At 69.7% G+C, this 113,623-nt stretch carries 100 protein-coding genes and 1 other RNA gene (2 of these 101 cut by a window edge); 61 read left to right on the top strand and 40 right to left on the bottom strand.

Annotation, left to right across the window (positions count from 1 at the left end; all coding sequences use genetic code 11):
* Window positions 1–414 carry the 3' portion of a glutamate racemase gene (gene murI / locus HUA78_RS04530; RefSeq protein ID WP_174453039.1) on the top strand. It extends 402 nt beyond the left edge of the window, so only the last 414 of its 816 coding nucleotides appear in the window; the start codon falls outside the window, past its left edge; it ends in the stop codon at window positions 412–414.
* A gap of 117 nt (window positions 415–531) precedes the next feature.
* On the opposite strand, the gene carF is transcribed toward murI, so the two are convergent.
* Window positions 532–1,398 (bottom strand): plasmanylethanolamine desaturase, encoded by an 867-nt coding sequence (carF, locus tag HUA78_RS04525; protein WP_141642863.1) that lies wholly within the window; start codon window positions 1,396–1,398, stop codon window positions 532–534.
* Between the two features lie 245 nt (window positions 1,399–1,643).
* Between carF and HUA78_RS04520 the strand changes: the two genes are divergently transcribed.
* Window positions 1,644–2,204 carry a nickel-dependent hydrogenase large subunit gene (locus tag HUA78_RS04520; protein WP_141642862.1) on the top strand — a complete coding sequence of 187 codons (561 nt, stop codon included), beginning with the start codon at window positions 1,644–1,646 and terminating at the stop codon, window positions 2,202–2,204.
* A gap of 63 nt (window positions 2,205–2,267) precedes the next feature.
* On the opposite strand, the gene HUA78_RS04515 is transcribed toward HUA78_RS04520, so the two are convergent.
* Entirely contained in the window at window positions 2,268–3,725 is a 1,458-nt protein-coding gene (locus HUA78_RS04515) for a DASS family sodium-coupled anion symporter (protein ID WP_371745493.1), read from the bottom strand.
* A 137-nt stretch (window positions 3,726–3,862) separates the two neighbouring features.
* Between HUA78_RS04515 and ftsE the strand changes: the two genes are divergently transcribed.
* The 9 genes from ftsE (at window position 3,863) to HUA78_RS04470 (ending at window position 14,302) form a co-directional block, all read left to right on the top strand.
* Window positions 3,863–4,555, top strand: a complete 693-nt coding sequence (gene ftsE / locus HUA78_RS04510; protein WP_174461555.1) for a cell division ATP-binding protein FtsE — start codon at window positions 3,863–3,865, stop codon at window positions 4,553–4,555.
* Window positions 4,552–5,454, top strand: coding sequence for an ABC transporter permease (locus tag HUA78_RS04505; RefSeq protein ID WP_141642859.1), 903 nt, complete (start codon window positions 4,552–4,554; stop codon window positions 5,452–5,454). The genes ftsE and HUA78_RS04505 overlap by 4 nt, the downstream gene beginning before the upstream one ends.
* A complete protein-coding gene (locus HUA78_RS04500) occupies window positions 5,451–6,575 on the top strand; it encodes a murein hydrolase activator EnvC (protein ID WP_174475724.1) in 1,125 nt (374 codons plus the stop codon). The genes HUA78_RS04505 and HUA78_RS04500 overlap by 4 nt, the downstream gene beginning before the upstream one ends.
* Window positions 6,576–6,651: 76 nt before the next feature.
* Window positions 6,652–7,512 (top strand): alpha/beta fold hydrolase, encoded by an 861-nt coding sequence (locus HUA78_RS04495; RefSeq protein WP_141642857.1) that lies wholly within the window; start codon window positions 6,652–6,654, stop codon window positions 7,510–7,512.
* Window positions 7,513–7,568: 56 nt separating this feature from the next.
* On the top strand, window positions 7,569–8,945 hold the full coding sequence (locus tag HUA78_RS04490; protein ID WP_174475723.1) for a S41 family peptidase: 1,377 nt from the start codon (window positions 7,569–7,571) through the stop codon (window positions 8,943–8,945).
* A gap of 68 nt (window positions 8,946–9,013) precedes the next feature.
* Window positions 9,014–10,960 carry a PEGA domain-containing protein gene (locus HUA78_RS04485; RefSeq protein WP_174475722.1) on the top strand — a complete coding sequence of 649 codons (1,947 nt, stop codon included), beginning with the start codon at window positions 9,014–9,016 and terminating at the stop codon, window positions 10,958–10,960.
* Window positions 10,961–10,962: 2 nt separating this feature from the next.
* A complete protein-coding gene (locus HUA78_RS04480; RefSeq protein ID WP_174468950.1) occupies window positions 10,963–11,256 on the top strand; it encodes a hypothetical protein in 294 nt (97 codons plus the stop codon).
* 215 nt (window positions 11,257–11,471) lie between these two features.
* Window positions 11,472–12,452 (top strand): D-alanine--D-alanine ligase, encoded by a 981-nt coding sequence (locus tag HUA78_RS04475; protein ID WP_174475721.1) that lies wholly within the window; start codon window positions 11,472–11,474, stop codon window positions 12,450–12,452.
* A gap of 326 nt (window positions 12,453–12,778) precedes the next feature.
* A complete protein-coding gene (locus tag HUA78_RS04470) occupies window positions 12,779–14,302 on the top strand; it encodes a cellulose synthase family protein (RefSeq protein ID WP_141649246.1) in 1,524 nt (507 codons plus the stop codon).
* A gap of 50 nt (window positions 14,303–14,352) precedes the next feature.
* Here the strand turns inward: HUA78_RS04470 and HUA78_RS04465 are convergent, their stop codons facing one another.
* Window positions 14,353–14,883, bottom strand: a complete 531-nt coding sequence (locus HUA78_RS04465) for a hypothetical protein (RefSeq protein WP_174461551.1) — start codon at window positions 14,881–14,883, stop codon at window positions 14,353–14,355.
* Window positions 14,884–14,966: 83 nt separating this feature from the next.
* Between HUA78_RS04465 and HUA78_RS04460 the strand changes: the two genes are divergently transcribed.
* Window positions 14,967–16,049, top strand: a complete 1,083-nt coding sequence (locus HUA78_RS04460; RefSeq protein ID WP_174475720.1) for a PEGA domain-containing protein — start codon at window positions 14,967–14,969, stop codon at window positions 16,047–16,049.
* 58 nt (window positions 16,050–16,107) lie between these two features.
* Here the strand turns inward: HUA78_RS04460 and HUA78_RS04455 are convergent, their stop codons facing one another.
* Window positions 16,108–16,710, bottom strand: a complete 603-nt coding sequence (locus tag HUA78_RS04455) for a hypothetical protein (protein WP_174453047.1) — start codon at window positions 16,708–16,710, stop codon at window positions 16,108–16,110.
* Between the two features lie 52 nt (window positions 16,711–16,762).
* Here HUA78_RS04455 and HUA78_RS04450 point away from each other — a divergent pair, with 52 nt between their 5' ends.
* Window positions 16,763–18,538, top strand: a complete 1,776-nt coding sequence (locus HUA78_RS04450) for a M1 family aminopeptidase (RefSeq protein ID WP_174475719.1) — start codon at window positions 16,763–16,765, stop codon at window positions 18,536–18,538.
* A 10-nt stretch (window positions 18,539–18,548) separates the two neighbouring features.
* Here HUA78_RS04450 and ftsY read toward each other — a convergent pair whose 3' ends face one another.
* A complete protein-coding gene (ftsY, locus tag HUA78_RS04445; protein WP_174461549.1) occupies window positions 18,549–20,117 on the bottom strand; it encodes a signal recognition particle-docking protein FtsY in 1,569 nt (522 codons plus the stop codon).
* 69 nt (window positions 20,118–20,186) lie between these two features.
* Between ftsY and HUA78_RS04440 the strand changes: the two genes are divergently transcribed.
* Complete coding sequence (locus tag HUA78_RS04440; RefSeq protein ID WP_141649162.1) at window positions 20,187–20,744, top strand: hypothetical protein; 558 nt, start codon at window positions 20,187–20,189, stop codon at window positions 20,742–20,744.
* Window positions 20,745–20,764: 20 nt separating this feature from the next.
* Here HUA78_RS04440 and glsA read toward each other — a convergent pair whose 3' ends face one another.
* The 7 genes from glsA to HUA78_RS04405 all read right to left on the bottom strand — a co-directional run bounded on the left by glsA (window position 20,765) and on the right by HUA78_RS04405 (window position 28,215).
* Window positions 20,765–21,733, bottom strand: coding sequence for a glutaminase A (gene glsA, locus HUA78_RS04435; protein WP_174475718.1), 969 nt, complete (start codon window positions 21,731–21,733; stop codon window positions 20,765–20,767).
* Window positions 21,687–23,300, bottom strand: a complete 1,614-nt coding sequence (gene gadC, locus HUA78_RS04430; RefSeq protein ID WP_174453051.1) for a putative glutamine/gamma-aminobutyrate antiporter GadC — start codon at window positions 23,298–23,300, stop codon at window positions 21,687–21,689. The genes glsA and gadC overlap by 47 nt, the downstream gene beginning before the upstream one ends.
* A 34-nt stretch (window positions 23,301–23,334) precedes the next feature.
* Window positions 23,335–24,696 carry a DcaP family trimeric outer membrane transporter gene (locus tag HUA78_RS04425; protein ID WP_174468208.1) on the bottom strand — a complete coding sequence of 454 codons (1,362 nt, stop codon included), beginning with the start codon at window positions 24,694–24,696 and terminating at the stop codon, window positions 23,335–23,337.
* Window positions 24,697–24,834: 138 nt separating this feature from the next.
* Window positions 24,835–26,163 carry an APC family permease gene (locus tag HUA78_RS04420; protein WP_174461545.1) on the bottom strand — a complete coding sequence of 443 codons (1,329 nt, stop codon included), beginning with the start codon at window positions 26,161–26,163 and terminating at the stop codon, window positions 24,835–24,837.
* Between the two features lie 222 nt (window positions 26,164–26,385).
* Window positions 26,386–26,783: RNase P RNA component class A (gene rnpB / locus HUA78_RS04415), an RNA gene on the bottom strand.
* A 67-nt stretch (window positions 26,784–26,850) separates the two neighbouring features.
* Window positions 26,851–27,477, bottom strand: coding sequence for a ribonuclease HI family protein (locus HUA78_RS04410; RefSeq protein ID WP_174461544.1), 627 nt, complete (start codon window positions 27,475–27,477; stop codon window positions 26,851–26,853).
* Between the two features lie 6 nt (window positions 27,478–27,483).
* Window positions 27,484–28,215, bottom strand: coding sequence for a zinc ribbon domain-containing protein (locus tag HUA78_RS04405; RefSeq protein ID WP_141649159.1), 732 nt, complete (start codon window positions 28,213–28,215; stop codon window positions 27,484–27,486).
* Between the two features lie 162 nt (window positions 28,216–28,377).
* On the opposite strand from HUA78_RS04405, the gene HUA78_RS04400 reads away from it, so the two are divergent.
* Both HUA78_RS04400 and HUA78_RS04395 read left to right on the top strand, forming a co-directional pair.
* Entirely contained in the window at window positions 28,378–29,157 is a 780-nt protein-coding gene (locus tag HUA78_RS04400) for a hypothetical protein (protein ID WP_174453056.1), read from the top strand.
* Window positions 29,158–29,311: 154 nt separating this feature from the next.
* A complete protein-coding gene (locus HUA78_RS04395; RefSeq protein WP_174453057.1) occupies window positions 29,312–29,476 on the top strand; it encodes a hypothetical protein in 165 nt (54 codons plus the stop codon).
* Between the two features lie 136 nt (window positions 29,477–29,612).
* On the opposite strand, the gene HUA78_RS04390 is transcribed toward HUA78_RS04395, so the two are convergent.
* A complete protein-coding gene (locus tag HUA78_RS04390) occupies window positions 29,613–29,906 on the bottom strand; it encodes an FYDLN acid domain-containing protein (RefSeq protein ID WP_141649469.1) in 294 nt (97 codons plus the stop codon).
* 128 nt (window positions 29,907–30,034) lie between these two features.
* Here HUA78_RS04390 and HUA78_RS04385 point away from each other — a divergent pair, with 128 nt between their 5' ends.
* Window positions 30,035–31,726, top strand: a complete 1,692-nt coding sequence (locus HUA78_RS04385) for an AgmX/PglI C-terminal domain-containing protein (RefSeq protein ID WP_371745492.1) — start codon at window positions 30,035–30,037, stop codon at window positions 31,724–31,726.
* A gap of 78 nt (window positions 31,727–31,804) precedes the next feature.
* On the opposite strand, the gene HUA78_RS04380 is transcribed toward HUA78_RS04385, so the two are convergent.
* Genes HUA78_RS04380 through HUA78_RS04370 form a run of 3 tightly spaced genes read right to left on the bottom strand, consistent with a single transcriptional unit; the run spans window position 31,805 to window position 34,583 of the window.
* Entirely contained in the window at window positions 31,805–32,059 is a 255-nt protein-coding gene (locus HUA78_RS04380; RefSeq protein ID WP_174453059.1) for a DUF3006 domain-containing protein, read from the bottom strand.
* Window positions 32,056–33,351, bottom strand: a complete 1,296-nt coding sequence (locus HUA78_RS04375; protein ID WP_174453060.1) for a ComEC/Rec2 family competence protein — start codon at window positions 33,349–33,351, stop codon at window positions 32,056–32,058. The genes HUA78_RS04380 and HUA78_RS04375 overlap by 4 nt, the downstream gene beginning before the upstream one ends.
* Window positions 33,348–34,583 carry a ComEC/Rec2 family competence protein gene (locus HUA78_RS04370; protein ID WP_174461637.1) on the bottom strand — a complete coding sequence of 412 codons (1,236 nt, stop codon included), beginning with the start codon at window positions 34,581–34,583 and terminating at the stop codon, window positions 33,348–33,350. The genes HUA78_RS04375 and HUA78_RS04370 overlap by 4 nt, the downstream gene beginning before the upstream one ends.
* Window positions 34,584–34,697: 114 nt before the next feature.
* Between HUA78_RS04370 and deoC the strand changes: the two genes are divergently transcribed.
* From deoC to HUA78_RS04350, 4 genes are all read left to right on the top strand, one after another.
* Window positions 34,698–35,531, top strand: coding sequence for a deoxyribose-phosphate aldolase (gene deoC / locus HUA78_RS04365; protein WP_174461540.1), 834 nt, complete (start codon window positions 34,698–34,700; stop codon window positions 35,529–35,531).
* Between the two features lie 15 nt (window positions 35,532–35,546).
* The gene (locus tag HUA78_RS04360; protein WP_141647633.1) at window positions 35,547–35,939 is read left to right on the top strand and encodes a TraR/DksA C4-type zinc finger protein; all 393 of its coding nucleotides are present in this window, start codon (window positions 35,547–35,549) and stop codon (window positions 35,937–35,939) included.
* Between the two features lie 68 nt (window positions 35,940–36,007).
* A complete protein-coding gene (locus tag HUA78_RS04355) occupies window positions 36,008–37,735 on the top strand; it encodes a phospho-sugar mutase (RefSeq protein ID WP_141647632.1) in 1,728 nt (575 codons plus the stop codon).
* A 77-nt stretch (window positions 37,736–37,812) separates the two neighbouring features.
* Window positions 37,813–38,454 carry a hypothetical protein gene (locus HUA78_RS04350; RefSeq protein WP_174453063.1) on the top strand — a complete coding sequence of 214 codons (642 nt, stop codon included), beginning with the start codon at window positions 37,813–37,815 and terminating at the stop codon, window positions 38,452–38,454.
* Window positions 38,455–38,473: 19 nt separating this feature from the next.
* On the opposite strand, the gene HUA78_RS04345 is transcribed toward HUA78_RS04350, so the two are convergent.
* The 5 genes from HUA78_RS04345 to HUA78_RS04325 all read right to left on the bottom strand — a co-directional run bounded on the left by HUA78_RS04345 (window position 38,474) and on the right by HUA78_RS04325 (window position 44,829).
* On the bottom strand, window positions 38,474–39,556 hold the full coding sequence (locus HUA78_RS04345; RefSeq protein WP_254623541.1) for a sensor histidine kinase: 1,083 nt from the start codon (window positions 39,554–39,556) through the stop codon (window positions 38,474–38,476).
* 421 nt (window positions 39,557–39,977) lie between these two features.
* On the bottom strand, window positions 39,978–40,907 hold the full coding sequence (locus tag HUA78_RS04340; protein WP_174453065.1) for an ABC transporter permease: 930 nt from the start codon (window positions 40,905–40,907) through the stop codon (window positions 39,978–39,980).
* On the bottom strand, window positions 40,900–42,045 hold the full coding sequence (locus tag HUA78_RS04335; protein ID WP_174475716.1) for an ABC transporter permease: 1,146 nt from the start codon (window positions 42,043–42,045) through the stop codon (window positions 40,900–40,902). The genes HUA78_RS04340 and HUA78_RS04335 overlap by 8 nt, the downstream gene beginning before the upstream one ends.
* Window positions 42,038–43,582, bottom strand: a complete 1,545-nt coding sequence (locus HUA78_RS04330; RefSeq protein WP_371745491.1) for an ABC transporter ATP-binding protein — start codon at window positions 43,580–43,582, stop codon at window positions 42,038–42,040. Before HUA78_RS04330 ends, HUA78_RS04335 begins: the two co-directional genes overlap by 8 nt.
* 53 nt (window positions 43,583–43,635) lie before the next feature.
* Window positions 43,636–44,829: a BMP family protein gene (locus tag HUA78_RS04325; RefSeq protein WP_141647626.1), complete on the bottom strand. Its 1,194-nt coding sequence runs from the start codon at window positions 44,827–44,829 to the stop codon at window positions 43,636–43,638.
* 78 nt (window positions 44,830–44,907) lie between these two features.
* On the opposite strand from HUA78_RS04325, the gene HUA78_RS04320 reads away from it, so the two are divergent.
* Window positions 44,908–46,212, top strand: coding sequence for a thymidine phosphorylase (locus HUA78_RS04320; protein ID WP_174475715.1), 1,305 nt, complete (start codon window positions 44,908–44,910; stop codon window positions 46,210–46,212).
* A 74-nt stretch (window positions 46,213–46,286) separates the two neighbouring features.
* On the opposite strand, the gene HUA78_RS04315 is transcribed toward HUA78_RS04320, so the two are convergent.
* Window positions 46,287–47,036 carry an SDR family NAD(P)-dependent oxidoreductase gene (locus HUA78_RS04315; protein WP_174475714.1) on the bottom strand — a complete coding sequence of 250 codons (750 nt, stop codon included), beginning with the start codon at window positions 47,034–47,036 and terminating at the stop codon, window positions 46,287–46,289.
* A gap of 161 nt (window positions 47,037–47,197) precedes the next feature.
* On the opposite strand from HUA78_RS04315, the gene HUA78_RS04310 reads away from it, so the two are divergent.
* From HUA78_RS04310 to HUA78_RS04290, 5 genes are all read left to right on the top strand, one after another.
* Window positions 47,198–47,809, top strand: a complete 612-nt coding sequence (locus HUA78_RS04310; protein ID WP_174453070.1) for a TetR/AcrR family transcriptional regulator — start codon at window positions 47,198–47,200, stop codon at window positions 47,807–47,809.
* Window positions 47,810–47,911: 102 nt separating this feature from the next.
* Entirely contained in the window at window positions 47,912–48,322 is a 411-nt protein-coding gene (locus tag HUA78_RS04305; RefSeq protein ID WP_141647622.1) for an SET domain-containing protein-lysine N-methyltransferase, read from the top strand.
* A 373-nt stretch (window positions 48,323–48,695) separates the two neighbouring features.
* Entirely contained in the window at window positions 48,696–49,061 is a 366-nt protein-coding gene (locus HUA78_RS04300) for a PilZ domain-containing protein (protein WP_141648176.1), read from the top strand.
* 31 nt (window positions 49,062–49,092) lie between these two features.
* Window positions 49,093–49,497, top strand: a complete 405-nt coding sequence (locus HUA78_RS04295) for a cytidine deaminase (protein WP_174453072.1) — start codon at window positions 49,093–49,095, stop codon at window positions 49,495–49,497.
* A gap of 16 nt (window positions 49,498–49,513) precedes the next feature.
* Entirely contained in the window at window positions 49,514–50,866 is a 1,353-nt protein-coding gene (locus HUA78_RS04290; RefSeq protein WP_141648173.1) for a 5'-deoxyadenosine deaminase, read from the top strand.
* Here HUA78_RS04290 and HUA78_RS04285 read toward each other — a convergent pair.
* The gene (locus tag HUA78_RS04285; RefSeq protein ID WP_254623540.1) at window positions 50,852–52,210 is read right to left on the bottom strand and encodes a sensor histidine kinase KdpD; all 1,359 of its coding nucleotides are present in this window, start codon (window positions 52,208–52,210) and stop codon (window positions 50,852–50,854) included. The two genes, HUA78_RS04290 and HUA78_RS04285, sit on opposite strands and share 15 nt — an antisense overlap.
* Window positions 52,211–52,473: 263 nt before the next feature.
* Here HUA78_RS04285 and HUA78_RS04280 point away from each other — a divergent pair, with 263 nt between their 5' ends.
* The 3 genes from HUA78_RS04280 (at window position 52,474) to HUA78_RS04270 (ending at window position 55,293) form a co-directional block, all read left to right on the top strand.
* A complete protein-coding gene (locus tag HUA78_RS04280) occupies window positions 52,474–53,211 on the top strand; it encodes a PspA/IM30 family protein (protein WP_141648171.1) in 738 nt (245 codons plus the stop codon).
* A 50-nt stretch (window positions 53,212–53,261) separates the two neighbouring features.
* Complete coding sequence (locus tag HUA78_RS04275; protein ID WP_141648170.1) at window positions 53,262–54,449, top strand: ABC transporter substrate-binding protein; 1,188 nt, start codon at window positions 53,262–53,264, stop codon at window positions 54,447–54,449.
* Between the two features lie 76 nt (window positions 54,450–54,525).
* Window positions 54,526–55,293 (top strand): hypothetical protein, encoded by a 768-nt coding sequence (locus HUA78_RS04270; RefSeq protein ID WP_141648175.1) that lies wholly within the window; start codon window positions 54,526–54,528, stop codon window positions 55,291–55,293.
* Between the two features lie 33 nt (window positions 55,294–55,326).
* Here the strand turns inward: HUA78_RS04270 and HUA78_RS04265 are convergent, their stop codons facing one another.
* Window positions 55,327–55,590: a hypothetical protein gene (locus HUA78_RS04265; protein WP_174475712.1), complete on the bottom strand. Its 264-nt coding sequence runs from the start codon at window positions 55,588–55,590 to the stop codon at window positions 55,327–55,329.
* A 298-nt stretch (window positions 55,591–55,888) separates the two neighbouring features.
* Here HUA78_RS04265 and HUA78_RS04260 point away from each other — a divergent pair, with 298 nt between their 5' ends.
* The 6 genes from HUA78_RS04260 (at window position 55,889) to HUA78_RS04235 (ending at window position 64,892) form a co-directional block, all read left to right on the top strand.
* On the top strand, window positions 55,889–57,547 hold the full coding sequence (locus HUA78_RS04260; protein ID WP_174475711.1) for a hypothetical protein: 1,659 nt from the start codon (window positions 55,889–55,891) through the stop codon (window positions 57,545–57,547).
* The gene (locus HUA78_RS04255) at window positions 57,544–58,245 is read left to right on the top strand and encodes an ABC transporter ATP-binding protein (RefSeq protein ID WP_174453077.1); all 702 of its coding nucleotides are present in this window, start codon (window positions 57,544–57,546) and stop codon (window positions 58,243–58,245) included. The genes HUA78_RS04260 and HUA78_RS04255 overlap by 4 nt, the downstream gene beginning before the upstream one ends.
* Entirely contained in the window at window positions 58,242–59,525 is a 1,284-nt protein-coding gene (locus HUA78_RS04250; protein WP_141648166.1) for an ABC transporter permease, read from the top strand. Before HUA78_RS04255 ends, HUA78_RS04250 begins: the two co-directional genes overlap by 4 nt.
* Window positions 59,522–60,304, top strand: a complete 783-nt coding sequence (locus HUA78_RS04245) for a hypothetical protein (RefSeq protein WP_174465952.1) — start codon at window positions 59,522–59,524, stop codon at window positions 60,302–60,304. Before HUA78_RS04250 ends, HUA78_RS04245 begins: the two co-directional genes overlap by 4 nt.
* 120 nt (window positions 60,305–60,424) lie before the next feature.
* A complete protein-coding gene (locus tag HUA78_RS04240) occupies window positions 60,425–63,049 on the top strand; it encodes a serine/threonine-protein kinase (protein WP_174475710.1) in 2,625 nt (874 codons plus the stop codon).
* An 85-nt stretch (window positions 63,050–63,134) separates the two neighbouring features.
* Entirely contained in the window at window positions 63,135–64,892 is a 1,758-nt protein-coding gene (locus HUA78_RS04235; protein ID WP_174453079.1) for an AAA family ATPase, read from the top strand.
* Between the two features lie 4 nt (window positions 64,893–64,896).
* Here HUA78_RS04235 and HUA78_RS04230 read toward each other — a convergent pair whose 3' ends face one another.
* The 4 genes from HUA78_RS04230 to HUA78_RS04215 all read right to left on the bottom strand — a co-directional run bounded on the left by HUA78_RS04230 (window position 64,897) and on the right by HUA78_RS04215 (window position 71,074).
* Window positions 64,897–65,727 (bottom strand): L,D-transpeptidase family protein, encoded by an 831-nt coding sequence (locus tag HUA78_RS04230; protein ID WP_174475851.1) that lies wholly within the window; start codon window positions 65,725–65,727, stop codon window positions 64,897–64,899.
* 716 nt (window positions 65,728–66,443) lie between these two features.
* Complete coding sequence (locus tag HUA78_RS04225; protein WP_254623539.1) at window positions 66,444–68,882, bottom strand: LysM peptidoglycan-binding domain-containing protein; 2,439 nt, start codon at window positions 68,880–68,882, stop codon at window positions 66,444–66,446.
* 210 nt (window positions 68,883–69,092) lie between these two features.
* A complete protein-coding gene (locus tag HUA78_RS04220) occupies window positions 69,093–70,685 on the bottom strand; it encodes a multiheme c-type cytochrome (protein ID WP_174475709.1) in 1,593 nt (530 codons plus the stop codon).
* Window positions 70,686–70,690: 5 nt separating this feature from the next.
* Window positions 70,691–71,074 carry a PleD family two-component system response regulator gene (locus HUA78_RS04215; protein ID WP_015351808.1) on the bottom strand — a complete coding sequence of 128 codons (384 nt, stop codon included), beginning with the start codon at window positions 71,072–71,074 and terminating at the stop codon, window positions 70,691–70,693.
* Window positions 71,075–71,245: 171 nt separating this feature from the next.
* Between HUA78_RS04215 and HUA78_RS04210 the strand changes: the two genes are divergently transcribed.
* From HUA78_RS04210 to HUA78_RS04180, 7 genes are all read left to right on the top strand, one after another.
* Window positions 71,246–72,907 (top strand): mechanosensitive ion channel family protein, encoded by a 1,662-nt coding sequence (locus HUA78_RS04210; RefSeq protein ID WP_174453082.1) that lies wholly within the window; start codon window positions 71,246–71,248, stop codon window positions 72,905–72,907.
* Window positions 72,908–73,024: 117 nt separating this feature from the next.
* A complete protein-coding gene (locus HUA78_RS04205) occupies window positions 73,025–73,591 on the top strand; it encodes a hypothetical protein (RefSeq protein ID WP_141647881.1) in 567 nt (188 codons plus the stop codon).
* 15 nt (window positions 73,592–73,606) lie between these two features.
* Entirely contained in the window at window positions 73,607–74,437 is an 831-nt protein-coding gene (locus tag HUA78_RS04200; RefSeq protein ID WP_174461530.1) for a hypothetical protein, read from the top strand.
* A gap of 14 nt (window positions 74,438–74,451) precedes the next feature.
* Complete coding sequence (gene lpoB, locus HUA78_RS04195; RefSeq protein ID WP_174461529.1) at window positions 74,452–75,060, top strand: penicillin-binding protein activator LpoB; 609 nt, start codon at window positions 74,452–74,454, stop codon at window positions 75,058–75,060.
* Between the two features lie 45 nt (window positions 75,061–75,105).
* On the top strand, window positions 75,106–76,359 hold the full coding sequence (locus tag HUA78_RS04190) for a COG3014 family protein (RefSeq protein ID WP_174461528.1): 1,254 nt from the start codon (window positions 75,106–75,108) through the stop codon (window positions 76,357–76,359).
* Window positions 76,360–76,404: 45 nt separating this feature from the next.
* Complete coding sequence (locus HUA78_RS04185) at window positions 76,405–77,181, top strand: ZIP family metal transporter (protein WP_141647885.1); 777 nt, start codon at window positions 76,405–76,407, stop codon at window positions 77,179–77,181.
* Window positions 77,182–77,322: 141 nt separating this feature from the next.
* Window positions 77,323–81,489 (top strand): protein kinase, encoded by a 4,167-nt coding sequence (locus HUA78_RS04180; RefSeq protein WP_174475708.1) that lies wholly within the window; start codon window positions 77,323–77,325, stop codon window positions 81,487–81,489.
* Between the two features lie 4 nt (window positions 81,490–81,493).
* Here HUA78_RS04180 and HUA78_RS04175 read toward each other — a convergent pair whose 3' ends face one another.
* The gene (locus tag HUA78_RS04175; RefSeq protein ID WP_174461526.1) at window positions 81,494–81,877 is read right to left on the bottom strand and encodes a PleD family two-component system response regulator; all 384 of its coding nucleotides are present in this window, start codon (window positions 81,875–81,877) and stop codon (window positions 81,494–81,496) included.
* 138 nt (window positions 81,878–82,015) lie between these two features.
* Between HUA78_RS04175 and HUA78_RS04170 the strand changes: the two genes are divergently transcribed.
* The 4 genes from HUA78_RS04170 to HUA78_RS04155 all read left to right on the top strand — a co-directional run bounded on the left by HUA78_RS04170 (window position 82,016) and on the right by HUA78_RS04155 (window position 85,549).
* Window positions 82,016–82,621, top strand: a complete 606-nt coding sequence (locus HUA78_RS04170) for an RNA polymerase sigma factor (RefSeq protein WP_174466353.1) — start codon at window positions 82,016–82,018, stop codon at window positions 82,619–82,621.
* A gap of 150 nt (window positions 82,622–82,771) precedes the next feature.
* Window positions 82,772–83,209, top strand: coding sequence for a CBS domain-containing protein (locus tag HUA78_RS04165; protein WP_174475707.1), 438 nt, complete (start codon window positions 82,772–82,774; stop codon window positions 83,207–83,209).
* A 16-nt stretch (window positions 83,210–83,225) separates the two neighbouring features.
* A complete protein-coding gene (locus HUA78_RS04160) occupies window positions 83,226–84,317 on the top strand; it encodes a lysylphosphatidylglycerol synthase transmembrane domain-containing protein (RefSeq protein ID WP_254623538.1) in 1,092 nt (363 codons plus the stop codon).
* 74 nt (window positions 84,318–84,391) lie between these two features.
* A complete protein-coding gene (locus HUA78_RS04155; protein ID WP_371745490.1) occupies window positions 84,392–85,549 on the top strand; it encodes a methyltransferase domain-containing protein in 1,158 nt (385 codons plus the stop codon).
* Between the two features lie 95 nt (window positions 85,550–85,644).
* On the opposite strand, the gene HUA78_RS04150 is transcribed toward HUA78_RS04155, so the two are convergent.
* The 4 genes from HUA78_RS04150 to HUA78_RS04135 all read right to left on the bottom strand — a co-directional run bounded on the left by HUA78_RS04150 (window position 85,645) and on the right by HUA78_RS04135 (window position 92,434).
* Window positions 85,645–86,997: a TfuA-like protein gene (locus HUA78_RS04150; RefSeq protein WP_174466352.1), complete on the bottom strand. Its 1,353-nt coding sequence runs from the start codon at window positions 86,995–86,997 to the stop codon at window positions 85,645–85,647.
* Complete coding sequence (locus tag HUA78_RS04145) at window positions 86,994–88,259, bottom strand: YcaO-like family protein (RefSeq protein ID WP_174475705.1); 1,266 nt, start codon at window positions 88,257–88,259, stop codon at window positions 86,994–86,996. Before HUA78_RS04145 ends, HUA78_RS04150 begins: the two co-directional genes overlap by 4 nt.
* Window positions 88,259–88,909, bottom strand: a complete 651-nt coding sequence (locus HUA78_RS04140; RefSeq protein WP_174453092.1) for a hypothetical protein — start codon at window positions 88,907–88,909, stop codon at window positions 88,259–88,261. Before HUA78_RS04140 ends, HUA78_RS04145 begins: the two co-directional genes overlap by 1 nt.
* Before the next feature lie 66 nt (window positions 88,910–88,975).
* Window positions 88,976–92,434 (bottom strand): serine/threonine-protein kinase PknK, encoded by a 3,459-nt coding sequence (locus HUA78_RS04135; protein ID WP_254623537.1) that lies wholly within the window; start codon window positions 92,432–92,434, stop codon window positions 88,976–88,978.
* A 328-nt stretch (window positions 92,435–92,762) separates the two neighbouring features.
* On the opposite strand from HUA78_RS04135, the gene HUA78_RS04130 reads away from it, so the two are divergent.
* Complete coding sequence (locus tag HUA78_RS04130) at window positions 92,763–94,487, top strand: sigma-54 dependent transcriptional regulator (protein WP_174453647.1); 1,725 nt, start codon at window positions 92,763–92,765, stop codon at window positions 94,485–94,487.
* An 82-nt stretch (window positions 94,488–94,569) separates the two neighbouring features.
* Window positions 94,570–95,373, top strand: coding sequence for an SDR family NAD(P)-dependent oxidoreductase (locus HUA78_RS04125; protein ID WP_141647960.1), 804 nt, complete (start codon window positions 94,570–94,572; stop codon window positions 95,371–95,373).
* Here the strand turns inward: HUA78_RS04125 and HUA78_RS04120 are convergent.
* From HUA78_RS04120 to HUA78_RS04100, 5 genes are all read right to left on the bottom strand, one after another.
* Window positions 95,343–96,167 carry a biliverdin-producing heme oxygenase gene (locus HUA78_RS04120; RefSeq protein WP_174461636.1) on the bottom strand — a complete coding sequence of 275 codons (825 nt, stop codon included), beginning with the start codon at window positions 96,165–96,167 and terminating at the stop codon, window positions 95,343–95,345. The genes HUA78_RS04125 and HUA78_RS04120 overlap by 31 nt on opposite strands.
* Window positions 96,164–96,412, bottom strand: a complete 249-nt coding sequence (locus HUA78_RS04115; RefSeq protein ID WP_174461519.1) for a hypothetical protein — start codon at window positions 96,410–96,412, stop codon at window positions 96,164–96,166. The genes HUA78_RS04120 and HUA78_RS04115 overlap by 4 nt, the downstream gene beginning before the upstream one ends.
* A gap of 94 nt (window positions 96,413–96,506) precedes the next feature.
* Entirely contained in the window at window positions 96,507–97,121 is a 615-nt protein-coding gene (locus tag HUA78_RS04110) for a GDYXXLXY domain-containing protein (RefSeq protein ID WP_141647963.1), read from the bottom strand.
* Window positions 97,121–98,224, bottom strand: coding sequence for a DUF4401 domain-containing protein (locus HUA78_RS04105; protein WP_174475703.1), 1,104 nt, complete (start codon window positions 98,222–98,224; stop codon window positions 97,121–97,123). The genes HUA78_RS04110 and HUA78_RS04105 overlap by 1 nt, the downstream gene beginning before the upstream one ends.
* 1 nt (window position 98,225) lies before the next feature.
* A complete protein-coding gene (locus tag HUA78_RS04100) occupies window positions 98,226–99,236 on the bottom strand; it encodes a DUF2157 domain-containing protein (RefSeq protein ID WP_174475702.1) in 1,011 nt (336 codons plus the stop codon).
* Between the two features lie 148 nt (window positions 99,237–99,384).
* Between HUA78_RS04100 and HUA78_RS04095 the strand changes: the two genes are divergently transcribed.
* Genes HUA78_RS04095 through HUA78_RS04085 form a run of 3 tightly spaced genes read left to right on the top strand, consistent with a single transcriptional unit; the run spans window position 99,385 to window position 102,571 of the window.
* A complete protein-coding gene (locus HUA78_RS04095) occupies window positions 99,385–100,218 on the top strand; it encodes a hypothetical protein (RefSeq protein WP_174475701.1) in 834 nt (277 codons plus the stop codon).
* Window positions 100,215–101,132 (top strand): type VI immunity family protein, encoded by a 918-nt coding sequence (locus HUA78_RS04090; RefSeq protein ID WP_174475700.1) that lies wholly within the window; start codon window positions 100,215–100,217, stop codon window positions 101,130–101,132. Before HUA78_RS04095 ends, HUA78_RS04090 begins: the two co-directional genes overlap by 4 nt.
* A 23-nt stretch (window positions 101,133–101,155) precedes the next feature.
* Window positions 101,156–102,571, top strand: a complete 1,416-nt coding sequence (locus HUA78_RS04085) for a M14 metallopeptidase family protein (RefSeq protein WP_174475699.1) — start codon at window positions 101,156–101,158, stop codon at window positions 102,569–102,571.
* A 9-nt stretch (window positions 102,572–102,580) separates the two neighbouring features.
* On the opposite strand, the gene HUA78_RS04080 is transcribed toward HUA78_RS04085, so the two are convergent.
* Window positions 102,581–103,486 carry an alpha/beta fold hydrolase gene (locus HUA78_RS04080; RefSeq protein WP_174475698.1) on the bottom strand — a complete coding sequence of 302 codons (906 nt, stop codon included), beginning with the start codon at window positions 103,484–103,486 and terminating at the stop codon, window positions 102,581–102,583.
* Between the two features lie 184 nt (window positions 103,487–103,670).
* On the opposite strand from HUA78_RS04080, the gene HUA78_RS04075 reads away from it, so the two are divergent.
* The 9 genes from HUA78_RS04075 to HUA78_RS04035 all read left to right on the top strand — a co-directional run bounded on the left by HUA78_RS04075 (window position 103,671) and on the right by HUA78_RS04035 (window position 112,622).
* On the top strand, window positions 103,671–104,660 hold the full coding sequence (locus HUA78_RS04075) for a MoxR family ATPase (RefSeq protein WP_174461512.1): 990 nt from the start codon (window positions 103,671–103,673) through the stop codon (window positions 104,658–104,660).
* 18 nt (window positions 104,661–104,678) lie between these two features.
* On the top strand, window positions 104,679–105,560 hold the full coding sequence (locus tag HUA78_RS04070) for a DUF58 domain-containing protein (RefSeq protein WP_141648835.1): 882 nt from the start codon (window positions 104,679–104,681) through the stop codon (window positions 105,558–105,560).
* Window positions 105,557–106,555: a BatD family protein gene (locus HUA78_RS04065; protein ID WP_174475697.1), complete on the top strand. Its 999-nt coding sequence runs from the start codon at window positions 105,557–105,559 to the stop codon at window positions 106,553–106,555. The genes HUA78_RS04070 and HUA78_RS04065 overlap by 4 nt, the downstream gene beginning before the upstream one ends.
* The gene (locus HUA78_RS04060; RefSeq protein ID WP_141648833.1) at window positions 106,530–107,540 is read left to right on the top strand and encodes a VWA domain-containing protein; all 1,011 of its coding nucleotides are present in this window, start codon (window positions 106,530–106,532) and stop codon (window positions 107,538–107,540) included. Before HUA78_RS04065 ends, HUA78_RS04060 begins: the two co-directional genes overlap by 26 nt.
* Entirely contained in the window at window positions 107,537–108,598 is a 1,062-nt protein-coding gene (locus HUA78_RS04055) for a VWA domain-containing protein (protein ID WP_141648832.1), read from the top strand. Before HUA78_RS04060 ends, HUA78_RS04055 begins: the two co-directional genes overlap by 4 nt.
* On the top strand, window positions 108,595–109,602 hold the full coding sequence (locus tag HUA78_RS04050) for a tetratricopeptide repeat protein (protein ID WP_174475696.1): 1,008 nt from the start codon (window positions 108,595–108,597) through the stop codon (window positions 109,600–109,602). Before HUA78_RS04055 ends, HUA78_RS04050 begins: the two co-directional genes overlap by 4 nt.
* Window positions 109,586–111,448: a BatD family protein gene (locus HUA78_RS04045; RefSeq protein WP_174461509.1), complete on the top strand. Its 1,863-nt coding sequence runs from the start codon at window positions 109,586–109,588 to the stop codon at window positions 111,446–111,448. The genes HUA78_RS04050 and HUA78_RS04045 overlap by 17 nt, the downstream gene beginning before the upstream one ends.
* On the top strand, window positions 111,445–112,155 hold the full coding sequence (locus tag HUA78_RS04040) for an SH3 domain-containing protein (protein WP_141648830.1): 711 nt from the start codon (window positions 111,445–111,447) through the stop codon (window positions 112,153–112,155). The genes HUA78_RS04045 and HUA78_RS04040 overlap by 4 nt, the downstream gene beginning before the upstream one ends.
* 98 nt (window positions 112,156–112,253) lie before the next feature.
* Window positions 112,254–112,622, top strand: coding sequence for a hypothetical protein (locus HUA78_RS04035; protein ID WP_141648829.1), 369 nt, complete (start codon window positions 112,254–112,256; stop codon window positions 112,620–112,622).
* A gap of 12 nt (window positions 112,623–112,634) precedes the next feature.
* Here the strand turns inward: HUA78_RS04035 and HUA78_RS46175 are convergent, their stop codons facing one another.
* Window positions 112,635–113,623, bottom strand: partial view of a hypothetical protein gene (locus HUA78_RS46175; protein ID WP_254623536.1) — the 3' portion only. The gene runs 502 nt beyond the window's last position; only the last 989 of its 1,491 coding nucleotides appear in the window; the start codon falls outside the window, past its right edge — the gene reads right to left on this strand; its stop codon occupies window positions 112,635–112,637.

Raw genomic sequence — 113,623 nt, 5'->3', positions numbered from 1 at the left:
ACGGCGAACCCCGGGGTGCGGGTGAAGGCCCGCGCCTGTCCGCTCTTCGTGCCGCTGGCGGAGGAGGGATGGACCACGGGCGACGTGCCCCTGCTGACGGCGCGTGAGTATCTGGGCGAGTTCGCCCGGGAAGGCGTGGACACGCTCGTCCTCGGCTGCACGCACTATCCGCTGCTCAAGGGCGTCATCGCGGAGGTGGTGGGGCCCCAGGTCGCGCTGGTGGACTCGGCGGAGGCCACCGCGCTGGCGGTGGCGGCGCTGCTGGCTCGCAAGGAGCTGCTGGCGCCGGCGACGACGCGTGCCCCGTCTCACGCGTACTACGTGACTGACGTTCCCGAGCGCTTCATGGAAGTGGGGGCGAGGTTCCTCGGCAGGCCCATCGATGCCGCCGAGCAGGTCGACCTGAAGTTCTGAGTCCCTGGCGTCGGGGGAGGCGCTCCGCGCGGCACGCGGGCCTCACCCCTCGGCGGTCCATCGCGTGGACCTCGCTCGAGTCATCGGAACACGGGCGTCTTCCGCCCGTGGGCCGGCTCAGGCGGACGGGCGGGTGGTGGCCGTGGCGGGCGGGGCTTCTTCCGGCGTGGTGGCCTTGGTGAGCAGCTCCTTGGCGGCCTGGACGACGGGAGCCTCGGCGGCGACCTGGGCCTCCACGAGCGCGCGGGCGGCCTCGTCACCGATGTCGTCCTCGCGCGGCACCAGGCCGGTGACACGCGTCACGAGGCGCTCCGCCAGGGGGAAGAAGTGCACCAGGTTGAGCGGCCAGTTCAGCCAGCCCACGGTAATGCAGTAGTACTTGTTGAAGGGCGCGGTGTGGTGGATGCGGTGGTGCGCCGGCGGCAGGATGAGGTGCACGCGCTGCAGGAAGCCGATGATGGCCGGCGGCGAGTCCATGTGCGACCACTTGTGGAACTGGTTGGTCGCCATCACCCAGAAGATCATCGCGCCCAGGAAGCTGGCGCAGAACACCCAGCCGGAGCTGCTCAGCGGCATGGACACCGCGGCCACGGCCACGGGCAGGGAGATGAGGCAGTTGTTGCCGTTGGTCTCCACGAAGTCGTGGCGGGTGATGGCCTTCTCGTCGACGTGGTGCTCGCGGAACGGGCGAATGAGGGCCTTGCCCAGAATCGGCATCTCCGTGGAGCCCCACGTGTCGCCCATCCAGTGGACGAAGCCGGAGACGAAGTCCGCGGCGAGGTAGCCCAACAGCACCGCGCCCAGGAGCAGCCACGGGCCGCCATGCGGGTTGTTGTAGAGCCGGTACACCAGGAACAGCTCCAGCGCGATGAAGCTGACGATGGCGCCAATCTCCATGGCGCGGATGGCGGGTGAGTAGCCTCCGGCCAGGACCTGGGCGTCCTGGAGGCGAACCTTGTTCTTGATCTCGTTCGTCTTCTTCATCCGTGGAGTCCTGGACGTTGGCGCCGCTGACCACCGCACCGCATGTTCTGTACGTACCCCAGCCGCTTTCGGCTTTTCAACGGACCGGGGTCGCGTTCTCACATGAAGGGTGGGCTGCATGGCAGGCGGGCGTCGTCCGCAAGAAATGCGCGGGGTCAGCGGCCAGGCTCCCCTGGCGCGACATGCGGGGTTGACGCTTACCTTGTGTCGTGGGGAAGCGGCTGGTACGGTCCGCCCACTCGGCAATGACGAAAACCTTCGAGAAGGCCGTCACCGGCTTCAACCACAACATCAAGCACAAGGGGAAGGTTTACCACGTCCAGACCGAGGACTCGGGCGTCAACAATCCCCACATCATCACCCACCTGTTCGTGGGCGGTAACATCCTCGCGTCCAAGAAGACGTCCTACTCGGACATCCTCAACGCGGAGAATCTGGCGGAGGTCGTCCGTGAGTTGATGGAGGAGCAGCACAAGGAGATGCTGCGCAACCTCATCAACAACGTGTACGACAACTTCGAGTCCACGGTCCGGCACTATCAGCCCGGTCAGCTGGCCTCGGAGGCTGAACAGGCCCACGCGAAGCTGCAGCCCGGCCAGCCGATGGCGCCCAAGCCGGTCGTCGTCGCTCCCGTCGCGCCCCTGCCTCCCGCGCTTCCCCCCGAGGTCGCCGCTGCTCGCGCCTTGAAGGAGAAGCCGAAGATCAACGAGGTTGGCGTCGAGACGCTGTTCGGAGAGGACCTCATCTCCGAGAAGAGCCTCGACGAGGTCATCCTCAGCTACCTCGCCGGAGAAGGCGACCAGTAGCCCGCGACTCCCTGGTGGCGTCTCGCCCCGGGAGCGCGGTGTCGGCCAGTCGACAGTTCCAGACTAGGGCAGCACCCACTGCACCCACGTGGCTCCGTACACCGTGAGCACCGCGGCGGCGAGCAGGTCCAGCAGCACTCCCACGCGCATCATCACCGGCAGGCGCACCACGCCGCTGCCGAAGACGATGGCGTTGGGCGGCGTGCCCGCGGGCAGGGCGAAGTCGCACGAGGCCGCGAAGGTGCTCACCGCCAGCAGGGGCCGCGAGGCGGGCAGCACGTTGAGCATGACGTTCGTCGTGGCCGTGTTGGAGGCGATGGCCGACAGCAGGATGGTGGCGCTGGCGACCACGCCGTGCTGCACCAGGACTGGCAGCGACTCCAGGCCGGACAGCCGCGAGGTCATCCACGAGGCCAGGCCACTGGCCTCGATGCCCGCCGCCAGCGCGAAGCCGCCGCCCAGCAGGAGCAGCGTGTCCCAGGGCACGCGCCGCAGGGCCGCCACGGACAGACGCCCCAGCACGAGCAGCGTCAGCGCGCCGACCATCGCCACCATGGCCTCGTAGTGCTTGCCCCCCAGCTTGAAGCCGTTGAAGGCGTGGGCCACGGGGCCGGCGAGCACCTGGCGCAGCGGGTCGCCGAAAATCCACAACAGCGCCGCCACGAAGAAGACGAGGCCCACCGTGCGCTCTCCCCGTGAGAGGGGGCCCAACTGGGCCAGCTCGCGGTCGATGACGTCCCCGCCCTGGCCGGGTCCCATCTTGTCGCGACGGGCCCACCTCCACAGCACCGCCCACGTCAGCGGCAGGAAGATGAGGACGAAGGGGAGGGCCGCGACCATGTACTCGACGAAGCCCACGTCGGTGCCCAGCCGGCGCGACACCACGCCCGCGAAGACGGAGTTGGTGGGGCTGCCAATCTTGGTGCCGATTCCGCCGATGTTGGAGCCGTACGCGACGGCCAGCATGAGCGCCGCGCCGAAGTGCTCCAGGGGGCGTCCTTCCGCGGCGCGGAGCTGGGAGAGCAGCGCCATGCCGATGGGCACCATCATCACCGCCGTGGCGGTGTTGGAAATCCAGAGCGACACGGCGGCGGTGGCCGCGAGCATGCCGAACAGCAGCCGCTCCGGCCCGGTGCCGACGGCGCGCATGATGAGCAGGGCGATTCTCCGGTGCAGGCCCCACTGCTCCATGCCCGCGCCCAGGGCCATGCCGCCCATGAAGAGGAAGATGTAGGGGTCCAGGAAGGGCAGGGTGGCGCGTCCCACCGCGACGGCGACGTTGTCCGTGTCGAAGACGCCCAGCAGTGGAAAGAGCGCCACGGGGAGCACCGCGGTCCACGCCATGGGGACGGCCTCGGTGAACCACCAGAGGGCCATCCACGCGGCGACGGCGGCCGCGGCGGCGGGGCGGTGGTCCAGGCCCGGCAGGGTGTGGAGACCGGAGGGAATCCCGTAGATGAGGGCGGCGGCCACGGGCCCGGCGATGCGTCCCACCCACTGTCCCGTTGTCGCACGCCGCACGGCCTGCTCGCTCATAAGGCGTGGCACCGTCGCACAGGTGGCGCCGGGGGTGGGAGGGGAAAGCCCCGGCTGCGGCCCGGCGTGCGTGGGGCGCTCCCGCCCGGCCGTGGTAGGTTGGCGCTCTCCCGCGCCGCGCCATGATTCAATTCTTCCACGTCTACAAGGCGTATCCCGGTGATCCGCCGGTGCTCTCGGACATCAACCTCAGTGTGGAGAAGGGCGAGTTCGTGTTCCTCACGGGCCCTTCCGGCGCGGGGAAGACGACGCTGCTCAAGCTCATCTTCTGCGCGGAGAAAGCCACCAAGGGGCAGATTCTGGTGGGGGGCCGCAACATCGCCCGCATCCGTGAGTCCGCCGTGCCGTACCTGCGCCGCAACATCGGCGTCGTGTTCCAGGACTTCAAGCTGCTGCCGCACCGGACGGTGGAGGACAACGTGTCCTTCACGCTGGACGTGCTGGGCGTGCCGCGCACGGAAGCGCGCGACAAGGTGCGGCGGATGCTGAAGCTGGTGGGTCTGGAGCACAAGGCGGACTCGTTCCCCCTGCGCCTCTCCGGTGGAGAGCAGCAGCGCGTGGTCATCGCGCGGGCGCTGGTCAATGACCCGACCATCCTCCTGGCGGACGAGCCCACCGGTAACCTGGACCCCGCGCTCACCGTCGAAATCATGGACCTGCTCACCCAGGTGAACATCCGAGGCACCACGGTGGTGGTGGCCACGCACGACGCCACGCTGCTGTCGCGCTACCAGAAGCGCACGGTGGGCCTGGAGCGCGGGCAGATTGTCTCCGACGAGGACGGCGTCAAGGCGGCGCGACGGATGGTGGTATGAGCGCGCTGGCGAAGACGCGGTACTTCTGGCGCTCGGCGGCGGTGGGGCTCAAGCACTCGCCCTTCGTGCACTTCATCGCGGTGACCACCATCGCCATCGCCCTGTTCTCCGCGGGGCTCGCGCGGGGCAGTGCGCGGGTGTTGGACAACCTGCTTGCGTCGTTGGGCGGCGAAGTCGAAGTCACGGTGTATCTGGCACCGGAGCTGGGGCAGGACGAGGCGCATGGCGTGCGCGCCCGCGTCGAGGAGCTCAGCCAGGGCCAGGTGACGCTGGTGCCTCCGGATGCCGCGCTGGAGCGGCTTCGCACCGAGCTGGGCGATTTGGGCGAGGCCCTGTCGGAGCTGCCGGAGAACCCGCTGCCCGCGGCGCTGGAGCTGCGTGTTCCTCCGGAGCAGCGCACGCCCGAGGCGCTCCAGGCCCTGGCGAAGGAGCTGCGCGCGCTGCCCGGGGTGTCCGGCGTGGACTACGGAGAGCAGGCCGTGGAGCGACTGACGGCCATCGCCCGGGCCCTGCGCTTCGGCGCGCTGGTGGCCTTCGTGGTGGTGCTGGGCGCCACCGTGGTCATCGTCGCGGCCACGCTCCAGCTCGCCATCTATTCGCGGCGCGAGGAGATTGAAATCCAGAAGCTGGTCGGCGCCACGGACCGCTTCGTCAAGGCGCCCTTCCTGCTGGAGGGACTGCTCCAGGGGTTGCTCGGCGCGGGTGTGGCGTTGCTCGGGCTGTGGGCCTTTGGTCGGCTGGTGGGGCCCACGCTGGGCTCGCTGTTCGCGTTCCTGCTGGGCCCGGGTGTCGCCGCGCCATGGGTGGAGCCGCGATTGGTGCTGGAATTGGTGGGCGCGGGGTGCGGCCTGGGGCTGGGCGGCAGCTTCGTCGCGGTGGGTCGTTTCCTGCGCGTATGAGCCGCTCCTTCGTCCTCACCCTGGCGCTGGTGCTGGCCGGCCTCCCCGCGCACGCGCAGAAGCTGGAGGAGGCGGAGCAGTCCGCGCTGCGCGAGAAGCTCGCAGCCCAGCGCGCGACGCTGGCGCTCGTCGAGTCGAAGAAGCTCACGGTGCTCGAGGGCCTGGAGCTGATGGAGGAGATGGTCGCCTTCTCCCGGCGGCGCGTGCGGGCCCTGGAGGCGGACCTCGCGGTGTTCCGCAAGCGCGTCATCCTGGCCGAGCGCGAGGAGGTGCTGCTGCGCGAGGCGCTGCGCGTGCAACTGCGGCGACTGTCCCCCCGGCTGCGCACCCTCTACCGCGTCATGCGACGGCGGCCGCTGGAGGTGCTCCTGTCGGCGGAGGACTTCGCCGCGCTGGTGTGGCGGGCCCGCGCGCTGGAGGCGAGCATGTCGGGCGATTTGGACCTGCTGCGCGGCGTGCAGCGCGTGGCGCACCTACAACGGCAGTCCACGCTCGAGCTGAAGCGGCTCCAGACCTCGCTGGCCGCGCGGGTCACCTTCCTCCAGGAACAGGAGCGGCTGGCGCGCGCGCAGCATGAGGCGCTCGAGGAAGTGGTGGGCTCGCTCGCGGGCGAGGCCGAGCTGGCCCGTCGCGCGGTGAAGGAGCTGGAGCAGGCGGACGCGGAGCTGACCCTGGTGGTGCGCGAGCTGAAGGAAGCCCCCGCCACGCACGGCTTCGGAGCCCTGCGCGGCAAGCTGCCACAGCCCACGCGCGGCATCATCGAGGTGGCGTTCGGCAAGGTCGTCAACCCGCGCTTCAACACCGTCACCGTGCAGAAGGGGCTCGACATCCGCGCCGCCACCGGGACGCCCGTGGTCGCCGTCGCCGATGGCACTGTCGTCTATGCGGGCTCGCTGCGGGGCTACGGCAACCTGCTCATCGTCGACCACGGCGACGGCTACCACACGCTCATGGCCCACCTGTCCGCCATCGCCCTGGAGCTGGGCGCCGCCGTGGCCTCCGGTGACGTGGTGGGCGAGGTGGGAGACACGGGCTCGCTCAAGGGCTCGTACCTCTACTTCGAGGTCCGAAAGTCCGGGCAGGCCGTCGACCCCGGACCCTGGCTGGCCCCCGCGTCATGACGCGTTGCGGCGAAACGGTTCGTGCCTTGTTATCCTGAGGCAACAGACTCCCACCACGAGAGGAGCAGGCGAGCGCATGGACCTCATGGGCGGAATGCAGAAGGCGGTACGGCGCGTGCTGGTGGCGCGAGGTGTCCAGTCCTCGACAGTCGATGTCGGGGGGCAGTCGGTGCACTTCTACTCGCTGAAGGGGCAGGGGAAGGGGCCGCCGGTGGTGCTGGTGCACGGACTGGGCGGCTCGGCCAATGGCTTCGGCCGCACCTTCTTCGGCCTGGCGAAGCGCTTCTCGCGTGTCGTCGCGCCCGACCTGCCAGGGCACGGCTTCTCCACCGAGTACTGCGGTGGGCAGGTCTGCGTGCGCAACCAGTTCGAGGTGCTGCGCGCCTTCGTGGAGCAGGAGGTGAAGGAGCCGGCCTTCGTCGTCGGCAACTCGCTGGGCGGAGCGATGGCGGTGAGCCTCGCGTCGGAGTATCCCCAGTGGGTGCGCGCGCTGGTGCTGGTGGCTCCAGCGGGCGCGGAGCTGCCGGTGGAGGAGAGCACCGCCCTGCTCAACTCCTTCAAGGTGGGCACGCCCGCGGAGGCCCGCGCCTTCACGAGGCGCCTGTTCCACCAGGCCCCGCTGCCCGCGCTGCTCCTGGCGACCGAGCTGCGCCGCTTCTATGACACACCCACCGTGAAGGCCCTCACCGCCGAGGCGATGTCCACCCGGCTCAGCCTGGAGCCAGAAGCGGTGCGCAAGCTGTCCATGCCGGTGCTGTTCCTCTGGGGTGGCAGCGAGCGGCTGTTGCCGTCACGCTCCCTGGACTGGTTCCGCGCCCACCTGCCGGCGCACGCCCAGGTGCGGGTGGTGCAGGGCTTCGGGCACGTGCCGCAGATGGAGCGTCCGGACGAGCTGGTGTCGCACCTGGTGCGCTTCGCGGATGCGTCGAGCCTCTGAGGGCCGGGTATAGACTGGGACGCCCTTCGAGCCTCACCGCGAAAGGACGTACCGACGTGACGGGTCTCCACCAGCCATGGCGCGCGGCGCTGGCCGCGCTCCTCCTCCTGTCAGGGCCCTCGGCCGCGGAAGAGAAGAAGGACGCGGCTGTGCGGTCCTCCACTTCCAGCGCGGTACGGGCGGAGAAGGACGACGTCACCTACCGACAGCTGGAGACCTTCGCTCGCGTGCTGTCGTACGTGGAGAACAACTACGTGGAGGGGCCGGACCAGGAGCGGCTCATCTACGGCGCCATCCAGGGCATGCTCGACACGTTGGACCCGCACACCGTCTTCATGCCGCCGGAGGTCTTCCGCGAGATGAAGATCGACACCTCGGGCGAGTGGGGTGGGCTGGGCATCGAAATCGCGCGCAAGAACGACCGCATCGTCGTCGTGGCTCCCATCGACGACACGCCGGCGGCGCGCGCGGGAATCAAGGCGGGCGACGAGCTGGTGGGCATCGACGGCGAGAGCACGCGGGGCATGGACGTGGGGCGGGCCATGCAGAAGATGCGAGGGCCCGCGGGGGGACGCGTGCTCTTGAGCATCCTGCGGCACGGCTTCAGCGCGCCTCGCGAAATCGCCATCATCCGGGACCACATCCGCATCGTCTCCGTGGAGAGCGAGCTCTACGGCGGCTTCGGCCACATCAAGGTGAAGAACTTCCAGGAGCGCACGGACCTGTACCTGCGCAAGGAACTCGACAGGCTGCGCGGCCTCAACGGTGGCAAGGAGCTGCGCGGCGTGGTGCTCGACCTGCGCAACAACCCGGGCGGCCTGTTGGACCAGGCGGTGGCGGTGAGTGACCGCTTCCTGCCGGGCAACCTGCCCATCGTCTCCACCCGGGGACGTGACGGTCGCAACTCCACCGAGGAGCGCAGCAAGGACCGCGACACGGAGAAGAACTACCCCCTCGTCGTGCTGGTCAACGCGGGCAGCGCGTCCGCGTCCGAAATCGTGGCCGGCGCGCTCCAGGACCACGGCCGCGCCACCGTCCTGGGCACGCAGACGTTCGGCAAGGGCAGCGTCCAGACGGTCATCGAGTTGGAGGATGGCTCCGGCCTGAAGCTGACCATCGCCCGCTACTACACACCCAAGGGCCGCAGCATCCAGGAGCGGGGCATCACCCCCGACTACGTCGTGCCGGACGAGCCGGGTGGCAAGCCGGGCCGTGAGACGCCGCGCGAGAAGGACCTCCAGCGTCACTTCCGCGCCGAGTCCACCGCCACCTCCGAGTCGTCCTCTTCCGCGCCTCGCGGCCTGCCCGAGAACCTCGCGCCGTGGGACGCCACCGCGGCCCTCAAGGACTATCCGCTCAAGGTCGCCCTCGAGTATCTCAACGGCCTCAGCGCCGTTTCGGGGCGCCCTCCGGCTCGCGCCGAGGGTCGTTGAAGACACCTTCCCCCTTGCATTTCGGCGAGACCTCCGTTTGATGGCGGGCGGACAAAGGTGAACGAGTGATGCGACCTTCGAGCAATCGCGCGATGCACGCGGCCCTCAGCGGGTGGTTGGTGGGCATGCTGGCCGTCGGCCCCGCCGCCGCGCAGTCGAGCCTCCCCCTCCGACTGACTCCCCGAGCAGTACCCACCGCCTCACCGTCCTCCGTGACGGTGGTGGCCATCTCGCTGGATGCGACATCACGAACGGAGGCGGCGCGGCTGGCGTACTGGGCGGAGCAGTCGGTGGCGCGCTCCGGACGGCTGGACCTGGTGCGGTTGTCGGACGCGCTGGACGCGCAGGGCAAGGCGGCGCGCGAGGCGAAGGCCGCCGAGGGCGCATCGGCCATGAAGGACGGCCAGACGGCGTATGACGAGCTGGACACGCAGAAGGCGCTCCAGCAGTTCGAGGCGGCCGCGCGCGCGTTCGAGGCGAGTGACTTGTCGCGCAACTTCGGCGACCTGAGCCGCGCCCGGGTGATGAAGGCGGCCTCGCAGGTGGCCAACGGCGAGGGCACGGCGGCGCAGTTGGAGATTCGCGCGGTGCTGGCGGTGGACCCCCGCGCCCAGTTCTCGCCCAACTTCTTCCCGCCGGACGACATGGCCTTCGTGGACAAGGAGCGCAAGGCGGCGCTGGCCGGCTCCACCGCGACGCTCTCGGTGCGCACCGAGCCCGTGCCCGCGCAGGTGTACGTGGACGGCCAGTTCCGTGGCGTGTCGCCGGTGGACCTCAAGGGGCTGACCCCCGCGGACCACTACGTGACGGTGATGGCGCCGGGCTTCGAGGTGGAGCAGCGCCGGGCACGCGAGGGCGAGACGACGCTCACGCTGGCTCCCGCCGCTTCCATGCGCGCGCTCCAGACGCTGACCGAGCGCATCGTGCGCAAGCCGGAGGGGCCGGAGCGTGACCTGGCCCTGCGCGAGTTGGGCACGCTCGCGGGCGTGTCCCAGGTGCTGGCCCTGCTGGTTCGCGGTGGCACGGGCACCGCTCCGCTCCAGGTGACGGGCCTCCGGCTCGACGTCGCGGACGGACACAACCTGGCCTACGCGCTGGGGCCGGTTCCCGCGGGCGAGACCATGGCGACGGGCTCCGACGCGCTCTTGTCCTCGCTGGTGGGCGCGGACACGGCCCGGCTCGCCGGCAACAAGCCGGTGACGCACTTCGCGAGCGGCGGTGGCTCCAACCGCAAGACGCTGGGCTATGTGCTGATGGCCACCGGCGTGGCGCTCTTGGCGGGCGGCATCTACTTCGGCATGGAGGCGTCCTCGAAGGAGGATGACTTCCGACGCGCGCCGCAGACGAGCCCCCGGGCACAGGACTTCAAGGACACGGGCAAGACGTACGCGCTGGTCGCGGACATCGGGCTGCTCACGGGCGCGGTCGCCGCGGGCCTCGGCGGCTACTTCGCCTTCTCCGGTGGCGGCAGCGGTGGCGGTGACTCCAAGCCCACCCCCGCGCCGGCGCCCGCACCCAAGCGTTCGCGTGCCACGCCGCCCCCCAAGTCCGACTCCAAGAGCGATTCGTTGAGCATGCCTCCGCCCCCCAAGGGCACCAGGCCCGTGGGCGAGTCGCTGCCCATGCCGCCTCCGCCGCCCCCGGCGAAGACGACGCCCGCGGCCCCTCCCGCGAAGACGACGCCCGCGGCTCCCGCCACGAAGACGACGCCCGCGGCTCCCGCCACGAAGACGACCCCGCCGCCCCCGGTGAGCGAGCCGCCCCCGCCGCCGCCCACGACGCGCTCGCAGGACACGCGCCGCTCCAAGGACGACGAGGCCGCCCAGCGCGAAGAAGAGCTGCGCAAGCGGCGTGAAGAGGTGGAGCGCCAGCGCCGCGAACTGGAGGATCGCCGCAAGCAGGAGGAGGAGTCGGAGGCCAAGCGCAAGCGCGAGGAAGAGGAGAAGCGCAAGCGCGAGGAAGACGAGAAGAAGAAGCGGCCGTCCATCGACGAAGACGATCTCCGGAATTACTAGCCATGCGCCGTCCCCTTCGTTTCCTCATTCCCTTCGCGGCCCTGTCCCTGGGCCTGTCCGCGTGCAGCCTCCTGGTCGACTTCGACGAGGAGGGGCAGCCGTGTGACGACCGCAACCAATGCCTGGAGGGCTTCATCTGCAAGGACGACAGCTGCGTCCGGGACAGCAACGCCGTTCCGGACTCCGGCTCGGATGCGGGCTCGCCAGGGCAGACGGACTCCGGTTCGGATGCGGGCTCGCCAGGGCAGACGGACGCGGGTCCGGTTGACGCGGGCCCGGTGGACGCCGGGCCGTAGTCGCCGCCACGAGGGGCGGTAGTTCCTACAGCCCCTCGCTTCGCGTGGTCCGATTGCCGCGCCGTGTCCTCGGGGACACGCCCGCCTGGCGGCCCCCCTGCCGACGCAAACCCCCGTCTCCACGGGGACTGTCGGGGCGAAGCCGGGGGGGCGACCCTCCCGGGAGGGGTTGGCATCCGCCGTGCTCTGTCGTGTGCCCAGGAGGTTTCATCGACATGGGCAAGCGCGTCGGAGTGCTGATGGGCGGGTGGGGCGAGGAGCGGGAGATTTCGCTCAAGACGGGAGAGGCCGTGGTCGCGGCGCTGGAATCCCGCGGCCATCAGGTCACCCGGGTGTTCGCGGGGCCGGGTCTGGACAGGGCGCTGCGCGCCGCGGAGCTGGACGTGGCCTTCATCGCGCTGCACGGGCGCATGGGCGAGGACGGCCGGGTGCAGGGCCTCCTGGATCTCCTGGAGCTGCCGTACACGGGCTCGGGCGTGCTGGCCTCGGCGCTGGCGATGAACAAGCCCATGGCCAAGAAGCTCTTCCGCCTGCACAACCTGCCCACGCCCCAGGGGTATCGCGTGGGTCGTGACGACGCCGCGCGCGCCCTGGAGCTGCAAGGCGACCTGGGCTTCCCCTGCGTCGTGAAGCCCGCATGCGGCGGCTCGTCGGTGGGCCTGTCCATCGTCCGCGAGCCGGAGTCGCTCGTCGCGGCGGTGGCCCAGGCGTGCCGCTTCGGCGGCGAGGCGCTGGTGGAGCGCTTCATTCCGGGCCGCGAGGTGACGGTGGGCATCCTCGGCGACAAGGTGCTGGGCAGCTGCGAGGTGGGCACTCCGCGCGAGGGCTTCGACTTCGAGGCCAAGTACAAGGGCGGCGCGCGCTACTTCCTGCCGCCCCGGCTGTCCGCCACGCGCGTGGCCAACGTGGAGGCCCTGGCGCTCTCCGCGTACCGCGCCCTGGGCTGCCGGGGGTACGCCCGCGTGGACCTCTTGTGCTCCGACACCGACAACGACGTGGTGCTGGAGGTCAACACGCTGCCCGGCTTCACCCCCACCAGCCTGCTGTCCAAGATTGCCACCCATGCGGGCGTGGAGTTCCCGGAGCTCGTCGAGCGCATCCTCGCGCTGGCGACGCGGGACGAGGTGGGTGTCAGGGACGCGCCCGTGGTCGCCCCCGCTCCCACCATCTCCGAGCCTCGCCGCGCGGTGAGCTGACCTTCCGGGTAGTCCGAGTCCTGGCGCCGCCTCAGCCCCGGCGCCAACCCCTTGGATCTCCTCGAAGCCCCGGTAACGCGAGGTGTCACCCCGGACCTGAACGGAACGTTCAAACTCTGGGAATAATTTGACACGTCCTTGACGCCTCCCTATTGTCCGGCGCGATCAGTCCTGGATGGTTAAAGCCTTGTCTTTTCGGGCACATACGGGACGGGGGCTCAGCGGACCCAGGAGGCGGCGGTCGGCGTGAGACGGGATTCCGATGCCGCCACGCAAGGAAGGACCGCGGGCCACGGGGGCTGCGCGGGAGGGGCTGAGCGTCACTGATGACCACCGTCGAGATCATCTTCCTGGGCGTCTATTTCAGCGTCCTGTGCGTGCTGGCGGTTTACGGCTCGCACCGGTACCGAATGGCGTTCCTGTATTACCGGCACAAGTTCAAGCTGCCGACGCCCAAGAGCCCTTTGAAGGAGCTTCCACGCGTCACCATCCAACTCCCCATCTTCAACGAGATGTATGTGGTGGAGCGTCTGGTGGAGTCGGTGTGCCGCATCGACTACCCCCGCGAGCTCCTGGAAATCCAGGTTCTCGACGACTCAACGGATGAGACGTGTGGCATCGCCCGGGCGTGCGTGGAGCGGCACCGGCAGAAGGGCCACGACATCGTCTACATCCACCGCGTCAACCGCGAGGGATTCAAGGCGGGTGCGCTGGAGCACGGGCTGAAGTCGGCGCGGGGCGAGTTCGTCGCCGTGTTCGACGCGGACTTCGTGCCGAGCCCTGACTTCCTGTTGCGCACGGTGCCGTTCTTCTCCGACGCGAAGGTGGGCATGGTGCAGGTGCGCTGGGGGCACCTCAACCGTGAGTTCTCCATCCTCACGCAGGCCCAGAGCATCTTCCTGGACGGCCACTTCATCATCGAGCACACGGCGCGCAACCGCTCCGGCTGCTTCTTCAACTTCAACGGCACCGCCGGCATCTGGCGTCGCGGCACCATCGCGGACGCGGGTGGCTGGCAGCACGACACGCTGACCGAGGACCTGGACCTGAGCTACCGCGCTCAGCTCAAGGGCTGGCAGTTCGTGTTCCTCCCGGAGGTCATCTCCCCGGCCGAAGTCCCGGTGGACATGAACGCCTTCAAGAGCCAGCAGCACCGCTGGGCCAAGGGCTCCATCCAGACGGCGAAGAAGCTGCTCCCCACCATCCTCAAGAGCGACCTGCCGCTGGCGGTGAAGCGCGAGGCGTTCTTCCACCTCACCAACAACATGGCTTATCTGTTGATGGTGCTGCTGTCGGTGCTGATGCCCATCAGCATGGTGGTGCGCTTCCAGCACGGCCTCTACGGCACGCTGTTCCTGGACCTGCCCTTCTTCATCTCCGCGACGGCGAGCGTGTGCTTCTTCTACGTCGCCGCGCAGCGGGAGCGGGGCGTGACGGGCTGGGAGCGGGTGAAGTACCTGCCGTTCCTGATGAGCCTGGGCATCGGCCTGGCCATCAACAACGCCAAGGCCGTGGCGGAGGCGCTGCTCAACCAGCAGTCGGGCTTCGCCCGCACGCCGAAGACGGGCGCCGAGGGCAAGAAGGTCATCGCGGTGAAGAAGGCGTACCGCGGCAGCAAGACGCTGATGCCGGTGGTGGAGCTGCTGTTCGCGGCGTACTTCACTGGGGCGCTGTGGTTCGCCATCGACGCGCGCATCTACACGTCGCTGCCCTTCATCATCCTGTTCCAGGCGGGCTTCCTCTACGTGGGCATCTCCAGCCTGCTGCAGGGGCTCGCCGGCCGCGTGAAGCTCAGCGACGCCAGCCCCGCGGTGAATCCCGCCGAGGAGCAGGCCCGCCGCGCCGCCTGAAGGTGACTCGCGCCGCGCCCCTTCGCATCGGGGCGCGGTGGCTTGTGTCCCTAGAGGCCCGCGTCCGGCGGGTCTCGCAGCAGCACCTGCTGCAGCCTCACCGGAGGCGGACCGGAGCGGGAAGGCCGGCACCCTTCGTCGATGGACGTGCTGGCCACCGCGCGCAGCGTGAGGCCCGCGTCGTCACACGCCACCAACTCCGTGGGGAACGCGACGGGGCAGGGTGCTCCCGAGCCGGTGAAGCCCGTGGCGCGCGTCTCGCCCACGAAACCTCCGGGTGTGCGCTCGAGGATGATGGACGCGGTGCTCGAGTCAGGTGACTCCGTGCCCGCGTCGCCGTCCGCGCGGGCTCGCACCACGGCCAGTGACAGCGTCCCGCCATCATCTTCGCCGTGGTAGCGGAAGGCCGGATTCTCGGCGTGGCGGTACTCGCCTGCCTGGCTGCTCTCGCACCCCGCGGGGACGCGCACAGGGGGCGGAGGTGGGGGCCGTGTCTCCACGGTGGGAGGAGCCTTGGCGGGACACGCCGTGAGACAGAGGACACTGAAGCCGAGGGCCAATGAGGGCAGGGCGCGGTGCATGGGGCGCGGATATTGGCTGAATGGACGGTTGGGAGGGACTTCGTTTGATTCCCCTTGGACGACTCTCTAACCTTCGGTCCGTCATGAGCATTCGACGCCTCGTCCTCTTTTCGCTGGTGGCCGCCCTGGTGGCCCCGTCTTCCGCGCTCGCGCAGGCCGATGACCTCCTGGCCCCCCTCACGCCGTCGAAGTCGTCGAAGGCGAAGGCGGGCAAGACGAAGGTGGTGAAGAAGAAGAAGGCGGAGAAGGTGACGAAGAAGCCCGCGCGCACCAAGGCTCCGGCCACCGCGAAGGGCAGCAAGAAGAAGAACCTGCCGCCTCCCGACGAAGGCCTGCTGGCGCCGCTGGCCCCGGTGAAGACGGAGCTGGCGGTGTTCATCGGCGGCACCGTCCGGGGTGCGCGGCTGACGCTGGATGGTCGCGACGTGGGGGTGCTCACGCCGGCTCCCACGCAACTGACGGTGACGCCGGGGGAGCACACGCTGGTGGTCCGCAAGCCGGGCTACGCGGAATACACGCGGCGGCTGGACGTGAAGGAGGGCACGCAGACGGAGGTCAAGGTGGTGCTTGAGGCCACCATGGGCTTCGCGCGAGCGCTCGCGGACGTGGCCGGCACCGTGGTGCTGGTGGACGACGTCGAGGTGGGCACGGTGCCGCTGAGCGACATCCTCCTCAAGCCTGGCTCGCGCGAAATCGAGTTCCGCGCCGAGGGCTACAAGTCCCACGTCCACAACATCAACGTGCTGGCCGGGACGAACTACGAGCTGACCGGGCGGATGCGCCCGGCGGTGGACACGGGTCTGGCGAGCAACACGGCGCGTGCCGGGGACTCTCCGCGCACCCCGCCGGTGCTGGACCCCTCGACGTCGATGCCTGACGAGCCGAACCCGGCCCTGTCGTTCGACAACGACTCGCCGGACGTGGAGGTGGAGAGCTCCAGCAAGCCCTGGTACGGGCGTTGGTACGTCTGGGCGGGAGTGGGCGCGGTGGTCGCGGCGGGCACGGTGGGCGCGGTGATGGCCACGCGGGACCCCACCCTCAAGCTGCAGGACAAGAACACGCTGTGCCCCGAGGACTGCGTCTTCTTGAAGGGCGGAGCCCCACGCTCTGGTGGCGCCGGTGCGGGTCCCTTCAAGACGCCCGCGGTCGGCGGGCTGCGCTTCTAGGCTTGGGTGCTCCAGGCCGCGCCCGCGCTGCTTCGGCGGGAGCGCGGCCTGTCGGGCCTCATTCGCCGCGCAAGTCATCCTCGACGGCGCGCTGCTCCGGGGCGGTGAGCACCAGGTAGACGTCCGACACGCGGCCCACGCCCCAGGAGTCCAGGACTGTGACGCGGACCTTGAAGGGCGAGGACTCCGGCAGCAGCTCGGTGACGTCAATCTCGCCGGGCTCGAAGCTGAAGGCGCGGCGGCCCACGTTGTCGACCTGCTCGTTGCCCATGTGGACGCTCTCGGTGAAGCCCACGACGGCGCGCCGCACCACCTTCTTGCCCTGGCCGTCGAGCACTTCCAGCAGCAGGAAGTTGTCCACGCTGAAGCCGAGCGTGCCCTTGGCGTCGCCGTAGAGGCGGGCCCGCTGGCCATCCCTGCGCAGCACCGCGCTCTCTCCGAAGGTGACGACGCGAGGCGTGCGCTCGCCTTCGTCCGTGTCGACCTCCACGTCATCGCGCACCTTGTCGAAGGACTCCGTCTCCTGGGGAGGCGTGTCGGCCACGAGGCGGACGGCGCGGGGGGCCAGGGAAACAGAGGGGGTGGGGGCGGCTGCGGGGACGTTCCGCGCACACGCCATCCACCCGAGGGCAGCGGCCAGGAGAAGCGTTCGAGAGTGCATGCCCACGAAGGCTAGACGAGCCGTGGTGCCCCGGGTCAATTAGCATGCGCGCATGCGGACGCTCCTGCCTGGCCTGCTGTCGTGGTGCATGCTCCTCGGGCAGCCCGCTCGAGGAGAAGAGGTCTCCCCGGAGGTGCAGCTGAGCCTCCAGCACCTCAAGCCCGCCGAGCGGGAGCGCGCGGCGAAGGCGCTGGGGCCGCTGGATGAACTGCCGCGCTACCGGGTGCAGCTGGAGGTGGACCCCGTTTCGCGCGAGGCGAAGGGGCGGGTGCAGGTGGAGGTGATGGCCCGCGACAAGCCCCTGACGGAGCTGTACCTGCGGGTGACACCCAACGCGCAGGGGGGCAAGCGGGTGGTGCTGTCCGATGCGCGGCTGGGGCGCCAGCCCATCGTCCTGGAGCAGCCGGAGCCCACGCTGTACCGCTATCGACTGGTGGACCCGGTGCCTCCGGGCGCGGCGGCGGTGCTGGACGTGGCCGTCCGGGCCGTCGCCCCGAAGGGGGAGAAGCCCGCGGCGACGCTCCTCGGGGGTGGAGGGCAGGGGCCGAAGGGCGACCACGGGGCCTTTTCTGTCACGGCGGACTTCATGAGCCTGGTCGGCGTCGTGCCCCAGGTTCCGCCGCTGGACGACAAGGGCCAGCCCTGGGCGGGGCCGCAGGGCATCGGAGACCTGGCGTTGTATGCGCCGGCGCATGTGCTGGCCTCCATCACCGTGCCGTCGGGCTGGTCCGTGCATGCCACGGGCGTGGCGATGGGTGAGGTGCCCGAGCGCGACGGCCGCGTGCGCTTCGCCTTCGCCGCGGGCGCGGTGCGCGACTTCCCCATCCTCGTGTCCAAGGGCTACGAGGTGTCCACGGCCACGGTGAACGGCGTCACGGTGGAGAGCCACTACGCGGTGAAGGACAAGGAGGTGGGCGAGCGCGTGCTGAAGTACGCCTCGTCGGCGCTGGCGGAGTTCGAGAAGCGCCTGGGGCCGCTGCCGTACACGCACTTCCGGGTGGTGGAGGCGCCGCTGTCCGGTGGGGCGGGAGGCATGGAGTTCCCCGGCCTCATCACCGTGTCGAGCATGCTGTATCGCGGCGTGGTGGACCCGTTCGAACTGGTGGCCGGTCAGGTGGACGTGGAGCAGTTGAAGGAAGTGCTGGCGATGCTGGGCCCCGCGGGCTCCGCGCCCCTGACACAACTGAGTGGCTCGCTGGAGCGCACGCTGGAGTTCACCGTCGCGCACGAGGTGGCGCACCAGTACTTCGCGGGCCTCGTGGGTTCGGACCCCATCCACGCCCCCGTGGTGGACGAGTCGCTGGCCCAGTACGCCGCGCTCCTCTACATCGAGTGGAAGCACGGCAAGGCGGCGGCGGAGGCGCTCCGGCGCGAGCTGCTGGTGTCGCCGTACCACATGTATCGGCTGGCGGGCGGCGAGGACGCGCGAGCGGACCGGCCCACGAGCGCGTTCGACAACGAGACGGAGTACGGGGCGCTGGTGTACGGCAAGGCGCCGCTGCTGCACCACGCGTCACGCAAGCTGGTGGGCGACACCGCGTTCTTCCAGGGCCTGCGTTCCTACGTGGACGCGTACCGCTTCAAGTGGACGTGCAAGGAGTGCTTCACCAAGGAGCTGGCCAAGGCGAGCCCTGGGAACGCGAAGGCCCTGGAGCGGCTGCGCGTGCGCTGGTGGAACGAGGCCCGTGGCGATGATGACCTGGGCCTGCCCAACCTGGACGCGGTGATGGGCACGCTGGGCGCCGGAAGCGGGTTGGATGTGGACAACCTGGACCCGCAGACGAAGGAGTTGCTCGAGTCGATTCTGCCCTCGCTGCTGGGGCAGTAAGGGCAGGGCGTCAGTCGAAGAGCGCCTGAACGAACTCGCGCGGCTCGAAGCGGCGCAGGTCCGCGATTTTCTCGCCCACGCCGACCCATACGACGGGCAGCTTCAGCTCGTCGCAGATGCCGATGATGACGCCGCCCTTGGCGGTGCCGTCCAGCTTCGTCAGCGCGATGGCGGTGATGCCCACGGCCTCGTGGAACTGCTTGGCCTGCTGAATGGCGTTCTGCCCGTTGGTGGAGTCCAGCACGAGCAGCACCTCGTGCGGCGTGCCGGGCATGGCCTTGTCCATGACGCGCTTGACCTTCTTCAGCTCCTCCATCAGCGGCGCCTTGGTGTGCAGCCGGCCCGCCGTGTCGGCGATGACGACGTCGGCGCCCTCGGCCTGGGCCTTCTTGATGGCGTCGAAGATGACGGAGCCCGGGTCGCCACCCTCGGTGCCCTTCACCAACTGCGCCTTCGCGCGCTCGGCCCACACGTCGAGCTGCTCGGTGGCGGCGGCGCGGAACGTGTCGCCCGCGGCCAGGATGACCTTCTTGCCCTCGCCCGTGAGCTTCGCGGCGAGCTTGCCGATGGTCGTCGTCTTCCCCGCGCCGTTGACGCCCACCACCATGACGACGTGCGGCGGACCGCCGCCTTCCAGCGAGCGCGGCACGGGCAGGTCGACGATGCGGGCGACCTCCGTGCGGATGAGGTCCTTGATGCGATGGGAGTCACTCAGCTCGCTGCGCTTGAGCTTCTCGCGCGCCACCTCCACCAGCTCGCTGGCCGTGCGCACGCCGATGTCCGCCGTGAAGAGGATTTCCTCCAGCTCCACCAGCACGGACTCGTCCACCTGCCGCTGCTGGCCGAACAGGCCGTTGAGGCGGGCCATGAAGCCCTGGCTCCGCGTCTTGTCCAGGCCCTGGGCCAGCGTACGGCCGGCCTCGGCGTCCACCTTGGCGCGGGCGGCGGCCTCCTCGGCGCGACGGGCCTCCTCGACGACGGCGGCTTCCCGGGCGCGCTCGTCCTCCACGAGCCGCTGGGCCTCGGCCTGCTCGCGCTTGCGCCGCTCCCGGGCCTCTTCATCAGCGGCCTTCTTCGCGCGGTACTCGGCGCGCTTCTCCTCCTCCTCGCGCTCCTTGAGGACCCGGGCCTGCTCCTCCAGCCGGGCTCGCTCGCCCGAGTCGGTGGTGGTCCTGGCGGCGAGGGCGGCCTCCTCTCGCTGACGGGCCAGCTCCTGGGCGCGGGCGTGGGCCTCGTCCACCTCGCGAAGCCGGGCTGCCTCCTTCTCGGAGGGGGGCAGCTCCACGCGCAGCTCGGGCCGCTCCGCGGGCAGCGCGGGCCTCTGCTCCGGGACGGGGACGCCGGGCTTCCTGCCGGGCTCGGGGGCGCGCTTGCGGAAGAAGAGCTTCTTGGCCGCCAGAATCATCAGCAGGGCGAAGAGGGCGGCTCCGCCAATGCCCACCGCGTCGCCCGCGGTGAGGCCATCCGACGGAGGGGTTCCCGTCCCCGGCTGGGTCGTCTCCCCGCCCGGAGTGGGGGCGGGGGAGGGGGAGGGCGGCACCTGAGCGGTCAGGGCGTCGAGGGCATTGGGGGTCTTCATGTGCGCCGCTCCGCATACACCAACACGCCGGTGGATGCAGCGCCCGTGGCCGAGTAGAACCGACGTGCCATGCGCCTCAAGCTCCCCACCGTCATGCTTTCGTCGGTCCTCCTGCTGGGAAGTGCCTGCATCGTCGAGGCCCCGGGTGGTGCGAGCCCCGAGCAGCGGCGAGCCGCCACCGTCACCCAGGTACCAGCCCTGTCCGTGCGCAATGGCGCAAACCTGGGCGGCAAGGTGGAGCTGGTCGCCGCCACCGTGCAACCCGGGCGGCTGACGCCGGGGGAGCGGGCCCAGGTCACCGTCTACTTCAAGGTGCTCGAGGCCCTGGACGCCGACTACCTCATCTTCGTCCACGTCGAGGACGCCGGCGGGCGCATGGAGCGGATGAACCTGGACCACATGCCGGCCAACGGGATGTTGCCCACGTCACAGTGGAAGCCGGGCGAGACGGTGAAGGACGAGTTCTCCATCTACCTCCCCGCCGACGCCAACCCGAAGGCCCTCAACATCTGGCTGGGCCTGTGGGACCCGAAGACGGATGCCCGCCTGCCGCTGACGAACCGGGACGCGGTGCGAAACGACGGAAGGGACCGCATCCTCATCGCCCAGGTCCCCGTGGCCCACTGAAAGACGCGTCGCGTCGTGCTTCACCTCGCGGGTGGCGAGGACCCGGTGGTGGTCGCGAAGAGGTTGAGGTCGAGCACCTCCGAGAGGTGCCGGATGGCCCGCTGGCCCCTCACGCTGTTGCCGAAACGGTCCAGCGGAGGGCTGAACGCGGCGATGGCGAGCCTGCCCGGAACGACGGCGAGGATTCCGCCGCCCACGCCGCTCTTGGCGGGCAGCCCGACCTCGTATTGCCACGTGCCCGTGTTGTCGTAGAGGCCGCTCATGGTCATCTCGGCGAGAATCCGGGGCACGTGCTCCGCCTTGACGGCGCGTTGCCGGGTGAGGGGGTTGATGCCCCCTGCGGCGAGGGTGGCCCCCATCACCGCCAGGTCATGGGTGGTCAGGCCGACCGAGCACTGGCGCGTGTAGACGTCCGTCGCCTCCATGGGGTCGCTGTAGAGGGTGTGGCTGCTGTCGAGCAGCCACGCGAGGGCGCGGTTGTGCTGATTGGTCGCGCTCTCCGAGCGGTAGACCTCGTCCATGACCTCGAGCTCGCGGCCCGCGAAGGCGCACAGGGTCTCGTGAATCTTCTCCCAGCGGTGCGCCGCCGAGTCCGCGGGAATCAGGCTGACGGTGGCGATGGCCCCCGCGTTGACGAAGGGGTTGAGCGGCTTGCCGTCATGCACCACGAGCGCGTGGACGGAGGCGAAGGACTCGCCGGTGGGGTTGTCGCCCACCTTCTTCCGGAGGACTTCCGAGCCCACCTCGTCGAGCACCCGCGCGAGGGTGAAGACCTTGGAGATGGACTCGATGGCGAACTCGGAGCGGGTGTCCCCGGCCTCCGTCGCCTGTCCGTCCGCGGTGATGACGACCAGCCCGAAACGCTCGGGTTGGACGCGCGCGAGCACCGGGATGTAGCTGGCGTTCTGTCCTTCCTTCAGGTCCAGGTATCGCTGGTGTGCTTCAGTGGTCGCCGCGCGGATGGTGGCGGGTGTCGTCGGTGCGCCCATCGGGTTGCCTCCTGTCGTGGGGAGTCGTGGGAGGCCAGGCCTCCTCTTCGTCTTGCGTCGGAGCCGCGCCGGGGTGGCCCGAGGCGCCGGGCTTCTCCCAGTTGAAGGGGGCCAGGTCGCGCGCCCCCGCCGCCGAGCGCCAGCTGGCCTTGCGCCGCGCATAGAGGATGAGGGGGATGGCCACGAAGAGGACGTTGCCGCCGATGAGGATGAGCACGTACGTCATCGGGCTGCCGACCTTGATTTGCGACGGCGGAATGAAGCTGAGCACGAACGCGACGAGCGCTCCGATGAGGCCCGCTCCGCCGATGACCCACATGCCCACTTCTCCACCTGGGACGCGGTACGCGCGCTTCGTGTGCGGCTCGCTGTAGCGCAGGTAGATGGCGGCCGAGAACATCAGCATGTACATGATGAGGTAGAGCGTCGACGTGAGCTGGCTGAGGATTTGATACGCCGCCTGCACCGACGGAAGGATGACGAACATCAACGACAGGAAGGTGACCACCAGCCCCTGGACGATGAGGATGTGGCTGGGCGCGCCGTGTCTGTTCATTCGCTGGAAGAAGGGCGGCAGATAGCCCGCTCGGCCCACGACTCCCAGCGCCGCCGAGGGGCCGGAGACCCACACCGTGACACTGCCCAGCACGCCCAGGAAGAGGGCCGCTGCTATCACCGGTGACAGCCAGGCCATTCCAAACGCCTTGAAGAAGTCGCGGTACGAGACGAGCAGGCTCTGGGTCAGGTTGATCTGCGTCTTGGGGATGATGAAGCTGATGGCCAGGGTGCCGAGCACGAAGAGCACCACCGTCGTCACTGACGCGATGAGGATGGCGAGCGGATAGGTGCGCGAGGGGTTCTTGGCATCCACGACGTGGATGGCGTTCATCTCCATGCCCGCGTAGAACAAGAAGATGGATGCGGCGAGCACCAGGTTTCCGAACTGGCTGAAGTCGGGAATCACCTTGTCCCAGCCGAGCTGAATCTGGAGCGGTCGTCCCGAGGCCATGTACACGAGGCCAAACGCGATGAGCAGCAATGCGGGGATGATGGTGCCGATGAGGCCCGCCCACTTGGAGATTTTCGAGGACGTCTTGAGCCCGCGCAGCGAGACGAAGGTCGCCGCCCAGTACAGGCCCAGCACGATGAGAATCGTGTAGAACTTGTTGCTGGAGAGCGACTTGTCCCACGTCTGGTTGGGGCCGACGAACGCCAGCGCCACCGCGCCGTAGGTGAGCACCGTCGGAAACCAGATGGTGGACTCCATCCAGACCAGGAAGATGGCGAGGAAGCCCCACCGGGGACCAAAGGCCTCGCCGACCCAGCGAAACACACCGCCCTTCTCGGGCCAGCCCGTGGCCAGCTCCGCCGCCACCAGCGACACCGGGATGAGGAAGAACACCGCGGCGAAGGTGTAATAGAAGAGGGACGTCAGCCCGTATTCGGCTTCCGCGGGCAGGCCTCGCAGGCTGACGACGGCCGTGACGTTCATGATGGCCAGGGTGAGCACGCCCAGCTTGGGCGCCGCACTGGCGGCAATGGGTTTTCTGGTCGTCCCCGACTCCATGGAGTCTTCCCTCGGTCCTGGTTCGTGTGGTGTTTCAGTAGCGGTACTGGAGGGTGAGCTGTCCGCGGACGGCCTGTCCGGACTGGCTGTCGATGGCGCGGTTGTAGCCCCACAGCCCCTCGACGCCGACGAGGACGCCCTTCATGGGTTTGGCCACCAGGTTCAGGGACGCGTATTGCGAGCGGCGGAAGCTCTTCGCATCGAGCGAGGCCTCGAAGTCGCGATCCCAGAGCTTGAGCCACCCATAGGTCGCGGTGGAGCTGAGCTTGGGTGTCCATGCGTAGATGAAGCCCGCGTAGGCTCCGAGCAGGGGCACGGCCTTGAGTGCGCCGCGCGTGTTCAGCGCGGCGTCGTACTGCGCGCCGCCCGTGTCGTTGAGGTACGCGCCAATGCCTTGTCCCCCCGCGACGCCGATGAGCAGCGTGTGCTTGTGGGAGAAGTGGTGAGCGCCGGTGAGATTGCCGCCGATGCCCAGCACCGTCTTGCTGTCCTTGCTGTCCTTGGACTGGATGCCCACCGCTCGCACCAGCCCCGCGAGCTGCAGGTGGCCCCAGGCTCCCTCGGTGCGCCAGGCGAGGACTCCGTCGGGGAGCATGTCGCGCGCATCTCCCGCGGACGTGGGCACGTTGGAGCCGGGCTGCTCCAGGGCGACGTGGAGGAACATCCGCCGCTGCTTGTCGTGGGACAGGGTGTGGCTGTAGCGGGCCACGGCATGTTTGGAGAAGACGAGCGCGTTGGGGCCCTCGAAATCGAGGGTGCTCGGATAGGCATCGACGTCCGCGAAGGTCGAATCGGTGAAGCCCGCCAGGACGCCGCCCAACTGCGCGTAGACGTAGTTCGGGTGGAAGCCGAAGGTGGGCTGCGCCTGGGCGAAGCTCGTGGTGAAGAGCAGCCGCATCGGCCCCAGCTCCGTCTTGCCGCGCATCTCCAGCGAGATGTCGGACGGGTTGGCGGTGGCTGTCGTGTGGGTGCCCGGAGAGTGGAAGAAGGGTTGTCCGCGCACGGGGATGGCGGACGTGGTGAACCAGGTGGGCGTGCCCAGGAGCTTGGAGCTGACGGTGAACGCGGTGGTGGCGCCGATGCCGAGCTTCAGGAAGACCTTCGTGCTCGGAATCCGGAAGTAACCGGGCAGTGTCGTGTCGAAGACCGCGTGGTCGGGGCGAGGGGCGAAGGCCTGGGTGTTGGAGGGGAGCTTCAGGTCGAGAAAGGGCAGCTCCGGGAGTGCCAGCTCCTCACCAGGCGACAGGGCAGCGGAGGACGTGTCTGTCTTCGCGTCCTGGCTCGTGGAGGAGGACTCCTGGGCCTGGGCGTCCCAGGCGAGGGTGCTCAGTGACGCCATCAGCGCGATGGCGACGCCGCGACCAGGGAACTGCTGTGAAGGGACTGAAGAGGTCATCGGGTCCGTTGCCGCCACGGCGAAGTGGCTGAAAACGTAGGGCCCCGCTGGTGCCAGTCATCCCAGCTAGGGAGTCTTGCCCGATGTTGGAAAGCGGGCCGCCCTCTTCCCCGCGCGGAAGTCGCGCGTGCGGGCCTGTCATCGCGCGCGGGAGTGCGGCAGGCCGTGGTGATGCGATTGGATGAGCCACTGGACGAGCGCGCTGCCCGCGACGGCGACCACGGTGAGGACGAGCGAGAGCGGCTGGGTCTTCGCGGAGCTGACGAGGAAGGTGATGAGGACGACCCCCATCAGGGTCGCGCCCACGCCAATGACGGCGCGCGAGGCTCCCGTCTGGCGCGCGAGCTTCCAGCACGCGACGTGGACCGCCATGTAACAGATGAGGAAGGTCGCGCTGGCGACATTGGCGATGGCGCCCAGGCTCATGGTGTTGACCATCACCAGGATGGCGACCACGCCCCACATGAAGCCCTTCGTGCTCTTGCCCTTGAGGGGTGTGCTGAAGGCTTGGGGGAGTTGGCCGGCGCGAGCCTGTGCGGACGACACGTTGAGGGCGGCGAAGAGCGTGGCGTTGATGGCCGACGCGGTGGCGAGCAAGGCCCCGAGCGCGACGATGGTGAACCCCGCGGAGCCGAGCACGGGCCGCGCCGCCTGGGCCACGGCGGTGTCCGCGTCACGGGCGAGCTCCGCGGGGGGCACCAGGGAGAGGACTGTCACGGAGAGCCCCACGTACAGCACCGTCACCACGCCGATGGCCAGGAAGATGGCCTGGGGAATGGTCTTCTTGGGATTGGCCACATCCGACGCGGCGTTGGCCATCATTCCGAAGCCCGAATACGCGAAGAAGCACAGCCCCACGCTCGAGATGAGGGCGGTGAGCCCCAGGTGGGGGTGCGAGTTCAGGTGCTGCGTTCCGCCCTGGGTCATGGAGTAGATGCCCACGGCGAGCAGGCCGCCCAGGATGACGAGCTTGATGGACACGAGGGCGACCTCCGCCTTGCCCACCGCACCCGAGCCGACGGCATTCAGGACCGACAGCAGGATGACGATGGCCGAGCCGAAGATGCTGAACCAGAGGTGTCCTCCGCTCGGGAGGAAGAGGCGGGTGGCGTAGGCTCCGAATGTCTTGGCCACCATGGCGATGCTGATGGCCAGGGTGACGAGGTAGATGAGCGAGAGCGTCCCGGAGACGAGCCCTCGTCCGAAGCCTTCCTCGAAGAAGAGGGTGATGCCGCCGGAGCTGGGGTAGCGCGAGCTGAGCCTGGCGTAGGAGTAACCGGACAAGAGGGTGACGACTCCCGCGAGCGCGAACGCGAGCCAGGTCTTCGGGCCGACGAGCAGCGCGGCCTGTCCCAGCAGCGCGAAGATGCCGGCTCCCACCATGGAGCCGATTCCGAGCGCGCTGACCGCCCAGAGGCTCATCGCCGCCCGCCGCGCGGGCGGGCCCTTCGTTGGTTGCTCCGCCATGGGGGCCCTCGAGGCAGGCGTTCCACCTGGCTCCGCTCGGGCCCCCGCGGTCTGCCTGGGGAGAGCTCGAGGTGGAGCCTCGTGGGAACGTCATGACGAAGGTTGGCGCGCTGTTCACTGCCCACAAGACGGGCAGGGCAGCGCAGCGGACCTCCCGCCCACCTGGCCACCCCCGGGGGAGGGGGCTGGGAGACGAGCGGGGCATTGTGCGAACAGGAAAAGCGCCGGAGTGGCCCTGTAAGCCGAGTTCTGTCCCCGCCCCTTTCGGAACGGGCGATGAACATTCATCTAGGGCCCTGGTTACCCAGGGGCCTCATCAGCGAGCAACCCGAACGCATGGGACGGGCAATCCCTGTCCCCCGGACAGCGGGGACGCGCTCCTATTGGCTCTTGCTCCAGGTGGGGTTTACCGTGCCGTCTGAGTCACCCCAGACGCGGTGCGCTCTTACCGCACCGTTTCACCCTTACCCGCCCCCTTGCGGGAACAGGCGGTCTGTTTTCTGTGGCACTTTCCTGCGAGTCGCCTCGACTGGCTGTTAGCCAGCACCCTGCCCTATGGAGCCCGGACTTTCCTCCCGCCACCCGTGACTGCGGTGGCCGGCGTTCACCCGGACCACTCCGGCACCTGTCCCTTACAACAGGCTCGGGACAGCGGTCCACTCCAGGGGGCTCGCGAGGCTTGGGGGACTACATCCGCTCGTCGATGGCGCGGTTGCTCATCTCATCCGCCTCGGCATTCTTCGCGCGGGGGATGTGGTGGAGCTTCACCTTGGTGAAAAGTCCCAGCAGCCGTCGCGCCTCCTCGAAGAGGGGCCTCAGCGTCATGCTCTTCACCTGGTACTGCCCACCGAGCTGGCGGATGAGCAGTTCGCTGTCGGCATAGACGTCCACCTCGCGCGCGCCCATCGACTTCGCGTGCTTCAGGCCCAGCAGGAGCCCCTGATATTCGGCGGAGTTGTTCGTCTGCGTCCCGAGGAAGCGGCCCAGTCGCGCCACCACGTGGCCTTCGGGGTCCGTCACCACCGCGCCCGCGCCCGCGGGCCCGGGGTTTCCTCTCGCGGCGCCGTCCGAATAGACGCGCACGCGAGGAAGCGGCTCGGAAGGAGGGGACGGCTCCACCGCTGTCGAGGCGGGAGCCGAGGTCGCCGTCACTCCGTCGTCGGCCCTCGAGGGAGGGCCCAGACGGGTGGCGGCTTCGTCGAGAAGCTGACCCAGTCGCTCCCGCGTGAGTCCGCGGAAGGTGCGCACCGTCGACGAGAGCGGCTCCTCACGCGCGATGTGGCGGAGGATGTCGACGAGGGACGGTGCGGGCATCGCGGCCTACTTCGCCGCCGCGGGTGTTTCCTGGAGGGCTTCCACCGCGTAGATGATGCGGTTGCAGGACGGGCAGACGTCCGTGCCCAGCGAGGTGCGCAGGTTGTTGTAGAGCTGCGGGGGCACGTTCATGTTGCAGCCCTGGCAGGTCCCCGCCACCACACCGACCAGCGCGGGCAGCTTCTTCTTGCGGATGACCTCGTAGCGCCGCAGCAGGTTCGAATCGACGGCGCTCGCGACACCCGAGCGACGGCCCTCGAGCGTCTTCACCTGCGCCTCGGACTCGCCCAGCTTGCCTCGCAGCTCCGCCATTCGCGCCGAGAGGCCTTGCTGCTTCGTTCCGAAGTCGGCCTCCTTCCCCTTGAGGGCCTCGCGAGCCAGGCCGAGCTGCTTGATCAGCTCCACCTGCTCCTCGGCCATCGTCAGGTTGGCCTTCTTGGCGATATCGATTTCACGGGCGAGGGCGGAGTACTCGCGGGTGGAGCGCTGTTCGCTCAGCCGCGCCTCCCACTTCTTCACCTTGTCCTTCTCGTCCGTGATGTTCTGCTCGCGCTCCGCCTTCTGCCGCTCCATGTCAGTGACACGCGCGCGCTCAGCCTCGATGGCGCTGCGAGCTACACCCAACTCCCGCTCCAACTCGGCAATCTGACGGGGGTGGACGTCCGCGGCCTTCCGGAGCGATGCGACCTCCAGGTCCACATTCTGAAGCTCCGCCAGCGCCTTCAATTTCTCCCGCAAAGTTGCTGCCTCCCACAGAGCCGCACCGTGTACGGCCGCGCGCTCTTCTACCAACAAGGGTGATAAGGGTCCAACGCCCAAATGGACCATGAGTCATCCCCTGGGCCCTTGGATTGCTCCTCGCCATTTGAAAGAGCTTCACGCACCCGTTAGACCGGGCACGTGCTCCGCGCCACCTTTCATCGCCCGTTGCTCCTCCTCGCGCTCGTCTCCGCCTGCCGCGAGACGCCCCCTCCCTCGGCCCCCGTCGCTCCCGCGCCGACGGCTCCCTCGCCCGCGCGCCCTGCCGCCGACGTGAAGTGGGGTGTCATCGAGGGTCGCGTTCGCCTCACGGGCACGCCCCCGGCCCCCACCTTGTCGCCCACCACCGGCACCGTCGTGTCCGTATGCGGCGAGCAGGCGGAGGACCGCTCCCTCGTCGTCGGCGCCGAAGGGGCACTCGCCCACACAGTGGTTTCCCTCAAGTCCGGCGCCGGCCTCCCCGCACCGGCGAGCCTCCCGGCCGACCCCGTGCTGGACCAGAAGAAGTGCGTCTACGAGCCGCCCGTCCTGGCCGCCCGGGCAGGCGGCACCCTGACGCTGCGAAACTCTGATCCGCTCGTGCACAACGTGCGCGCCGCCTCCGGCTCCAACCGCTCCTTCTTCAACGTGGCCATGCCGCTGGAGGGGATGACGACCCGCAAGCCGCTCCCCGCGGAGCCGGGTGTGGTGCCCATCCGCTGTGACATCCACCCGTGGATGCGCGCGGTGGTGCGCACCTTCGACCACTCGTACTTCGCCACCACCAGCCCGGAAGGGCGCTTCCGCCTGGAGGTCCCCGAGGGCACCCACACCCTCGTCCTCTGGCACGAGCGGCTGCCCCAGGCCGAGCAGACCGTGAATGTCCGCGCCGGAGAGGTCGTCGAGGTGGAGCAGTCCTGGGCGGTAGGAGACCTGAAGTAGCTGGCCCGCTCAGGCCTGTATCAAAAGAGTCTGGAAGTTTTTCGGCGCTGCGCGTTCTACATGTCGAGGCGTGGGTGATCCGGATTTCATTTCCGCTGCGGCCGAAAAATTGCTACAATACTGGCGAGCAACACCACGAGAGGGGGGCCGAGTCATGCAGCAGGCCAAGAAGCGAACGACTCTGACGAGTCAGGCACACACCCACCAGGAGCCGACCCGCAAGGAAGTCCGGCCGGTGGGGATGCAGGAAATGGGGCCTGGCCTCTACGAGCAGATCCGCCGTGCGCTGATGGAGTTGTCGCTGGCGTCAGGGACTTGAGCGGAGCCGAAGCGTCACGCTGAACGGAGCCCTGGCGGCGCCCCTGGACGGGCGCGCCTCGCTTCAAGGCCTCGTGGGTACCACCGAGGCGCAGGGACTCCCGGCGGATGCCAGGGAGTCCCTACAACCCCACGACTCAGGTTTCTTCTTCTTCGGTTTCCGCGGTCGCGGTCTCGTCGTCGTCGAACGAGTCGAGGTCTTCTTCCTCTTCCTCGCTCGCGGCGGCGGGCTCTTCGGGTTCAATCGGTTCGATGACCTTCGGGGCGGCGGCCAAGCGTCCGCGTCGTCCCTCGGGCTGGGGCTTGAGAGCAGGGCTTTCCCGCTGGTCCGCGCCGCACTTGGGGCACAGCGGGTCAGGCTTCTTCATGTCGTAGAACTTCGTCTGGCACTTGTAGCAGACGAACTTCGATCCGAGGTCCTTCGCCGGCATTCGCCACCTTCTGAATAAGGCCGAGAGAAGACAGAGGGCGGCTGCATAGTTGGCGCGCAAGACGGAGTCAACCGATGGTTTGCGCGGGAGATTTCTAGCGGTAGCATCCAGAACCCAGTCTCCCCTCAGTGAGCCGGACGCTCCCCTTGAACTTCACCTGCGACAATTGCCAGAAGCGGTACTCCATTGCGGACGAAAAAGTCCGCGGCAAGACGGTCAAGGTCCGTTGCAAGAACTGCCAGAACGTCATCACCGTCGAAGGACCCGCCGAAGAGGAGAGCACCCGCGTGGTGTCGCTCGCGGACGTGGAGCGGCTGAGAGCGCAAGAGCGCTCCCTGGCCGAGCCCGCCGCCGCGCCCGTCACCGCCGCGCCCGCGTTGGCCAAGGCGCCACCCGCCGCGCTTCAAACGCCCTGGGACGATGAGCCCACGCGTGCCGCACCCCTGCGGGCCACCGGTTCGCCCTGGTTCGTGATGGTGCGCAACAAGCAGGAAGGCCCCCTCGACGAGGGGGCGCTCCGGGAGCTCGTCGCCACTGGCACCATCAGTGGCCGCAGCTTCTTCTGGCAGCAGGGCATGGCGGACTGGAAGCGCGGCGCGGATGTGCCGGAGCTCGCTGGTCTGTTCACCCCGCCACCCGAGCCGGAGCCCCTTCCTCCACCCCCTCCGCCCGTGGCGGAGCCGCCTCCCGCCCGAGTCTCGAAGAGCACACCTGCTCGCCGGGAGCCGGAGCCCGAGCAGCAGCCCTACTTCCCCGAGCCGGAGCCGCAGTACCCCCAGGAGCCGGAGCCCGAGCAGCAGCCCGAGCCCCAGCGAGCGTGGGTGCCCGAGGAGGACCCGGATACGACGTACTTCGGCGAGCCTGATCCTCGGGGCCAGTCCCAGGCTTCGGCGCGGCGAGGGGCGGCACCGGCCGCCAGCGCGGCGCCGCTGAACGAGCTGTTCTCCGACCTGGACCTTCCAGAGCGGGGGGACCAGGACGACGTTCCCCAGGAGGACCCGCTGGCCTCGCTGGGCGGCGGTGACGAAGAGGAGCGCAGGCCTCGGGAGGACACGCGTCACTTCGCCAAGAAGGCGGGTGTCACGCGGCGCAACTCTGGCTGGAAGTACGCCGTCTTCGCGCTGCTGCTCATCATCGTGCCGGTGGGAGCCGCCTACGTGTTGTCGGAGTCGCTGGGCGTCATGCCGCTGCGGGTGACGACGGTGGACGCCGAGGGCAACCGGGTGGAGCAGTCCGTCTTCACCGGTGCTGGCATGGGCGCGCTGCGCGACAAGCTGCTGGGCAAGACGCCCCCGCCAGCTCCGCCGCCTGCGACGAAGGTGACCCCCGAGTCGCCCCCGGCCGCAGTGCAGCCCGCCGAGCCCAAGGCCGCCGAGCCGACGGCCGGCACCGAGGGCGCCGCCGTGGCGGCTCCGTCCAAGGAGCAGGTCGCGGCGGTCTACAACGACACGGAGAAGAAGGACGTCGCTCCGGAGGTCCGCGAGGATGCGGACGTGGCCGCGGCGGACACCGAGGAAGTGGGCGGTCCGTCGGACGAGGAAGTGGAGCGCATCGTGGAGCAGACCCAGGTCGCGTTCCGCGACTGCGTGGACCAGGAGCTGCGCCGCAATCCGTCCTTCAAGGGCGGGAAGGTGACGCTCACCGCCACCGTGGGCACGTCGGGCGCGGTGAAGGCCGCCACGTTCAGCCGCAAGGACCTGAACGGCTCCTCGAACACGGTGGGCACCTGCATCCGGGACCGTGCCAAGCGCATGGTCTTCTCCAGCTTCTCGGGTGAGGACGTCGACCTGGAGATTCCGCTCGTCCTCTCCGGGCGGTAGTCCCGAACCAGGGCCCCGGGCCTCTTCCTCTCGTCGAGGGGAGGCCCCGGGACCTGGCGCGGCCGCCGAGCGTCCGCCTCAGAGGTCGAAGTCGCCCGCGGGCGGCTTCTTGCCCTGCATCGCCCGCTGACGCGCCAGGCGCACTTCCTCGCGCAGCGCCTCGGTGGCTTCCGCGTCCACCCGCATCGTCTCCAGGTCCAGCACGTCACCCTCGCGCACGCCCGAGGGGAGTGACGTGAGGGGCCGTGTCACCTCGCGCCCTTCGACGATGAGCACCGCGACGTCGTCCTCGATGCGGTCCAGCGTGGCCCGCGACACGCGTGTCTTCGTCATGGGTTGCAGTCCTGGGCGGGACGTCGTTCCTGGGCCGCCGCCTCGCGCGTCTTGTAGACGATGAGGTTCTCGGGGTGGATCTTCTTCGCCCCGTCGCAGTCCGGGAAGTGGAACAGCTGCCGCTTCCGGCTGGCGTGGTACGGGCCCTTGTACTTCTTCGAGCGGTCCGTGCGCCCCTCCGCCACGGGCGCGGGCGGCTCCGTCCGGGTCGTCTGGAGCGTGTCGATGGGCCGCAGGTCCTCGGGGGGAGGGGGCGGGGGCGGGACCTTCTTCTCGGGCAGGGGCTTGCCCGCCCAGAAGTCCGGCTCCGGCGTGGGGCCCTGACCCGGGTGCGTGTAGCGCGTGTCGCTGGGGCTGCCCTGCGGCAGTCGCTCGGGCGTGACGACCAGTGACTTGCCGTCGCTGACCACCTGCACCTCGCCATCCACGTCGGTGCGGAACACCTGGACGTGCGCGGCCTTCAAGCGCTCCAACGTGGCGGCGGCGGGCGCCTTGAAGGGATTGTCGGCGCCCACGGAGATGACCGCGGCGCGGGCGCCCACGCGGGCGAGGAAGGGCGCGGTGGTGGCGCCCGCGAGCCCGTGAGCCCCCACCTTGATCAGCGTGGACTGGATGGGGACCTCTCGCGCGAGCAGGTACTCCTCCGTCTGCGCGAGGGCGTCACCGGCGAAGAGCACCGACGTCTCGCCGTAGGAGAGCCGCATGACGATGGAGTTGATCTCCAGCGTGGCCTCGGACGCCTCCAGGAGCGGCTCGCTGGGGGCTCGGGGCCAGAGGATGGTCAGCGACACGCCGTCCCCCAGGTTGATGCGCTGGGGGGCATTGGGCGTGGACGTCGGCGGCGCGGGCGAGACGACCTGGATGCGGCGCCCGCTGATGGAGGTGAGCAGGGCGTCGTACTCGCGCGGCGCCGAGGGCAATTGCGGCTCCATCAACTGTCGCGCGCCCACGCGCCGCAGCACCGGGTCCAACGCTCCGTGATGGTCGTTGTGCGGGTGGGTGAGGATGACCAGGTCCAGCTGCTTGACGAGCAGCTCCGGGAGGCGGTTCACCAGGTGGCCCGCGGCCTTCTCCGGGCCCGAGTCCACCAGCACCGTGTTTCCCGTGGGGGAGACGATGAGGGCGGCGTCCCCCTGGCCCACGTCGAAGAAGTAGACGTGCAGCTTCCCGTCGGGGGCGTTGCCGAAGTAGCGCTTGGCCTCCGTGGCACGCGTGGCGGACGGGTCCGGCGATTCCTTGCAGGCCGCCAGGGCCAGCAGGGTCCCCAGCAGGGCGAGATGGCGCGGGCTCATGGGTGACAATCCTCGGCGGGGCGACGCTCGCGTAGGGCGGCTTCGCGGTTCAGGAAGAGCGTGCGTTCAGACTTGGAACGCTTCAGCGTGGAGCACGTCTCGCGGTGGAACACCTTGCTGCCCTTGAGCCCCACGTAGGGGCCTTGTCCCTCGGTGTTCGCGGGCGTCGAGCCTCGCTCACCGGGTGCGGTTCCAGGTGAAGGGACTTTCACCTCGTCTCGCGGTTCGACGGTGCCGCGCCCTGGCCGGGAGTGGCCAGGCACGACGGGTCCGAGCGCGATGGGGCCCGGGGTGATTCCGCCCGGCACGACGAGCAGCGCGCCGGTGCCTCCGTTCGCACGCAGCGTGACGGTATGGCCGTCGCTGGCGGCGACCACTTCGCCATCCCGGTCCGTGCGCAGCACGTGCGCGCCGACGGCGTCGAGCCGCTCCAGCGTCTCTCGCGCGGGATGGCCGTAGTCGTTCTTGGCGCCACAGGAGATGACGGCGGCCTGGGGCTTCGCCGCGGCGAGGAACGCGGCCGTGGAGGAGTGCCGTCCGCCATGGTGGGCGACCTTCAGCACGGTGGTGGTGAGGTCCAGGGGGCGCTGGAGCAGGGCGGCCTCGGTGTCCGGCTCCGCGTCGCCGACGAGCAGGAAGGCCGTCCTCCCGTACGTCAGCTTGGCGACGATGGAGTTGGAGTTGGCGTCCGAGCGCGTTCCCACGAGGAAGGGCTCCTTCGGCGCGCGCGGCCATAGCACGGTGAGCGAGACGCCCTCACCCAGGCCGATGGTGAGCAGTGAGTCCGGCGTGGCGGGATTGGGCTCCGGGTTCATCACCTGGCCCACCGACTCGCCGACGAAGCCGAGCAAATCCCGGTACGCCTCGCTGGGGTGGTTGAAGCCCGGGTCCATGAAGCGCCGGGCGCCGACGGCGCGCAGCGCGTCCGTGAGTCCGCCCAGGTGGTCCAGGTGCGGGTGGGTGAGGATGACCAGGTCCAGCGGCCCCGTCACCAGGGTGCGCAGGCGGGCGGCGAGTCGTTCCCGGGCTTCGGGAGGGCCGCCGTCGATGAGGACCGTCTTGCCCGTGGGGGAGATGACGAGCGCGGCGTCGCCCTGGCCCACGTCGAAGAAGTGGACCGTGAGCGGCCTGGTGTCGGTGCTGGGAGTGGGAGGGGAGGGTGGGCCCGCGGCGATGCCTGGAAGCGCGGCGAGCAGGAGGGCGAGGAAGCTGGACAGCCGGAGACGGGACATCACGGTGCGGACTCTACCGCCACGTTCCCACCCTCGGCACCTCGGGTGCGAGCAGGAAACGCACGGGTCGCCCGCGCGCTTCCCGAGGACCTCGAAGTGGGCTAAGGGGCCGCCATGTCCGACTCCGAGGACCTCTTCAAGTACGTCGAGGAAATCGCCGACCAGGCCCGCCGCCGCGTTCAGGCGTTGACGGGCGCCCGGGAGGCCCCCCCCACCGACGCCGCTCCCGACGCCTTCACCCGCCACGGCACGGGGCGCGTGGACCCGGACTCCATCCGGTCCGCCTCGGACCTGGCGCCGTACATCGACCACACGCTGCTCAAGCCCGAGGCGCGCCAGGAGGACGTGGTGAAGGTGGCCGAGGAGGCGCGTCAGCACGGCTTCGCCACGGTCTGCGTGAACAGCTCGCACGTGGCCACCGTCGCCAGAATCCTCGCGGGCTCCTCCACGGTGCCCATCGCCGTGGTGGGCTTCCCGCTGGGCGCGGCGCTGTCGTCGGCCAAGGCGTTCGAGGCGCGCGAGGCCATTGAAGCCGGGGCGCGCGAAATCGACATGGTGGTCAACATCGGCGCGCTCAAGGCGAAGGACCACACGCTCGTGTTCACGGACATCGCCGCCGTGGTGAAGGCCAGCAGCCCGTTGCCGGTGAAGGTCATCCTGGAGACCGCGCTGCTGTCGGACGAAGAGAAGGTCTTCGCCTGCCTGCTGTCGAAGGCCGCGGGCGCCGCCTTCGTGAAGACGTCCACGGGTTTCAGTTCGGGCGGCGCGACGGTGGAGGACGTGTCGCTGATGCGCGCCATGGTGGGCGAGGACGTGGGCGTCAAGGCGTCCGGCGGCATCCGCTCGTCCGAGGACGCCATGAACATGCTGCGCGCGGGCGCCAACCGACTGGGCGCTTCCGCGTCGGTGGCCATCGTCACCGGCCAGGTTTCCACCGCGAAGTACTGACCCGGCGGAGCCGACGTGAACGCGAAACAGCGAGACGAACTCAAGGCGCTGCTGCTGGCGCTGCATGCCGAGCTGACCGAGAAGACGCCCTCGAGAATCGAGCCCAACCGCACCGATGAGGCGCGCATCGGCGGCGACGAGGACGAGCAGCCCCTCAACGAGATGATGCAGGCCATCGCCTCCAACCGGAACCGGAACATGGACGGCGTGCTGGCCCGCGTGCTCAAGGCGCTGGGCAAGCTGCGCGACGAGCCGGACTCCTTCGGTGAGTGCGAGGAGTGCGGGGATGAGATTCCGCTCGGGCGGCTGCGCGCCATGCCCTACGCGGAGCTGTGCGTGACGTGCCAGGGCGGCAAGGACGGCCCCAAGGGCCGCGCCACGCGTCGCAAGCTCACCGACTACAGCTGAAAAACTCCACCGGCGCGGCGAGGCTTGTCTTCCGCGCGCGCCCAGACCGTACGAGGCTTCGAGGCTCCATGAACGACACCGGACTGAGAGAGCGGGCGGAGGCGTGGCGCCTGGCGGACCCCGACCCCGCCACCGCCGACGAACTGGCGCGGCTGCTCGCCCAGGGAGACCTCACTGAACTGGCGGACCGTTTCGCCGGAGACCTGGAGTTCGGCACCGCGGGCCTGCGTGGCGTGCTGGGCGCCGGGCCCAACCGGATGAACCGCGCCGTGGTGCGCCGCACCACCGCGGGCCTGGCGCGCTACCTCAAGGAGCATGTGCCGGACGCCGCCACCCGGGGCGTGGTGGTGGGCCGTGACGCGCGCAGGCTGAGCGCGGAGCTGGCGGAGGACACCGCCGCCGTGCTCGCCGCCGAGGGCATCCCCGCCCACGTCTTCTCACCGCCGGTGCCCACGCCGCTCACCGCGTACGCCTGCCTCCACCTCAACGCCGCCGCCGCCATCATGGTGACGGCCAGCCACAATCCACCCGAGTACAACGGTTACAAGGTGTATTGGGGCAACGGCGCTCAAATCATCCCGCCGCACGACACGGGCATCGCCGCCGCCATTGCCCGGGTGGAGCCCGCCAACCGCGTGCCCCTGCTGACGGTGGCCCAGGCTCGCGAGCAGGGCCTGTGGCGCGACATCCCGGACTCTCTGGGCGAGGACTACCTGCGCGCCATCCTCGGGCTGCGCGTGCACAAGAAGGGCTCCGACACGCTGTCCATCGTCTACACGGCGATGCACGGCGTGGGCGGAGTCTGGGCGGAGCGGGCCCTGCGCGACGCGGGCTTCCCGCGCTTCACGCCCGTGGCCGAGCAGCAGATGCCCGACGGCCGCTTCCCCACGGTGCGCTTCCCCAACCCGGAGGAGCCCGGCGCCATGGACCTGTCTCGCGCCACCGCCGAGCGCGTGAAGGCCGACCTGGTGCTGGCCAATGACCCGGACGCGGACCGGCTGGCCGTCATGGCCCGCGAGGCGGACGGTGGGCTGCGCATGCTCACCGGCAACGAGGTGGGTGTGCTGCTGGGCCACTACCTTTTGACGCAGGGGACGAAGCACGCTCGGCCACATGTCGTCACCACCATCGTCTCGTCGACGCAGCTGGGGGACATCGCCCGCTCGCTCGGCGCGGCGTATGACGAGGTGCTCACGGGCTTCAAGTGGATCGCCAACCGCGCGCTGGAACGCGAGCACGCCGAAGGCACTCAGTTCGTCTTCGGCTACGAGGAGGCGCTGGGCTACACCGCCGGCACCGTGACGCGGGACAAGGACGGCGTCGGCGCGGCGCTCGTCATGGCGGACCTGGCCGCGTGGTGCGAGTCGCGCGGCACCACCGTGCTCGGCTACCTGGAGGAAATCCAGCGCCGGCACGGCCTCTACGTCGGTGCCCAGCGCAACGTCACGCTGCCCGGCGCCGCGGGCGCGCAGGTCATCCGCGGCATCATGGACGCCTTCCGTGCCCGGCCTCCCTCCCACATCGGCACGGAGGCCGTGCGGGCCGTGCTCGACTACCAGCGGGGCGTGAATGGCCTGCCGCCGTCCAACGTGCTCGCGCTGGAACTGGAGGGCGGGGGCCGCGTCACCCTGCGTCCGTCCGGCACCGAGCCGAAGATCAAGTACTACTTCGAGCGCAAGGAGACGCCGGGTGCCGGGGAGCCCCTGGCCCAGGCTCGTGCTCGCGCCGAGGCCCGGTTGACCTCCTTCATCGACGCTTTTGTCGCGCTCGCACGTGAGCGTGGACAACCCACCTGAGTCTTGATTCACACCTCATCTCGAGCCTCGGTTTCCCCCTGGCCGCGCCTCGCGTGGCCCCCGTCGAAAGGATTCGTGTGAAGCGCCTCGTTCCTGGAGTCCTCCTCGCCTGCTGTCTGATGGCCCTTCCTGGTACCGCGCTGGCGCGGGGGCAGGGCTGGTCCGTGCTCGCCGCCGACACACTGGGGCGGGGCAATACGGCGTTCTCTGGCCAGATTGGCTGGCCCGGCCTCACGCTGGGCGTGCTCCACGGCAGCTCGGAGCGCTTCGACATCGGCGGCAAGTTCAGCTTCAACTGGGGCCGCGAGGGTTGGGTGCGCCACACCTCGCCCGGCATCAAGCTGCAGGCGTGGATGCGGCTGGAGCTGGCGAAGACGAACCAGGTCTCCTTCGCGCTCACCTTCCAGCCCGGGCCGCTCTTCTACTTCGACGACGGCGACACGGACGTGGGCCTGGCGCTGCCGGTGGCCTTCGTCGTGGGCATCCCCGTGTCCAGCGCGCTGATGGTGAACGTGGGCATCGACATGCCCTTCCACGTCTACTTCGGGGAGGGCATCGGCCCCGTCATCCCCATCCTGGTGGGCGGCGGGCTGGAGTACTTCATCGACAGCCGGCTGGCGGCCACCTTCAACCTGCGCATGGGCCCCTCGCTCATCCCCGACTGGGATGAGAGCGAGTTCGCCATGGAAGCCCTCTTCGGCATCGCCTACCGCTTCTAGGCGACGCGCCGGTTCGGGCCTACCAGGAGGACGTCTGCTCGGGCAGCTCCACCGTGAAGGTGCTGCCCAGGTTGACGCGGCTCTGCACCGTCAGCTTGCCGCCCATGGACTCCACCAGGGCGCGCGCCACGGTGAGGCCCAGCCCGGCGCCCTTCTCCGGCGGCTTCGTCGTGTAGTAGGGCTCGAAGACGGCCTGCAGCTCGTCCTCGAAGATGCCGATGCCCGTGTCCTTCACGAACAGGCGCGGGCCGAAGTCGCCGAACATGTCCGGCAGCTCCACGCCCACGTGGATGCGACGCGGCCGGTCCATCACGTCTTCCACGGCCTCCGCCGCGTTGGCGAGGATCTCCACCAGCACCTGCTCCAACTGGCGGCGGTTGAACACGACGGCGATGGGGTCCTCCGGCAGCACCACCGTCACTTCGGCGGCGCCCAGACGGCCGTTGCCCCGCACCCGCTCCACCACCCCGGGAACCAGCTCCCGCAGGTCGAAGCGCTGGATGTCCTTGGGGTTGGTGGGGCCCAGCGAGAGCAGGTGCTGGCCGTACAGCCGCATCTGCTCGCCGGCGACACCCAGCTTCTTGAGCTCGTCCACGTCCGGCGGCAGGCCCTGCAGCGCGCGCTCGCGCACGTGCCCCAGCGCCCGCTGGAGGCCCTCGCCGATGTGACCCAGGTTCTGCGCGACATCCGCCGCCAGCGTGCCCACGCGCGCCAGTCGCTCCATCTCCACCCAGCGGGTGCGTGGATCCAACAGCTCCTCGGCCCGCTGCCCACCGCGGTCGCGGTGCGCCTTGAGCTCCAGCAGCGTGTGCACGCGGACCTTCAGCTCCAGCGGATCCAACGGCTCCGTGGTCAGCAGATCATCCACTCCGGCTTCCAGCACCTGTCGCCGCGTCTGGCGGTCCGCCCTGCGGGTCAGCATCAGCACCGGCACAGACAGCGCACCCAGCTCCGCCTGGAGCCGTCGGTACGCCGCCAGCCCATCCGTCCCCGGACGCTCCACGTCCAGCAGCACCAGGTCCGCGGCCTGTCGGGCCCCGCTCCCACGCGCTGGCAGGACGTCGTAGCCCGCGGGGGCCAGGATGGAGCACAGCCGCTCCATGCCTTCTGACTCCACGTCCACCGCCAAAACGCGGGGTCTGTACGTCTCGGTCGTTCCCGTCGTATCCAGCATCACCCACCCCCGCCGTGTTGACCGGACCGACCGGGCCCGGGTTTCACAAGGAGTCCCTCCGGACCTTGCGACAGATTGGATGAAGCCTCCCCCCCGGTGGCCTGATTCCAATCCGGCGCGGCCCGACCTGACCTCATTATGCGAGGCGCGTGCCGTCGTGATTTCCGACGCCCCGTGTCTCAATCCCGGAGAAACCCGGAGTTCCATCCAATAACGGCAGGGGGTTGGAGTGTCGTCTTTCTCCACCATCCGAAGGAGAGGACGTTGGCCACCAGACACCTGGGGGTCACTCCTGACCAGGAATCATTCTATACCCGGGTATAGAATGACTCGCACTGGTTTGGTGACCTCAGCGGGACTCCTGCTCGTATGGGACGCCGAGTGAGGCAGGGGTGCTGTTGCGCTGGCCCTGGAAGGCGAGGACCAGGAGGGTGAGGAGGTAGGGCAGCGCGAGCAGGACGCCCTGGGGGACGACGTCCAGGAGGCCCGGGGCGCTGGAGGCGAGGCCGATTCGCAGCGCGTTGCCGAAGGCGAAGAAGGCCGCGGCGAAGAAGGCGCCCAGGGGTGTCCAGCGGCCGAACACCATGGCGGCCAGGGCCATGAAGCCCAGGCCCGCGGGCGTGTGCTGCTCGAAGCGGTCCAGCACGGTGGTGGAGAGCACGGCGCCACCCAGGCCCGCGAGCAGTCCACCGCCCAGCACCGCGCCCCACCTCAAAGCAGGAACGGAAAGTCCCAGGGTGGCCACCGCGTGGGGCTTGTCGCCCACGGCGCGCAGGCGGAGTCCCAGGGGCGTGCGAGTCAACATCCCCTGGAGCAGCAGCGGCAACAGCAGCGCCAGGTACGTGGGCGCGGCGTGGCCGGAGAGCGCGCCCAGCACGGGCACCGAGGCGAGCTCGGGCCAGTTCCAGGGGGCGAGCTGTTGGATGGGGGGCGTCCCGTTGGGCCCGAAGTGCGTCTCGAGCAGGAAGGTGCCGCCCGCCAGGGCCACGAGGTTGAGGGCGATGCCGGACACCACCTGGTCCGAGCGCCAGCGGATGCACAGGTAGCCGTGCACCGCCGCCAGCGTCGCGCCCGCGAGCATTCCGACGCCCACGGCCAGCGGCGTGGGCATGACGAGCGCGGCCACCGCGGCGCAGAAGGCGCCCACGCGCATCATCCCCTCCACGCCCACGGCGACGACGCCCGCGCGCTCGGAGAGCACCGCGCCCAGGGCGGCGAAGACGAGCGCGGGGGCCGCGTCCAGCGTGGCGAACAGGAGCCGGTGGATGATTTCAAGCATGGGGCACCTGCGCGGCCGGAGCAGGCGGCGCGGCCGTGGCGACTGTCGGGGTGCTTCGACGGCGCAGCGCCGCCAGCCAGATGAGGCGTCCGGCCACGAAGAGCAGCGCGAGGCCCTGGATGAGCTCGGGGAAGCTCTTGTGCACATCGAGCAGCTGCATGCGCGTGCCACCCGCTCGCAGAACACCGAAGAAGAGGGCCGCGGCGCCCACGCCCAGCGGGTGGTTGTTGCCGATGAGGGCGATGGCGATGCCGTCGAAGCCGTAGGGAGCGCCGAGCGTGCCCGGATAGCGGCCCTCGGTGCCCAGCACGAGCACCGCGCCAGCGAGTCCCGCGAGCGCTCCGGCCAGCGCCATGGCGAGCCCCGCGCGCCGCGCCACGGGGATGCCCGCGGCCCGCGCCGCCTCATCACCCAGGCCCACCGCGCGCGTTTCGAAGCCGGAGCGGGTGCGCGCAAGCCACGCCCAGACCGTCACCGCCGCCACGACGGCGAGGATGAAGCCCAGGTTGAGGCGGGAGCTGTCACCCAGCAGTCGTGGAAGCTGCGAGGTGGGGTGGATCTCCGCCGTGCCGGAGATGGAGGCGCCGGCCTCGGCCACGCCGCGCAACGGCCCGACGACGAGCCAGTTGTCCACCAGTCGCACCGCCACCCAGTTGAGCATGATGGTGGAGATGACCTCGTGCACGCCCCGGTACAGCTTGAGCGCGCCGGCAATCCCCGCCCAGGCGGCCCCGGCCACGGCCGCGCCGAGGAGCGCGGCCGGGATGTGCAGGATGCCGGGCAGGGCCACGTGCGCGCCGACCACCGCGGCGGCGAGCGCGCCGAGCAGCATCTGTCCCTGCGCGCCGATGTTGAACAGGCCCACTTTGAAGGCCACCGCGACGGACAGGCCGGTGAGGGTGAGCAGCGCCGCCTTCATCGCCGCCTCGCCCAGGGGCCGGGTGAGGACGGTGACGGCGGCACCCTCGAGGAACCGGGGCCAGTCGCCAATGCCGCCCCAGAGCATCTCGAGATAGGCCGCCGTGGCGACCGCCGTGCCGTCCGTGTCCCGGGTGAGGGCGATGAGCTGCCAGCACACCACCAGCGACAACAGCACCGACAGCACCGAGGGCAGGGCCTGCCGTGTCCGCTCACCCATGGGCCTGCTCCGCTCCCAGCATGCGACGTCCCATCTCCCGCTCGTCGTATTCGGCCCGGGTGAACTGGCCCGTCACGCGGCCCTCGAAGAGCACATAGACGCGGTCCGCCAGGGCCAGCACTTCTTCCAGGTCCAGTGACACCAGCACCACTCCCGTCCCCTGGGCCCGCGCCTCGCGCAGCCGCGCATGCACCTGCGCCACCGCGCCGATGTCCAGGCCTCGCGTGGGCTGCACCACCACGAGCAGACGCGGCCGGGCATCCAGCTCGCGCGCCACGACGACCTTCTGCTGGTTGCCACCCGACAGGGCCTGCAAGGGCAGGGTCGGCTCGGGCGGGCGCACGTCGTATGAGGCCAGGAGCGTCTGGGCCCGCTCGCGGCGCCCGGCGAAATCAATCCACAGGCCCCGCGCGAAGGGCGGCCCCGTGTGGCGTCCCAGGGCGATGTTCTCCTCCACGCTGAGCGCCTTCACCACCGCGCGGCGCAGCCGGTCCTCGGGCACGTGGCCCACGCCGCGCGCTCGCGCCTGGGCGGGCGTGAGCCCCGTCAGCGCTCCTCCGAGCAGCGTGCCGCCACCCGCGGTCAGCGGACGCAGGCCGGTGAGCACTTCGGCCAGCTCGCGTTGTCCGTTGCCGTCCACGCCGGCGATGCCGACGATTTCTCCCTCGCGCACCGTCAGGTCCACGCCGCGCAGCGCGGGGCACCCGTTGTCGCCTCGGGCCTGGAGTCCCGTTGCCTCCAGCAGGACGTCGCCGGGCTTCTCACCGCCGCCTGGCGCGGGCCTTCCGTCGTCCCCTCGCACCGGGAGCCCCACCGCCTCCATCAGGGCGTCGCTGGGGAGCTTCTCACCCGAGGCCGCCGCGTGGCCCGTCACGGCGCGCTGGCTCTCGCCCACCATCAGGGCGGCCAGGGCCGTCGCCGACGTCTCCGAGGGCCTCACCTCCGCCACCAGTCGGCCGCGCCGCATGACGGCGATGCGGTCCGCCACGCCGAGCACTTCCTTCAGCTTGTGGCTGATGAGCACGACGGTGCGCCCCTGCGCGACGAGGCCGCGCATGACGCGGGCCAGTTCGTCGGCTTCCTGGGGGGTGAGGACGGCGGTGGGCTCGTCGAGGATGAGCACCTGGGCGCCCCGGTGCAGCGCCTTGACGATTTCCACCTTCTGCTGCGAGCCCACCGTGAGCGTGTCCACGCGGGCGCGCGGGTCCAACACGAAGCCGAAACGCTCGCAGGTGGCGGCGACCTCCCTGACGGCGCGCTCCCAGTCGAACAGCCCCCGGCGGGTGGGCTCGCGGCCGAGCACCACGTTCTCCGCCACCGTCAGCGTGGGCACGAGCATGAAGTGCTGGTGCACCATGCCGATGCCCAGGGCAATCGCGTCCCGAGGGCTCTTGAGGCGCACGGACCTACCGTGCACGGACACCTCGCCCGAGTCCGGATGGTAGAGCCCGTAGAGGACGTTCATCAGGCTGGACTTGCCCGCGCCGTTCTCTCCCACCACCGCGAGCAGCTCGCCCGCGCCGATATCGAGGGACACGTCAACCAGCGCCGTGACGGCGCCGAAGCGCTTCTGGATGTGTCGAAGGGAAATCAGGGCGCGGCGGCCTGGAAGGTGGCGAGGTCCGCCGGGACGGAAGGCACCTGGAGCTGTCCGGAGACGACGCGCTGGCGCAGCGCCTCCACCTTCTGGAGCGCCTCCGCCTTGCCCGGGAAGTCCACCCGGACCTCGGCCATGGCCACGCCGTTCTCCTTGAGGCCCAGCACCTGCTCGGTGGCGGTGAACTTGCCGTCCACCAGGTCCTTCGCGGCCTGGTAGACGACCAGGTCCGTGTGCTTCAGCATGGAGGTCAGGATGGCCTCCGGCGCCACGTGCGACTGGTCCGAATCCACGCCGATGGCGTACACGCTCTTGCCGGCCGCGCGCGCCTCCTTCACCGCCTGGATGACGCCGATGCCGTCCGAGCCCGCCGCGTGGAAGATGACGTCCGCGCCCTTGGCGATGAGGTCCTGCGCCACCTGCTTACCCGCGGCCATGTCGTTGAAGCTGCCGGTGTAGACGGACATCAGGGCCTGGGCCGCCTCGGGCTTCGTCGTCTTCACGCCGGCGCGATAGCCGACCTCGAAGCGCTGGATGAGGGGCACCTCGATGCCGCCCACGAAGCCCACCTTGTTCGTCTTCGTCACCAGCCCCGCCAGCGCGCCGACGAGGAAGCTGCCCTCGTGCTCCTTGAAGAGGACGGTGCGCACGTTGGGCAGCCGCAGCGTCTTTCCCTGGGCATCCAGCACCTGGCTGTCGATGAGCAGGAAGCGGGCCTGGGGGTTCTCCTGGGCCGAGCTGCGCACGGCGTTGGCCAGCAGGTAGCCGTTGCCGATGGTGAGCTGGGAGCCCCGGTCCACGAGCAGTTGGAGGTTGGGGACGTAGTCCTCCTGGGCCTTGCTCTGGAGGACGACGGGCTGGATGGGCAGGGGCTGGAGGGTGGACGCGATGGAGGCCAGGTGGCCGGGCAGGGACTTGCGCACGTCGTCGGGCGTGGCGTCCACGTACTTGCCGCCCTCGTAGCGCTTGCCGGCGGCCCACAGCTCCAGGCCGCGCAGGGCGGCGTCGTTGAACGAGTGATCACCCCGGCCGCCCACGTCGATGACGAGGCCCACGGGAAGCGGCTTCTTCGCCTCCTGCTGAGCGGAGGCGGGGGCCGAAGCGCCGGAGGGGGGCGTCTCTTCCTTCTGCTTGGAACAGGCGCAGAGGAGCGCCGTGAGGGCGAGGACCTGAAGGCGAAGCGTCATGGCTGGCTATCTACCAGATGCGGAGGCGCCTTTCGCGGAAGTGCATGGGGGCCCGGGTTCCTGGTATGGGCAGTCCCCGTGCAACCCTACGAGCTCATCAAGTCGAAGCGGGATGGGGGCCGGCTGGAGCCGGCTGACATCCGCGCGTTCATCCAGGCATATACGGCGGGAACGGTAGCGGACTATCAGATGGCGGCCATGTGCATGGCCGTCTTCTTCCGGGGGCTGGACTCCCGAGAGCTGGGCGCCTGGGCGCGCGCCATGCTGGAGTCGGGCGAGGTGTTGGACCTGTCCGACACCCCGGCCGTGAAGGTGGACAAGCATTCGACGGGCGGAGTGGGCGACAAGGTGTCGCTCAGCCTGGCGCCCCTGGCGGCGGCGTGCGGGGTGCCGGTGCCCATGATTTCGGGCCGGGGCCTGGGCCACACGGGCGGGACGCTGGACAAGCTGGAGTCCATCCCCGGCTTCAACGTGAATCTGTCGACGTCCGAGTACCGCCGGTTGGTGCGCGAGGTGGGCTGCTGCCTGATTGGCCAGACGGCGCAGGTGGCGCCCGCGGACAAGAAGCTCTACGCGCTGCGTGATGTGACGGCGACGGTGGACTGCATCCCGCTGATTGCGTCCTCCATCATGAGCAAGAAGCTGGCGGAGGGCATCGACGCGCTGGTGCTGGACGTCAAGGTCGGCAGCGGCGCGTTCATGAAGCGCGACGAGGATGCCCGCACGCTGGCCCGGACGATGATTGGCCTGGGCGCGGAGATGGGGCGCAAGGTCGTCGCGCTGCTGACGGACATGGACCAGCCGCTCGGGCGCAAGGTGGGCAACGCCCTGGAAGTGATGGAGGCGGTGGACATGCTCCGTGGCGAGGCCCCGGACGACTACACCGAAATCACCTACGCGCTGACGGCGGAGATGCTGGTGCTCGGCAAGAAGGCCGCCACCGTGGAGGAGGCGCGCGAGAAGCTGCGCAAGTCCGTGGCGGATGGCAGCGCGCTGCGCAAGCTGAAGGAAATCGTCCTGTCGCAGGGCGGAGACCCGCGCTCCATCGACGACTACTCGCTCCTGCCCCAGGCGCGCTCCACGGTGGACGTGGTGGCGCCCCGTGGAGGGTATGTGACGGGCATCGACACGGAGGGCGTGGGCCTCGCGGGCGTGGCGCTCGGCGCGGGCCGTCAGCGGGTGGACAGCAAGATAGACCCCGCCGTGGGCTTCACCCTTTTGAAGAAGACGGGCGAGGCCGTGGTGAAGGGCGAGCCCGTGGTCCGCGTGCACTACAACGACGAAGCTCCGGTGGAGGGCGTGAAGGCCCGTCTGCTGGCGGCCTACCACTTCGGCGACGCCGCCCCCGCCCCCCGTCCGCTGGTGCGCGAGCGGGTGGAGTAGGGCGGCTCGGACCTCGAGCCCGCGCGGCTCGGGGTCCGGTGCCTGGCCCCTCGTGACGGTGATGGCCCGTGCGCCTACGCGCCGTGGCCGCCGTCGACGTTGAGCACGGTGCCCGTGATGTACGTGGCACCCGGGCCCGCGAGGAACACGATGCTGTCGGCGATCTCCTCGGGACGGCCGAAGCGGCCCAGGGCGATGGCCGCGTTGATGGCGGGCTTCATCGGCTCAAGGCCGGAGGACATGTCCGTGGCCGTGAAGCCCGGCTGCACCACGTTGACGGTGATGCCCTTGGGGCCTAGGTCTCTCGCCACGCCCTTGGTGTAGCCGACCACCGCCGCCTTCGTCGCCGTGTAGTCCGCCATGCCGGCCATGCCCACGCGCCCGGTGATGCTGGAGCCCACGGTGATGATGCGCCCGCCCTGGCCCATCACCTTGACCGCCTCGCGGATGGCCGCGATGACCCCGTGGACGTTGATGTTCTGCTGTCGCTCGAACGCCACCGCATCGCTTTCCGGGCTGTCGACCGCTCCTGGCGTGGCCACTCCCGCGTTGTTCACGAGGATGTCCAGCCGACCGAAGCGCTGGGTGACTGTCTGGACCAGCTTCGCTGCCTCCGCCGGTACGCCCTGGTCGGACTGGAAGGCCGCCGCCCGGACGCCTTGGGACTCCAGCTCCCGCACGAGCGCTTGGGCCTTCTCCGCCGAGGCGACGTAGCTGATGGCCACATCCGCCCCTTCTTGCGCGAGCGCCCGCGCCGTCGCCGCGCCAATCCCCCGAGAACCCCCCGTCACCAGCGCCACCTTGCCTGCGAGCTTCTTGGCCATGTTCGTCATTCCTTCCAGGTTGTGTACTTGTCGGTACTGAATTGGACACACCCAGGCGCGCTCCGCGCGGTCCCGCCCGAGCCCAGACGCGGGATGTGTACCGATTGGTATAGATGTAGAGTCCTGGCCCGGAGCCGTCAAGGGGATTAGTATCGAACGGTATGAAACCGAAGACGGCAGCCGCCCAGGTGGGGCGTCCCCGGGGTTTCGACGTGGATGAGGCGTTGGACCGTGCGCTGCGCCTGTTCTGGCGGCAGGGGTACGAGGGCACCTCGCTGTCGGACCTGACGGAGCATCTGGCCATCAACCGGCCCAGCCTGTACGCGGCGTTCGGCAACAAGGAGTCGCTGTTCCGCAAGGCGTTGGACCGCTACGTCGAGCGCCATCTGGTCCTCTATCGGGACGCGTTCGCCAGGCCCACGGCCCGCGCCGCCGTCGAGCACCTGCTGCTCGGGCTGGCGGACGCGCAGACGCTGCCCCGGGAGCCCAAGGGCTGCATCACCGTGCAGGGCGCGCTGGTGAGCGGCGCGGATGCCGCCCCCATCCAGGGGGAGCTGGCGGCGAGGCGCGCGGCGGGAGAGCAGGCCCTTCGCGAGCGAATCGAGCAGGGGCAGCGCGAGGGGGACGTTCCGGCGCACGTCGACTGCGCGGACCTGGCGCGCTACTTCACCACCGTCTCGCAGGGCATGGCCGTCCAGGCCGCCACGGGAGCCAGTCGCGAGGACCTGCGGCGCGTGGCCCGGACCTCCCTGCTCGCGTGGCCGCCCGCCTGAGGAAGTTCGCCGTCCCCTCCGGTGGTCGAGGAGGCTTCGCTCGGTCCTTCACGTCGGCCCCGGAACGCGGCATCTTTCTGGCCCCAACGGCGGCAGGGACGCATGAACACGGGCGAAGCGCTGTATCTCCATCCAGGAGTGAAGGTCCGGCCCTGCGAGTGGGGCTTCGGCGTCTTCACCGATGAGTTCATCAAGGCGGGCGAACTCATCGAGGAGTGTCGCTACCTCAAGATGCTGCAGAAGCACACGCGGCATCCGCCGCTCGACGACTACGTCTTCCAGATTCGCTGGGGCGAGCGCGAGCAGCAGCCCGCGGGGGACTGGGTCGCGCTCGTGCTGGGCTACGGCATGCTCTACAACCACGCGAAGGAGCCCACCGCCGCGTACTACCGCGCGGTGGACCGCGACATCTTCACCTTCTACGCCCTGAGGGACATCCACCCCGGCGAGCAGATCTTCATCAGCTATGGCGAGGAGTGGTGGGACACCCGGAACGAGGATGTCCCCCCTTGAGCCCTCGGGGTGCGTTCCGGGGGGCGTGAGCGGGCCCTGGGGGGCCGCCGGGTTCGACGCAGGGCGCAAAGAGGGGGCACTCCTGGTACAGGACATTCCTGGGGGAACCCACGCGGGGGATGAAATTCGGCGCCTCCCTGGCGGGTGGGCAAGCGTATGATGGGTGGCGGATGGTGCTTCATGGACACGTGACGCAGGCGGCCGTGGCCGTTCGCCGGGGGACCTGGAAGGGGGAGCCGAGGGTGGGCTTCGACCTCCCAGAGGACGCCCCGCTGGCCGGGCCCGGTGAGCCGCGCGCGTGGCCCCGGGGGCGGGCCACCTCCAAGGGGCTTCCGGCGGTGGTACGGGCATGAGCGGCAGGACTGGAACGGCGATGGCCGAGAGGAACAACTCGATGAGCGACAAGGCCGAGGACCGGCGCGACTCCCCCCGGATTCCCATGCGCCTGAAGGTGCGCCGGGCGGGCAGCTCGGCGGACTTCGAGGCACGGGATGGGGACCTGTCCCTGGGCGGCTGCGCCTGGAATGGCCCCGGACTGGAGGCGGGCGCGCAGGTGGAGGTGCGCTTCACGCTGCCCATCCTTCCCGACGAAGTGGAGGCGAAGGGCGAAGTGCTCCACGTGACGGATGGCCCGCAGGGCCCCGCCGCGCACGTGCGCTTCGTGGACCTGCCGGTGGAGGCGGAGCTGGCCATCGCCCGCCACCTGGACGACATGCGGCTCGCGGGCGAACCTCGCTGAGGCCCACCCCGTCACCTAGGAAGGCGGCGACATGGCGGATGAGATTCCCTGGGAGCGGCTGTTCGAAGAGGCCACCCGGGTGCGCGAGCGGGCGCACGTGCCGTACTCCCGCTTCCCGGTAGGGGCCGCCGTCCTGTACGCGGACGGCTCCGTGATGTCCGGCTGCAACGTGGAGAACGCCACCTACGGGCTGACGGTCTGCGCCGAGCGCAATGCGTTCGCCGCGGGCGTGGCGCAGGGCCGCTCCCAGCCGGTGGCGGTGGCGGTCGTCGCGAACACGGCCACACCCGTCCCGCCGTGCGGCATGTGCCGGCAGGTGATGGCCGAGTTCGGCACGCCGCAAATGCAGGTGCGCAGCCGCACCCCTCGAGGGGACGAGATGCGCTACTCCCTGGGCGAGCTGCTGCCGCACGCCTTCACCAAGGACTTCCTCTAAGAGAGCCTGAGCACCCGTGGATCTGCTTCTGACCGGCGGCACCGTGGTGACGATGAACCGCGAGCGAGAGGTGCTCGTGGGCGCTGATGTGCTCGTCCAGGACGGGCGCATCGCGAAGGTGGGACGGGGCCTGAAGGCCCGTGGAACGCGGCGCGTGGTGGACGTGGCGGGGAAGGTGGTGCTGCCGGGCCTCATCCATGGCCATCTGCACGCCTGCCAGACGCTGTTCCGGGGCCGCGCGGATGGGATGGAGCTGCTCGACTGGCTTCGCGAGCGCATCTGGCCCTTCGAGGCGTCCCACGACGCGGCCTCCATGCGCGCGTCGGCGGACCTGACCTTCGCGGAGTTGATCCGCTCGGGCTCCACGGCCGCGCTCGACATGGGCAGCGTGCATCACTACGACGCGGTCTTCGAGTCCGCGCGGGACTCCGGCTTCCGGCTGGTGGGTGGCAAGGCGATGATGGACGCGGGCGCCAACGTACCCGACGGCCTGCGCGAATCCACCGCGGAGTCGCTGGCCCACAGCCTGGCGTTGCTGGAGCGCTGGCACGGCACGCACGAGGGGCGGCTGCGCTACGCCTTCGCGCCCCGCTTCGTGTTGTCCTGCACGCCGGAGCTGATGCGCGAGGTGGCGAAGCTGTCGCGCGAGCACAACGTGCGCATCCACACCCACGCCAGCGAGAACGCGAAGGAGACGGACGCGGTGCGCCAGTACTCGGGCGGCCGGGACAACGTCGACTTCTTCCACACGCTGGGGCTGACGGGGCGGCACGTGACGCTGGCCCACTGCGTGTGGCTGTCCGCGGAGGAGCAGGAACTCATCCGCGAGACGCACACCGTGGTGTGCCACTGCCCCGGCTCCAACCTCAAGCTCGCCTCGGGCATCGCCAAGGTACCGGAGCTGCTGGAGGCCGGCGTGACGGTGGCGCTGGGCTCGGATGGCGCGCCCTGCAACAACACGCTCGACATCTTCCACGAGATGCGGCTCGCGGCGGTGCTGCACAACCCGCGCGTGGGGCCTCGCGCGATGACGCCCCTGCGCGTCCTGGAGATGGCCACGCTGAACGGCGCCCGGGCGCTGGGGCTGGAGGACGAGGTGGGCTCGCTCGAGCAGGGCAAGCGCGCGGACATCACCGTCGTGGACGTGAGCGGTCTGCACTGCGGTCCCTCGGCCGAGGACATCCTGGCTCCGCTGGTGCACTCCGCGCGCGGCAGCGACGTGACGCACGTCTTCATCGACGGCAAGCCGGTGTTGAAGGACGGCGTGCTGACCACGCTGGACGCGTCGTCGGTGATGGCCAGCGCGAAGTCCAACGTCGAGCGCATCCTCCGCCGTCGGCAGCGCGCCCGGGGTTCAGGCGGTCGGTAGCCGCAGCACGAAGGACGTGGGCCAGTCCGGGGTGTCCTCCACGGAGAGCGTTCCTCCGTGGGCCTCCGCGGCCAGTCGGGAGAAGTACAGCCCCAGGCCGTAGCCCCGGCGGTTGTCTCGCTCCTGGTCGCCCTGCACGTACTTGTCGAAGAGGCGCGCGCGCAGCTCGCCCGGAATCGGCGGGCCGTCGTTGCGCACCGCCAGCCATGCGCCCTGGGCGTCGGTGCCGCCCTCCAGCCGTACGCGGCCGCCCGTGGGCGCGTAGCGCAGGGCATTGGTGGCCAGGTTCTCCACCACGCGGACGAGCAGCTCCGGGTCTCCGTGCAGTGCCAGCGTTCGGGGCGCGACGACGTCCAGGGTGAGCTTGCGGGCGCGGGCGACGTTCTCCAGCGAGCGGCGTACGTCCTCCAGCAATCGGCCCATGTCGAGCGGCACCTTGCGGGGCTCCAGCCGGCCCTGCTCCAGCCGGGGCACGTCCATCATGTCGGTGATCATCCGGTCCAGGCGCGCGGTGACGGCCAGGCCCGTGCGCGCGGACTCGTGGAGGTGGCCCTGGGGGAGCTCCTGCTCCATCCAGGCCAGCGTCATGGTCAGCGCCGACAGGGGCGAGCGAAGGTCATGGACGAGGAACTGCGTCAGCAGCTCCTTGTCGTGCTGGAGCGCCCGGAGCTCGTCGTTCTTCGCGTGCTCCTCGTCGAGCATCCTGGCGATGATGCGCCGGGCCTCCTCGACCTCCTGGAACCGGCGGGCCTCCAGGGCGCTGTCCACTTCCGCGCGGGTGAGGGCCACCGCGAGCACGCGCACCCTCCCGGTGCCGTAGTGCTTCACCGCCGCGACCATCATCAGGGTGACGACGGCGATGACCACCGCGCCCCAGCCGACGCCCGCCTCACGCATCAGCGCCGCCTGGGCCACCGACGACAGCGCGGCCGTGCCGTAGACGACGGTGGGGCGCAGGGCGAGCCCGCTGAGTGTCACGACGAGGGCGAAGAGGCCCAGGCTGAAGCCCGCCACCCCGGCTGGAAAGGGCGAGATGGGGAGGGCCAGGTGCTGCAGGCCATAGACGAGGGCGACGTCCACGGGGGACTGGACGATGCCCAGCCAGCTGGCCTCGGGGCGGTTGCGCACGACGAAGAGCACCGTCGCCACGCCCACATAGGGCACCAGCAGGAGCGGGTAGGGGCTCCAGTCCTCGCCGCCGGTCAGCCACAGCGTGGTGGTGAGAATCAGGAAGAGCGTCGCGCCGACGAGCCGCACCGCCGCGCCCGTGCCCAGCACGCTTCGTCGCTGGGCGTCCACGGCGCGCGCCAGCGAGTCATCGAAGGAGGAGTGGGTCCAACCCAACGCACTGTCCACTGGGGCAGGGTTTTCCCCGCTTCCCGGCGCCGGGGCAAGTCCCCCACTTGGGGGAGGCCGCCAGGGGACGGCTCGCGGGCCCTCACTGGCGGCGTGCGAGCAGGGAGGCGCGATGGGACTTGTGGGTGGTGGGCAATCGCCTTAGGTGAGTTCGCGTAGCACTGATCAGAGGGGTGGATGCGGCTGCTTGCTCCCCCCTGAGTTCGTGTAAGGTGGCTGGAAGTAGGTCTGGACGGAGGTAGACCGGCGATATGTGGGACAGACTCAAGAGGGCGTTGCGCAGCTTCGCGGGCTTCTTCGTCTCCTCCATCGAGGATCCGGAGCTCATCCTCGAGCAGAACATCCGTGACCTGAACGACCAGGTCCCGAAGATGAATGAGTCCATCGCCATGGTCCGGGCGAATGTGACGCTGCTGGAGAAGGAGAACACCAAGTACAAGGACGACGTGCGCGGGCTGACGGCCAAGGTGAAGGCCGCCATCCAGGCCGGTCGCGACGACCTGGCGGCGCAGTACGCGACGAAGCTCCAGGTGGAAAAGGAAGCGCTGGCGCGCAACGAGGCGCAGCTGGAGACGGCGCGGCTGGCGTACGAGAAGGCGCTGAACGTCAAGAAGGCGTTCATGCGGGAGAAGGACAAGAAGACGGCGGAGGCCATGACGGCCATTCGCGACGCGCGACGCGCCAAGTGGCAGGCCAAGGTGGCCGACACGATGGAGTCCTTCACCGTCGCCGGCATCGACTCGACGCACGACGAGATGCTGCGCAAGGTGGAGGAGCGGACCGCCGTGAACGAGGCGCGCATGCAGATGGCGCTCGAGTCGGTGGACCACCAGTCCGCGCAGATTGAGGAAGAGGCCGAGAAGATCCAGGCCAACGAGCTGGTGAAGCAGTTCAAGATGGAGATGGGGCTGATGGAGAGCCCCGCCCCGGTGTCTGACGTGAGTGGACAGACGGGGAAGACCATCGGCAAGAAGGTCGGGGTCGAGTAGGCCCCGGCGGTCGGCATCATGATGAAGGGAAGAGACCTGGGAACTGACGGATGAAGCTCCACCGTGGGCCAGGTCTCTTTCTCTTCCTGTTCCTGTGCGCGTTGGGCGCGGGCTGGGTGCTCGCATCCCGCATGGGATATCTGGACACCCTCCAGGCGCGCTTCTTTCCCTCCGTGCGCGAGGCGATCCGCCTGTCTCCCGGAGACTTTCCCGCGGGCGTGTCGGCGCCGGTGGCGGACGTGGCGTCCGTGCCGCTGCGGCCGGTGCTCATCGGTTTCACGCCGCGCGGCTCGGCGGCGGGGCTGCTCGTGGCGGCCGGTGGGGCGACGACGCTGGACAACCCCGCGCCCCCTCCGAACGCGGCGCAGGGCTTCCTGAAGACGGCCTATGCGCTGGACGCGCGGGCGGTGCTCTTCGGCCGAGAGGAGGAGCTGCGGCAGGCCCTGGCCATTGGCGCGGAGAATGGCGGCGTGGACATGGCCATGCTGTCGGTGGACCGGCTGGCGTCGTGGGCCCCGGGCCTGCGGGACGCGGCGCCGAGGACGATATTGCTGGCGGGACGAAGCCGCGGGCAGGAGGCGCTCGCGGCGGTGGGTGTGACGGACCTGGCGAGCCTGCGAGGCAAACGCGTGGGCGTCTATCCGTTCAGCTCCACGCACTACTTCGCGCTGTGGGTGCTGGCGCGGGCGGGGCTGCGGACGACGGACGTGCGCTGGGTGGACCTGCCCTCCACGCTGGATGCCGGGCGAGCGCTGCGCGAGGGCCGCGCGGACGCGGTGGTGGGGCTGTGGGGCGACGTGGAGCTGGCGGCGAAGGACCGGGGCGGCGCGGTGCTCGCGACGACGGCGGATGCGCCGCACCTGGTGGCGACGGTGCTGGTGGCGCGGGGGGATTTCGCGGCGCGCTATCCGGACGCGGTGAGGCGGGTGCTGCGCGGGATGCTGGACGCGGGGCAGAGCGTGCTGAAGGACCCGACGGCGGGGGCTCGGATGCTGGGTGAGGTGGCGCCGTACCTGGGTGACCCGATTGAGGCCATCCGCAGCGCGCCGCCCGCGACACTGGCGGACAATCGAGCGTTCTTCGGCCTTTCCGGCGAGGCGCCGGTCACCTATGACGAGCTGTACCAGAGCGCCGCCGCGCTCTTCCAGAAGCTCAAGCAGGGACCCCAGGTGCCACTCGCGGAGGATACGAGGGACCTGGGAGCGTTGAAGTACGTGTCGGAGGCGCGCGGTCCCTGAGGCAAGTCGACCGGGCGCCGGGAAGGGGAGGTCGGACGTGGCGAAGAAGTCGCCGAACTACATCAAGGCCGCATTCATGCTGCCGGCCAACCTGGTGGGGTTGGGCACGGCGGCCGCTTCGGCGGCGCTGACGGGCGAGCCGTTGCCCGCCTTGCTGGCGCTCGGGCTGGAGGGGCTGTACCTGGGCCTCTTCTCGTCCATGCCGCGCTTCCAGCGGGCCATCCGCTCGCGGGAGCCCACGGACCCGGAGGCCGCGCGCAAGGCGGTGGACTCGCTGCTGGCGGACCTGGCGCCGTCGCAGCGCGAGCACTACCAGCAGCTCGTTGGCCTCAAGGAAAAGATTCTCGCCAACTACCGCAAGCTGCCGGGCGGCAAGGTGCTGGAGTCCGACAGCGAGCCGCGCCTGGACGCACTGCTGACGTCGTTCCTGCGGCTCATCTCCACGCTGAACCAGTACCGCTCGTACCTCAACAGCTCCGACCGGGGACACCTGGAGAAGGACGTGCGGGAGCTGGAAGAGGACGTGGCGCGCGAGACGAATCCCCGGCTGAAGGACGTGAAGCAGAACCGGGTGGATATTCTTCGCAAGCGGCTGGCGCGCTTCGAACAGGCGAGCGAGAGCCGGGAAGTGGTCAGCCACCAGCTCGCGGGCATCGAAGACATGATGCGGCTGACGCACGAGCAGTCGATCGCCATCCGGGACCCGGAGGTCGTCAACCGGCAGCTCACCATGCTGAGCGCGGAGGCCGAGGCCACCGACGAGTCCGTGCGGCAGATGGAGCAGTTCCTGGAGTTCACCGAGGAGACTCGCGGCCCGCTGCCGCATGGCTCGCGGGTGCGCTGACGCGTCGTCGCGGAGCTTCGCCTGGGTTGCGCATCAGGGGGGCTTCTCGTCCCTTCCTCTGTCTCGCGGAGGAAGGGGCTTCTTCCAGAACGCAATGACTCCACGGGGGCCCTCCGTCATGAGGATGCCGACGGTCACTGCCCCCATGAGAAGTCCCTGGCAGGCGTTGATGCCCAGCCCTCCGCCGACGAAGAGGCCCACGAGGCTGACGGCGGGATGGATACGCCACCCGAAGATGGCTCCGACGACGGCGCCCGCGAGGGCACTCAGAACCGCCAGCATCTCGATGAGCGTCATGGGACTCCTCGGCGAATGGGCATCGCTCGTGTTTCAATCGCCGTGCCCTCGCGCCCCGTGACGGGTCACGTTGGAGTGGCCCTCGGGACTCCGTCAGATTGGCAATCTGGCGGCATGGCTTGCTGTCGCATTGACGTCGCGGGTTGCTGGTGGGGCCTCCCCTCCGAAGCCTCTGTGGCGGGCATCGAGTCTCGTGGAAGTTGCCTGCCCATCATCCGGGTCCCTTGGCAGGGAGGCGGACGTACGCCGCGCACAGGAATACATTGACTCTCCGCCCCAGCCGTCCTGTCCTGCCGTCATGTTCCGCCGAGCCTGGCTTCCGACCCTCCTCCTCGTGCTCGCCATCGCGGGCTGCTCACGCTGTGGCAAGGACGAGGGGCCCGTCGCCCCGACGGCCTCCGGCCCCGCGCGCTACCTGCCTCGCGATGCGCAAGCCTCCGTCGTCATCCACGACCTGGGAGCGCTCGGAGAGAAGCTGGCGCGCTTCCAGAACCTGAAGGTCGCCTCCTTCGCCGCCCAGCTCCAGAGCTTCTCCTCGGCGGAGGGCTATGTGAATGCGGTGATGCGGCAGGTGGGCGTCGACCTGCGCAGCCGTCAGGCCCTGGAGGCCGCGGGCCTCGCTCCCGAGCTGGGCGCTGGCGCGGCCATCCTCGGTGACGGTCGCGCCATCTCCGTCGTGGGTGTCAGGGACGCGGAGAAGCTCGAGGCGACGTTCGCCGGCTTCGCGCGCACCCGACTTGGAGCCTCCGAGAAGAAGGAGGAGAGCGGCGTGGGCGGCAAGCTCGTCACCTTCAACCGCCCGGGCCACCCCGCCGCGGCGCTGGGCCTGCTCTTCATCAGCGGCGGGAAGTTCGCGCTCCTGGGCGCGGGGCCCTCCGTCGCATCGCTGCGCCCCCTGGCCAGCCAGGCCGAGGAAAGGTCGCTCGCGAAGGAGCCCGTGCTGGCCGCTTCGCTCCAGCGCCTGCCGTCGAAGCGAGACTTCCACGTGTTCATCCCCGGCGGCGCGGGCCTGCTGCTCCCCGCGGGCACCGTGCAGGGGCTCACGCTCACCGGGCTCGTCGACGACCGTGCCGTCACCGTCCACGCGGACGCGCCGTGGCCGGACACGAAGGAGTCGCTGGCCGCGCTGGACCCGGTGAAGGACGCGGCGGACCTGCGCGGCTTCCTGCCTCCGGACAGCTTCTTCGTGGCACGCTTCCGGGGCGACCCGTCCCAGCTCGACGGCGTGTGGCCCTACCTCGTGGGCGACTACCTGACTCGCGCGGTGCAGAAGAGCGGGCTCGATGTGAAGGCGGAGGTGCTCGACAACTTCAAGCCGGGCACGGTGCTGGGCCTGTCGCTGTCGCCCAAGGTGCAGCTGGGCTCCGGCATGCCCGCGCTCGATTTGCGCCGCACCAACCCCTTCCGCTTCGTCAACCTGGTGGCCCTGTCGGAGCTGGAGGACGCCACGCGGACGCAGGCCCTCCTGGAGAAGCTGCCGCAGATCTCCAGCGACTTCGGCGCCAAGGTGGAGGCCTCCGACCTGAAGGGCCAGCGCGTGTACCTCACCTCGTATCGCGCGGGGGAGGGCGCCCACTTCGCGCTCGGGCCCAACGGCAAGTTGCTGGTCGCCTCGCCCCAGTCGCAGTTGGAGGCCTCGCTCACCGCCCTCGCGGCGAAGGCCGGCGAAGGGCCGCTGACCTCGGACCTGAAGGACGTGGGCCAGGACGCCGCGTTCAGCGCGGTGCTGGATTTGCGCCGGCTGGCGGACTCGGTGAAGAACCTCCCGTCTGAGGCGTGGGGCATTGGCGGCTTCGCCATCAAGGCCACCACCGTGCGCTGGCTGGAGGCCACCGATGACCTTCGCGCCGTGACGCTGTCCGTGTCTCGCAAGGAGCGCGCGCTCCAGGCGGAGATGTCCCTGCGCCTCACCCCCACCTCGCCGTCTTCCACCACGACCCAGCCGGCCACTCCGTGATTCACGCTCGAGACGTCACCAAGGAATATCTGGATGGAGATGGCACCCGGGTGCGGGTGCTCGACGGAATGACCCTGGACGTCGAAGCCGGGGACTTCGTCGCGGTGGTGGGCCCGTCCGGCAGCGGCAAATCCACGCTGCTGCACCTGTTGGGCGGCCTGGATGTCGACTACCGGGGCGAGGTGAAGGTGGGCGGAGTGACGCTCGGGGGCCTGAAGGACAAGGACCTGGCGCGCTTCCGCAACACGCACGTGGGCTTCGTCTTCCAGTCCTTCCACCTCATCCCCAACCTGTCGGCGCTGGAGAACGTACTGCTGCCCTCGTACTTCGGTCCGCGCACTCCCGACGCCGTCAAGCGCGCGGAAGCCCTGCTGGAGCGCGTGGGCCTGGGCGCGAAGAAGGACCGCGCCCCGGTGCGCCTGTCCGGGGGCGAGCGTCAGCGTGTGGCCATCGCCCGCGCCCTCTACGGCGGACCTCGGCTGCTCTTGTGTGACGAGCCCACAGGCAATCTGGATGCGACCACGGGCGACGGGGTCATTCAGCTCTTCCGTGAGCTGCACCGCGAGGGACTCACCGTGCTCGCCGTCACACACGAGGAACGGATGAGCGCGGCCGCGCGGCGGGTGTTGCGGCTCAAGGAGGGCAAGCTCGTGGAAGAGCCCGCACCGGAGCGCGCGGCCCTGGGAGGTGCTCCGTGAGACTGGACGCGCTGTCTCGACTGGTGCGACTGAGCCTCGCGCGCGAGCGCCGGGGGGCCTTCTTCTCCGCGTTCGGCGTGGCGATGGGCGTGGGCACGCTGGTGTTCTTCATCGGCCTGGGCCTGGGCGTGGGCCGCGTCATCCGCGAGAAGATCTTCCCCACCGACGCGCGACTGCTGGACGTGGTGCCCCCGGCGGTGTCGCTGGGCTCGCTGCTGGGGGGCGGCAAGCTGGACGCGGAGGCGGTGGAGCGCCTGCGCTCGCTGCCCGGCGTGGAGGCGGCGCATCGGAAGATGAGCGTGCGCGTGCCCGCGGTGACCCGCTACGACGGGGCCTTCTTCGGCACCAAGCTGCGCATGGGCATGGAGGTGCTGGCGGTGGGCGTGGAGCCGGCGCTCGTGAAGGGCGACGTGCAGATGGGCGAGTTCAAGGACCCGGGTGAAGGGCAGCCGATTCCGGCGCTCGTCTCCACGCGGCTCCTGGAGCTGTACAACAAGACGTTCGCCCCGGCGCGCAAGCTGCCGCAGCTCTCCGCGAGCATGCTTGTCGGCTTCGGCTTCCCGGTGGAGTTCAACCGCTCCTACGTGGCGGCGAACTCCGCGTCGGGACCCAGCCGCTCCGCGCAGACGCAGGTGGTGGGGGCGTCGGACCGGGCCATGTTCGCCGGCATCACCATTCCGCTGGAGACAGCGATGCGCATCAACCGCGAGGCGGGCGTGGACGCGGACACCTTCACGGGTGTCACGCTCGTCGCCACGGACCCGTCCAAGGTGCCCGCGCTGGTGGACGCGGTGAAGGCCATGGGCCTGGAGATCGACGACCAGGAGCGCCGCATGGCGGAGAACACGGGCGCGGCCGTCGCGCTCACGACCTCCGCGCTGGCGCTGCTGTCCATCCTCATCTGCATCCTGGCGGCGGTGAACATCGCCCACGCGCTGTCGGCCTCGGTGCGCGCGCGCGCCAAGGAGATTGGTGTGATGCAGGCGGTGGGGGCGTCGCGCTCGGACATCCGGGCCATCGTCCTGGCCGAGGCCGCCGTGGTGGGACTCGTGGGCGGGGCCATTGGCACCGCCGTGGCGCTGCTCACTTCCTTCGGCGTCAACCGCTTCGCCGCGGGCTACCTGCCCAACTTCCCGTACAAGCCCGACAGCTTCTTCTCCTTCCCCTGGCCGGTGGTGCTGGGTGGAGTGGTGCTGGGACTCCTGGCCGCGCTGGCCGGGGCCTACTTTCCCAGCCGCCGCGCCGCCGCCACCGACCCCGCACGGACACTCGCCGGATGAAGCTTCCCTCCCGAAAGACGCTGCTGGGCAATGTGCTCAGCCTGGCCGCCATCGCCTGGATCTACGGAGGGGACCTCGCGGACGCGCTGCGAGCTCGCACCGCGGATGTCTCGGCCCTCGTCGAGCTGCCCTCGCCCGTGCGCCCCGCGGTGGTGCTGGCGCTGGCCGCCCTGGCGACCGCCGTCGTTGTCCTGGGCGGACTTGCGCGGGGCAAGGTCGAGGACTTCAAGGGCTACCGGCTCCTGCCCATCCTCCTGGTCGGCGCGCTCTTCGCGGACCTGGTCCTGTCGGAGAGCCGCATCCCCATCGACTCCACGGACATGGCGTCCATGAGCCTGCAGCGCTTCCACAAGCTCGCCCAGGCGCTGTCCACCCAGGACGCGGTGGCCGAGGACCCTCGCGTGCTCCAGCCCCTGCTGGAAGAGCTCGGCCGCCCTCCCTACCTGGTGCGTGGGGAGCCGCTCGCGGCCTATGCCCTCCAGGTCCGAAAGGACTGCGAGGGCCCGGTGCGGGATGCCCCAGGGGTGCGGCCCGGAACGCTGCTGTACTGTGTCGCGCCGGAGCGCAAGGGGGCCTGGGTGACGATGGTGGGCCTGGCCGAGGAGAATCGCTTCGGCGCGCCGGAGCTGCTGTCCGCGGGCGGCAAGCTGCGCTTCCTGCTCGTCCAGCCCGCGATTTCCGACGAGGAACAGGCCGAACCAGGGGACGCGTTCCGGGAGGTTCCGGGGCCCGCGGCCGAGGACGGTACGGACGGCGGCACCTCCAGTCTTCAACCTTGAGAAAAATGGCGCTGCTACGCGCCTGTTGCCTGCTCGCCTGGAGAGCGCGTGAGGGTCGCCGCGAGGTTGACCCTACAGAGGGGCGATCGCTAGGCTCCCGTCGAACGGACCCTCCCCCACGTGACGACCTCTCAACCGAAGCGTCAGCCCATCCCATTCGGGAAGTACCTCCTACTGGACCGCGTCAACATCGGCGGCATGGCGGAGGTGTGGCGCGGCAAGCAGTTCGGCGCGAGCGGCTTCGAGCGGCTCGTGGCGATCAAACGCATCCTGCCGAACATCGCGGAGGACGAAGAGTTCATCTCGATGTTCATCGATGAGGCGAAGATCAGCGTTCAGCTGAGCCACGCCAACATCGCGCAGATCTACGAGCTGGGGCAGATCGCCAGCAGCTACTTCATCTCGATGGAGTACATCCCCGGCAAGGACATGCGGGCCATCTTCGACCGGTGCCGGAAGAAGGGTGAGCCCGCGCCCGTGCCGCTGGTGGCCTTCTGCCTGTCGAAGATGTGCGAGGGCCTGGACTACGCCCACCGCAAGAAGGACGGGATGGGGCGGGACATGAACATCGTCCACCGCGACATCTCGCCGCAGAACGTCCTCATCTCCTTCGAGGGCGAGGTCAAGGTCATCGACTTCGGCATCGCCAAGGCGGCGGGCAAGGCGACCAAGACGCAGGCGGGCATCCTCAAGGGCAAGTTCGGCTACATGAGCCCGGAGCAGATCCGCGGCCTGCCGTTGGACCGGCGCTCGGACGTGTTCGCCATCGGCGTGTGTCTCTACGAGATGCTCACCGGCGAGCGGCTCTTCGTGGGCGACAGCGACTTCAGCGTGCTGGAGAAGGTGCGCAAGGCGGAGGTGCCGCCGCCGTCCACGTACAACCGGCGCATCCCGGAGGTGCTGGAGAAGATCGTCATGCGCGCGCTCGCCAAGGACGTGGACGAGCGCTACCAGTACGCCAGCGAGCTGGGCGACGACCTGCAGCGCTTCCTCATCACCAGTGAGACCATCTTCGGCCGCAAGGACCTCATGCAGTACATGAAGTCCACCTTCGCGGAGGAAGTGGAGCGCGAGAAGCAGCGCCTGTCCGACTACGCCGACATCCGTCCTCCCGATGGCATGCTCGCCGCGCTCGAAGCGGCGACGGGCTTCAGCACGGGAGGCTCGGGCGGGATGATGGCGATGCCCGCGGCGGCTCCGCAGCCTCCGCCTCCGCAGGCGGTTCCCGTGGTGCAGCCGATGGCCGCGCCGCCTCGGGCCACCGCGACGATGGGGTCCGTGTCGCCCACCGGCGTGCGGCGCTCGCCCACGCTGGCCGCGCTGCCCCGGTTGACGGCGGCCACCGCCGCGCCCGCGCCGAAGGAGGACGAAATCCAGGCCACGCAGCTGGTGTCCAGCGACCACGTCTTCGACGACAGGCCGGAGCCGACCACGCAGCCTGGAGCGACGGTGGGCCGCACCGTCACTCCGCTGGAGACGCGCGCCCAGTCCCAGGGCGACGAGGACGAGGAGCCCACCACGGGCAAGACGTCGATCGTCCCACCCCAGGCCCCCCCGAGGATGTCCCAGCCGATGCCCGTGCTGACGCCCGCGGGCGCGCCGCCACGTCCCTCGGTGACGGTGCCCACGCTGATGCCCTCGGAAGTCGCCGCGTCGGCCCCCGGGCCGCGTGGCAGCCGTGGCGGGAATGATGGGCTGCCCCGCATCGTCCGGGACGGGCCCGCGCCGGACACCTCGCAGGGGATTTCGCGCTCGGCGCTCCCGCCGGAGGTCTCGCAGGGGCTCTCCCGCGCGGCGCTGGCGGAGGGGCTGCAGAACAACTCGCGTCCGCCTCCCATGCTCGGCGCGGGAACTCCGCCGAGGCCGCCTCCGCCGCGTCACGTCGAGCAGGACGAGGACGACGACCAGGAAGACCGGCCGACCGCCGCCGTGCCCGCGCTGGGCCGACGGAGCCTGGACAAACGGGTGCTCTATGGGGTGGGCGGCGCCGTGGCGCTGCTGGTGCTCCTCCTCGTGGGGTGGGTGGCGACGCGTCCGGGGGTCGGCTACGTCATGCTGGATCTCCAGCGCGTTCCGCCCGAGGTGCGAGGTCGGATGCAGGTGACGCTGGACACCCAGCCCATCCCCGTGGAGAGCGGTGGCACCACGCTCTTGCGCGAGGTGACGGCGGGGCAGGTCATGGTGACGGTGAGCGCGGAGGGCTACAAGACCTTCACGCGGACCCTCCAGGTCAACAGCGGCAAGGGCGTGGAGCCGGTGGAAGTCGCACTGGAGAGCCTGGTGCGCACCGCGTCGCTGGTGCTCGTCACTCAGCCCTCGGATGCCCAGGTGAAGGTGGACGGCAAGGTCATCCGGGCGCAGGGCGCTTCGGACGCGTTCATCAAGGGCGTCCCCATCTCCGGCCAGGAGTGGGTGGTGGAAATCAGCGCGCCGCAGCACAAGCCCGCCTCCAAGCGCGTGCCGTTGACGGGTGACGGTCCGTTCGAGGTGTCGCTGAAGCTGGAGCCGGTGGTGTCCAAGGTGTCGGTGAAGATCGACTCCAAGCCGGCGGGCGCGGTCATCTTCGCGGGTGGCCAGGAGCTGGGGGAGACGCCAGCCACGGTGCTGGTGTCCCCGAACGTGCGTCAGCTCACCCTGAAGCTGAAGTGCCACAACGACGCGGAGGTGGACGTTCCCGCGCCGGAGGCCGGAGAATCCATCGCCACGGCGACGGTTTCCCTCAAGCGTCAGCCCCGCTGCCGTTAGATTTCATGAAATCGAGCCCCGCTTCCCTCGTGGGAAGCGGGTGCGTCAGCTCCTCGAACCGGGGAGCGACAGGAGGCGTGTGTCCGTGAGCAAGGTGCGCAAGGTTCACAAGGAAGATCCGCTGGCGGACCTCCCCCGTTGGGCGCAGCAGTTGGCCCGCAAGTACTACACGAAGACGGTCAGCACCTTCCTGCTCTACGGGGCGGTGAGGGACCTCCAGCCGCTCCAGTTGGAGGACGGCGGGCGGGGCTTCGGCACGCTGAAGACCTTCCTCTCCGAGGAGCTGTTCGGCGGGCGGGACCACGTCCTCTTCTACGACCGCTCGTCGGGCATCCGCTCGGCCACGCCGGAGACGCAGAAGGACCTGGCGCGGACGATGTCCGGCTACGACGCGATGTACGGCACGGACTACGCGAAGGTGACGCCGAGAGACCCAGGCCGCGCGCTCCAGATTCTGGAGAACTTCCTGCGGATGCGGCTGAGCGAGGGCCGCTCGCTGGCGCTCATCATCGACTTCGCGGAGACGCTGGTGCCGGGCGGGGAGATTTCCCACCTGTCGTCCGAGGACCGCTTCGTGCTGGCCACGTTGGACAAGTGGGCGCATGACCCGCAGTTCCTCGCGGGCGACGTGTCCGTGGTGCTGCTGGCGGAGAACCTGGCGGACATCTCTCCGCGCATCTCCCGCAACCCGTACGTGGCGCCGATTGAACTGCCGCTGCCCACCGAGGAGGAGCGGCTGGAGTACGTGCGCTACAAGCTGGAGGGCAAGCGGCTCCAGTCGCTGTCGGAGGTGCCGCTGGCGGGCCTCGCGAAGATGACGGCCGGCCTGTCGCGCATCAACCTGGACCGCGTGCTGACGGAGGCGCTGGAGCGGGAGATTCGCATCACCTCCGACCTGCTCAAGGAGAAGAAGAAGGAGATCATCCAGGCGGAGTGCCACGGCCTTCTGGAGTTCATCGAGCCGACGCACACGCTGGATGCGGTCGCCGGACATGCCAAGGCGAAGCAGATGCTGCGGCAGGCGGCCTCCGCGCTGAAGAAGGGGCGCATCGAGGTCATGCCCATGGGCTACCTGCTGTCGGGCCCGGTGGGCACCGGCAAGACGTTCATGGTGAGCTGCTTCGCCGGGGAGATTGGAATCCCGGTGGTGAAGTTCCTGAACTTCCGCAGCCAGTGGCAGGGTGTCACCGAGGCGAACCTCGAGAAGATCTTCAACCTCCTCAAGGCGCTGTGGCCGGTGGCGGTGATGATCGACGAGGCGGACACCTTCCTCGGCAACCGTGACTCGGGTGGAGATTCGGGGACGAGCAGCCGCGTGTTCGGCTCCATTGCCTCCTTCATGGGCAACACGCAGTACCGCGGCAAGATTGTCTGGTTCCTGATGACGGCGCGGCCGGACCTGCTGCCCATCGACCTCAAGCGTCAGGGGCGCGCGGAGGAGCACCTGGCGCTCTTCTATCCGCAGACGGACGCGGAGCGGGACGAGCTGTTCCAGGTCATGTCCAAGAAGACGGGCGTGTCGGTGGAGGGCATCGATTCCTTCTCCAAGATGATTCCGGAGGGGATTCGGGCCTTCAGCGGCGCGGACATCGAGGCCGTCATGGTGCGCTCGAAGTTCCGCGCGCTGGCGGAGGGCCGGGAGTCCGTGGCGAAGGAGGACCTGGCGGCGGTGCTGGCGGACTTCGTGCCCCCCAGCTACCCGCTGGAAATCGAGCTCCAGAACCTGGTCGCGGTGCAGGAATGCACCAGCCGGGAGCTGCTGCCGGAGGTCTACCGCTCGGTGGACCGTGATGCCATCACCCGTCGTGTGCGCGAGCTGAAGGCGCTGCTCGAAGCGGGGTAGCATCTCAGGAGACCGGCACCGGGGTTCCGCCCAGGTGCGGGTCGTCCACGTGCTCCACGATGGCCACGCGGTCTCCCGCGGAGAGCGCGTCGTGGAGCACGATGATGGCTTCGTTCGAGTGACGGATGCAGCCATGGGACACGTCCGCACCCAAGAGGGCGGGGGCGTTGGTTCCATGCAGCTCCTCGGCGGAGTGCCGGCCGTCGGCCCAGGACAGGTCGAGGATGCGTGTGCCGAAGACGTGCCGGTCGTTCCACAGGCGCGCGCCCGCTGCTTCGGCGGCGGCCTGGTCCAGTCGGGCCCGGACGACCTTGAGCCCCGCGCGCGTGGGCGTCGCGGACGTGCCCGAGGCATTCGGGAAGATGTCCAGCAGGCGGCCCTCCGCGTCGTAGAGGAACGTGCGGTGCTCGCGCAGCGCGACGACGACGCGCACGGGTTGGCCGTCGTAGAGGGCGGGAGGCGTCCCGCGCGACTGGCCGCGCATGCCGGGCTCGGGGGCCAGGGCATCGAGTGCGCGCAGCGTGGCGGCGTCCAGGACGCCCGTGGGTTTGACCGAGGGGAAGTCGCGACGCGCGTGGACCTGGAAGTTGCGCAGGGCGCGCACCGTCTGCGGACCGAACTGTCCGTCCGCTCCACCGTGGAGCGCGAAGCCCATCTTCAGCAGCGCTGTCTGTACCGCGCGCGGGCCGTCACCTCGCGAGCCCGAACCGAGGACCTGTTGTCCGGACGCAACGTCCGCGAGCTGGGGCAGTCCGGTGAAGTGGGCGTTGGCGAGGGGCGGGGATACCGAGAGCCAGGATGAGCTTCCCCATCCGTTCGTGTTGGTGGGCTGCACGGGAGTGGGAAGGGCCGCCTTGCCGCTGACGAGGGCGTCGCCGCGCAAGGGAATGGTGCGCTCCGGAGTCCCGAGTGAGGCCGAGTCTGTTGCGAGGATGCTCGAACCCAGCGGGGTGTTTACGAAGTCGTGGGCGGTGGCGATGGCTCGCTCTGGCGTCCCGAGTGAGGCCGAGTCTTTTGCCAGTGTGCTGCTCGAACCCAGCGGGATGTTTACGAAATCGTGGGCGAGCTTGCCGGCCCCTTCACCACGTTGTGCCGTCCGGACTTCGTGGGACGGGCGTCGCGAGACCTGGACGGAGAACGCCGCGCGTGGGGCGGTCTCCACGGAGTTGTCTCGGGCTCGCGTCGGGGGATGCGTGTGAGCCCATCCGGCATCCACATCCCTCGAGAGGGGGACGTCGTCGGCGTCGAGCGAGAAGGGCAGGGTGGGTGAGTCGTTCCGCGAAATGGGCGAGGTCATCCCCAGCCCCTGTGCAATTCACTCGCCCGACGACGGAAGGTCCGAAGCTGCCCTCGCTGGACGCCCATGGCGCGCTGAACCAAGGCGCGACGTGAGCCCCGTCAACCCGCAACCGCGCGCCCGACGAGGGGAGATCCGAATCTGCCCTCGCGGGACGCCCAGGGTGCGCTCAGCGAATCGTCGAGGTCATCCCTCGCCACGCGGCAACGATGCGTCCCACGGCGGGACGTCCGAAGACGTCCTCGCTCGGAGGCTCAGGGTGCGCTCAGCGAGAGGACCTTCCCCGTGGGGATGGAGCGGTGGTCCTTGATGTTGTTCCACCGCATGATGTCCTCGACGGTGATGCCATAGCGCTGCGCCACGGACCAGAGCGTCTCGCCCTCGGCCAGCGCGTGCACCTTTCCGCCCGGCGTCCCCACGTTCGCGGCCACCTGCTTCGCCACCACCACCGTGCCCGCGCGCTCCTGCACCTGGGACGTGCCCTCGGGCCACACGTACACCAACGAGCCGACCTGCAACGTCGGGTTGCGGCGGCGCAGGTTGTTCCACTTCTTCAGGTCATCCACCGACACGTTGAACTTCGTGGCGATGACCCACAGGCTGTCGCCGGACTGCACGCCGTACGTCACGCGCTTGCGCCCGTTGAGCGTCTCCGTCTTCACCGGGCCCGCTGCCACGGGGCCCTTCGGAGTCCCCGCGGGAACCTCGTCCTCGGGCCGGTGCACCACCACGCCGCTGCGGCGGGCCTGCGCCACCTTGCTCGCCAGCGCGCCGCCACCCGTGGGGCCCGCCTTGCTCGCCGGCACCGGAATCACCAGGTCCGTGCCGAGCTTCAACGTCCGCGCGCTCTTGAGCCGGTTCATCTGGAGGATGGCCTCCGACGCCGTGCCGTAGCGCTCCGCGATTTGCGACAGCGTGTCGCCCCGCTTCACGGTGTGCACCCGGAACGTCAGTCGCTCGGCCGGCGAGAGCTTCTTGAAGCCCTCCACGAACCGGGGCGACGAGCCCGGGGGAAGCCGCAGCTTGTAGGGGTTCTTCGCGCTCGCCGGAGGCGTGCACCAGCGCTTCAGCTCTGGGTTCAGGTCCTGCACGTCCTGGATGTTCACCCCCGCCGCGCGCGCCACCACGTCCAGGTCCGTCGCGTCCGTCAGTTCCACCACGTCGAACTCGAGGGGCTGCTCGTAGTCGAACTCCTGCTCGGAGAAGCCGAACGCCGACGGGTTCTTCGCCACCAGCGCGGCGGCGATGAGCTTGGGCACGTAGTGCTTCGTCTCCTTCGCCAGGCCCTTCTCCTCCGACAGCACCCAGAAGTCGCGCGTGCCGTGGCGCTCCACCATGCGCCGCACGCGGTAGGAGCCGGTGTTGTAGCCCGCCCACGCGAGGTACCAGTGGCCCAGCTCCCTGTAGAGGTCCTTGAGGTACGTCGCCGCGGCGCCGGTCGCCTTGATGGGGTCCCTGCGCTCGTCCACCCAGAAGTCCTGCTTGAGGCCGTACTGCTTGCCGGTGCTGGAGATGAACTGCCACGGACCGGACGCGTGCGCCCACGAGTACGCGTGCGCGGAGAAGCCGCTCTCAATCATCGCCAGGTACACGGTGTCCCGAGGCAGGCCGTGCTTCTCCAGAATGGGCTGCATCACCGGCAGGTAGCGCGCGGAGCGGGACATCCACTTGCGGAACCAGCGCCGTCCGGGCCCCTGGAAGAACTGGATGTACTGCGCCACCAGCGGCTGCATCTCCACCGGGATGTCGTAGCGGTCCTGAATCAGCCCCACGTCGAACGCGGCCAGGTTGGTGATGAGCGGCAGCTGCTCCGGCGTGTCGTCCTCGCGGAAGGTGGGCTCCTCCAGCGCGTCCAGCATGCGCATGCGCAGCGGGTTCGCGAGCCCCAGTCGACGCAGGGACTGCATCACCTCCGCGCTCGGCCGGGCCGCCGGGTCCAGCGTCACGCCTTCCAGCGCGCGCAGTTCCTCCATCTCCGCGGACTCGGACTCCACCACCTCGCGCGTCGCCTCGGGCTCCCCGTCCGCGTCCTCCGCGTCCTGACCGTTCGCGATGGCCTGTTTGTCGTCGATCTCCGGCGCCCCACTGTTGCCCGGCGGCGACGACTTCTCTTCAGCGGCCACCGCGTTGCCGGAAGTCGACTGCGCCGTGCTCGGGGGCACCGGCGTCGTGCGCGCGGCCTGCGTCTTCGCCGCGTTGCCCGAGTTCGTGGGCGCCATGTTCGCGGTGGCGGGGGCCGTCTTCTCTCCGCCGGAGTTCGTGGGCGTCGCGGGCTTCACCCCGTTGCCAGCGACGGGGCTCGTCGCCTCGCCGGCACTCGCGGAGGCAGGGGCCTTCACCGTGTTGTTCGCGCTCGGGCTCGCGGCAGCACCGGCACTCGTGGAGGTCGGGTCCTTCACCGTGTTGTTCGTGCTCGGGCTCGCAGTAGCACCTGCACTCGCGGAGGCAGGGGCCTTCACGGTGTTGCCAGAGACAGTGCCGGCGCCCGTGGGCGCATCGACCTGGGCCGTGGAGCCAACAGCAGGCGAGGAAGCAGAGCCCTCGGTCTTCACCGCACCGGTGTTCGTGGGCTGGGTCTTCGTGACGCTGCCGCCCGTGGTGGGCGGCGTGTCCTTCACCGTCGAAGGGGTGGGGGCAACAGCCCGCGTCTCATCCGCGGCGAGCACGCGCATGCCGGGCGGAGGCGGGGGCATGGGCGGTGGCACTCCCTCCGAGAGAGGGAGCGAGGCCAGGTTCAGCACGAGCAGGCAGAGAGGCAGCATTTGGTCGCAGGAAGAGTGCGCCCAGAAGCAGGCGAAGGCCGAAGTATTCGCCCTTTTTCTTGACAGTCAAACAAGGAGTCGCGCGGTATGGCCGAACTCTGCACGCTCCGTGGGTGCGGCCTGCCAGGCGCTGACGCGTGATTACGGTTTGGCGGGCTTCCGAGTGTCCGCTGGCTTGCTCGACGGCTGATCGTCCACCGGCTTGCCATGCCCCGGCCCCAGGATTCGCGGCAGATACGTCGCGAAGTCGAAGTGGGGCGAGTTCTCCGGGTTGTGGCAGGTGACGCACACGGCTTCACCAGGAGACGCGAGGATGTTGTCGGCGCTCGGCTCGTCCGAGTGCGCGGAGCCAGGCCCATGGCAGCTCTCGCACCCGACGTCCTCGCGCCCGGCCACCTTGTCCAGCCGGCACACGCCACCGGGCTGCTCCCAGCCCGTGACATGGCACCCCACGCAGTTGAGGTGGTGCTGCTTGCCGACCTCTTCCAGCGTCTCCCAGGCGTGGTGGTGCTTGGACTTTTCCCACACCGGGAAGGACTCCTCGTGGCACGCGCGGCACGGCTCGTTGCCGACGAATCCCGACTCACCCTTGGCGGGAACAGGGCAGTCCTGACCGTGCTCCTTCGCCCAGGCGAGGTTCAGCTTGCCCACCTCCGCGTCGTAGCGCGCCACCAGCGCCTGCGCGTCCGGCAGCGAGGGCAGTCCCGACTCCAGCGGCACGAAGCGCACCGTGAAGCCGTTGACGTCCGTGGCCGCCGCGGGAGGCGCCGTCACCAGGGCCTGCCTGCGCGCCACCAACTCGTCGCGCTTGGCCTGCTTGAGCGCCTTGAGCTTCGGGTCGATGCCCGGGAGGTTGATGTCCTTGTCCAGGAGCGCGGTGCGCTGCTCCAGGGCGGCCACCTCTCGCTCCAGGTCGGCCTGTCCCTTCTGGAGCGCGAAGCGCCCCGGCTGTGGCGCGTAGCTCAAGTCCACGCGCACCAGCGAGCGCCCCTTGCTCTGCGGCGCGACGACGGGCACCGACGCCTTCACCAGCCGGTTCTGCTCACCACTCATCTCCGTGGCGGAGCGCGTGGACACCAGCACGTCCACCGCGAGCCCCGGCGTCTCCGCGGCCTTCTGCGCCTCTTCCAACGGCGCATCCAGCAGCCCCAGCACGAAGTCCGCGCCCTCCGCGCGGGCCTTGGCACTGGCCGCCACGAGCTGCGCGGGCGTCTCCCCCGCGACGACGCCCACCTTGCGAGCGCCCGCCGGCAACAGCTTCACCGCGCCGTCCGCGACCTCCGGCAGACCGAGCCCCTGGCGGAAGTCCGCGCCGCGTGTGTCATCCAGCGGCCCCGTGGCGCGCACCGACAGCCCCATCAGCCGCATGGCATCCGCCAGCGCCTTCGCCTTCAGCTCCTCCTGGGGAACCTGTCCGGGCTTGAGGATGGTCTCCCCGAAGAGGCTGTTGCCGCCGTCCACGTACAGCACGGGCAGGGTGGTGCCCTGGCGTGCCTCGCGCACCTGGAACGCCGCGCGGGCGATGCCGCCGCGCATGTTCTCGCTGCAGCCGCAGGGGCCCAGGTAGCCGCGTGTATCAGCGGAGACGAAGAGGATGGCGCCGGGCGCCGAACTGGACGCGGTGCCGACACCCGCCTCGGGTTCGGGCGGGTGGGGCGGCGGCTCCTTGCGCATGCACCCACCGAGCACCAGCACCAGGCCCCAGAGGGCGGCGAGGGGGACGGGGCGCGGCATGCGGTTCACCAGAGGATGCTCTGCACCAGTTCGTCGATCTTCTCGCCCATGGCCTCCAGCCCGTTCATCTTCGACAGGAAGCCGTCGGCGCCGACCTGCTCGGCCAGCTTGGACAGCTCGTCGTCGGGCAGGCTGGAGAACAGGACGATGGGGATGTCCTGGGTGCCGTACTCGTTCTTCAGCGTGCGGCAGATGTCGGTGCCCTTGGCCTCGGGCATGTGGATGTCCGTGAGGATGAGGTCCGGCCGCCAGCTCTGGAGCGTCTTCTCGAACTCCATGAGCGTGGAGGTGGCGACGACCTCGTAGCCGCGCGCTTCCAGCACGGCCTTCTCCATGGCGAGCGTGATTTCGCTGTCGTCAATCAGGAGGATTCTTCGCTTCTCGGACACGTCGACCTTCCTTGGGCTCCGTTTCTATCCTACCCCCACCCGGCGCACCAACGCCTTTCCCACGGGGTAAGACGGGGTGGTGTCGTGGACGTCCCCCTCCCGGTCGTCCGGGCGGGGGGCGGAGCCTGACTTCTTCCGGCAAACCCACCGAAAAGGAGTATGCAGGGCGCCATGATGCACCCAGACCGCCGAGCCTGGACGGCCCTTCTCCTGGTGGGGAGTCTCCTCTGGACGCTGCCCGTCGCGGCGCTCAATTCGGGCCTGGGGTCCCCCTCGTCCCCCGTGGACCGGCAGTCCCCCCACTCCACCACCCAGGGGTTCCTGGCCGCGGCCCACCGGGGGGACTACGCCACTGCGGCGCACTACCTGGACCTGGACTTCATCCCCCGCGCCCAGCAGCCCGAGCGGGGCGCCCAGCTGGCCCGCCGGCTCAAGTTCGTCCTGGACCGCAAGCTCTCCATCGACCTGTCCCTCTTGAGCAAGGTCGCGGAGGGTGACCCGGCCGACCCCCGCTTCGACCTGCTGGGCATCATCCCGCTGGAGGGCGCCAATGTGTCCATCCGCGTCCAGCGGGTGGCCCAGGACGGCTCCCTGGTCTGGGTGTTCAGCGAGTCCACCGTGCGGATGGTGGACCCCCTCTTCGAAACCTACGGCCCCCGCGTGGCGGAGTGGCTGCCGCCCTTCTTCTTCTCCGGCACCGTGTTCGGCCTGGAGCCCTGGCAGTGGCTGGGCCTGCTGGTGACGCTCCTGGGCTCGGTGGGACTGGCCCTGCTCCTGGAGCGGCTGTCTCTCGCGTTCGGGCTGCGACTGGCGAAGTGGACGCACCTCACCCTGGATGACCAGCTAGTGGCGGCGGGGCGGGGGCCCCTGCGGTTGCCGTACTTCGCGATACTCCTGGCGGCGGGCACGTCCCTGCTGCTGCTGCCGCGCCCGGTGCAGACGCTGTTCAACCGGCTGAGCTATTCGCTCATCATCATCGCGGTGGCGTGGTTCATCCTGCGCTTCCTGCGGGTGTTCGCCAACTTCGTGCAGAACCGCGTGTCGGGCGACATGCGCGACGCGGGCCGGGCCCGCTCGCTGCGCACCCAGTTCGCGGTGCTGCGCGCCGTCTTCGAGGCGGCGACCTATGTGGTGGCCGCCGCGCTGCTCCTGATGCAGTTCGAGGTGGTGCGCAACGTGGGCGTGTCGCTGCTCGCGTCCGCCGGTATCGCCGGTATCGTCATCGGCCTCGCGGCGCAGAAGTCCATCGCCACGCTGCTCGCCGGCATCCAGCTCTCCATCACCCAGCCGGTGCGCATTGGCGACCAGGTGGTGGTGGAGACCGAGTTCGGCACCGTGGAGGAAATCACCCTCACGTACGTGGTGCTGCGCGTCTGGGACCAGCGCCGCATGGTCATCCCGATTACCTACTTCCTGGACAAGCCCTTCCAGAACTGGAGCAAGTCCAGCACGGAGATGCTCGGGGCCGTCACCCTCCAGGTGGACTACTCCACGGACGTGGACGCGGTGCGCGGGGAGCTGCGGCGCATCGTCGAGCAGGACGCGAAGCACCTGTGGGACGGGCGGCTCCAGTCCGTCGTCGTGTTGGAGGCCCAGGACCGCACGCTCACCGTCCGCGCGCTCGTCAGTGCGGCCAACCCGGACAAGCTCTTCGACCTGCGCGCCCTCGTCCGTGAGCGGCTGGTCGCCTTCCTGCGGGCCCATCCCGAGTGGCTGCCCTTCACTCGCACCGAGTCCCGGCAGGCCCCCACCGCGCTGCCGCCCCCGGAGGCTCGGGACCCCCAGCCGGATGCCCCCCAGGACCTCCCTCCCACGGGCCCTCGCACCTCCTGAGACGGTGCGACAGAGACAGGGAGCCCTTGCCTGCCGGAAGGGTGTTTTGAATATTGGTGACGCCGCACCGTCGTTGCGTTGGAATTTTCGCACCTACCGCATGTGGGAGTCTTCGAGATGAAGCGTCATTCCAGGTTGTGCGGAGCCCTTCTGTCGCTGGCCGTCGCGGCGCCGTTGACCGCGGCCGCGCAGGACCGGGGCCGCACGGATGGGCCCGAGGAATCCGAGTATGGCAAGGGCGGCTATTCGGGCTCGAACAGCCAGGGTGTGTCGCTCCAGCTCGACTGGGGTGCGGCCATCAATGACAAGGAGCCCCCCGAGGACGCGCCGTCGGGCCCGCCGCTGTACGTGGGCGCCACGCTGTCGTTGTGGGGCGCGGACTGGTTCTCGCTCGACGCGAGCGCCGCCTATGTCTTCGACGGCGGTCGCTTCATCGGCATGGTGGGACCGAAGTTCCGCACCTGGGGCTGGCCGCTGGTGTTCACCGCGGGCCTGAGGGCCGGCGCCATCGTGATTCCCGAGGCGGAGGGGCTGCGCTTCGGCATCTCCCCCCAGGTGGGCGCCGAGATTCTGATGGGCCACCGGGACAACATCCTGCTGGGGCTCAACTACAACCCGGACATCCCCATTGGCGGTGGCGGCGTGACGCACCGGCTGGGCATGTCCATCGGTTACAGGTTCTAGGGGAGGTCGCTCGCCATGATTGCCCAAGTGCTCGCAGCCACGCTGGCGTTGGCCTCCAGTCAGGCCCCCGTCAGCCTCTCCTCCACGGGAGGAGGTCCGCAGGTCTCCCTGCCTTTCCCCACGGGCACCACGCAGACCTACAACATCATCCAGTGGGACCCGAACCAGTTGCCGCGCATCTACGAGCGCTCGGACCAGCTTCCCCTCACGGACGAGGAGCTGACCAAGCTGTCCCAGGCCGGCTTCGAGCCCGCGCAGCTGGTGAAGATGATTGAAGAGAGGCGCTGCGCATGTGACGCCAGCGCGGATGGCCTCATCAAGTTGAAGAAGGCCGGGGTGGACAAGAACGTGCTCGCGGCGGTGTCGCGCCACGGCATCGCGCCCAACCGGGAGCTGGAGCTGCTGGTGACGATGGACTTCACGGGTGAGAGCCGTGTCGCGCGCGAGGCGTTCCTCTATTTCTTCGTCGACGACGGGGACCTCACCCGCGTCTTCAGCGCCAACATCACGGACCTGCTCCAGCGCCGCAACCGCCACGAGACGACGGTGGACCGCAGCGACATCCTCGTCGCGCGCACGGTGCGCCGCGTTCAGCTCTCCGGGCGGGTGCCGCTGAAGACGTACGGCAAGCACAACGTGCTGGTGGTCGCCAGCGCCAGCCCCACGCTCACCCATCCCTCCCAGCTCACCCCGCAGGAACGGGCGAAGTCGCAGAGCTACACCTTCGACTATCCCCGCGCCTCGCTCATGAGCCTGTGCCGCCTGACGGCGGGGTACCGCCGTGACGCGGTGCTCAACTACAAATGGAACTTCGAGGGCAGCCGCTTCGAATGCGAATGGAACTAGGAGTCATACGCACCATGAAGACTCATCGCCTCATCCTGACCGCCTGCCTCGCCGCCTCGCTCGTCGCGTGCACTGGCCCGCGCGCGTACACGCGCGGGTCGTACGAAGACCCGAACGAAATCGAGATGCTGTCGGACCAGTTCAACGAGAACGACCTGCAGCTCATCGCCAAGAAGATGGCGGAGTCGCTGGCCAACTCGCCGCGCTTCTCCACGCCGCGTCCGGACGGCTCGCTGCCCATCGTCCTCGTGGGCAAGCTGAAGAACAGCACGTCCGAGCACATCGACATGCGCTCGCTGGGCGACAAGATTCAGACGGCGCTCGCGCAGACGGGCCGCTTCGCCATGGTGGACCAGGCCGCGCGCCAGGACATCGCGGAGGAGTACGAGTACCAGCAGTCGGGCTACGTGGACCCGAACGCTGCCAAGGGCCCGGGCGCGCAGGTGTCCGTGGACTTCATGATGACGGGAGACCTGGCCTCCATCATCCAGGAGGTCGGCCGCGACAAGCTCGTGTACTACAAGATGACGGCGAAGCTGAGCAACGTGCGCACCGGCCTCATCGAGTGGACGGACGAGAAGCAGATCCGCAAGAAGTTCGAGAAGCGCGGCGTCAGCTGGTAGCAGGCTGACGCAAGCCGCTGGCTCCACGCGAAGGCTCGACTGCTCATGACCTCTCTTCTCCGCCACCTGGCGCGCCCTCGAGGTGGGGGCGTGCTCGCGCTGGCGAGCGTGCTCCTGCTGACTGGCTGCGCGGGCGACTACGTGGCGCGCACGCGCGGCGTCCGCGTGTCCTATCAGTCGGAAGACTATCCGGGCGCGCTGGTGGGGCTCGACGCCGTCTCGAAAGAGGGCTCGGAGAAGGACGCGCTGCTCGTGCTCCTGGACAAGGGCATGGTGCTGCACGCCGCTGGCGAGTGGGCGGAGAGCAACAAGGTGATGGAGGAGGCGGAGCAGCTCAGCGCACGGCTCGACGGCGTCTCCGTCAGCGAGGAGGCGGGGGCGCTCGTGACGAACGAGCGTCAGCGCGCCTACCGCGGCGAGGACTTCGAGAAGCTGATGATCTCCGTCGTCCAGGCGCTCAACTACGCGGAGCTGGGAGACGACGAGGCGGCCATGGTGGAGGTGCGTCAGGTCAACGAGCGCCTCCAGAAGATGGTCACCGAGGAGAAGAAGCCGTACCAGCAGCTCGCCATCGCCCGCTACCTGGGCGGTGTCATCCGCGAGGACCAGCGCGACTGGGACTCGGCCTATATCGACTACGCGAAGGCGTACGAGTTGGAGCCCCGGCTGGGCGCGCTGGTGGAGCCCCTGCTGCGGCTGTCGAAGTACACCGGCCGCGATGACGTCTACACGGCGCTGAAGGAGAAGTACCCGGAGGTGGCCCATCCGCCCCTGGCCCGTGACGAGTCCCAGGTCGTGGTGGTGGTGGAAGCGGGGCTGTCGCCGGAGAAGCAGCCCACGTCCCGCGACTACGGCACCGGCGGCAACCTCATCGAGGTGCCCGTCTACCGGGACCGGGGCAGCGCGCCGTCGGTGCGCGTGCAGCTGGGCGACCAGGACGAGCGGGCGGTGACGGTGACGTCCCTGGCGGACGTCGCGCGGCTCCACCTGGACACCCGCATCGGCGGGATGCTGGCCAAGCAGCTCGCCAGCGTGGCGGTGAAGGCGGGCCTGGCGGCGGGCCTCGGCGCCGCGACCAAGAGCGAGGAGCTGGGCGTGCTGGCCTTCCTCCTGCTCAACGCTGGCAATGCGCCAGACCTGCGCTCCTGGCTTTCCTTGCCCGCTGAGTTCCAGGTGGCGCGCTTCCGGGTGCCGGCGGGGAGCCACACGGTCCGTGTAGAAGCGGGGGGACGGGTGTCGGAGCACACGGTGGACGTGAAGCCGGGCCGGGTAGGGTTGGTGGTGGTGCGGCGCTACTGAGTCGGCGGTTTTGTTGTGGCGGTTTTGTTGTAGGGTGCGCGCCCCATGTCGGTCCTGGCCACGGTGGCCCTCTACTCCCTCATCGTCGTCATCGGCGCGCTGCTTGGCGCGATGGTGGTGTTGTGGAATCAGCGGCCCACGCAGCTGGTCCGCTTCCTCGCCTTCGCCGCGGGCGTCATGCTGGGCGCGGCCTTCTTCCACATGTTGCCGGAGGCGTACGAGGGCGGGGGCTGGTGGGCCTTCGCGCTGGTGCCCGCGGGCTTCGTCTTCCTGCTCGTGCTGGAGCGCTACCTGGTGGCGCACGCGGGTGAGGACCTGCCCGGAGACCACATGTCCGGCAGCGGGCGCTCCCCCGCGCAGGCCGGGCAGGTGCTGGGGCTCACCGCGTTCCTCGGGCTGTCCACGCACACGCTGTTCGACGGCATCGCCCTGGGCTCGGCGGTGGAGGAGGGCGTGGGGTTGATGGCGCTCCTGGCCATCGTCGCGCACAAGGTCCCCTCCGCGCTGTCGCTCGCCTCCATCCTGAAGACGGAGGGGCGCTCGCGAAGCTCCATCCTCCTGCTCTCCGTGCTGTACGGGTTGATGGTGCCGGCGGGCGCGCTGCTGTACTTCGCCTTCGACGCGGTGCTGCGCTTCGAGAGCATGGCGCCCAAGGCGCTGGCCTTCTCCGCGGGCACGTTCCTCTACATCGCCGTGTCGGACCTGCTGCCGCACGTGCACCGGCACGGCAAGGACCAGCCGGGCCGCAACGTGCTGGCGCTGTTCGTGGGACTGGCCCTGATGTTCGGGCTCGCGCGTCTGATGGGGCATCCGGCGCACTGAGCCTGCTCGCTCGTGCGCTAAAGCCTCGCGCTCCGGAGTTTCGTCACAAACCATCATTCGGTGCTCTCTCCACCAGGGAGGGGCCGCACGCGCCTGGGCTGACGGCCGGGCGGACGGTGCCTCGACGGAGGGCCGGAAGCGATGAGCACACCCAGTGGCGTGGCGGAGGGCCCGGGCATGGTCTCCCCCGGCGCGGGGAATGCCCCCACGCACGCGGGCTCGGAGTTCGAGGACGCGGTGCTCCAGGGCCTCATCCATGGAGGCTCCGCGAGTCCGGTGCCTCTCCCGGGAGACAGGCTGGGAGGCCTGGACGGCCGTCGGTACGAGGTCCTCGGTCTGCTGGGCGGCGGCGGCATGGGGCAGGTGTTTCGCGCGGTGGACCACGAGCTGTGGCGCACGGTGGCGCTGAAGTTCCTCGCCGCGCACCGGGGCCTCGCGACGCCCTCGCTGCTGGCCGCATTGCGCGAGGAGGCGCAGGCGATTGCCCGGCTGGACCACGAGAACATCGTCCGCATCCATGACGTGTCCGCGTGGAACACCGGGACGCTGGCGCAAGGCGAGGAGGTGCCGCTGCGCGTGCCCTTCCTGGTGATGGAGTTCCTGGAGGGCGAATCGCTGCAGCGAATGCTGCGCCGGGAGCGACCCGACTTGCGGCGCACGTTGGACCTGATGACGGACGTGGCCGCGGGGCTCGCGCATGCGCATGAGCGGCGACTGGTGCATCGCGACCTCAAGCCCGCCAACGTCTTCGTGCTCGCGGATGGCAGGGCGAAGCTGCTCGACTTCGGCCTCGCGCGCTCACCGGCCGGACCCGCCCTGGCGCCCGAAGCCGCGCGCGCGGGGACTCCCGCGTACATGGCTCCGGAGCAGTGGCGGGGCGAGCCGCCAGACGCGAGGGCCGACGTGTGGGCCGCGGGGCTGTTGCTCTACGAGTTGCTCACCGGCGAGCACCCACTGCCGCGCTCGAAGGCGGCCGAGCTGCGTCTGCACATCCCTTCATCCCAGCCCATGCCCTCGGCGAGCTGGAGATGTCCCGGGTTGCCGGAGGAACTCGTGCGACTGGTGGCCTCGGCGCTGGCCAAGGACCCGGCGGAGCGGCCGGCGAATGGAGGCGAGCTGCTGGAGCGACTGCGCGGCTTGCGTCGACTGCTGGCGCTGGACGTCAACTCGGCCTCGCGCTCGAGCATCTCCGGTCGTCGATTGGTGACGCTGGTGTCGTGCCGGCTCGCGCAGGAGCGCGGTGGAATGGAGCGCCTGGACCCGGAGGATTGCAGCGAGTTGGAGGGCGCCTTCCACCAGGGCTGCACGCGCATCATCCACGAGCACGCGGGCGCGATGACGCTCGCGGTGGGCGCGGAGGTGCTCGCGTGCTTCGGTTTTCCCGTGGCACGCGAGGGGGATTCGGAGCGGGCGGTGCGCGCGGCGCTGCGGCTGCAAGAGGTGCTTCCCGGTGAGCTCGCGGGGCTGGGGCCTCCGGGTGTGGTGGTGAAGGTGGGGCTGCACACGGACCGCGTGGCGTTGGCGGATGCCTCTCCGCTGCTGCACGGCACGGCGCCTCCCATGCAGGGCGAGGCGCCCAAGGTGGCCTCATGGCTGGCCGCACAGGCGGGGCCCGACGCGGTGCTGCTCACCGAGGGCACGCATGCGTTGGTGCGAGGCCGCATCCGCACGCGCTCACTGGGGGCCTGGGCCTTCGAGGGACTGTCGGGCACGTCATGGCTGGACGTGCATGAAGCGCTGGGAGAGCGGCCGGGTGCGAGCCGGTTCGACCGGGCCCTGGTGGTCGGCGCGTTGTCGCCGTTGGTGGGCCGCGAGCGAGAACTCCAGCGGCTCACGACGTGGCGGGCCGATGCGCTGAGTGGACGCGGTGTGGGCGTCCTGGTGCGAGGAGACGCGGGCATCGGCAAGTCGCGACTCGTCCAGGAGCTGCATGACCGGGAGGCACCGGGGACGAGCACCTGGGCGCGTTGTCAGTGCGGCGTGCGGGGAACGGGCAGCGCCTTCCATCCGCTCATCGACTGGTTCCAGCGCTTCCTGGGCTTCGCCCGCGACGACGCTCCCGAGCGCAAACTCGAGCGTCTGGTGGAGCGGCTGGGCGTGCTGGGCGTGGACGTGGAGCTCTCGTGTCCGCTCGCGTCGTTCTTGTCGCTGCCTGTTCCGGAAGGCTCGCCCTTCCTGCACCTGTCCGGTGAGCGGCAGCGGGCCGCGATGATGAAGGCCTTGGTGGAGGTGTTCCGTCACGAGGACGTGCGCAGGCCGGTGGTGCTGGTGGTGGAGGACCTGCACTGGGCGGACCCTTCCACCCTCCAGTTTCTCGGAGTTCTGCTGGAGCGGTTGGAGGGGACTCGCCTGTGTGTGTTGCTCACCGCGCGCCCGGGCGTCACGCAGGTGTGGAGCGAGCACGCGGCGCTCCATTTCCTGGATGTGGAGCCCCTGCCTCCCGAGGCCACCGCGGCGCTGGTGCGCGAGGTCGCTGGCCAGCGCGCCCTGACTCCAAAGACGGTGGCGCGACTGGTGTCACGGACCGATGGAGTCCCCCTCTTCGTCGAGGAGCTGACGCGGGTGGTGGTGGAGCAGGAGGCCGTGCGAGGGGACTCGGGTGAGACGCTCTCCGCGGTGCCCGCGGTGTTGCACGAGCTGCTCCTCGCGCGCCTGGACCAATTGCCTCCCCGGCAGCGCTCCCAGGTGCAGCTCGCGGCCACGCTGGGGCGCGAGTTCAACTACGAGACGCTGCGCGCGGTGTCCTTCCTCCGGGAAGACGAGCTGGAGCCGGAGCTGGAGCGACTGGAAGAGGCGGGACTGCTCTTCCGGCAGGGCCAGCCGCCATGCACCACGTACGCCTTCCGACACGCGCTCATCCAGGAAGCGGCCTACCAGTCGCTCCTGCGCAGCACACGTCAGCGCTACCACGGTCGCGTCGTGCAGGTGCTCTCCGAGCAGTTCCCCGAGGTGGTGGAGGAGCAGCCGGAGCTGGTGGCCCACCACGCCACGCTCGCGGGGCTGACGCGCCAGGCGGCGGAGTTCTGGCGGAGCGCGGGCCAGCTCGCGGGCGCGAAGTCGGCCTTCCCGGAGGCCATCAGCCACTACTCGCGGGCGCTGGGACAACTGGAGCTGTTGCCTCCCTCTCGCGAGCGGGATGAGTTCGACATCGTGCTGCGCGTCGAGCTGGGACAGGCGCTGGTGGCCTCGAAGGGATTCGGAACGCGCGAGGTGGAGGACGCCTTCACCCGGGCCGCCGCGCTGTGTGACCCATCTCAATGCATCCCCACGTCGCTCTTCTGGGGACTGTGGAACATCGCGCTGGTGCGAGGGGATGGTGAAGGCATGGACCGCCTCGCGGAGCTCTTCCGCTGCCAGGGAGACGAGCACGCGGACCTGGAGGCGCGCGTGGTGCTGCACGGCGCGCTCAACAGTCAGGCGTTCTGGCGCGCGGACTACACATCGTGTCGAAGCCATGGCCTGGAGGTGAAGGCCCTGCTGGGCCGGGAGGGAGTGGCGGAGCAGCTCGCGCAGATTCGCGGTGGGCGGCTGGGCCATGCCTCCGAGCAGTGCCTGCATGCGCTGATGTACCTGGCGGTGAGCGAGCTGGTGCTGGGGCACACCGACACCGCGCTCGCGACGCAGGCGCAGGCCTTCGCCCTCGCCGAGTCCATGAGCCATCCCTATGCCATCGCCACGGTGTCCGTCTTCGGAGCGATGCTGGCGCTGGAGCGTGGAGACCCGGCGACAATGCTGGAGGTGTCAGGGCGGGCCGTGGGCCTCTGTGTCGAGTACGGCTTTCCGTTGCCCCTGGTGGGGAGCATCTGCCTGCACGGGCTCTCCCTGGCGGTCCTCGGAGACGTGGAGGGCGGCGTCGCGCGTGTCCACGAGGGAATCGCGTTGATGAACTCGCTGGGCGCGACGCTGCTCCAGGGCGCGTGCCTGACGACGCTGGCTCGCGCATACCTCGCGGGAGGGAAGGTCGACGAGGGGCTGGCCGCCTTGAGTCAGGCGCGGGTCCATGTGGAAGGGCGCGTGGCGCGCCATCCCCTGGCGACGTTGTTGCGAGTCCACGGGCAGCTTTTGTTGCTGCGAGGGGACATGGGCGAGGCGCGCGAGTGCTTCCGACGCTCGCTCGCGGTGGCTCGAGACACAGGCGCGCGACTGCATGAGCTGGGCGCGGCGGTGGAGTTGGCGAGGCTTGCGCGGCACACCGATGAAGCGGCGGAGGCGCGCGTGCTGCTGGAGTCGCTGAAGGAAGTCTTTTCAGGGAGCCAGGCGCTCGCGGATGCCTGGGCCGCGCGTGCGCTGCTGGCGGAGTGGGACTGACGGCTCACGCCGCCGATGACAGCTCGGAGGGCGGCGGGTCGCCATGCGCGAGACACCTGGTGACACACCGCAAAAGCTCGGACAGCTCACCGGACTTGCGCAGGAAGACTTCATCCGCGGCGCCAGGTCCACACTCCATGCTGCTGTGGACGATGCGCGGAATGCGGCACAGCCGTTCATCGGTGCGCAGCCTCCCGCAAAGCTCCAGGCCGCTCATTCCCGGCATCATCACGTCGGTGAGGATGAGGTCTGGCTTCAGCGACTGCGCGAGCGACAGGGCCACCTCACCATTCGGCGCGGAGGCGACCTCACAGCCCAGTTCTCCGAGAGCCTCGGTGTAGATTTCGAGGAGGGTCGAATCATCGTCGACGAGGAGGATGAGAGGCATGCGGGTGTCTCGGGGTGAGGCGGCCATGCCGCTGTTCCACTGGGATGGGGACGCGACGACATGGATGTGAATTCATCGGGACTCCGCGTTCGTCACGATGACGGTGCAAGCCATTCCATCCGCTCGGAGGTGTGAAGAATGTCGCCGAAGGAACGAGAGGCGCTGGAGCAGAGGATTCGCGAGCGCTGCACCCTGGAGGACACGGCGGGCGCCGTGGAAGCCGCGGTGGAGGGATATGGCCCGGAGATACGAAGACTCCTGGGGACGTTGTTGCGAGAGCCGGAGCAGGCGCGAGAGGCCTTCAGCATCTTCTGCGAGAGCCTGGTGAGGGACCTGCCAGGCTTTCGTTGGGAGAGTACTTTCAGGACGTGGGCCTATCGCGTGGCGCGGAATGTCGCGTACCGGATGGCCACCGCCTTCTCGCCGAGGAGGGAGCGGGTGGCGAGCCGGGAGATGGTCGATCTCATGCACGTCGAGCGTTCAGGCACGGCGCCCTGGCTCCAGACCCCCGTGAAGGACCGCTTCCGCTCCTTGCGCGCGCAGCTGGAGCCCGGAGAACGAAACCTCCTGCTGCTGCGCGTGGACCGTCGGATGTCCTGGCTCGACGTCGCTCGGGAAATGGGGGGCACCCAGTCCTCGGAGGGGCTCCAGCGGAAGGCGGCCGTCCTGCGCCAACAGTTCAAGAGTCTGAAGGAGCGGCTGCGTGAGCTGGCGCGGGATGACCGTCTGATTTCCAGCGCGTGACGCCCGGGGCATGAGGGGACGCCGGCCCCCGCCCGCCTGCCCGCCCTGTCGCTGCGCGAACCGGGGCGCGGGCGCACCCTTGAGGGGACTCGGCCCGAGCGGCGCATGGTGCGCGCGAGGCTCGTGGACCGCGGCGAAAGGGGCCTTGTCATGCTCACCGTGGGCGACCTGATGACCCGGGATGTCGTCACGCTGGAAGAGACCGATGACCTGGTCCGCGTGGATGACCTGCTGAAGCTCAACCACATCCGTCACCTGCCGGTGGTTCGCGAGGGACGGCTGGTGGGGTTGGTGAGTCATCGTGACTTGATTCGCGCGTTGGCGCGTCAGCTCGCGGCGCATCAGTCGGAGCCCATCTCCGTCGCGCGCATCATGTCGCGGGATGTGGAGATGGTGAGGTCGGACCTGCCCGTGCGGGACGGCATCTACAAGCTCCTGGACCACCGCTTCGGTTGTCTTCCGGTGGTGGACAGGGACAGGCGACTGGTGGGCATCATCACCGAGGCCGACTTCATGCGCATGGCGGCGCGGCTGCTGGATGCGGCCTCGGCGCGCAGGGATGACTCGGCGGGAGTCTCCGCTCCTTGAACGGGAGGGTGGGCGCATGCATGACGGACACGCCGTCTCAGGTGGTCCGCCCTCCGCGTCGGCGGAAGGCTCGTCGCGACATCACAGCGTATGGGGCTGGCTTCCAGGTGTGGTGCTGCTGGGCGCGTTCATCGCGTTCGTGGTGCTGCGCTTCGGAGAGGAGCGACAGTTCGCCCAGATGCTGAAGCGCGCGCGGCCGGAGTGGCTGCTGGCCGGTGCCGTGCTCCAGGTCTTCTCGTATCTCACGATGGCGGGCTGCTGGCTGGTGACGCTGAGCACGGCGGGGGTGAAGGCGCCGTGGATGCGCACCGCGGGGCTGGCCTTGATGAAGCTCTCCTTCGACCAGCTGGTGCCCACGGCGGGGATTGGCGGCTCGGTGGTGGTGATGAAGGGGCTTCAGAAGGAAGGGGCACCCCCTCGGGTGGCGACCGCCGCGTTGCTGGTGGACATGGTGTCCTTCTATGCGGCGCATGCGGTGGCCGTGGTCATCTCCATCCTCATCATCTGGTTCCGCGCGCAGCTCCACGCGGCCATCCTGGGGTTGGCCACGGCGTTCGCCGCGCTCGCTTGCGCGGTGCCCTTCGGAATCCTCTGGTTGACGCGGCACGGAGGCTGGCAGCCGCCGCGCTGGGCTCGGCGCATCCCCGGGCTCAGTGGCCTGCTGGAGTCCATCTCCCAGGTCCCGCCCGAGTTGGTGCGCGACAAGTGGCTGCTGGTGCGTGCGAGCGCGTTGCAGTTCGCGACCTTCGTGCTGGATGCGCTCACGCTCTCGTGCATGTTCTTCGCAGTGGGGCACCCGGTGGATTTCCCGGATGTGTTCGCCGCGTTCATGCTGGCGACGCTGGTGATGACCCTGAGCATCATCCCGGGAGGGGTGGGGACGTTCGAGGCCACCGCGGTGGGGACGCTGTCCTCGCTGGGAGTGCCCGTGGAGGTGGGGCTCACGGCGGTGATGTTGCTGCGAGGTTTCACCCTGTGGTTGCCGCTGCCGCTGGGCGTGGTGCTGCTGCGTCGGATGCTCGGGGTTCGGCTGCGTGACGCGATGTCGAGTCCGGGGTCCGAGTCGTCGGCCTCGCCCGTGGTGTCGTCAGAACAGCGGACCGCGTGAGGGGCTGACACGCTTTGGCTTGGCTTTCGCCGCGCGGGACCTGAGGATGCGCGCGCCCGAGCGGGCACCCATCCATGGAAAAACGCACTGACTGGTACGAGCACCCGGAGTACTACGAGGCCATCTTCGGCACGGACACCGTGCGGGAGGCGGATTTCCTCCAGGCGCTCAGCGCGCGTCATGGCACGGGAGGCTCGCAGTGGCTGGAGCCCGCGTGTGGCGCGGGACGGTTGGTGGCCGAGGCCGCCAGTCGCGGCATGAAGGTGGCGGGCTACGACATCTCCGAGGCCATGCTCGCGCATGCGCGCAATCGGCTGACTCCGGCGGAGCGTCGTCGGGTGAAGCTGGCCCCGTCGCGCATGGAGGAGTTCTTCGAGCCCGCGCTGGAGGGGAAGGTGGATGTCGCGCACAACCTCGTCTCCACCTTCCGCTACCTGGACAGCGAGGCGGCGGCGCTCGCGCACTTGAAGGGCACGCGACGGCTGCTCAAGCCCAACGGCATCTATGTGCTCGGCTTCCACCTCACCGACTACTCGCGGAGCGTGCCCGAGCACGAGAGGTGGCTGGGGCGCGTGGGCAAGGACAAGGTCGTCTGCAACACCCACGAGGGGCTGCCGGACCGGCGCGCGCGGCGCTCACCCATGCGCAACCGACTGCGCATCACCGGTCCAGGGAAGGACTGGCTCATCGAGACGACGTGGTTCTTCCGCACGTACGACGCGGCGCAGGCGGGCAAGTTGTTCCGCGATGCGGGGCTGAGCGTGGTGGCCGCGTATGACTTCGACTACGACGTGAGCTCACCCGTGGCACGCGGCAGTCGGCGGCTGGACCGTGTCTTCGTGCTGCGGCCGGATGCAGGCTCGGTGGAGCAGGGGGCTTCCGAGAACGCGCCGGCGCGGAAGGTCGTCGCCGCGGCGAAGAAGCCGGTACCGAAGGTGACTCCGGAGAAGAAGGTGGCTGTGCCGAGGAAGACCTCTCCGGCGCGGAAGGTCGCCGCCGCGGCGAAGAAGCCGGCAGCGAAGGTGACTCCGGAGAAGAAGGTGGCTGCGCCGAGGAAGACCTCTCCGGCGCGGAAGGTCGCCGCGACGAAGAAGGTGGCCACTGCGCCGGATGCGACTACTCCGACGAAGAAGCTGGCCACGGCGCCGGATGCGACTCCTCCGACGAAGAAGCTGGCTACGGCGCCGGATGCGACTCCTCCGACGAAGAAGCCGACCCGCCGACGAAGCTGACTCCGAAGCAGGCACTGGCTTCGTCACGGACGAAGCCTCCGGAGCGGGCGCTGAAGTCCTGGCGAAACGAGACCCAGCGAAGGCTGGGTCTGTGTTCAGGCGTCCGCCCCCGCCTTCGCGAGCACGTAGCAGAGCTCACGCAACGCGGCCCGTCGCATGGAGTCCACGTCCGGGAATCCCTCGTCGCGTGCGGCCTGCTGGATGGGACTTGGAACCATCCGTCCCTGATGCTCCTCGAAGTACCAGGCCCACAGGGCGCCCTCGGTGATGCCCGCGTCCTCCAGGCGTGGCGCTGACAGGCCCGCCTCCGTGAGCACTTGTTCCTTGTCTCGGGCTCTCTGTACCAGCGCGCCGTATTCGCCCGTCAGGCGCAGGTGGTCCGCCAGGTGGCGCAGGACATCTGGCTCGAAGAGGGTCTCCACCCAGCGCACATGAGACTCGTCGCGCAGAAGGCGAGGGGCATCGTCGACGTACTGCTCCGACTTCCATTGCTCGAAAGTCTCGAGGGTGAGCTGCCGCTCCTGCCGCAACGCCTCTTCCGTCGCGCGAAGCTCCGCCACGCCCGGCTCCCGGCCCAGCCGTCGCGCTTCCTCCACGGCGAGCGCACGCGCCATGCTCGACCGTTGCGCCTCCTTCAGCCCGCCACGCAGTCGCAGTTCATCGAGCAGCGCCTCGGACGACACTCCTTCCAGGGGATTCGCCGCGTAGCGCAGCGGCTGTCTGCCCGCGCGCCGCCGTGCCTCTTCCCACGCGTCGGTGTGCTGGAAGGGGAAGCGCGTCTGCTTGGGCGAGAGCCCCGCCTCCATCCGCGCCCGAATCTCGCGCAGCAGCGCCACCGCATCCGCGCGCTTGGCGTCCACCCGGCCCCGCGGCAGCCAGGCCTTGAGCGCCTCCAGCTCCGCGCCAGGAAGCCCCTCTTGCGCGGCTCGCGTCAACACCGTGGGCCACACCCGCTCCACGTAGAAGAGGGACTTGGCCAGTCGCTCCAACGCCGCGCGAGTGCTCTCACTCACCACGTTGCCCAATCGAGCCGCCGCCAGCGTGGCGCGGATGTTCACCATCGCCTCGGACAGGGGCCGCCAGTGGTCCTCGGCGCTCGCGTGCGCCACCGCCACCTCGTCATCGTCCTCCAGCACGCCTCGCCGGAAGTCCTCGAAGATGGCGCCGACTCCCTCCATTCCGAAGGACGTCAGCTCCGCGGCGCGCAGCGCGCCCATGCTCGCGGCGCCGAAGACGTGGATGCCTTCCGCCAGGGCCCAGAGGATTTCCTTGTGCCACACGGCGGGCACATGCTCGAAGAATCCGTCGATGATGCCGATGGCCACCGGCTTCTCCAACGTGGCCCGGTAGACGTCACCCTGTTGCACGGGAGGCAGGTACACCACGTCCAGCTCCTGGCTCGCCTCTTCGGGGCGCAGCGTGGGGCCCGTGAAGATGAACACCTTCATGTCCCATCCCCTCGCATGGCGCGCAGTGCGCGAGGGCCCGGGACATAGCCCGGTGCTTCATGTGTGGGCTCCAGTCCGGGCACCACCACGCGCACCACGGGCAACCCCAGCTCCGGCTTCGTCAGGTCCACCACGACCACTTGTGTCACTCCCGCCGCGCGCACCTTCGCCAGCACCCACTCGAGGTCCTCCTCGAACGTCTCCGCATCCTGATGGGGAGCATCCTGGAAGCGGCGCACCGGCGGCTCCTCGCGCAGCCGCGTCCGGAGCCGCTCCGCCACCACGCCTTCCCGAGCCTCCTCGTACGCCTTGCGGTGCAGGTCATCCCTCGCCCCGCTGATGCGCGTGAGCCGACTCTGCGCCGCCTCTGTCAGAGCCCGCAGCAGCGCCACGCCCCGCGACGGGTGACAGCCCATGCCGCCCGCCACCGCCACGGGGCGCAAGGGCTCCGACTCCCGGTCGACGATGTAACAGGCGAAGGCGGGCACCCCGACATCGCTCGTTGTCTCCCAGACGCCCACGGCCATGCCCGCGCGCGCATAGGTCTCCAGCACCTCGCGACAGGCCGCGTCGTCCACGGTGCCCAGGTCCAACCGCGTGGCGGCCTGGCTCCGTTCTCCACCCGCGTGCCACAGCGCGGTGGCGTCACGCTCCACCACCTCGCACAACCCATGGAGCGTCGCCTCGAGGACGTGATTCCCCGAGGCCAGCCCGTTGCTGCTCATGAGGAACGCGCCACTCCCGGTGGGAAGCGGCAGCGTGAAGTCGGTGTGCACCATGTCGAACGGCACCCACAGCGGACCGCCGCCGAGCAGGTCCACGCCTTCCACCCAGAGCATGCGCCAGTTGGGATGGAACAGGCTCACCGACAGGCGCGGCAGTCCCGCCACGTCGACCACGGGCGAGCGGAAGCGCAGCTCGTTGTACGTGGCCAGCTTCAGGGGCAGCGAGATGTGCTCGGCATGGTAGCCCTCCACGGACTCCATCACCCCGGACGCCTTCGCCGCCGCGAGCGTGACGCCCTTGCCCTGGGACACCGCCAGCGAGCGCGCATTGGGCCGCGTCACCATGACGACGGGGATTCCAATCGTGTCCAACCCCGTGACGTTGGCGATGCGGGTGATGCCCAGGACGGGCATGAGGCGTCGCACGCGCTCCAGGGTCTGCTCGGGCGACATCACCCGATGTGTCCCGTGTCGGAACGGCTTGGGCGTCCCGGAGGAGGCGGACGGGGAAGAGGAGTCGAGGGCCGCGGTGCGCATCAAGGCTTGGAGTCGGAGAGGCGGGAGGTGGGCGGGCGGGAGACGGGGTCCTGCTGGCCAGCCTTGAGCCGCATGTCCGGCGAGTAGCTGAGGAGGATGCTGTTGAGGTTGAGCAGGAAGCAGGTGATGGGCTCGGCCCTCCCGCCCACGGGGCTCTCGCTGCTCGTGGCGGGCTTCCGGGGCTCGGGCAGGTTGGCCACCACCGCCTCGTTCTCGAGCAGCGGCTTGAGGGCGCTGCTCAGGCTCTCGCTGTCGAGGGAGATTCTCTCCGCGCTCTGCCACATCTCCGGCTTCACCCAGTAGAGATTCCCATCGGGTGCGTAGATGAGCAGGTCCGACTGGTCCACGATGCACTCCGCGCGAGCCTCGATGGGCGGGAACGTGGAGTCCTTGGGCTTCGGCTGGGCGATGACCCAGGAGTGTTTCTCGCTGGATACCAGGCCGGTGACTTCCACGACGGACGGGTTGGGCTGGGAGATGGCGATGGAGCCATCTCCGGTCTCCACCCGGAAGGTCATCTGGTCCGTCACGTTCTCCAGCTTGTCGGGAGACTGCGTGGGGACGCCCCACACCGAGAGCTTCGTGCTGAAGCCTTCCAGGATGGTCACGCTGTCGGGCTTGAAGAAGAAATACGAGTAAGGGCCTGCCATGCGCACCTCGGGAATGGGCCACGGGCCTTACGCCCGCGACGGGGAAGGAGCACGTCGGTCAATCCGTCACAGATAGCAGAGTCGCAGCGCCGACTCACACGCCTGGCGCAACGTCGCCCGAGCGTCCTCCAGGCGCCGTGCGTCCTGGTGCTCCAGGGCTGTCGACAGCGGCTGGGTGAGCGCGTCGGGGAGCCGCTGTTGATGGTGGGCGAGCAGCGCCCGCGCGTGCTCCAGGGCCTCGGTCAGCCGACCCTGCTCCAGCTCCACGGCGAGCAGGGGCCAGCGCGCCATCCACTGGAAGGGAAACACGAGCGAGAGGGGCTGCCACAGGCGCAGCGCCTCGGTGGCCTCCTCTCGCGAAAGCACGGTATCCCCGGCCCGCGAGGCCACCCACGCCCGGTGGGCATGCGCCGCGCCCTGGTAGTCGGCCATGCCGGAGCGCGTCGCCAGCTCGAGCGTGCGCGCCGTCGTCTCGCTCGCGGCGGACACCTGCCCGCGCAGCCGGAGGATGACGGTGAGATAGCTCAGACACCGCGTCTGCAACGTCACGTCACCCAACCGCTCCGCGCCCTTGAGCGCGTCCTCCATCCACGACTGGGCCTCATCCAGGGCGCCATGGAAGAGCAACACCATGGCGACCACGCACCGGGCTCCCGCGTGCTCCGCGTCCCCCTCTGCCTCCAACGCGGCTTCCGCGTAGGCCCGGGCGTGGGCCACGGTTTCCGTTGATGCTTGATAGCGCTCGCTGCGCAGTTGCATCTGTACCAGCGAGTTGAAGAAGCGCGCGCGTTGCAGCGGCGTGCCGTGGGCCCTCATCACCGGGCGCACGCCTTCCACCAGGGCCCGCATCTCGTCGAGCTGGGCCAGCCAGTAGTGGACGGTGATTCGCTCGCCCTGCAGTTGCACCCATTCATGCCACCAGGCGGCCTCGACCTGGCCCGGGGCGGAGGAGACGCTGTCGGGCATCGGGCCCAGCTCGGCTTGAGCCTGGGCATAGACGCGCAGCGCTTCCTCGTTTTGATGGTGCGTCTGCAAGGACTTGCCCACCTTCCGCAGCACGTTGGCGCGATGGACGGGCTGGCTTTGCTCAATCCGTGCCAGGGCCTCCAGGAACGCTTGTCGCGCTTCCTCCTGCCGTCCGGTGAGCGCGAGCACCTCGCCCAGTCCCTCCCAGACGGCGTCCAGGGCCACCGTGCTCGCGTCCGCGGCGGACGCATCCGCGTTCCGGGTGGACGCCGCGGCCTCGCGCACGGCGGACTCGTAGAAGGTGATGGCGTCGCCGTTGGCGTAGGCGGCGCGCGCCGAGTCTCCCGCGCGAGCGAACCACACGCTCGCGCGAGTCGGCACGCCGGCGCGAGACCAGTGGTGGGCCAGTGCCGCGGCCTGGGGCGTGAGTCCCCTCGGTGCCCCCGCCTCGCGCAGCTCCAGGCCCTGGGCGCAGCGGTGGTGCAGCACGCGACGCTGTTCGTCGGCGATGCGCGCGTAGGCGACCTCGCGCAGCTTGTCGTGGACGAAGCGCAGCCGGCCGCCGCCGGACTCCTCGAGGACCTGCCGACGGCGCAGCTCCTCCACCGCCTCCAGCCCCGCGCTCTCCGGCAGCGCGGCGGTGGCGAGCAGCAGCTCACCATCCAGCTCGCGCCCCAGCACCGACGCCACCTCCGCCAGCGCGCGCCCGTCCGCGCCCAGGTCGGACAGCCGGCGCTCGATGAGCTCGGCGATGCTGCCCGGCAGGGGCAGGGGACGGCTGCCCGCGGTGCCGCCTGCTTCGAAGAGCCACTCCCCCGACGGCGCGCGGAAGAGCAGCCCCGCGTCGATGGCGGCGCGCAGGTATTCGGCGATGAAGAAGGGGTTGCCGCTCGTCTCGCGCACGAGGGCGTCGACGAAGGGGCCGGGCACCTCGCGCAGCGCCAGCATGCCGCGCACCATCTTCCCCGCGCTGGTGGCGTCCAGCCGGCCCACTTCCACGCGCACCGCGTCCGGCGCGCCCACCACCGCGCGCAGCGCCGCGCCCATCTCGTCCATCCGGTACGTGCCGACGAGCAGCACGGGGCGCGATGCCAGGTGCCGCGCGTCCAGCTCCAGGAGGAAGCTCAGCGTCAGCTCGTCCGCCCACTGGAGGTCGTCCAGCACGAGCAGCAACGGCTGCGCTTCCCCGAAGGCCCGGAGCGTCTCGCGCAGCGCGGCCAGCACCCGGGCGCGTGCCTCTGGAGCGGGCAGGGGCGGGGGCTCGGGTTGCTCTGGCTGGCCGGGGAGTTGGATGAGGGAAGGCTCATACGCGGCGAGCACGCGACCGCGCGGGCCGAGCAGGCGCTCCGCTTCGGCGGCGCCGCGCTCGTTGCACCGGTCCGCGACGGCCAGGAGCAGCGGACGCAGCGGGTGCAGGGGCGAGGCATGCAGGTCCGCGCCGCCCATGGCCACCGGGACGCACTCGCCCGTCACCACCGTCATGCGCCGCCAGCCGGCTTCCGACGCCAGCTCCAGCGCCAGTCGCGTCTTGCCCGCGCCGCTCTCTCCGCCCAGGAAGACGCGGCCTCCCTGGCCTCGCGCCGCCGAATCCAGCGCCTCCGTCAGCCGTCCCAGCTCTCCGCCGCGCCCGGCCAGGTCCGGACGGTACAGGTAGGCCGGCGTCCGGGGCGTGGTGGCGGCGCCTTCCTCGCCTTCCTCCGCGCCGAGCGCCTCCAGCGCGGACGACACATCCTCCGCGTAACCGGGCCGCTCCTGGGGGCGTTTGGCGAGAAGCCGGAGCACCAGCGCGTCCAGCTCCGCGGGCATCCCCTCCACGCGCAGCGACGGGGGAACGGGCGCCAGGTGCAGGTGCTGGTGCGGCAGCGGCCCCTCGCGGCCGGGAATGAAGGGGGGCCGTCCGGTGAGCTGCTCGTAGAGCATGCACCCCAGGGCGTAGAGGTCCGCGCGGGCGTCCACGTAGTCACCCCGGAGCTGCTCCGGGGCCATGTACGTGTCGCTCCCCACCACGGCGCCGCTCACCTCCAGCGTCTCCCGTCCCCGCGAGCCTCCGAAGCGCGCGGCGATGCCGAAGTCCACCAGCACCGGCGTCCCATCAGGACGCAGAAAGACGTTCTCCGGCTTCAGATCTCGATGCACCAGGCCGTTGGCGTGGAGGAAGGCCAGGGCCGAGCACAACCTCCGCATCAGGGTGAGCGTTGCGTTCAACTGGGACGCAGCCAGTGCGTCGGAAGAGGGGACACGAGTCGCCCCACGGAGTGTCTGCCCCCGGAGCAGCTCCATGGCGTACCAGGGCAGTCCGTGTGCCACCCCCTCCGCGACGATGCGTACGACTCCAGGGTGCCTGAGGCGGCGCAACGCATGGATTTCCCGACGGATGCTGGCCAGCGGCACCTCGGTGGCCGCACGCACCGTCTTGACGGCGGCGGCCTCGCCGGTGGCTGGGTTCCACCCTCGGTAGACGACTCCCATGCCTCCCTGGCCGAGCACCTCGAGCAGCTCGTAGGGACCGATTTTCGCTCCCACGCCGGGCAGCTCTGGGAGCATCGCTGGTGCCGTCATAGGGGCTCCGAGCATAGCGACACCCCCTGGCACGTCCCATCTGCGTCGCATCTGGACGCAGCTGCGTTCCACTTGGACGCGGTTTCGGGCCTCTAGAGCCCCCCTCTCCGGTCAACCCCCTGAAAAGACGTGAAACGGGGTGTTGGCATGAACCACGCATGGTGTTTCCGCGTGGCGTCGCGAGCAACCGGGCGCCCAGCCGTCAGCGAGGTTCGGGAACGCGGAAGGAGGGGCCGCTCCTTCCGCGTTCTTCATCTCCGCTACACTGCCTCCTTCCGAAGCGGCCCTTGGCGGGTACTCTCGGATGGCACCGGACGGAGGCGAGTGGATGCACGAGGAGATGCCGCAGCTCATGAGCGCGCTGCGGGGGGCGAAGGATTTCGAGACGGCCGCGGCCACCACCCTGAAGCGCATGTTGGCCGTAGCCCAGGACGCTGTTGCGTCCAGTCGGTACGCAGCCCGCGCCCGAGTGCTCCGAGGAATCGTCCACCTGCGCCCAGGCGAGGCTTATCGTCGCCTTGCCGCGCTCGATGTGGGAGCAACAGAGATTACGGATGCGAGTGTGGGGACCCCGTTCTTCACCTCGGCCACGGCGTGGCGCGCGGTGGTGGAGCACCGCTGCGCGGTGTCCATCGACGTCAACGTGGGCACGGTGCAGCCGCATGCGCCGGACGCGCCCGTGACGGGTGACCCGGGACTGGCGGGCTTCCACAGCAACGAGAGCCGACAGCGCTTCCTGGGGCGCCATGCGACGCACGTCTGCGTGCTGCCGCTGCGCACGCCGGGCGGCAGCATCGAGGGGATGATTTCCCTGGAGGCTGATTGTCTGGCGGCGATGGGGCAGGAGTTCGTCTGGCGCGAAGCCGGCGAGCAGCTCCAGTTGCTCGCGGACGTGGCCTCGCCGTACCTCGCGGGGCTGCCGCAGCGTCCGGTGGCCACGCCGGAGGTGGACGAGTACCTGCCCGTGGTGGGCCGCTCCATGGCGGAGCTCCTGCCCATCCTGCGCGTCTTCGCGTTGCAGGATGAGACCATCCTCATCAGCGGCGCGACGGGCGCGGGCAAGTCGCGGCTGGCGCGCTGGTGCCACGAGCGCTCCAACCGTCGCGCCAAGCCCTTCGAGACGTTGGATTTGGTGACGGTGCCCGAGGACCTCCAGATGGCGGAGCTCTTCGGCTGGAAGAAGGGCGCCTTCACCGGTGCGGTGAGGGACGCGCCCGGCAGCGTGGCGCGCGCGGATGGCGGCACGCTGTTCATCGACGAAATCGACAAGCTGTCGCTGAAGGCTCAGGCGGGTCTGCTGCATCTGCTGGAGTCGCGCAGCTACCGGCCGTTGGGCGAGGGCACCGGCGAGCGACAGGCGGACGTGCGCTTCATCATCGGCACCAACGCGGACCTGCACGCGGAGGTGCGTGCGGGCCGCTTCCGCGAGGACCTCTACTACCGCGTCAACGTGCTGCCGGTGCGCATGCCGGCCTTGCAGGAGCGCCAGGACGAGATTCCGCTCTGGGCCCAGTACATGGTGAACCGGCGGCACCGCGAGCGCTCCCCCGAGGGCAACGCGCGCGTGACGCAGGACGCGGAGCGAATGCTGGTGGGCAGCTCGTGGCCGGGCAACCTGCGGCAGCTCGACAACATCGTCCGCCGCGCCTACACGCTGGCCATGGTGGAGCACGCCGTCTCCGGTGGAGAGCTGGTGCTCCACGAGAAGCACGTCGCGCGGGCGCTGGACTACGAGCAGGCGCCGGGCAGCAAGCCGCTGCCGGAAGCGCTGCGGGCCGCCGCGCAGGCGTTCGTCGCGGAGGCGCGGCGTCGCAACGCGCCTCTGGACCTGGACCTGGCGGATGCGTTCCGCGGGCTGGTGCTGGGCATGGCCATCCGGCAGGTGGGGCGGGACGACGGCTTCAAGCTGTTGGGCCGCGAGAGCCTGGTGAAGAACCGCAACCACCACAAGGCGCTCAAGCGCGAGCTGGAGAAGGTGGAGGCGCTCTACAAGGCCCTCGGTGAGGAGAGCTCGCCCTTCGCGGACCTCCTGTCCGAGGACGAGGCGGCCTGAGTCCGGCCAGTGGCCCGCGGTACAATCCTCGTCGAGAGGAGCCGTTGCTAGCTTCCGGGTCCACGATGCCCGGGGGTGAACCGTGAAGCTCCTCTCGAACAGCGCCATCGTCACGGGTGGCGCGCAGGGAATCGGTCTGGCTGTCGCCTCGCGCCTCATGCGCGAGGGCACCAGCGTGCTGGTTTTCGGACGAACGGAGACGAAGGTGGCGGACGCCGCCGAGCGCCTCAATCGCGAAGCGGAGGGGCGTGCTCGCGCCGTCCCCTTCGCCGGGGACGTGTGTCGGGCGGAGGACGTCGCGCGCGCCCACGCCTTCGCCACGGAGCAGTTGGGGCTGCCCGGCATCCTGGTGAACAACGCGGGCTCACTCTCCCTGACGCTGCTCGTGGACCTGCCCGAGGAGGAGCTGGACCGCGTGCTCGCGGTGAACCTGAAGGGGCCCTTCCTGATGCTGAAGACGTTCGCCCGCGCGCTCATCGCCGAGAAGCGCGCCGGCGCGGTGGTGAACATCACCTCGGTCTGCCAGGAGGTGGTGACGGAGGGGTTCGCTCACTACTCCGCCTCCAAGGCGGCGCTGGCCCAGCTGTCGCGGTCAGCGGCGCTGGAGCTCGGGCGCCATGGCATCCGCGTCAACGTCGTCGCGCCGGGCGCCACCCTCACGCCCGTGGCCGCCGCCTTCATCGACGAGCCGTCGGTGCGCCGCGAGCTGCTCGCGCGCACCCCCCTGGGCCGCGCCCATGGGATGCCCGAGGACGTGGCCCGCGCCGTCACCTTCCTGTGCTCGGAGGAGTCCTCCTGGGTGACGGGAGAGAGCCTCTTCGTGGACGGTGGCAGCCACCTGCGGGGCCTGCACAGCTACTGGGACACGCTGAATCCACCCCGGTAGCCACCGCCTGAAGCGGGGGCGATTCCCGTCGCGCCTCGCGCCAGCTCGTCACACACGAGCGCCTGGAGCCGGAAGGCCATTCGCGCCTCCTGGATGATTTCGCGCGCCTCGTCCTCTTCCAGCTCCAGCCCGTCGATGCGCGAGTGGAGCCGCACGCGGAACTCCGAGAGCTCCGTCGGCGTGGCCGTGCCGTGGAACAGCGTGCCGCGCGCGTCCTCCAGTTCGAAGGCGTTCGAGATGACTCGCGCGCGCTCCGGCGCGGCGAAGAAGTCCAGCACGCACCGCGCATAGACATGCGCCACGAGCAGATGCGGCGCATCCTCCGCCACCTCGCGCAGCCGCTCCGCGTGCAGGCGCGTCTCCACGCACGCGAAGGTCTCCGTGCGCGTCTCGCCGCAGAAGTAGGCCAGGTCCGCTTCCAGCGCGCTGGCGCGGCGCAGCTCCGGCATCAGCAGCACGGGCGTCAGCGCGGTGCGGGCCACGCGCGGCAGCACGCTCTCGAACGTCGCGTAGAGCACGTGGAGCTGGCGCAGGTAGCTGACGTAGTGCTGGGCCCGGACGAACTGGCCGTAGATGCCGTCCCAGCTGTCGACGAAGAGGGACTGGAGGAAGACGGAGCGCTCGGCCTGCTCGTGGGCCCGCGCCGTGCCTTCCGTGAGCAACACGGAAAGGGGTGCCGCTGTCGCACGGGGCTGCGTCGCCGGGGCAGTCGCGTCCGCCTCGCTCTCGCTCAGTCGCCGCACGCGCGCGGACTGCTCCGTGCGCGACACCCTCAGGGTGCCGGTGGCGCTCACTGCTTCCACCCGCCCAGCAGCGAAGGCATCGACTCGGAATCGGACCCCTCGGCGTGGCCCTGCTCCGGCTCATCCAGGTTCTGCAGCGCCTCCGCCATCGTCAGGCCAATGGCGCGGAGGACCTCCTCCTCCACCCGAATCGTCACCGGACCCAGCGCCAGATGGATGTGACCACAGGTGCAGCGCGTCACCTCGGCGCATGGCCCCCGCGCGAGCACTCTCTTGCCGCATCCCTGACCGAGCATCTCGTGTCTCCTTGATTTTGATTTTGATTATCGAAATCAACATGATGATGCGCGAAACCCGCCCGGGAGTCAATCCCGAGAGGGCGCGGTGGGGTTACGGCGTGTCGGTGGGTGCCACTTCCGTGTCGGTGGGAGACGGTGGCGTGTCGTCGGTGGGGGACGGCGCCATTTCGTTGATGAGAGACGGTGGCGTGTCGTCGGTGGGAGACGCTTCCGGGTCGGGCCCGGCGCCGAGCGGCTGGCGTTGCTCGTCCCTGAGTCCGACGAGGACGCTGGAGCCGTTGGTGGCGGCGCGCAGCTCTCCGTAGCGCGCACGGGCGTAGTGGTCCGCGTGACCTTCCTGGAAGAAGAAGGACTCGGCACCCAGGCGTGTCCTGCCTTTGCGCGTGCGGTAGCTCAGCTTGAACTCGCCGGGGGCGAGGGGCTGGTCGGGGCTGTCCATGCGCACGAAGCGGCCGACGCCGTGTTCATCCAGCTTGAGCACGAGCAGGCCGGAGCTGGGGCCGTCGAGGCCGTCGACGTTGAGGGCGCGGGTGAGGGCGTAGTCGAGCACCATGTAGTCGCCCTGCATCAGCGAGCGAGGGTCTCGAGGGGCCAGCTCCAGCAGCACGGTCTGCCCGGTGGCGAGGACGTGCTCCTTCTGGGCGACGAGGCCGAGCGGAACGAGGAGCGCGAGCGCGAGTCCGACGAAGAAGAGGATTGAACGCATCAGCGTGCCTCCGCCGGCGTGGAGGCCGTGGGGTAGCGCCGTGTGAGGACCCATCTGAGCGCGAGCAGGACGAGCCCACTGCCGGCCAGCGCGATGGCCTTGGCCAGCAGGGTGAGGCCCAGGTCGTAGTAGTACCAGGCGCCCGAGGCGATGAGGAACGCGACGGCGATGCCGAGCAGGATGCTGCTGCGGCGATGGAAGCCGAGCGTGAGCAATCCGACGGCGGCGATGACCGCGGGCGTGTGCGGGGTGATGAGGGCCGTCACGGTGAGGGCGGCGAAGACAGCCGCGCCCGCGACGCCGGTGGGGTCCAGCTCCAGCTCCCTCATGACGTTCCAGGCGGTGAAGAGGGTGATGGTGGTGAGGCCCACGGTGAGGGCGGGGATGGGCAGGGCCGCGCGCTCGAAGAGGAAGGTGCCGATGACGTCGGGCAGGCCTCGCGCGAGGAGCACGAGCGGCAGTCCGCTCGCGAGCGCGAAGGCCGCGGGGCCGACGAGCGCGCCCCGGGGACCGGCGCTCAGGCGCGACTGGAAGAGGAAGAGGCCGTGCGCGAGCGCCGCGCACGCGAGGATGCCGAGGTCCAGTCCCACTCCGCCCAGCGCATCCCAGAGGATGAAGAGCGCGGCGCCAGCCATGTTGAACGTGGCGAGGAAGCGCATGACGGGGTCTGGGAAGGTGACGAGCAACGCCGCGCAGACGATGAAGTGCGCGACGGCGGGGATGATTTCGTCACGGGCCATGAAGGCGATGCCGCTGGTCGTCAGTCCCACGCCGGCCAGAGCCAGGGCGAGGGCGAGTTGCTCCAGGAAGGCACCCTGGCCCGAGCGTCGGAGGAAGGTGGCGCCGACGCACAGCAGGACGCCGAGGCAGAGGAGGGCGGCCTCTTCCTTGTAGAGGCCGGTGCAGCCGAAGAAGCTCAGCAGGAAGGCGGCGGACACCCAGGCACCGAAGCCGGCGAGGGCTTTGACGAACCAGGGTGTGGCGGTGCTGGAGCGCTGGTGGACCTCCAGGGTGGCGAGCGCGCGGGCCTCGGCGTGCTTGTCGAGCTGGTGCTCGCGTTGGAGTTCCTGGATGACGTGTCGCAGGGAGGGACGCAGGGACATGTCAGGACTCCTCGGTGGCGCCAGTGGCGCGGGCCTCGGCGCGCAGCCAGCTGACGGCGAGCGCGACCTGTCCGATGAGGACGAATGGAAGGATGAAGAGGGTGAGCTCGTCGGCATCCATGTCGACGATGAGGATGCGGCCCGCGACGGTGGTGATGAGCGTGATGAGGCTGAGCACGCCGATGGTGAGCAGGAACAGCTCACCGTGAAGGTGGCGGTGGAGCGCGTATTCGGCGGCGAAGGTCGCGACGAGCAGGAGCAGGGCGACGACGGCGCCGGAGCCGACTTCGGAGGGGATGACGATGAAGGCCTCCCCGGCGGCGAGCAGGGGAGCGGTGGTCATCGCCGCGAGCACGCGAGGCATCCACCGGTCCTGGAGCCAGGGGACGCGCAGGTTGGCGAAGTGTTCGTAGGTGGCCCAGGCGAAGCCGTTGAGGAGGCCGAGAGCCACCGCGAGCCAGGTGATGAGGCGATCCGTGTCTCCGAGGACCTGCTGTTGGAACAGGACGAGGCCGGTGTTGGCGAGGATGACGAGCAGCATCCACAGGGGTGGGAAGCGCGACATGGCGACCCACGGGAGGATGAGGACGGCCCACCCGATGAACAGCTCGTATGGGTCCGCGCCCGTCTGGTAGGCCTGTCCGTAGACGGCGAGCAGCGCGCCGACGAGGACGGCGGAGGCGAGCAGGCAGAGCTGGCCCGCGAGTCTGTCGCCGAGCTTGCGAGCGCCCAGCGCGGTGCCGGCGATGGCGGTGGCGATGAGGCCCAGCTTGCCGAAGCGGTGCAGGGCGGCCCAGTTGTAGGCGAAGAAGTAGATGACGCCGGAGAGCACCAGCAGCGCGCCGAGTCCCAGCAGCGTGGACGACACGAAGCGGCGCCAGGCTTCGGCGGGAGGCGACGCGGTGGACAGGTAGAGCGCGCGCTCCAGGTTGGATGGAGGGATGACTCTGGCGTCCGTGAGCGCGCGGAGGCGCTCGGGGGTCGCATCGAGGTCGAGCAGGTCTTTCGGCACGGTCGCGCAGTGTAGCCAAGACGCGAGCGTCACGGGGTGCCGCGCGGGTGGGTTGCGAGCCCCGTCGTGTCCACGAGGGCGCGTGGTAGGTTGCCCGCGTCGCGAGCAGTCGAGGTCGGGTGGTGCCGTTCGGGAGGGAGCGGAGCCCATGTCCCAGGTCTCATCCGCCGTGCTTCGTGCCGTCGCGTGGTGGGTCTGCGTGTTGCTGGCCGGGTGCTCGACGACGAGCACGGGGCGGCACGAACGGTCTGGTCGCTACGAGCAGACGGTGGACTCGGCGACGAACGCGTGTCTGCGAAATCCCGCCTGTTACACTCAGGTGGGAGACGATGCCGTGTTGCCGTGGCTGTCGCGCGCCGCTTCGGGGGCGCGGACGGTGGTCGCGACGCTCCGGTTCCTGGAGGCTGCGGAGCTCGCCCAGGTCGAGGAGATCCTCGTGGACTGCGCGAAGCGGGCCAACCTCGAAGTGAATGAGCGGATGCTGGGAGAAGGGAAGCGACCGACCCGGGAGTGGTGTGAGAAGGAGGTGCGACGCGATGCCAGGAACAACGTGGTGACGTGGGCGATGGAGATGGGGAGTGCCAAGCACGAGGTTGCACTGGAATGTGCCCGTGCGCGATTGAGCGAGCGGTTCCCGGGGAGCTTCAGCGTGGAGCCGCGTTATTTCCCGGACGCGAGGACGAGGCAGTTGAGGCTGCTCGAACCAGACGAAGTGAGGCAGTGGCTCGCGGATGGACTGTTCCATCTCCTCGCGGGCACGTTGGTTCCCGATGTCGTGATACACGCGCAAGGGGACCCGCTGAAGACGCAGACTGCCTATGACTTCAAGTTTCCCTGTGCGAATCCGAGCGAACCATCGTGGAGTCCCTATCCGAGGGGTGGTCCACACTCGACGCAGGACCAGGGGGATGCCTACTTGAGGCTGCTGATGCTGCAGATAAAACCGGCGCGTGTCTCTCCCAGGTGGGGAATCTCACGATGAAACGCGCTCCCAAAATCCGCGCGCATCAGGACGTCGAGGGAGAGCCATTCCTGGTCCTTCGAGACAGCGTGAGCATCTCGTTCTATCTCCAGTGCGAGCACTCGCTGATTTCCCATCGGGTCCGACACGCCTTGGAGGTCTATCGCCGTGCGGTGGGGATGGATGCCTTGGATGAGTTCGACACCCAGAAGGGTGAGTGGGACGTCCTCGACGAAAAGGGATGGGGGCAGGTTGATGAATGGCTGTCGCGTCCCCACTCCGCGCGCATTCATTTGAGAGGCCGCGGAGGAGATGAACTGGCTTTCGGATTCACGTATCTGGGAAAGTCACTGGAGGATCCGCTCGCACGGTCTTGGGGCCTTGTGCCGACCTCAGCGGTGGAGTTCTGGCTGCCCACGGAGTTTCTGGAGGCACAGGGTCCAGCGCGGGTGCGCGCCCTTGTATTGGAATTGGCGGAGGGGCTTCCATTCAACTCAGGTGAGGTCGGACTCGCATTCCGGATGCGAGGATGGCTCCAGAGCAATATTCAACCGGTGCGTGCCGCCGCGCTTCGTCATCCTGGCATTGGCCTGTCGGGGATGGATGAACTCACCGACCAATTGGGTGCGATGATTCGTGGACCTGCCTGGCTCACCTTCTTGGGCTCTCCGGTCCTGGACAAACTGGGAGGAAGCGCGGGGCTCCGCGACCGTTTGACGTTTCCGGGGACCACGGTGCGGGAACTTGATGGCTCACGGGCCATGGTGTCCCTGGGCGAGTGGCCCGAGGCGGGAGACCTGGAGGCCGGAGAGAGACTGCCGCACTACCGCGAGCTGGCACGCGTGCTGGAGCCGTGGCTCTACAGACACGAAGGCCCATGGGGCGGCCTCACCCCAGAAGAAATCCGTCGCTGGGAGCGCCGCTTCCTTGATTGACTCGCGACCTTAAGGACACCGCCATGCACCACGTCGGACGCCGTCGCTACAGTCGATTCGTCGCTCGCTGCTTCCTCGTCCTCACCTGGGGCCTCGTGGGCACGGTCCACGCCCGCTCCGCGCAGTCCGCCGCTCCCGCCATGTCCTCCTCTTCCTCCGTCTCCATCCCCGGCCCCCAGGCGCTCGCGGCGCGGTGGGAGCAGGTCCACTCGAAGGCGCTCCCGGTGGCGCCGCTCGTCCGGCACCCCGACGTGGAGCAACACCTCAAGGCCCTCCAGGCCCGCGCTCCCGACTTGTTCCAACTGGAGGTCGCGGGGCACTCGGTGGAAGGGCGCGCGCTCTACCACGTCACCCTGGGCACCGGTCCGCGCCACATCCTGCTCTGGTCGCAGATGCACGGCGACGAGCCCACCGCGACCACCGCGCTGCTCGATTTCTTCGAGTATCTCCGCACGCATCGCGAGGAACCGTGGGTCGCGCGGCTGCTCTCCAGCCTCACCCTCCACGCCGTGCCCATGCTCAACCCCGACGGCGCAGAGCGCTTCCAGCGTCGCAATGCCCAGGGCATCGACATCAACCGGGACGCGCTCGCGCTCCAGACGCCCGAGGCCCGCACCCTCAAGTCCCTGCGCGACAAGTACCAGCCCTCCGTCGGCTTCAACCTCCACAACCAGAGCTGGCGTCACGCGGTGGGCGACACCGGTCGCCCCGCCTCCATCTCCCTGCTCGCCCCCGCCTTCGACCGCGCCCGGAGTGACAACCCCGGACGCATCCTCGCGAAGAAGGTCTGCGCGGTGATTCGAGACGCCGTGGAGACGCTCGCGCCCGGGCAGGTCGGCCGCTACGACGACTCCTTCGAGGTGCGTGCCTTCGGCGACAACATGACGCTCTGGGGAACGCCCACCGTCCTCATCGAGACCGGCGCATGGCTGTCCCTGCCGCCAGACGAGCCCCTGGTCCGCCTCAACTTCGTCGCGCTCGCCACGGCCCTGGATGCCCTGGCGAATGGCCAGGCCGAAAAGGCCGACGTCTCCCGCTACGACTCCATCCCCGAGAACGAGAGCTCCGGCCTCGTCCACCTGCTGCTCAAGGGCGTCGGCATGTTCGGCGCGGACGGCAAGCCCTTCACGGGCGACGTGGGCATCGCCGTCAGTCGCGCGGTGCGCGGTCAGGGCAAGAAGCTCCTGCTCGCGCACGTGGGCAAGGTCGAGGAGCTGGGCGACCTGCGCATCCTCGGTGCGGTCGAGACCGTGGACGGCAAGGGACTCTTCGTCGTGCCGCTGACGGGCAAGGGCGCGAAGCCCGGGGACACGTACCGGCTCACCCGCCCCGCGAAGCAGTCCCTGTCACTGGGCCAGCGCGCGGACCTGATGCTCCTGAAGCCGCTGGAGGCATCCAACACCTATCGCATCGAACGCGTCATCCGCTTCGACCCCTGAGCCGAGCCGCTACGGAGCTTCCGCCTCCAGGAACGCCTTCAGCTCCGGAAGCACGCGCTCGGGGCGCTCCTGATGAGGGCTGTGCGCCGCGTCCACGCGCAGCAACCTCGCGCGCGGAAAACGCCGCAGGGCCTCCTCGGCGAGCGACAGGGGCAGGACGTCCTCACGCTCACCCCAGATGAGGAGCACGGGGACCTTCACTTCGGCCAGCCGCTCGCGGTGGTGGAACACGGGCCCCGTGAGGGGCACCAGTCGATTGAAGGCCCGCGTCGCCTCGTCACGTCCGCCAGGGGCCGACACCAGCTCGTACCCCAGCTCCCCGAGCCGCAATCCCAAGGGCGTCGGAACCGGAGGCATCATCCGCGCCCAGGCCCAGGGCCCCAGGGAGCGCGCCAGTCGCTCCGGCCCCGCGCGGAAGAAGACGCGGGCCTTGCGCTCCAGCTCCGGACCCAGCCCCATGCTGTCTACCAACACCAGCCGCTCCACCGGCACACGAGCCCGCAGGCTCAGCTCCAGCCCCACCAGCCCGCCCAGCGAGTGACCCACCACCGCCACGGGCCCAGGGGCGAGCCGCTCCAGGAGCGCCTCCACCGGGTCGGTGAAGAAACGCACCCCCTCCTCGGCCGAGCGGACGGGGCCCTCTCCAGGGGACGACATCCCGAAGCCCGGCAGGTCCACCGCCAGCACCCGGTGCCCCCGCGCCAGGGCCGTCAGGTACGCGAACCACGTCGAGGCCGCCCCGCCACGCCCGTGGAGGAGCACCACCGTGGGGCCCTGGCCCCCCTCCAGCACCCGCAGCGCGCCCCCTCCAGGCACCCAGTGCACCGTCGCCTTCACCCCGGGGGAGAGCTGTGCCAGCAGGCTGGCCTCCACCGGGCCCGCCGTGGGGGACTTCGCCAGGGGAGAGCCCTTCATGGCCCGTCCTGGGGCCCCACCGGGCCGCGCGGGGTGGTACAGAGGGTGGGGGGCAAGAGGGTCATGGGGTGGAGCCCTCCGGGGGGCCGACTCGGAACTTACTGGAATGCCCGCCCTTCTGCGGTGTTGAGCCCGATACCCGGTCAACCCTAGGCTGCCCGCCGCCAGTCCTTACCGAGGCGTCATGAACACGGACATCCGCGCGCTAAACGAACGCGTGCAGCAGGAAAGCAGCTTCGTCGAGGTCCTCAACCAGGAAACCGGCAAGGTCATCGTCGGCCAGCGCTACATGCTGGAGCGCATCCTCATCGGCTTCTTGTGCAATGGCCACGTGCTGCTGGAAGGCGTGCCCGGTCTCGCCAAGACGCTCACCGTGCGCACCGTGGCGGACGCGCTCAGCGCCAGCTTCATGCGCATCCAGTTCACCCCGGACCTGCTGCCCGCCGACGTGGTGGGCACGATGATCTACAACCAGCAGGCGGCGAACTTCACCGTCCGCAAGGGTCCCATCTTCGCCAACATCGTCCTCGCCGACGAAATCAACCGCGCGCCCGCCAAGGTGCAGTCCGCCCTGCTGGAGGCCATGGCCGAGCGACAGGTGACGATTGGCGACCAGACCTTCGGGCTGCCCTCGCCCTTCCTCGTCCTCGCCACGCAGAACCCCATCGAGCAGGAGGGCACCTATCCGCTGCCCGAAGCGCAGGTGGACCGCTTCATGCTCAAGGTGAAGGTGGGCTACCCCACGCGCGACGAAGAGAAGGTCATCATGGACCGCATGTCCGGTGGCACGACTCCGCGCGCGCAGAAGGTCATCGCGGTGGAGCACCTGATCCGCGCCCGCGAGCTCGTCCACACCATCTACATGGACGAGAAGGTGAAGGAGTACATCCTCAACGTGGTGTTCGCCACGCGCGAGCCCGCCAAGTACGGCCTCAAGGACCTGGCGGACTACATCCAGTTCGGCGCCTCGCCGCGTGCCACCATCTCCCTGGCGCAGGCCGCGCGCGCGCATGCCTTCCTGCGCCACCGGGGTTTCGTGACGCCCGAGGACGTCAAGGCCATCGCCTTCGACGTGCTCCGCCACCGCATCGCCATGACGTACGAGGCGGAGGCCGAGGACCTCACCCCGGAGAAAATCATCCAGCGCGTGTTTGATCGCGTCGAAGTTCCCTGACCGCCCGACGAGCGACCCGTGCTGCCCAAGGACCTCATCCGCCGCATCCGCAAGCTGGAGATTCGCACCCGCAAGGTGGTCTCCGACATGCTCGCGGGCCAGTACCACTCGGTCTTCAAGGGCCGGGGCATGGCCTTCTCCGAGGTGCGGCAGTACCAGCCCGGGGATGAGATTCGCATCATCGACTGGAACGTCACCGCGCGGATGAACGAGGCCTACGTCAAGGTCTTCACCGAGGAGCGCGAGCTGACGGTGATGCTCCTCGTGGACGTGTCGGCCTCCAAGGAGTTCGGCTCGCGCGAGCGCACCAAGTCGGAAATCGCCGCCGAGGTCGCCGCGCAGATTGCCTTCAGCGCCATCGCCAACAATGACCGGGTGGGACTCATCCTCTTCTCGGACCGGGTGGAGAAGGTGGTGCCGCCGCGCAAGGGCCGCACCCACGTGCTGCGCCTGGTGAGCGACATCCTCACCTTCCAGCCGGTGGGCAAGGGCACGGACCTGGCGACGGGCCTGACGTACCTGACGCAGGTGGCGAAGCGGAAGGCCGTCACCTTCCTCGTCTCCGACTTCCAGGCGCGCGACTTCGAGAAGCCGCTGCGACTGGTGGGGCGCAAGCACGACCTTGTCCCGGTGGTGGTGGAGGACCCGCTGGAAGAGGCCTTCCCGCGCCTGGGGCTGGTGGAGATGGAGGACCCGGAGACGGGAGACCGCTTCGTCGTGGACACGAGCGACCCGGGCGTGCGCGGACGCTATGCCCGGGCGATGCAGGGCGCGCGCGACGAGCGCCGCAAGCTCTTCAAGAAGCTGGAGCTGGACCACGTGGAGCTGCGCGCCGGAGATGACCACGGCAAGGCGCTCGCGCAGTTCTTCCGCGCGCGGGCCCGGAGGATGGCGGCATGAGCCGGTGCATGGTCCTGCTCGCGGTGCTGCTGTGTCTGGGGACGCTTCCGGCGGGGGCGAAGTCCCAGCCGAATCCCCCGGGCGTGCCCGCGCACGAGGTGACGCAGCCCCTGGACGTGTCGGTGCGCGTGGAGCCGCAGCAGGTGCGCATCGGCGACCCGTTCACCTACCACGTGGTGCTCACGCATCCGAAGGACCACCGCTACGAGCTGGCGGTGCCCAAGGAGACGGGCGACTTCGAGTTCCTGGACCAGACGCGCCAGCGCCATGACGGGCCCGACTCGGCCACCACGACGTTCGCGGTGCGCCTGTCCGCCTTCGCGCTGGGCACGGTGCAGGTGCCGCCGCTCGAGTTCGACGTGGCGACGCCGGAGGGGCCGCGTCACTACTCGCTGCCGGGTCGTCAGGTGGAGGTGGCCGCCACGCTGCCCCCGGACGCAGAGGGCAAGGGCGCGGACCTGTTCGACATCCAGCCTCCGCAGGAGGTGCCCATCCGCTCGTGGCGGCTGGTGCTGACGCTGCTGGGCGTGCTCGCCGCGGGCCTGCTGGCCTGGGCGCTCGTGCGCTGGTGGAAGAACCGCCCCAAGCACGTGAACCTGCCGCCGCCCCTGCCGTTGGACGTACGAACGCGCAAGGCGCTGGACTCGCTCAAGGCGGAGAACCTCCCGGGGCGTGGCCACGTGAAGGACTACTATTTCCGCCTGTCCGAAATCGTCCGAGGGTATCTGGGCGAGCGCTATGGCTTCGAGGCGCTGGAGTGCACCAGCTCGGAGCTCATGACCGCGCTGCGCCGCCTGTCGCCGCTCGGGCTTCCCGAGGACAAGCTGATGCGCTTCGTGTCCGAGTCGGACATGGTGAAGTACGCCCGGGCGGATGCGACGCCCGAGAGCTGCCGAGACGCGCTGCTGTTCGGCTACGAACTCATCGACAAGACCTACGTTCCGCCCCCGCCGCCTCAGGCTCCCGCCAATGCCGCCGCTCCCCGCGTTCAATAACCCCGAGGCGCTCTGGGGACTGCTGCTCGTGCCGCTCCTGCTGGTGCAGGCCTGGCGGGAGCGTCGCGCTCGCGCGCCCCTGCGCTTCTCAGCGGCGAACGTGTTCGCCCGAAGTGGCAAGGGCCTGCGCACGTACATGTTGCCGCTCTTGCCGCTGTTGCGCGCGGTGGCCGTCGCGGCGGCGGTGTTCGCCATCGCCCGGCCCCAGGTGCGCGACTCTCGCGTGCGCGACTTGTCGGTGGAGGGCATCGACATCGTGGTGGCGTTGGACCTGTCCACCTCCATGGAGGCGGGCGACTTCCGGCCGCAGAACCGCCTGCACGTGGCCAAGGAAGTGCTCAGCGAGTTCATCGCCAACCGGGTGAATGACCGCATCGGCCTGGTTGTCTTCGCGGGCGCGGCGTACACGCAGGCGCCGCTGACGCTCGACTACGGCGTGCTGAAGGAAGTCATCAAGCAGCTGCGCACCCGCGTGCTGGAGGACGGCACCGCCATCGGTGACGCGCTCGCCACGTCGCTCAATCGCCTGCGGGACTCTGAGGCGAAGAGTCGCGTCGTGGTGCTGATTACCGACGGCGACAACAACGCGGGGAAGCTGTCCCCCATCGACTCCGCGCACATGGCGGAGGCGCTCCACGTGCCCATCTACACCATCCTCGTGGGCAAGGGCGGCAAGGTGCCCTTCCCTCAGGGGACGGACCTGTTCGGCAACACCGTGTGGCGCGAGACGGAGATTCCCATCAACCCGGAGCTGATGCAGGACATCGCGGACCGCACGGGCGGCGAGTACTACCGCGCCACGGACCCCGAGGGCCTGCGCCGGGGACTCCAGAAGGTGCTCGACTCGCTGGAGCGCTCCAAGCTGATGGAGGGGGGCGCCTCCGCGACGTACCGTGAGGAGTTCCATCCGTTCCTGCTGGCCGCCTTTGGTCTCGTCGCGCTGGAGCTGCTCCTGCGCGCGACCTTCCTGAGGGTCTTCCCGTGACGCCCGTGGAACCCTGGCGCTTCACCGTGCTCGGCTATCAGGCGGGTATCGCCCAGCCGTTGTTCCTGGGGCTCGTGCTGGTGGGCGTGCTGCTGGGATTGCTCGCGCTCACGCTGTCGCTGAGGCGCCGCTCCCGCGTGCGCGCGGTGCTGCATGAGCGGCACGCCGAGCGCTTCACGCCGGGCATCTCCGTGTGGCGTCCGGCCACGCAGGGCAGCCTGTATGGCCTGGGGCTGGCGCTGTTCGGCTTCGCGTTGGCGCAGCCGCAGTGTGGCACCAAGAGCGAGCTGACGAAGCGGCGCGGCATCGACGTGGTGGTGGCGCTGGATGCGTCCAAGTCCATGCTCGCGCGCGACGTGCAGCCCAGCCGGCTGGAGCGCGCCAAGCTGGAGTTGACGACGCTCCTGGACGAGCTGAAGGGCGACCGCGTGGGCCTGGTCGTCTTCGCGGGGGATGCCTTCATCCAGTCCCCGCTGACGTCGGACTACTCGGCGGTGAAGCTGTTCCTGCGCGCGGTGGACCCGGAGGTCATGCCCCAGGGGGGCACCAACGTGGGCGCGGCGCTGCGGCTCGCCCATCAGGTGCTCGAGAACGCGGACCGCGGCTCGAAAGAGCGCGTGGTCGTGCTGTTGTCGGATGGCGAGGACCTGGTCGGCGACGTGGGCGAGGCCACCGACGCGCTGAAGGAAGCGGGCGTCCAGGTGCTGGCGGTGGGCGTGGGCTCCGAGGCTGGCGAGCCCATTCCCGTCTATGACCGGCGCGGCGAGTTCGTGGACTACAAGAAGGATTCGGCCGGAGACACGGTGATTACGCGCCTGGACCGCGCGGGGCTGACGGCCATCGCGGAGGCCACCGGTGGGGCCTTCTTCTTCCAACCGCGCGGCGTGGCGATGAGCCAGGTGGTGGAGCGCATCGACCAGATGCAGAAGAGCGAACTCGAGAGTCGGGTGACGGTCCGCTACGACGAGCGCTTCCAGTCCTTCGCGATTCCCGGACTGGTGCTGCTCGTGCTGGGGATGATGTTGCTGCCGTCCACGCGCAGGAGGTCGTCGCCATGAGCGCGAGCCTCGAGACACGACGACGTCGCGGCGCGCGACTGCTGGCCTGTGTGGCGTGCCTCGTGCTGCCGCTGTCGGCGCTCGGCGCGGGGCCGCTGGAGAGGGACCATCCACGGGTCCAACAGGGACGCGAGGCGTACCTGGCGGGCCGCTACGAGGATGCGCTGAAGGCGTTCGAGGACGCGAAGAAGGAGCGTCCCAATGACCCGGCGGTGGACTTCAACCGGGGCGACGCGCTGGCGAAGCTGGGCCGGGTGAAGGACGCACAGGAGGTCTTCCGCGGGGTGACGGAGTCCAACCGCCCCGACCTGCGACAGAAGGCCTGGTACAACCTGGGCAACCTCGCCGCGACGACGGGGGACCGGGTGGAGGCGCTGAAGTCCTACCGACGCGCGCTGACCCTGGACCCGCAGGACGTGCAGGCCCGGCACAACTACGAGGTGGTGCTGCGAAACCTTCCTCCGCCGCAGGACAACTCGGCGGATGGCGGCTCGGATGGTGGCGGTGACTCCGGGACGGACGGTGGTCGGCCCGACGGAGGCGAGGACGGCGGCACCAAGGCGGACGGTGGGACTCCCGTGGACGGGGGAACCGACGGAGGCCAGGACGGTGGCGCGGATGGCGGTGCCGACGGGGGTGGTGACGGGGGCGCGGATGGCGGAGGTGACGGCGGCGCGGATGGGGGTGGTGACGGCGGCGCGGATGGTGGCGACGGCGGGCAGGAGGGTCCTCCGCAGAAGGGTGATGGCGGCAGCGACGGTGGCTCCGACGGCGGTCAGGATGAGGGCGAGGGCGACCCGAAGGACGGCGGGACGGATGGGGGCAGCGAGTCGGAGGGTGACGCGGAAGATTCGCGCTCGGATGGTGGAGTGAGTCCATCGGAGCTGGACCGGCAGGAGGCGGAGCGCCTGCTGGATGCGATGAAGCAGAACGAGAAGAATCTCCAGCTCTGGCGTTTCCAGCAGAAGAAGAAGCAGAGGAAGGCCAATGAGAAGGACTGGTAGCAGCGGCCCCGTGGCGGTGCTCGTCGGGCTGGCCCTGCTGGCCTCGGCGCCGGCATGGGCGGCGGGCCTCGAGTTCTACCAGACGGTGAACCGCGAGGAGGTGGGCAGCGAGGACACCTTCCTGCTCACGGTGGTGACGGTGGATGCGCCCGCCGACGCCAAGGTGAAGCTGCCGCGGTCGGACGACTTCGAGGTCGTCAACAGCTCACGCAGCACGCAGCGCTCCGTCTCCTGGTCCGGCGGCGGGCCCGCCAACATCCAGGACGTCACCAAGTACGTGATGGTGATGCGGGCCAATCGCGCGGGGAAGCTGACGATTCCTCCGTCGGAGATGACGACCGCGGGCAAGACGCACCGCACGGACTCCGTGCAGATTGACGTGAAGCCGGGACGGCTGGGGCCTCCACCCGCGCAGTCCGGCCGGCAGCAGCGACTGCCGGACCCGTTCGCGAGCATGCCCTCACGCCTGCCGGACCCGTTCGCTGATGAGCCGGAGGACGAGCCCACGATTCCCCGAGGAGACTCGGACCTGTTCCTGCGCTCGAGCCTGGACCGGGACGAAATCTTCGTGGGCGAGCAGGTGACGCTGTCGCTCTACATCTACTCGCGCGTGGACCTGTCCAGCGTGGATGCCGTCACGATGCCCAAGCTGGAGGGCTTCTGGACGGAGGAAGTGGAGAGCCCCACGCAGCTGTCCGGTGAGCAGAAGGTCGTCGACGGCGTCCCGTACCGGGCCTATCTGCTGCGCCGTCGCGCGCTCTTCCCGGTGAAGGCCGGCACGCTGTCCATCTCCGCGGCGGAGGCGGACATCACCACGGGCTTCCTCTTCGCGGGCCACCGCGTGCACCGCGTGTCCAACGGGCTCAAGGTGAAGGTGGCGCCCCTGCCGCCCGGTGCGCCGCAGGGCATGTCCAATGCGAACGTGGGCGCCTGGCGGCTGTCCGTGGACGTGTCGCAGACGCGCGTGGAGCTGGGACAGCCCATCACGGTGAAGGTCATCCTGGAGGGCTCCGGCAACGTGAAGAACGTCAACCCGCCGAAGCTCACCGGGCCCTCCGCGCTGAAAATCTATGACCCCACGACGACGGACAAGGTGGCGCCGCAGCGCAACCGGGTCCAGGGTCGGCGCGTGGTGGAGTACCTGGTGATGCCGCAGCGCACGGGCACCTTCACGTTGCCCGCGCTGGAGTTTCCCTTCTTCGATGCACGCGCGCGCTCCTACGAGGTCTCGCGCACGGACCCCATCACCCTCACGGTGGAGCCCGCGGCGGGCAGCACGGCGCTGCCGCCCACGTCGTCCGCGCATGTGGCGGACTCGGCCAACGAGCAGAAGAACGTGCTGACGTCCGGTGGGCTGCGGCCGGTGCGCTACCAGGCGCGCTTCGTCGCGCCGTCCGAGCCACCGTGGAAGCGGAGCTTCTTCGTGCCGCTGGTGCTGGCCCCGCTGGGACTGCTCGCGGGCGCGGCGCTCCTGGGCGGCGTGCGAGGCCGCATGGCGACGCGCACCGAGGCGGACAAGGGGCGTCAGCAGGCGAAGGCCGCGCGCAAGCGACTGGTGGAAGCGGAGAAGCTCCAGGCCGGCGCCGACGCGGGGGCCTTCTACACCGAGGTGGAGAAGGCGCTGCATGGCTTCCTGGGCGCGCGGCTGGGCGGCCCGGTGATTGGCCTCACTCGCGAGGCCATTGGCGAGCGTATGACGGCGGCGGGCGTGGCGCAGGAGCGACGTGCCCGGGTGCTGTACGTGCTGGAGGCCTGTGACCTGGGCCGCTATGGCGGTGGAGGTGATGCCGCCGCGCGACAGAAGGTGATGGATGCCGCGGTCGCGGCCATGGAGGGCTGGGCGTGAGCGGGTACTACTCGCCTGAAGAGGCGCAGGACGTCTTCCTGAAAGCCAACGAGGCCTACGCGCGCGAGGACTACGCGGCGGCGCAGGATGGCTACGAGAAGCTCCTCTCGCATGGCCATGGCGGCGCGGACGTCCTCTACAACCTGGGCACGACGCACCTGGCGCGGGGGGACCTGGGCCGCGCGGTGCTCTCGCTGGAGCAGGCGAAGAAGCAGGGCGGCCGCGCGCCGGACCTGGAGGCCAACCTGGCCGTGGCGCGCGCGCGGCAGGTGGACAAGGTGGTGGGCGCCACGGCGGAGGAGGAGTTCCTTCCGCGCGTGACGGCGGCCACGGACGGCACCGTGGTGGCGTGGACCTTTCTGGGCACGTGGGTGGCCGCTCTGCTGCTCCTGCTGGTGTGGCGGTGGCTGAAGCCGGGACGCCGCACGGGCCTGGGCATCGTCGCCGCGTTGCTGTTCACCGTGGCGGTGCCCACGGGCGCGCTGCTGGCTGCGCATGCATGGGTGGACGAGACGGTGCACGAGGCCGTGGTGCTGTCGCCCACGCTGGTGGCGCGGGAGCTGCCGCAGCCTGGCGCCCGCTCCATCTTCGAGGTGCATGCGGGCCTCAAGGTGCGGCTCCTGGAGGAGACGGGCCGCTTCGTGCGCATCCGTCTGCCCAACGGACTGGAAGGCTGGGCCGAGCGCGAGGGCGTGGCGGAAATCTGAGCGTTCCGGCACGCCGGGACGAAACCTGGAAGCGCGCGTGACGCCGGGGGTAGACTCTCTGTAAGGGATGGCGGGTTTTCCTTGGAGGTCTCAGCCCCGTGTTCGAAGTCGAGGCCCTTGTCGGGAAGAACCGACTGGTGGTGCGCATCTGGGGTGACATCGCCAGGGAAGAGGCCCAGCGCGTCGGCGACGCGGCAGTGCGGGCCATCGAGCGGCTGCGTCCTCGGTTCGACCTGCTGTCGGACATGAAGGGCGTGACGTCGTTGGACGCCGAGGCCACGGTGCAACTGCGGCGCATCATGGAGGCCGCGAAGGTCCGGGGTTTCCGTCGCGTGGTGCGGGTGGTGGGCCGCTCCGTCGACACGGCGCTCGTCTTCGAGCGCACCAGTCGTGAGCTGGGCTACGACGCGCACCTCGCCTTCTCGTTGGAAGAGGCGGAGCGCTTGTTGGACAGCGGCAGTCCTTGAGTGACGGGCCGCTCAGCTTCGCTTGCCGGTGAGGCGGGCGAAGAGTCCGGGCTTGCGCTCCTTGCCCTGTCCAGCGGAGGCCGCGGACAGCGCTGCGACCTTCAGGAGATTCTGCTGGAAGACGGTGTTGCCCGGCTCCAGCTCCACCGCGCGCTCCAGCAGTCGGGCCGCTCGGACGTAGTCCTTGCGCTGGTGGACGAGGATGAGGGCCAGCTTGCTGTGGAGCGCGGCGGCCTCGGGGGCGCGGTCGATGCCCTTCGTGAGGACCTCGATGGCGCGGTCCACATGGCCTCCGCGCTCCAGCCGCACCGCGCGCTGGAGGAAGTCTTCCGGCGTCTGGGTGGTGGACACCGGAGCGGGCGCGTCCAGGGGCATGGTGGGGCGCATGGGGCGCGGTGCGCGCTCCGGGGCTAGGGGAGCCAGGGTGGGTGGTGGGCTCGCCGCCGACGGGGGGAACGGCGATGCGGGCAGGGTGGGCACCGAGCTCGCCGTGACGTGAGGGGCCGGTGCGGGACGGCTGGCCACTGGTGGCGCGGCGGTGGCCGGGGCGACGACCCGGGTCGACCCCCCCAGCCCGCTGGGGGCACTGCGTGTCGCCGGAGGAGGCCCGGTGCGCGCCGTGGCGGGCAAGGGGGGCGGACCGGGGCGTGCGGCGGAGGGGTGCTCCTTCGCGGGCGGAGCAGGGGCTCCCGGGAAGGTGACGTGTTCGGTGAAGCCACTGGCGCGCGGGGCCTGGGCGACGCCGGGGCGCATGGCGCGAGTCGGCTGCGAGGGCGCGCTCGGATGTGCCCCGCCGGACGTGGTGGACCTCGTGGGACGTGGAGCGGGAGGTGCGAAGGGCTCCTCGTCGCCGAGCGCCATGGGAGAGAGGTCCTCCTCGGCGCCCAGGGCCATGAGCACGGCGGGACGCTCCCCGGTGAGCGTGGGGACCTCGTCGTCCTGAATCGTGGAGGGCTCTACGTCGTCGAACGCGGGCGCTTCCGGGGTGAGGAACTCGCTGC

The sequence above is a fragment of the Myxococcus sp. CA033 genome, from assembly GCF_013336625.1.
Classification (GTDB): Bacteria; Myxococcota; Myxococcia; order Myxococcales; family Myxococcaceae; genus Myxococcus; species Myxococcus llanfairpwllgwyngyllgogerychwyrndrobwllllantysiliogogogochensis.
This window is presented reverse-complemented; position numbering and strand designations above follow the sequence as displayed.

Bases quoted from the DNA above. Each gene is read 5' to 3' on its own strand.
- carF (WP_141642863.1), bottom strand. From the start codon at position 1,398: ATGAAGAAGACGAACGAGATCAAGAACAAGGTTCGCCTCCAGGACGCC.
- HUA78_RS04520 (WP_141642862.1), top strand. From the start codon at position 1,644: ATGACGAAAACCTTCGAGAAGGCCGTCACCGGCTTCAACCACAACATC.
- ftsE (WP_174461555.1), top strand. From the start codon at position 3,863: ATGATTCAATTCTTCCACGTCTACAAGGCGTATCCCGGTGATCCGCCG.
- HUA78_RS04505 (WP_141642859.1), top strand. From the start codon at position 4,552: ATGAGCGCGCTGGCGAAGACGCGGTACTTCTGGCGCTCGGCGGCGGTG.
- HUA78_RS04500 (WP_174475724.1), top strand. From the start codon at position 5,451: ATGAGCCGCTCCTTCGTCCTCACCCTGGCGCTGGTGCTGGCCGGCCTC.
- HUA78_RS04495 (WP_141642857.1), top strand. From the start codon at position 6,652: ATGGACCTCATGGGCGGAATGCAGAAGGCGGTACGGCGCGTGCTGGTG.
- HUA78_RS04485 (WP_174475722.1), top strand. From the start codon at position 9,014: ATGCGACCTTCGAGCAATCGCGCGATGCACGCGGCCCTCAGCGGGTGG.
- HUA78_RS04480 (WP_174468950.1), top strand. From the start codon at position 10,963: ATGCGCCGTCCCCTTCGTTTCCTCATTCCCTTCGCGGCCCTGTCCCTG.
- HUA78_RS04475 (WP_174475721.1), top strand. From the start codon at position 11,472: ATGGGCAAGCGCGTCGGAGTGCTGATGGGCGGGTGGGGCGAGGAGCGG.
- HUA78_RS04470 (WP_141649246.1), top strand. From the start codon at position 12,779: ATGACCACCGTCGAGATCATCTTCCTGGGCGTCTATTTCAGCGTCCTG.
- HUA78_RS04465 (WP_174461551.1), bottom strand. From the start codon at position 14,883: ATGCACCGCGCCCTGCCCTCATTGGCCCTCGGCTTCAGTGTCCTCTGT.
- HUA78_RS04460 (WP_174475720.1), top strand. From the start codon at position 14,967: ATGAGCATTCGACGCCTCGTCCTCTTTTCGCTGGTGGCCGCCCTGGTG.
- HUA78_RS04455 (WP_174453047.1), bottom strand. From the start codon at position 16,710: ATGCACTCTCGAACGCTTCTCCTGGCCGCTGCCCTCGGGTGGATGGCG.
- HUA78_RS04450 (WP_174475719.1), top strand. From the start codon at position 16,763: ATGCGGACGCTCCTGCCTGGCCTGCTGTCGTGGTGCATGCTCCTCGGG.
- ftsY (WP_174461549.1), bottom strand. From the start codon at position 20,117: ATGAAGACCCCCAATGCCCTCGACGCCCTGACCGCTCAGGTGCCGCCC.
- HUA78_RS04440 (WP_141649162.1), top strand. From the start codon at position 20,187: ATGCGCCTCAAGCTCCCCACCGTCATGCTTTCGTCGGTCCTCCTGCTG.
- glsA (WP_174475718.1), bottom strand. From the start codon at position 21,733: ATGGGCGCACCGACGACACCCGCCACCATCCGCGCGGCGACCACTGAA.
- gadC (WP_174453051.1), bottom strand. From the start codon at position 23,300: ATGGAGTCGGGGACGACCAGAAAACCCATTGCCGCCAGTGCGGCGCCC.
- HUA78_RS04425 (WP_174468208.1), bottom strand. From the start codon at position 24,696: ATGACCTCTTCAGTCCCTTCACAGCAGTTCCCTGGTCGCGGCGTCGCC.
- HUA78_RS04420 (WP_174461545.1), bottom strand. From the start codon at position 26,163: ATGGCGGAGCAACCAACGAAGGGCCCGCCCGCGCGGCGGGCGGCGATG.
- HUA78_RS04410 (WP_174461544.1), bottom strand. From the start codon at position 27,477: ATGCCCGCACCGTCCCTCGTCGACATCCTCCGCCACATCGCGCGTGAG.
- HUA78_RS04395 (WP_174453057.1), top strand. From the start codon at position 29,312: ATGCAGCAGGCCAAGAAGCGAACGACTCTGACGAGTCAGGCACACACC.
- HUA78_RS04390 (WP_141649469.1), bottom strand. From the start codon at position 29,906: ATGCCGGCGAAGGACCTCGGATCGAAGTTCGTCTGCTACAAGTGCCAG.
- HUA78_RS04380 (WP_174453059.1), bottom strand. From the start codon at position 32,059: ATGACGAAGACACGCGTGTCGCGGGCCACGCTGGACCGCATCGAGGAC.
- HUA78_RS04375 (WP_174453060.1), bottom strand. From the start codon at position 33,351: ATGAGCCCGCGCCATCTCGCCCTGCTGGGGACCCTGCTGGCCCTGGCG.
- HUA78_RS04370 (WP_174461637.1), bottom strand. From the start codon at position 34,583: ATGTCCCGTCTCCGGCTGTCCAGCTTCCTCGCCCTCCTGCTCGCCGCG.
- deoC (WP_174461540.1), top strand. From the start codon at position 34,698: ATGTCCGACTCCGAGGACCTCTTCAAGTACGTCGAGGAAATCGCCGAC.
- HUA78_RS04355 (WP_141647632.1), top strand. From the start codon at position 36,008: ATGAACGACACCGGACTGAGAGAGCGGGCGGAGGCGTGGCGCCTGGCG.
- HUA78_RS04345 (WP_254623541.1), bottom strand. From the start codon at position 39,556: ATGGAGCGGCTGTGCTCCATCCTGGCCCCCGCGGGCTACGACGTCCTG.
- HUA78_RS04340 (WP_174453065.1), bottom strand. From the start codon at position 40,907: ATGCTTGAAATCATCCACCGGCTCCTGTTCGCCACGCTGGACGCGGCC.
- HUA78_RS04335 (WP_174475716.1), bottom strand. From the start codon at position 42,045: ATGGGTGAGCGGACACGGCAGGCCCTGCCCTCGGTGCTGTCGGTGCTG.
- HUA78_RS04325 (WP_141647626.1), bottom strand. From the start codon at position 44,829: ATGACGCTTCGCCTTCAGGTCCTCGCCCTCACGGCGCTCCTCTGCGCC.
- HUA78_RS04315 (WP_174475714.1), bottom strand. From the start codon at position 47,036: ATGGCCAAGAAGCTCGCAGGCAAGGTGGCGCTGGTGACGGGGGGTTCT.
- HUA78_RS04310 (WP_174453070.1), top strand. From the start codon at position 47,198: ATGAAACCGAAGACGGCAGCCGCCCAGGTGGGGCGTCCCCGGGGTTTC.
- HUA78_RS04305 (WP_141647622.1), top strand. From the start codon at position 47,912: ATGAACACGGGCGAAGCGCTGTATCTCCATCCAGGAGTGAAGGTCCGG.
- HUA78_RS04300 (WP_141648176.1), top strand. From the start codon at position 48,696: ATGGCCGAGAGGAACAACTCGATGAGCGACAAGGCCGAGGACCGGCGC.
- HUA78_RS04295 (WP_174453072.1), top strand. From the start codon at position 49,093: ATGGCGGATGAGATTCCCTGGGAGCGGCTGTTCGAAGAGGCCACCCGG.
- HUA78_RS04280 (WP_141648171.1), top strand. From the start codon at position 52,474: ATGTGGGACAGACTCAAGAGGGCGTTGCGCAGCTTCGCGGGCTTCTTC.
- HUA78_RS04275 (WP_141648170.1), top strand. From the start codon at position 53,262: ATGAAGCTCCACCGTGGGCCAGGTCTCTTTCTCTTCCTGTTCCTGTGC.
- HUA78_RS04270 (WP_141648175.1), top strand. From the start codon at position 54,526: ATGCTGCCGGCCAACCTGGTGGGGTTGGGCACGGCGGCCGCTTCGGCG.
- HUA78_RS04265 (WP_174475712.1), bottom strand. From the start codon at position 55,590: ATGACGCTCATCGAGATGCTGGCGGTTCTGAGTGCCCTCGCGGGCGCC.
- HUA78_RS04260 (WP_174475711.1), top strand. From the start codon at position 55,889: ATGTTCCGCCGAGCCTGGCTTCCGACCCTCCTCCTCGTGCTCGCCATC.
- HUA78_RS04245 (WP_174465952.1), top strand. From the start codon at position 59,522: ATGAAGCTTCCCTCCCGAAAGACGCTGCTGGGCAATGTGCTCAGCCTG.
- HUA78_RS04225 (WP_254623539.1), bottom strand. From the start codon at position 68,882: ATGCCCCCGCCTCCGCCCGGCATGCGCGTGCTCGCCGCGGATGAGACG.
- HUA78_RS04220 (WP_174475709.1), bottom strand. From the start codon at position 70,685: ATGCCGCGCCCCGTCCCCCTCGCCGCCCTCTGGGGCCTGGTGCTGGTG.
- HUA78_RS04210 (WP_174453082.1), top strand. From the start codon at position 71,246: ATGATGCACCCAGACCGCCGAGCCTGGACGGCCCTTCTCCTGGTGGGG.
- HUA78_RS04205 (WP_141647881.1), top strand. From the start codon at position 73,025: ATGAAGCGTCATTCCAGGTTGTGCGGAGCCCTTCTGTCGCTGGCCGTC.
- HUA78_RS04200 (WP_174461530.1), top strand. From the start codon at position 73,607: ATGATTGCCCAAGTGCTCGCAGCCACGCTGGCGTTGGCCTCCAGTCAG.
- lpoB (WP_174461529.1), top strand. From the start codon at position 74,452: ATGAAGACTCATCGCCTCATCCTGACCGCCTGCCTCGCCGCCTCGCTC.
- HUA78_RS04190 (WP_174461528.1), top strand. From the start codon at position 75,106: ATGACCTCTCTTCTCCGCCACCTGGCGCGCCCTCGAGGTGGGGGCGTG.
- HUA78_RS04185 (WP_141647885.1), top strand. From the start codon at position 76,405: ATGTCGGTCCTGGCCACGGTGGCCCTCTACTCCCTCATCGTCGTCATC.
- HUA78_RS04180 (WP_174475708.1), top strand. From the start codon at position 77,323: ATGAGCACACCCAGTGGCGTGGCGGAGGGCCCGGGCATGGTCTCCCCC.
- HUA78_RS04175 (WP_174461526.1), bottom strand. From the start codon at position 81,877: ATGCCTCTCATCCTCCTCGTCGACGATGATTCGACCCTCCTCGAAATC.
- HUA78_RS04170 (WP_174466353.1), top strand. From the start codon at position 82,016: ATGTCGCCGAAGGAACGAGAGGCGCTGGAGCAGAGGATTCGCGAGCGC.
- HUA78_RS04165 (WP_174475707.1), top strand. From the start codon at position 82,772: ATGCTCACCGTGGGCGACCTGATGACCCGGGATGTCGTCACGCTGGAA.
- HUA78_RS04160 (WP_254623538.1), top strand. From the start codon at position 83,226: ATGCATGACGGACACGCCGTCTCAGGTGGTCCGCCCTCCGCGTCGGCG.
- HUA78_RS04155 (WP_371745490.1), top strand. From the start codon at position 84,392: ATGGAAAAACGCACTGACTGGTACGAGCACCCGGAGTACTACGAGGCC.
- HUA78_RS04150 (WP_174466352.1), bottom strand. From the start codon at position 86,997: ATGAAGGTGTTCATCTTCACGGGCCCCACGCTGCGCCCCGAAGAGGCG.
- HUA78_RS04145 (WP_174475705.1), bottom strand. From the start codon at position 88,259: ATGCGCACCGCGGCCCTCGACTCCTCTTCCCCGTCCGCCTCCTCCGGG.
- HUA78_RS04140 (WP_174453092.1), bottom strand. From the start codon at position 88,909: ATGGCAGGCCCTTACTCGTATTTCTTCTTCAAGCCCGACAGCGTGACC.
- HUA78_RS04135 (WP_254623537.1), bottom strand. From the start codon at position 92,434: ATGACGGCACCAGCGATGCTCCCAGAGCTGCCCGGCGTGGGAGCGAAA.
- HUA78_RS04130 (WP_174453647.1), top strand. From the start codon at position 92,763: ATGCACGAGGAGATGCCGCAGCTCATGAGCGCGCTGCGGGGGGCGAAG.
- HUA78_RS04115 (WP_174461519.1), bottom strand. From the start codon at position 96,412: ATGCTCGGTCAGGGATGCGGCAAGAGAGTGCTCGCGCGGGGGCCATGC.
- HUA78_RS04110 (WP_141647963.1), bottom strand. From the start codon at position 97,121: ATGCGTTCAATCCTCTTCTTCGTCGGACTCGCGCTCGCGCTCCTCGTT.
- HUA78_RS04105 (WP_174475703.1), bottom strand. From the start codon at position 98,224: ATGTCCCTGCGTCCCTCCCTGCGACACGTCATCCAGGAACTCCAACGC.
- HUA78_RS04095 (WP_174475701.1), top strand. From the start codon at position 99,385: ATGTCCCAGGTCTCATCCGCCGTGCTTCGTGCCGTCGCGTGGTGGGTC.
- HUA78_RS04090 (WP_174475700.1), top strand. From the start codon at position 100,215: ATGAAACGCGCTCCCAAAATCCGCGCGCATCAGGACGTCGAGGGAGAG.
- HUA78_RS04085 (WP_174475699.1), top strand. From the start codon at position 101,156: ATGCACCACGTCGGACGCCGTCGCTACAGTCGATTCGTCGCTCGCTGC.
- HUA78_RS04080 (WP_174475698.1), bottom strand. From the start codon at position 103,486: ATGAAGGGCTCTCCCCTGGCGAAGTCCCCCACGGCGGGCCCGGTGGAG.
- HUA78_RS04075 (WP_174461512.1), top strand. From the start codon at position 103,671: ATGAACACGGACATCCGCGCGCTAAACGAACGCGTGCAGCAGGAAAGC.
- HUA78_RS04065 (WP_174475697.1), top strand. From the start codon at position 105,557: ATGAGCCGGTGCATGGTCCTGCTCGCGGTGCTGCTGTGTCTGGGGACG.
- HUA78_RS04060 (WP_141648833.1), top strand. From the start codon at position 106,530: ATGCCGCCGCTCCCCGCGTTCAATAACCCCGAGGCGCTCTGGGGACTG.
- HUA78_RS04050 (WP_174475696.1), top strand. From the start codon at position 108,595: ATGAGCGCGAGCCTCGAGACACGACGACGTCGCGGCGCGCGACTGCTG.
- HUA78_RS04045 (WP_174461509.1), top strand. From the start codon at position 109,586: ATGAGAAGGACTGGTAGCAGCGGCCCCGTGGCGGTGCTCGTCGGGCTG.